Below are 115,343 nucleotides of genomic sequence, written 5' to 3' on the forward strand. Positions count from 1 at the left end.
CTTCGCATTTTCTACGTGAGTCAACCCCACTATGGGCCATAAATTTCTGTAATCTCATTTTTCCTCCAAAAAAGATATTTCTTCAAAACTCTCATCTATTTTAGGCAAATCTTCAATTTTTTCCAAACCAAATTTTTTTAAAAAGTCATTAGTTGTACCATAAATTATTGGTTTGCCAATCCTATCTAATCTACCTTTTTCTTCAATAAAATTTAAATCATTTAAAAGTTTTATTGTTCCATCACATTTTACTCCACGAATTTCTTCAATTTCAAGCTTTGTTACAGGTTGTTTATATGCAATGATTGAAAGGGTTTCTAAAGCTGCATTAGAAAGATTTTTTTTCTTTTTGTCTTTTATAAAATTATTTATATAAGAATAAAGCTCTGGTTTAGTACTTATTTGTATCGAGTCATTGATCCTTATTATCCTTAGTCCTCTGTTTTCAAACTTAAATTCCATTTCCATTTCATCAATTATTAAGTTTGTTTCCGATTCTTTTATTTCCAATATTTTTGCAAGATCACTTACTTTAACAGGATCTCCCCATGCAAACAATATTGCTTCTATGATGGCTTTATAGTTCATCTGTTCTCCTTAATAAAATAATATCATCAAAATCTTTATTCTGTTTAGCATATAAAATTCCCATTTTCATTGCTTCTAAAATTGACAAAAAATAAGTTATTATTTCAGCTTTATTAGATTTTTTTATTAAATCTAAAAAACTTATTTTTTTATTTTCCTCTAACATACTTTTTAATATTTTAATTGCCTCTTCTGTTGAAAAACTTTCTTGAATAATTTCTGAAACTTCAAATTTATTAATATGTTTTTCCATAATATTGTTAAAAGTTTTTAATAGATTATTTAAATTTAAATTTTTTAAAAAATCTTTTTCATCTATTGAAGAAAAATCCTCTTGTAATTTATAGAATGCCTTTGATTCATAATCTAAAGATTCTTTTAAATCATTTGATATTTTTTTAAACTTTTCATACTCCAATAGTTTTTGAACAAGTTCTGCTCTTGGATCTGCAATATCATCTTCATTTTCTTCATCTTCATAGACTTGTTTGGGCAAAAGCATTTTTGATTTTATCTCTATAAGGGTTGCAGCCATTAAAATAAAATCTGAAGTTATTTCAAGATTTAATTTTTCTATAGTTTTAAGATAGTCTAAAAATTGTTCTGTAATTTTTGCTATAGGTATATCATATATGTCTATTTCATTTTGTTTTATTAAATCAAGAAGAAGGTCCATGGGACCTTCATAAGTTTTTATATTAATCCTGTATTTATCCAAAAAGAAGCTCCTACATTTATAAAAAAGTTTATTATTTTTAATATTATTGGTCCTATAATATTATTTATAAAACCAGAAAATATTAAAACTATCAAAGCTATATAAAAATATTTTTCATACTTAAAAAAGTAAAATTGGTATTTATAAGGTAAAAAGGATGCTATAATTTTTGATCCATCTAAGGGTGGCAATGGAATTAAATTAAAAACTCCAAGCATGACATTGTACCAAACTATCTCTGTTAGAATTTCAGAAATAAAATTATCTTTTGCAATTAAAGCTTTGGACAAAAAAATTGAGAATACAAAAGCTATTATGAAATTCATTGTTACTCCGGCTATACTTATTAAAAATATCCCTAAATTTTTATTACCTTTTATTCGTGAAAAATCTATAGGCACAGCTTTAGCCCATCCGAATCTGAATACAATCATTGAAAGAAGCCCCAATGGATCTATATGGTTAAGTGGGTTTAAAGATAATCTGCCATCTTCTTTTGCCGTTGTATCTCCCAGTTTATATGACATATAGCCGTGGGCAACTTCATGAGGAATAATTGATAAAAGTAATGCAAGTATTGTTATTAGCAAGTTGTGTATGTCTAAATTTCTCATTTTTTAATCTATTTCCTTATAAATTAATTTATGTGTTTCCTTATTTTTTTCTCCTATTTCATAGGCTTTATATATATTTTCTACCTGTAAGTTTATATCTTTTTCTTTGTCAGTGTAAAAAGTTGCCAGTAATTCTCCTTTTTTAACAAAATCATCTATTTTTTTATTTAAAATTATTCCAGCACCTAAATCAATTTTAGATTCTTTTGTTATTCTTCCTGCTCCTAAATCTCTTGCAATTTCACCAATTAACAGTGCATCTATCTTTTTAACATAGCCTTCGTCTTTTGATACAATTTCAACTTTATATTTTGACAGCTTAAACTTACTTGTATCATCAATATAAGAAATGTCTCCACCTTGAGCTTTGACAAATTCTTTAAATTTTTCAAAAGCTTTGCCATTTCTAATATTGGTTTCTAATATTTCTTTGGCTTCATCTTCATCATCTGCAAAATTAGACATAAGTAGAAGCTTTGAACCTAAAGCAAGACAAAGTTGTCTTAAATCTTGAGGGCCTTGTCCTTTTAATGTGTTTATAGCTTCAATAACTTCTAAAGAATTCCCCACAGCAAATCCAAGAGGCTCATCCATGGAAGTTATTAATGCTTTTGTTTTATGGTTAAATTTTTTTCCTAAACTAACCATAATCTCTGAAAGTTTTGTTGCACTTTCAACATCTTTCATAAAGGCTCCTGACCCTACTTTTACATCTAAAACAAGAGCATCTGCTCCAACCGCTAATTTTTTACTCATTATAGATGATGCTATAAGACTTATATTGTCTACAGTAGCAGTTGAATCTCTTAAAGCATATAACTTTTTATCTGCAGGTGTAATATCTGCTGTTTGGCCTATTATTGAAATACCTATTTTATTAGAATTATTAATAAATTCATCCATTTGTAAATCTATTCTCATTCCTGGAATAGATTCCAGCTTGTCAAGAGTTCCACCTGTATGCCCAAGTCCTCTTCCGCTCATTTTTGCAAAAACAAGACCTGCACTTGCAACAAGAGGGCCTAAAACTAGGCTTGTTGTATCTCCAACTCCTCCAGTAGAGTGCTTGTCGACTTTTATGCCTTTAATTTTACTTAAATCTACGAGATCTCCTGAATTAAGCATAGCATTTGCTAAATTTACAGTTTCATCTAAATTTAAATTCTTTAGGCATATTGCCATTAGCAATGCCGATATTTGATAGTCGGGAATTTCTCCTTTTGTATATCCATCAACAAAATAATTTATTTCTTCTTTTGTTAATTCTTGTCCATGCTTTTTCTTTTCAATAATGTCATAAATATTCATATTGCACCTACATTTTTTCAATAACTTTTTTAACTAAATTTTCAAATTTATCTTGAATTTTAGAAGAAACATCAATTACTTCTTCATGATTTAAAGGTTTATCTAAAATTCCAGCAGCCATATTTGTTATAGCTGAAATTCCTAAAATTTTAACTCCTCTATGGTTAGCTACTATAACTTCAGGAACAGTACTCATGCCTACTGCATCAGCTCCCACTATCCTTGCCATTCTAACTTCAGCCGGAGTTTCATATACAGGTCCTGTAAACCACATATAAACCCCTTCTTTTAATTCAAAATTTAATTCTTTTGCAGCATTCTTAGCAATATCTCTTAAATCTTTATTATAAGTAAAAGATTGGTCCGGAAATCTTGGACCTATTTTATCATCATTTGGTCCTATCAAAGGATTTACTCCGGTAAAATTTATATGATCTTTAATAAGCATTAAATCACCCGGATTAAAAGAAGTATTTACCCCTCCGCAAGCATTTGTTACGATTAAGTATTTAATTCCTAATTGGCATAATATTTTTGTAGGAAAAACTGTCTTATCAATACCTTGACCTTCGTAATAGTGAATTCTTCCTTGCATTGCTACAAGATTTTTCCCTGATAATTTTCCAAAAATCAATTTTCCACTATGACCTTTTACGCTGGAAGTTGGAAAATCGGGAATATCCTTATAGTTTATTTCAATAGGATCATTTATCTGTGAAGCTAAGTTTCCAAGTCCTGAACCTAATATTATTCCTATTTCAGGTTTGTTTTTTATTTTACTTAAAATATATTCATAAGTTCTATTCATTTTTAACATCCTTTTTTTCTTTAAAATTTTTATAAAGAAGTATTCCAGCAATAGTTTTGGAATCCATTATATCTCCTACTTCAATCATTTTTAAAGCTTCATCTATGGAAACCTCTAAAACCTCTATCTGTTCTTCTTCATCTAAATTTTGCTCTTTAAGTTCTAAATTATCAGCATAAAATAAATATATTTTTTCTGAACTATATCCCGGAGATGAATAAAATTCCGTCACATACTCTATATTTTTACTTTCATAACCAGTTTCTTCTATTAGTTCTCTTATAGCTGCTTCTTTAGGAGCTTCTCCCGGTTCAATCATTCCTGCTGGAATTTCTAAAATTTCTTTATCTACAGAAATTCTATATTGTTTAACTAAAATAATTTTTTCTTTGTTTTTAGCTACAATACACACTGCCGGATCATGAATTACTATTTCTCTTTTAGAATATTTTTGATCAGGCAACTCAACTGTATTGACTTTTACACTTAAAATTTTTCCACTATATATTTTTTCTGATTTTATAGTTGTTTCAGTCATTTTCTACTCCTTCTATCATTTCTTTTGCAGCTTTTAAGGTAAGATCTGTAATTTCTTCTGAACCTATCAATCTTGCAATTTCACCAACTCTCTCTGAGTTTTTTAATTTTTTGACATAGGTTCTTGTTTTATTTTTATTTATTTCTTTATAAATCTTATAGTGAGAATTAGCTTTTGATACAATTTGTGGTAAATGAGAAATTACAATGACTTGTCTGTCATTAGAAAGTTCTTTTATTTTTTTTCCTACTATATTGGCTGTCATTCCGCTTATTCCAGAATCTATCTCATCAAAAATTACAGTTGGTATATTATCTTTACTTGCTATGATGGATTTAAAGCCAAGCATTATTCTTGACATTTCACCTCCGGAAGCAATTTTGCTTAAAGGTTTAAAATCTTCACCTATATTTGTAGATATCATGTACTCAATTCTATCTATACCTGTTGAAGATAATTCCTTTTCATAAATATTTATTTTAAACCTTGCGTTATTTATGTTAAGTTTTGAAATTTCTTTTTCAACATTTTCTTCCAACCACTTAGAAACAGTCTTTCTATCCTTAGAAATCTCTTGTGCTAAATTTGAACTTTCCTTATAGAGTTCATCAATTTTTTGGCTTATATTATTTAAATTTTCTTCAAAGTTTTTTAATTCTTTAAGCCTTAATTCGGCCTCAGATTTAAATTTATTTATCTCTTCAATATTATACCCATATTTCTTTTTTAAACTGTTTACAGTGTCTATACGGGCTTCTAAATACATAAATTTTTCTTGGTCTATGTCCATATTTTCAAGATAACTTTCAATTTCTTTATAAACTGAACTTATATTAAATCTTATATTTTCCAGTTCTTTATAAATTTCATCTAAATCTGGTTCAAATTTCTTTACATTACTAAAAAATGAAACTGCCTTATCAATTCCATCTTCAACTGCACTCACTTCATAATCACCTCTTAGTAAATTTAAAGTGGCTTCCAGATTTTCTCTTATTAAAGAACTATTGCTGAACTTTTTAAAATCATTTTCCAAGTCTTCATCATCATAAGGGGTTAAATTTGCATCTTCTATTTCTTTTATCTGATAAGTTAATAAATCTATTTCTCTTTCTCTACTTGATTCAAAATTTTCAAGACTCGCTTTTTTTTCTTCATATTTTTTTATTTCTTCAAATAAATTGAGAAGATTTTCTTGCTTTTTTTTATGCTCAATAGTACAAAAATCATCGATTAAATCCATTTGATTTTTGGGACTCATTAAATATTGATTTTCCTCCTGAGCATATACATCAACTAATTTTGAAGATATGTATGTCATTACGCTTTGAGTTGCAACTCTGCCATTAATACGAGTTATAGAAGGTTTATTTCTATTTATTTGTCTTGATAAAACTATTAGTTCTCCTATTTCAAAACCATTTTCAGATAAAAATTTTGATAAATCTTCATTATAAAAACTAAAAACAGCTTCAACATAGGCATATTCCGCCCCTGTTTTTATAAGATCCTTATTACTTCTTCCGCCTAACACCATACCAAGAGCATCTATTATTATAGATTTACCTGAACCTGTCTCTCCAGTTAAAATATTTAGTCCTGAACCCCATTCAATTGTCAAATTTTCAATAATTGCAAAATTTTCTATTTTAAGTTCAATTAGCATAAATTACTCCAATTCATCAGTGCTTTTAAGTATAGAATCAATGTTTATATCAATTGATGGCTCAGAAGATTTCTTCAATAAGACTAAAAATTCTATATTTCCCTTTGTTCCCTTTATTGGCGAATAAGTTAAGTCTTGTATAGAAAAACCTATTTTTTCTGCAAAACTTAAAGTATTATTTAGTACCTCTGCATGAACTTTAGGATCCCTTATAATTCCATTTTTACCGACTTTTTCTTTTCCAGCTTCAAATTGAGGTTTTATCAAAGCCACAAGGTAAGATCCATCTTTTAAAATTTCATATGCTTTTGGTAAAACAAGTTGCAATGATATAAAGGAAACATCAATTGATATAAAATCTATTTCATCACTTATCAAATTATTATCTAAATATCTTATGTTTGTTCTTTCTAAGACAATGACTCTATCATCAATTCTTAATTTATAATCAAGTTGATTATAACCCACATCAATAGAATAAACCTTTTTTGCACCGTTTATAAGCATACAGTGTGTGAATCCTCCAGTTGAAGAACCTATATCAGCACATATAAAATCAGACAAGTTAAGGTTAAATTTCTTTATTGCCTTTTCTAATTTTAGTCCACCTCTTGAAACATACTGTATTTGGTCTGAATTTATCGTTAAAGTTTCAAAATCTTCAATTTGTTCGCCTGGCTTATCAATTCTTTTAGTTCCACAAAGAACTTTTCCTTCCATAATAAGCCTTTTAGCTTTTTCCCTTGAATCTACAAGGCCTTGATTATATAAAAGCAGGTCTGCTCTTATTTTTGCCATTAATAACTCCTATTCATTAATTGCTTTGCAATTTCCAAAAGTTCATTAGTATTTCTATCTATAGTTTTAAGGCTGTTTAAAGTTTCTTGATAAATCTCTTGCATAAAATCTTTAAGTTCATCTTTATTTAAAATTCTTGAAAGAGTCATATTTTTCGAATTTATATCACTTTCATAATCTAAGATATCATCTTTAACTTGGTATGCAAGGCCTATAGAATTTCCATATCTTTCAAGGGCAATAATTTCACTGTCGTCAGCTCCTGCTATTATAGCTCCGCAAACAAGAGCTGCCCTAATTAAAGCTCCTGTTTTTAAGCGATACATTGACTCAAAAACATCTCTTGACATATCAGATTCCTTAAGTCCTATGTCGATTGTTTGTCCTGCAACCATTCCTTGAATGCCTGAGCAGGTAAAAATATATTTCATGGCTTTAATACCATTTTTTATTTCATCAAGGTCTGTAAGTTTATCAAGTCTTTTAGAAATAGTTTCAGCAGCTAAATTCAAAAGTCCGTCTCCAGCTAAAATTGCCACAGCTTCATTGTAAACTTTATGATTAGTTGGCTTACCTCGTCTCATGTCATCATTATCCATGCCTGGCAAATCATCGTGAATTAATGAATAGGTGTGGATGTATTCAATAGCACAAGCATAGGGAATGATCTTTTCATAGGAATTATCACCGCTGAAAATTTTATAACTTATCAGTGTTAATAAGGGCCTTATTCTTTTTCCCCCTGATGAAAGAGAGTATTTGATTGATTCATAAATAATTTTTTGATAATCATCTGTGTTTGGGATAGAGTTATATAAATTTTCATCAATTATTTTAATTAAATTTTCGTAATCACTCATCAATGCCACCTTGAAAATCTTTAAACTCTCCATTCGCTTTGTTTGCTAAAATTTTAATCTTTCCTTCATAATTTTTAAGAAGATCTGAGCAGTAATTATATAATCCTATTCCCTCTTCATAATTTTTAATAGCTTCTTCAAGTGTTAAATTATCACTTTCAAGACTTTTTACAATTTCCTCAAACCTTTTAATAGCTTCTTCATAACTTAAATTATTCATTATTTTCTCCCGATTTTAATATTTTTTTTACAAGAGATTCTACAATACCATCATCTAAAAGATTAACCATAATATCATTTTCTTTAATATCATTTATAGAATTTATTTTTCTATTATTTACATAAATTCCTTTTTTATTTTCTCTTGCCTTTAACAAATTTAATTTTAAAAAATGTAAATTATTTTTATTACTTCTTAAAGAATTTATAAGATTTAAATTAAATTTGGTTTTTAAATCCTCTAAATATTTTAAATTGTAAATTATATTTTTTTCAATATGCTTTAAATGCGGTAATAAGTTTATAGATTTTAAATAGCTTATCTCATATTTTACTCGTCTATTTATATTTTGGTTAAATCTTAGTTTTATATCTTCTATACTTCGTTTTTCTTTCAAAACCAAATTATAATCTAAAAGAATTTTTATTTTATTAAATTTATAATCAATTTCACTTTTATTTTGTATTAAAGTTTTATAAAGGCTTCTATCTAAATTTGCTTTTAAAGAATTAATTAAAGATTTATTTTCTTCAAATATATTTTTGGGACTATTTTCTACAAGATTTAATTTTAAATTGTTTATATTATTTTTCATAAATGAATGTAAGTCTAAAATTGCATTAGTAGCTTCTATATAAGTCCTTCTTAAATTATAAAATTTTTCGGATATGATATTAGCCATATTCATATCTCTAAACTTAATATAAATCTTGTTTAAATCTAAGTTTTTAGAATTTATTAAATAAGATAATCTAAAATTTAATTTATCCTTATAAAAGTTTAAATTCAATAAAAGGTCTTTTATATCTACACTCACCAGTTCAGCCGCAGCAGAAGGAGTTGGTGCTCTTAAATCACTTACAAAATCACATATTGTAAAATCAATTTCATGACCAACTGCAGATATTATAGGGGTTTTTGCTTTAAAAATAGTCCTTGCAAGATCTTCATTATTAAAAGCCGATAAATCTTCCTGAGCTCCTCCACCTCTTGTAATTATAATAGTATCTAAAGATAGATTGTCTAAAAACTTAATACCCTCAATTAAATCTAAAGAAGCTTTGTCTCCCTGTACAAGAGCCGGATAAATAAAAATATCTACTGTTTTATTTCTTCTTTTCAGTATACTTAAGGTGTCATGAATGGCTGCTCCTGAAGGAGAAGTAATTATGCCTATTTTTTTTGGCATAATATTTATGTTTTTTTTATATTTTTCTAAAAAAAGTCCTTCTTCATTAAGTTTTTCTTTAAGCCTCAAAAATTCAGCACTTAATTCCCCTAAGCCCTTTAATTTTATAGAGTTTACCATTAATCTTATGCCGGAATCTCTTTCAAAAATTGACACTGCACCTTTTACAATTACTTTATCTCCATCTTTAAAATCATAAGAAACTTGCTGAGCTTCAATAATTGGTATTAAAGCATCAATTTTTGAAACTTCATCTTTTAAAGAAAAGTAAATATTTCCATTTTTGTGCTTTACAAAATTTGATATTTCTCCTTCAACTTCAAGGCTATTTAAAAAATAATCCATTGAAAGACTTTTTTTTATGTAGTTTATAACCTGTGAAACTTTTAATGCAGACATAACTCTCCTAAAAAATTAAATACCCAGAACTATTCTGAGTATTTAAATTTCTTTTGTAGATTTTCTATAAATAGTTCCTAAAATTCCGTTAATGAACTTCGGAGCATCAACTGTAGAATATTTCTTTGCAATTTCTATTGCTTCGTTAATAATTATTTTGTTTGGAATTTGACCTTTTAACATTTCATAAACAGCAATTCTTAAAATTTGTTTATCAACCATCGCTATTCTCTCAAAGGTCCAGCCCTTTAAATTATCTGAAATGATTTTATCAATTTCTTCTAACCTTGATATCATTTCTTCAGCTGATTCTTTTATAAATTCAGCCTCATCGACTTTCCAATCATTATTTTCAAGGCTTAAATCAATTACATTTTGACTGAAATCAGAATTCAAGTCCATTTGATATAAAAGTTGCATCAAGCCTTGTCTTGCTTTTCTTCTTCCCATTATTTATCCTTAATATGGATTCCACTAATATGAACATTAACTTCTACAACTTCAAGATCTGTCATAGTTTCAACTTTTTCCTTAACTTCTTCTTGTACCTTTTTTGCAATTTCAACTATATTGCTACCAAATTCAACATTTATATACATATCAATTATAGCTTCCTTTTCTCCAACGCTAACTTTTATACCTCTGCCGGCATTTTTAACCTTAAGAATATCAGAAACTGAATTTTTTAAATTTGATTGCAATTCAACTACGCCTTCAACTCCTTGAGCGGCGAAACTTGCAATTGATTCTATAACATCATCGGAAATATTAATATTTCCGTCTGTAACTTGAGCAACTAAAAATTTATTAGACATAATCATTACCCTCCTTTTGTAATTATACCAAATATTAAAAAGTTCTACAATTATATGCAATATAATAAAAAAAGCCCATAAAGGGCTTTTTAAGTCTTAAACTTTTTATTAGTCATTTGAAGTTTCATCTGCTGATGGCAAATCTTCTTCGTCATCAAAGTCATCAAAATCATCATAGTCTTCATAGTCATCATCAAATTCATATTCATCATTATCATAAACATAGTCTTCAAGTTCTGATAAATCTTCTTCAACCATATCTACATAATTTTCAAGATCTTTATTTGAATCTTTGACTTCATCAACTATGTCCGAAAGAACATCAATAATTTCTAATAACAACTTTCCTTCTTTTGAATTTTCATCAATTTCAAATCCATCTGCCAAACCTTGTAGATAAGATACTCTTTTTAATAAATAATCCATGATAACCTCCTATACTCTTGACATATATTCACCGGTTCTGGTATCAATTCTGATAACATCACCCATGTTAACAAATAAAGGCACATTTAGTGTATAACCTGTTTCAACTTTTGCAGGTTTTGAACCTCCAGAAGATGTATCTCCTTTAACTCCTGGTTCGGTAAATGTAACCTTTAATTCAACAAAATTTTCAGGTGTTACTCTAAATGGAGATCCTTTGTAAAAATTAATAGTTGCGGAATCATTTTCTCTCATAAAATCAAGAGCATCACCAACCATAGAGCCGTCAAGAGGTATTTGCTCATAAGTTTCATTATCCATAAAATAATATAATGTTCCGTCGTTGTATAAGTATTGCATTGTTTTTGTTTCTATAACAGCTTTTTCAAATTTTTCACTTGGATTGAATGTTGTATCTTTTATTGCACCTGATAAAACTGATTTTATTTTAGCTCTAACAAAAGCTGCACCCTTGCCTGGTTTTACGTGTTGAAAATCTATAACTTCATAAACATCGCCATCATATTCAAAAGTTAAACCCTTTCTTAAATCGCCAGCTGATATCATAATTTACCTCCTAAAATTAACTATAATAATTATAACAATACAAATTAAACTTAACAAGTATTTAAAAATCCAAGTCACTTTTAGTTATTGTTTTTATATTTAAATCAATATAATTAGGTAAATTTTCCCTATGAATTTTTATTCTGTTAAATTCATATTTTAAATTTACATTTTTCTTGTCGTAAATATCAATTAAATCTCCCCTAACTTCAACATCTGCTTGAATATCTGAACTTTTATCTTCTATAAATACTCCTACTGCCTTAATTCCATCCCCTGTAATCTTGCCGTTGTTAATAATATATCCTGTCATTTCAGCTTTATTTACAGTTTCAAGATCGGCATTTATTTTTAATGTGATAATTTCGTATGAGTACCAAACAAAATAAGGGCTTGCCTGATTTTCAAAATCTTTTTTAAAATATAATTCATTTTTTAATCCGTTACTTATTAAAACACTATCTTCAGTAATTTCAAAATTTCTAAGTTCTTTAGTTTTTATTTTAGAAATTTCTGATTCAAAAAACTCCATTTGAGACCTGTCTATATCTTTTGAGCTTACTCCATTTTCATTAAGATAAATTTTATTTACAATACTCCCTTTGGCACTGGCAGAGTCCCAAATTCCTTTATATTTTGAATTTACTTTTAATAAAAAATCTTCAACTTTGTAAGCCTTAATGTACTTAAGTTCAATTTCATATTCAGCATCAAAAAACTCTTTTAAATTTATATCATCAATGATTATTTTCTTATCTTTAGTTGCCATAATACTTTCCATTTTTTTATTGAGCTCTTCCTTATGCTCGGCAAAAAGTATATTTATTACGCTTTCAGATACATACTCAGCCTGTAATTTATCTTCTAAATTAGCAGAAATTTCAATGGAATTTGAGGTTAAATTTAAAACAAACAGTCCTATAATACTTATTATTGCAATTGTAAAAAGAGTTGTAATGAGTAGAAATCCTTTTTTATTCATATGAGGACCTTCTTGCTAAAATGGAAATTATTGATTTATTATTTTTAAAATTTATTTCAATTTCAAATTCATTTTCCTTTTCCCTAAGTTTTATAGACTTTATATTTTTTGCAAGTAAATTTAAACCTACATCTTTCTGTCTATCTCTTGTCTTTATAATATTAAATTCTTCCATTTTATTTTTATTGTCGGAAGAAGCAAACCTATAAAGATTCCCATCTATTACACCATAAGTTATATATCTATATTTTTTATAATTGTTTTTGCCTATAAGTTTTTCATTTACAATTGCAAGTCCTATATCCGCATTTGATTTTACAAAGTAATCAGAGCTTTGAAATTCATCGCAAATATAATTTTGCAAAAATGATAAGTTTTCAGCCCTATCTATGTTTTCAACTAAACTCTTCTCAGATTTTAAAGCGGAATAGAAAGTCGTCATTAGGACACTTATTATTATGCCACTTAAAGCCATTGCAAATAATAATTCAATTAAAGTGAATCCCTTTTGATATGTAGCATTTAATTTCATTGTTTTTATTGTCCTTAACAACTAATTCATAAAAATTTCCTTTATCAATAATCTTCGAATTTAAATTATCTCTTTTTCTTTCAAAATTTAATATTTTTCCGCTATATAGCTGACCTATATTTTCTTCCATAAAATTTTTTAAATTTAAACTTTCTTCTATTCTGTCATTTGCTTTTTTTGAATGACTTTGACTTATATAAAAAATAGGTAAAATACTTGCAACTACTATAGATAAAATTGCAATAGATGCAATTACTTCCACCATTAAGAATCCTTTTTTCATTTTTCAACCTTCAAATTTATATTTCCCGTAACTGGAGCAACACTTATAATATATTTATTTTTACCATACAAAATCAGAGTTCCTTGTCCTCTATAAGACGAAGCTCCTCTTTTAGTCCAAGTAAATTTATTAAATTGAGGTTCTTTTTCTAAAGATAAAAATTTTAGATCTACATCTTTAAAGTTTTTTTCTTTAGAAAATATTTTATAATTTTTGTTTTCTATTTTAAAATTAACATAATCTCCGATTTTAATTGCCATATTTCTCGCATACTTTAAATCATCAACTAATTTTTCGGCTTCTTTTCTTTCGTTTAAGTTTGTAATACCGGTGATTTTTGGAATAGCAATTCCCAATATTATGCAAATAATAGAAATAACAATTATAAGCTCAATTAAAGTAAAACCTTTATTTCTCATATCCATATCTCTCTATGGAAAAAGAATTTGGATCTTTTTCTTCAATAGGAATTTCATAATAAAAGCCCTCTATTTCATCTTCATTTTCAAAAAGTAAACTATTTAGCTCAAAATTTTTATATTTTTCACTTATTTCATATCTTTGACCCTCTTTTATTAACCCGAATTTTCCCATCTGATTTTCTGTATAAAATTCAATAAAAAATCTTCCTCTTTGATCTTTCAAATCATTAAAAATTACATCAACATATCTGTTATCAAACATAAAATTTGGATTGTAAGAAACTATATTCATGTTATTTATGAAATCTAAATTTGTACCGTATTGAGTTACTTCAATCGGGTCTTTTTCTTTTAAAGGTCCTTCTGAAACTAAAGGAGGTTTTTTATTCTCAACAATTTCATTTGTTTTATTTTCCTCTTTTTTCACCTTATTCTTTTCTAAATCTATATTTTTATCTGATTTATTATAATTTTTTACCTTTTCTTTATTTAAATTTAAACTTGAAGTTTTTACCTTAATTTGGTTTACAGGTTTTGATTGAATTTTTGAATCTTTAAAATATATTTCTTTTAAATTTATATTTTTAGTATTTTCATCTGACAAATTTTCAGATTTTTTGTATGTATTATTAAATTTTTCATTTGTTATTATTAAAAAATTTCCTTCAAGACCAACTTTAGTTGTTTTAAGGTTCACTACTCTCAGTCTGTTTCCCAAATCTTCAAATAATGCAATTAATTGTTTTTCATTTCCATTATAATTTGCAACTATTTTATTTAAGTCCCCCGTATTATTTATTGATGAAATTGAAATTAAATTTCCATCAATTATATTATTTATTGGCCTATCCGATTTATAAGTTATTTTTTCTTCTTTTTCAACCTTTATCGGTTCTTCTAAAGTTTCTTTATTAATTTCAATTTGACTTTTAAAAGCTGAGATTTCATTTTTTAAAGGTTGGTATAAATTTCTAAAAATTAAAATTTCAAGTATTAAAAACCCCAAAATTACAATTAAAAATTTTTCACGCTTTGTAAGTTTACGTTTACATATTAATAGTTCAAATTTTTCCATAAACTTCCTCTATTTCACTTTTAAATATTTTATACAAAACTTTGTGTCCTTCCGTGTTTGGATGAATCCCATCAAAAGTTAAATTTTCTTTTAAAATAAATTTTCTATAAAAATTAATTATATTTACATTTGAATCAAATTTTGTATCTAAAATTATTTTTTCAAATTCTCTCAATTTATTAACGGTTGATTTATATGTAAAATTGTCGTAATAAGACCAAGACTCATAATTAATAACAGAAAAAGGAATTCCCAAAAAGATATTTTCAACACCTTTAATATTTTCAATTATTTTTAAATAATTTTCATATACATGGCTTAAGGATTTACCGTTTGAAAAATCATTGATGCCTGCCATGAAAAAAATATCATTTTTTAAATTTATATTTATCATGTTTTTTAACAAGCCATCTGTTTCAAGACCGTTTATTCCATAATTATTTATTTTGCAGGGCAAGGAATAATCTAAAAAAGATTTTTTTACTCCAAATCCATTTACTATTGAATCTCCATAACAATTTAAAGTTTTCATAAGAAAAGTATACTACATTTTTTATAAATTTTTATAAACAATAAAAAATTGGGATCTCTCCCAATTATTTTGTAAGTCCTTCCACATCATCTACATTTAAAGTAAACATTATTCCTGTGTTGGCTTTTGACATATCCCCTAATATTTTTCTTACACATTTTTTTGCGATATCAATCTTCTCATCATCTAAAACTAAGAAGATTGTTTTATTATAGTTAATAGGACTTGGCATAAAAATTTTAAGATAAGTAAAATATCCTTCTTCAATATATTTATTTGTTAGATTTCCTAAGCCTTTGCTTTCTAAAATTGTGCCTCCTTTAATGTCATTTTCAGCAAACTCTTCAACTAATTCTCTTAAATGTTCTTCGTTATTAATAACTATAAATAATATTTTCATTTCATTCACTTGTTAATAAATATAGATGCAAATAAAAATCTTTTAAATCATCCATTGAATTAAAAAATACATCTCTGAATATAACTTTGTAATTGATATTATCTTTACTTCCTTCTATGGTTAAATAATCAATGTTGATATTTGAATTTTCTTCTTTTAAAACAATTAATTTATCTTTTATTTCTTTTAAATTTATTTCAAGCAAAGGATAAAAATCTTTGCCTTTTTTATATAAAATTTTGCATTTATTATCTTCAAACTTATAGGTATATTTATCATTCTTATTTTCACTTTGATCTTGTCCTGTATCAATTTCAGTAAAAGTTTTATAGTTTGATACATCTATCTCAGATAACGATGTTGCACTTATATAAGCATTATCCATATCACTAACAGCTTTTTCATCTTCTGATGATAGATTAAGATCTCCAATATCAAATCCAAAAATTTGCTTAAAAGATTTTGTTCCATCTCCCAAATATTTTAACTGACTTTTTTGATATCTATAATTTAAATAATTTGTAATATCTAAAATTTGTTTTTTATCATCTTCCGAAAGATTTTTGTTTGGGGTTATGATTTCACCTTTTAACATTTTATTTTTATCAAGAATTTTATAAAGTCTCGCCTCTTGACTTAAAAGTGAAATGTTGTAAGCGGACTGAGGCCCTATTGTAGATATTAAAATAACAATAACTAAAATAATAGGAATGGTTATATTTGAACTATCTTTATAAAAAATATAGTATAGCATTGACAAAAGTGAAAAAATCCCGCCTGCAATAACATAATATCTATTTGGTGTTAAACCATATTCTGATACTCTTATGCACATTGAATAAAACATAAATAATATCAATGGTAAAATTATTATAGGCATTATTTTTTTAAAGGATTTGGATATATCTGTTTCAATAATCTTATTTATAAACAATACTCCTACGCATACAAGGGAATACCATACAACAAGATTGGAAATAATATTTTGAGGAACCTCTCTTGTGAATATAATTTTTATAAAATAAATATAAAGTATTATTGCATATATACTGCATAAAGGTATTACTATAAAATCTATAAGTTTTTCAAATACACTTCCAAATTTATAATCATTTAAAGGATTTTGAATTTTAGGCAATTGAGATAAAAATATTAGAAAATTAAAGGGTATAAAAATTACTATAAAAATATAAAAATAAAATTTCGAACTTATCTTTGCGTTCAATAATAAATTTATAGTTAATATAATTGCACTTAAACCTATAAAAAGAATTATTGAATAAGAAAATGATATTATTATGTTTTTATAAATATTAACTGCATATGCAATATAATCGTTGTGGTAAAATATTTTCGATATGAAAAAAACGCAAATAAATAAAGCAAATAGCACTCCGAAGTATACATGAGCTGAATCATATTTAAACCCGTCTTTAAATAAATTTATTACAACTGACATGGCATAAACAATTGGAAGTGATATTATATAACAAGAAATTATAAATAATTTATTTTTTTTCTTATCTGATTCATCCTTTGCAGAATATTGGATTCCTTCAGAAAATAATTTTATATTTAGGTATAAAAAAACTGAAAATATAGATATTAAGCCATAACGAATGAACTTTTCATTTAATTTTTCAGGATAAATTCCACATATAAAGAAAATTGCAGCTAATATTGATATAAATATAGGTAAAGGAAATCTTTCAAAAGATGACTTTGAATTTATTAATATTTGCTTTAGTCGATTCATTGGTTTCATCTATTTAGCCCCCTAAAGAAATTATATACTTGAGTATAATGTTCTTCCACAATTAAGTAAATTTTTAACTTAATTTTAACCTCTTTGTAAATTTTCATCCCTAATCCACTAAAATTTCGATTATTAATTATCCTTTGCCCAATCTTTTGATTTTATAGCAGCTCGGTGCCATCTATCCACTAATTCATTTCTTTTTATTTCATCCATTTGAGGTTTAAAAATTTTATAACTATTTGTTTTTTTCTTAAGATCTTCCATATTTTTATAAATTTTTACACTCAAACCGGCAAGAAAAGCAGCTCCCTTTGCTGTCGTTTCAACTATAGAAGGTCTTTCTACATCCACTCCTATTATGTCTGATTGAAATTGCATTAAAAAATTATTATTGCTTGCTCCTCCATCAACCTTTAATTTTTTAAGTTTAAATTTGCAGTCTTCTTCCATTGCATTTAAAACGTCATAAGATAAAAATGCAATAGATTCAAGAGTAGCCCTGATTATATGGTATTTATTTGTTCCCCTGGTTATACCAACAATTGTTCCTCTTGCATATTGATCCCAATATGGAGCTCCAAGTCCTGTAAAAGCAGGTACAACAAAACAATCCAAAGTGTCCTTTACTTTTGATGCCATGTATTCAGAATCTTGAGAGCTTTCTATTAAGTGCATCTCATCTCTCAACCACTGAATTGCAGATCCTGCAACAAATATTGATCCCTCTAATGCATAATAAACTTTTTCTTCTATAGCCCAGGCTATTGTAGTAACAAGACCGTTCTTAGAGAAAATAGGCTTTTGCCCTGTATTCATAAGTAGAAAAGCCCCTGTCCCATATGTATTTTTTGCTTCCGCTTCTTCAAAGCATAACTGTCCAAACAATGCTGATTGCTGATCCCCGATAGCAGCTGCTATAGGAATATTTCCTCCTAAAAACTTATCATCACTTAATCCATAAACCTGACAAGAAGATTTTACTTGGGGTAAAAGAGATTTAGGTATGTCCAGTAAAGTTAAGATTTCATCATCCCAGGTGAGGGTGTTTATGTTAAAAAGCATAGTTCTTGAAGCATTGGAATAATCAGTAACATGAAGTTTGTTGCCACTTAATTTATAAATAAGCCAGGTATCAATTGTTCCGAAATAAAGTTGACCCTTTTCTGCCTTCTCTCTAGCACCTTCAACATTATCCAATATCCACTTTATCTTTGTAGCTGAAAAGTATGCATCAATAACTAATCCTGTTTTCTTTCTAAAAAATTCTTCATATCCTCTATCTTTAAGGCTGTCACAAAATTCGGAGGTTCTTCTACACTGCCAAACAATGGCATTATAAATTGGTTCTCCTGTTTTTTTATCCCATATTACAGTCGTTTCTCTTTGATTTGTAATTCCTATAGCCTTTATATCACTTGGTGATATTCCGACTTTTGACATAGCTTCAACAGCTGTTCCTATTTGAGTAGACCATATTTCATTTGGATCATGCTCAACATATCCAGGTTTTGGAAAATATTGAGCAAAATTTTTTTGTGCTGAAGAAATAATATTTCCAAATTCATCAAATATTATTGTACGACTGCTTGTTGTTCCGGCATCAAATGCCATAATATATTTTTTCATTTTTCTTCATCAAACCTTATATTCATTAAATATAGACCATGGGGCGGAGCTGTAAGTCCTGCATACTTTCTTTCTTTTGCATAAAGAGCTTCTCTCATTAAATTTACATCTCTATCTGAACTTGCTATTTGAACTGCAGTGCCTACAATTATCCTAATCATATTTTTTAAAAAACTTTTTCCATAAAAATCAATATAAATAAAATTATTTTCTTTTTTCACATCAATTCTATATAAAGTCCTTATAGTGTCTTTTACAATTGCATCTCTACCCATAAAAGATTTAAAGTCATGTTCTCCTATTAAACACTCAAGGCTTTTTTTCAGCTTATCTTCATCAATTTTAAAAGGATAGTGCCAAGATCTATTATAAAAAAGTGCGTTCTTATATTTGCCGTTAAAAATTACATACCTATAATGTTTTTCAATTGAATTATACCTGCAATGAAAATCATCCTTTACAAGTTTTGCTTCTATTACCGATATTTCATTTGGCAGATGAAAATTTATAACTCGCGGCAAATTTCCAAGGTCAATTGTAGTGTTTGAATAAAAATTGACATATTGACCTAAGGCATGCACTCCTCTATCTGTTCTACCTGAGTAAAATAATTTAACCTTATGTTTAACCGTATCTTCAACAGCCTTTGTTAAAACACCTTCTACTGTTTTAAGCTTAGGTTGTTTTTGAAATCCATAAAATTTTGTTCCATCATAGGTTACTTTAAGTCTTATGTTCATTTTAAAATTTCCACAATTTAATAATACTTGTAAATATTATTAGGGCAAAAAATAATGTTGAAGTAGAAAAAACAAAATAATCTTTTCTAACTATTTTTAATTCATTTAATCTTGTTCTATTTTCTCCTCCCCTATAACATCTTGCTTCCATTGCAATTGCCAGTTCATCGGCTCTTCTGAAAGAAGAAATAAAAAGTGGTACTAAAAGAGGAACTAAATTTTTTGCTCTTTTTATAATATTTCCCGATTCAAAATCTGCTCCTCTTGCCTTTTGTGCCTTCATAATCTTATCTGTTTCTTCTATAAGAGTTGGGATAAATCTTAATGCTATTGTCATCATCATTGAAATTTCATGAGCAGGAAGTCCTATTTTAGCAAATGGATTCATAAGTGACTCAAGACCATCTGTAAGCTCAATAGGAGAAGTTGTTAAAGTTAAAAGAGATGTGCCCCAAACTAAAAGTACAATTCTTACAGAAGTCATTGAAGCAAGTTTCAAAGATTCTTTAGTAATGGATAAAGGTCCAAGTCTAAATATTTCTTCTCCTCCAACAAATAATAAATTAATTACAAATGTAACTAAAATTATCCATCTAAGAGGTTTTAAACCTTTAAAAACAGTGGAAAACTTTAAACTTGATGATAAAGTCGCCAAAATTAAAAAAATCCCAACAAAAATATATGGAGTAAATGAATCAATAAAAAATAACTGTAATATAAAAAACATTACACTAATAATTTTTAATTTAGGATTATATTTGTGAAGGACTGATTGCCCAGGATAGTATTGTCCTAAATTTATATCTTTAAGCATTCTTTCCTCCAATAATCCGTTCTATTTCTTTATAAGCTTCATCAACAGTTATGCAATTAAGCTTTACATCTATACCTTTTTCTTTTAACTTTCTCATTATTTTTGTAGATTCTGGAACTCCTAATCCAACTTTTTTTAATTCATCATAGTGCATAAAGATTTCTTCAGGTTTTCCGTCTAAAAACAGCTTTCCTTTATTCATGACAATAATTCTTGTGGCAAATTTCGCAATATCATCCATTGAGTGGCTAACTATTACAATTGTTATTTCAGTACTTTTATATAACTTATAAATTTCATCTAAAATTTCATCTCTACCTTTTGGATCGAGACCTGCAGTTGGCTCATCGAGTACAAGAACTTCCGGCTTCATTGCAAGTATGCCTGCTATGGCAACTCTTCTTTTTTGTCCACCAGATAAGTCAAAGGGCGATTTATCTTTTAAATCTAAAGAAAGCCCTACAGCCTCCATTGAAAAATTAACTCTCCTTTCAATTTCTTCCTGACTCAAGCCCATATTTTTAGGACCATAGGAAATGTCCTTAAAAATAGTTTCTTCAAAAAGTTGATATTCCGGATATTGAAAAACCAAGCCAACTTTTTCTCTTATTTTAGACATGTCCAACTTGTCTTTAAAAAGTTCCCTTCCGTCAACAATTACCCTGCCTTCACTTGCTTTTAAAAGTCCGTTCAAATGCTGAACTAAGGTTGACTTCCCACTTCCAGTGTGTCCTATAAGGCCAATAAACTCTCCCTTATTAATTTTTATATTTATGCTATCCAAGGCTTTTTTTTCAAAAGGTGTCCCTTTGGAGTATATGTGATTAAGATTCTCTATTTTGATAATTTCCATATTTCCTCAACAAGTTCTTGGTCATTTAAAACAATTTTTATATCATGGCCTGATTTATTTAAATTATATGAAATTTCAGTAGCAACAGGCACATCAAGGCCAATATTTTTAATCTTTTCAACATTTGAAAATACATCAAGAGGTTTACCCTGTAAAATAATATTTCCTTCTTCCATAACTATTAATTCTTCTGAAAGAGCTGCCTCTTCCATGTTGTGAGTAATTAATATTACACCCTTTCCCTCATTTTTTAATTTTAACAAGGTATCTATTACTTCTTTTCTTCCTGACGGATCAAGCATTGCAGTAGGCTCATCTAAAATTACATAATCAGGCTCCATTGCAAGAATACCAGCAATGGCAACTCTTTGTTTTTGTCCTCCCGAAAGTAAATGGGGAGCACTTTTTTTATATTTTTCCATACCTACGCTTAAAAGAGCCCTATCAACTCTTTCTCTAAGCTCTTTCTGCGGAATTCCCAAATTTTCAGGTCCAAAAGCTACATCTTCTTCCACAATTGTAGCTACTATTTGATTATCAGGGTTTTGAAAAACAAGACCAGCCTTACTTCTTATATCCCATATTTTTGAGTCATCTTTAGTGTCCATGCCATCAACATAAATGCTTCCTTCATTAGGTATTAAAAGTCCATTTATAAGTTTTGCCAAAGTTGATTTTCCGCTTCCGTTATGGCCTAGTATAGCTATGAATTCTCCTTTTTTAAATTTTAAGTTTATACCATTTAAGGCATATTTTTCATCATCTTGGTATTTAAATTTTACGTCTTTAATTTCTATCATTTTACAATTTTGTCCAATAATTCAAGCATGCCCTCTGCAGGATCCAATATATTTAATTTAGAGATTTTATAAAGCTCATCTTTAATATATGGGAAATGCGTACATCCAAGGACCAATGCTTCAATGTTTCCCCCATCAATTTTTATATTTTCAAAGAACTTAAGTAAATTTTTAATGTCTAATTTTTCAATTATTTCTTTGGGCTCTTCATGGTTTTCAATTGATATAACAAGAGGCAAAATTCCTAAAGTAACAAGGTTAAGCTTTAAATTTTGTGACTTCATAACTTTTTCAATGCCATGTACAGCTTGTGAATTTGCTCCAATTACTCCGAGAGATTTGAAATTTTTTGCATACTCTTCGTAAACTTTTAATGGTGTTATAATTTTGAAATTTTTATTTTTTTCAATTTTTTTATAGTCGATTGCAGTGCTTAAAGAATTGCAGTAAATAAAAAGTGCCTTTGCATCTTTTTCTTTTCCTATATCAATAATTTCTTCAACTTTTTTTTCTAAAGTTGATTGACCTAAAAATTGAAGCCTATCTTGTTCTTCCGGGTTCTTTGCAACAGGAAAACTTAAAGCTTCATATCCATGGTCTTCAATAATTTTACAACCTAATCCAGTGTCTACCGGTGTGCCCGCAGTAACTGCTATTTTCATATTTCCTCCATAACTATAATTTCGAAACGTCCTTATTTCCTTTTATATAAAATCTGTAGAGGTAGTCTTTAGCCTCTTCAGCATAATCTATTCCAATTCTTTTTGATTTTACAATTTCAAAATCGGAAATACCTTTCTCAATATAGAGCTTATCTCCTGTCAAGTCAATACCGTTGAACTTCTTGTCAATTCCCATAGCTTTTGTTAATTTCCCCGGCCCATTTGATAAATTTTTTATTTGATATTTACTTAAGTTTTCAAAAGTTAAGCCATATCTGTTTTTATAAACAAGATTCGATGGATTTAAAATAGATACTGCCCTAATTAATACTGCGCTGGGAAGCTCAGGCGCCTCTGTGACGACGTTTAACAAGTAATGAATACCATAAGTCATATAAACATAAGCATGACCTTCCTGGCCCCACATAGTTTCATTTCTTTCAGTTCTTCTTCCTGAGAAAGTTTGACAAGCCTTGTCGTCAATTCCTGTATAAGCTTCCGTTTCGACAATTAAACCCTTAATAAGATTTTTTTCATCAATTTTATGAATTAGAATCTTGCCCAACAAATTTTTAGCTACACTTATTGGATCTTTAGAATAAAAATCCCTATTAAGCTTTTTATTCTCATTTGATATTTTTCCAAGCATTATATCTGTCAATCTCCTTTGTGATTTTTTTAATGATAAATTTCATAACATATATGTCATCTAAAAATCCTATTCCAATTAAAAAATCAGGTATTAAATCAAAAGGATTAACTAAATACAAAAGGCCGGATATTATTAAAATAATATTTTTTCTATTGTATGCCCTATAATTTCCATTAATAAAATCTTGAGCCATACTAATCATTGTTTTTAAATTTTGCAAAGTAAATTCTGAAAGACCTAATTTGTCAAATTTTTTTAAGGCTAATTTATAAAGTTTATTTAATCTACTTGAATCTTTTAAAATTTTTTCAGAACTATTATTAAGACCTTTTAAAAGCCTTTCCGCTAATTTCATTCTTCTGCCATCCAAGATTCATCATTTGGATCTTGTTTCCACCTTTTTAATTTTTTAAGATGACTTTCTTTAATATAGTTTATTTCAAGGGCTATATCTATTAATTCGTCATAATCAGTAAGGGATGCAAAAGATAAATCATTTTTATCAAAATTTTCCTTGCAAGCTTTTAAATTGTAAGAAAAAATTGCAATTACTCCAATTACATCAAAACCTGCTTGTCTAAGAGCTATAGCAGCGTTAATGGATGAGCCACCTGTAGAAAATAAATCTTCAATTACAAGAACTTTTTTTCCTTTAAAGATTTCCCCTTCAATTTTATTTCCCTTTCCATGATCTTTGTTTCCACTTCTTACAAAACCCATGGGAAGTTTCATTTTATCTGCAATAAGAGCTGCATGAGGAATGCCTGCAGTTGCAGTTCCCATAATGTATTCAACATCTGGATATTTTTCTTTAATTAATTTAACAAGATTTTTTTCAACAATATCTCTTTCTTCAGGGTATGACAGTAAAAGTCTGTTGTCACAATAGATTGGGCTTTTAATTCCCGATGCCCATGTATATGGATTTTCCGGATTTAAACTTACAGCTTTAATATCTAATAAAATTTTTGATATCTCTTTCATTTATTCACCTACAAATTCCTTTTTTATTATTTTATAAACCTTAAGAGGATCTTCACTTTTTGTTATAGGTCTTCCTACAACAATATAATCGCTACCAAGTTCTCTTGCATATTTAGGAGTAACAACTCTTTTTTGATCTCCATTTGAAGAATCATCAAGCCTTATTCCAGGAGTAACAGTTAAAAAATCTTTTCCAACTTTTTCTTTTATTTTCGGAACTTCAAGAGCTGAACATACAATTCCGTCAAGTCCGTTTTTTTTTCCCATTTTTGCATAAGAAATTACCGTGTCCTCAAGAGAAAAATCTTTATCCACTAAAATTTCCCTGTGTAAAGTTTCTTCGTCTGTTGAAGTTAAAACAGTAACACCGATTAAAATTGAATTTTCAAAAACCTCTCTTGCAGCTTTTATCATGGCTGATCCGCCGCAAATATGAAGATTTGTCATATCAGCTCCAAGATTTTTAAGAGAATTTGCAGCACCCTTTACTGTGTTAGGTATGTCGTGAAGTTTTAAATCAAGAAAAATTTTATGACCTCTCTTTTTTATTTCATTTATAATTTGAGGTCCCTCAGAATAAAATAATTCAAGTCCCACTTTTACATACAATTTTTCATCAAACTTATCTAAAAAATTCAAACACTCTTCTTTATTTTTAAAATCCAGTGCAATTATTACATCTTTTGCCATAAGTCCCTCCTTAACAAATTATTTTATCATAAAAAAAGCCTTATCCATATAGGATAGGCTTTAAATAATATTCGCATCTTAATTTTTATTTTAATTTTATAGAAAGTTTTTCTTGACCCTTATTCATCTTCAATACAACTTTTAAAATTTTTACTTTTTTTTCGGATTTATCTAAAGGTTTGTCAGCTACAAATTTTACGTTGGATTTATCCAAAATAAATGCAGGTTCGCTGTCATCGTTATAATACAAGAATATTTTGGAATTTTCCCCCTCAAATTCAGCCTCTATTTTTTTAAAATTTAAACCCCCATCTAAATCAAAAATCCTAACCTTTCTTTTAGTTGAATCTTGTAAATTAAAAGTTGCATTAACTTTTTCTTGAACTGTATAGTAATAAGGTGATTCTGAAGTATCACTTATATTTTCTTCTAAATTTTCTGTAACATAACCTTTATTGTAGTCAAAATCTTCTATCAGGTCAGGCTTGTTTGTTTCAAGCTCTCCATCCATATTTCTAAATGCAACAATTCCAGCTCCTATTATAAGAGTTATAGCCAAGATAAATGTGACTATTGCAGCCAATAAAATTTTATTATTCTTTTTAATATTATTTTCATTTGGCTTTTCAAAATTAAGCTCAGAACCGCATTTTGAGCAAAAAGTATTTTCTATAGAATTATAATAGCCACAGCTTTCACATTTTCTTTTTACGTTATTTCTTGCAAAAAGTAAATAGGCTATAAAGCCTAAAAGATAAGGAACAAAAATTGTGGCTAAAGTCCACAATAAAGCATCTTTATTTTTTCTTTCTTTAGCATCTTTATAAACCCAGACTCCTATTAAAATCCCTGTTGCAAGGGAAAGTATCATGGATATGAAACTAAAGATTATAAGAGTTAATTTCATAATTTTTACCTCCAAGTCCCACAATAAAAGCTAATAATACGGATAAAATTATTAATATAAAATTCATAAAAGCTATTCCGTTAATTATTAAAAAAGTAAAAATAAAATTATTTTTTAAAGACCATAAAATATTATGGGGAAATAACTTTATTAAGACTGCAAGACCTAATATGGTTAAAACAAAGGCACTTATAAATATAAGTCTTGCTACAATTTTTACATATCTATTTTCTTTTTCAAGTTTTAATAAATTCATATTTAATAATTCTGGAACTTCTTCTTCAAAATTTAAACTGTCTTTTATTAAATTATCAATTTTCAAAAAATTCACCCTCCAATTTTTCCTTTATGTATTTTTTTACACTAAACAATCTCGATTTAACTGTCCCTTCTGGTATGTTCATAATTTTTGCAATTTCACTAACGCTGAGCTCTCCATAATAAAAATATATAACCACAAGTTTAAATTTATCATCAAGTTTGTCTATTTCATTTCTTATAAAAGAATACATATCTTTGTTAATTAAATTATCTTCAATATTTTCATCAAAAGGAATCTCCTGCCCCTCTTCTAAAGACGTTTCAGGGGCTATTCTTTCTCTTCTTGCATATTTTTTCTTTTTATCTTGCCATATTCTGTTCGCTAAAGAAAATATAAAAGCTTTTATGTTTTCTTTTTCATCTAATTTATTTTGCAATCTTATAATATGCAAAAAGGTTTCTTGATAAAGATCCTCCGCTTGATATTTATTGAAAGTGATTTTTAAACAAAAGTTATAAAGGGCTTTTCCATAATCTTTTATTAACTTTTCAATCATATTTCTTGAAAGTTATTTAATTTTTACTGCCGTGCCACTTATATTAAGTAAAAGCATATTTCCTTGTCCCATTACTTCAAACTCAAATCTTATGCCAATTACTGCATCTGCTCCCATGGAAGAAGCTCTTGTTTTTAATTCTTCTAAAGCTTCATCTCTTGCACTTATTATTTCGCTTTCATACCCTTCAGCACGTCCACCGAAAATATTTCTAACTCCTGCACCGAAATCTTTTATTGCATTTATTCCGTTTACTACTTCTCCATAAACAAGTCCTAAATACTCTGTAATTTCTTTTCCTTCAATTTTTTCTGTTGTTGTTAATATCATTTTATTTGTCCTCCTAACTATTTATCTGCACAAGTTTTAAAAAAGTTCAAAAAAATCTGTTAGAAAATTTTCTAACAGATTTAAAATTTAAAATTAAAATTTAAATTCTTTTGAATTATAAGTTATGAAAGTTAAAACTAACATTAAAATAAAAATTATTAAATTAATTCCCATACCTATAAAATCAAAATTTGCACTTATAAGTCTTATTGGTTTAAATACTTCGTATGAAAATTTATTTACTACTTCAAAGAAAGTTTCGCCAAGTACTTTTCCTGCAATTACAATTAAAACTACAACTATTACAAATAATATTCCTGCTCCCTCAGCATGGGATGAACTTCTTGAAAAAGATGAAATGAAATATCCTATAGACATAAATACAAGAGCTGTAGCTAAAATACCTAAAAATATAATTACAAGATTTACTAAATTTTCTCCATTATCTATTTGTGAATATTTAAGAGCAATTACTTTTATAAAAGCAAAAGTTATGCCAAATAGACCGCATAAAAATATAAATAATGTTGTAATGTTGGAAAATAGTTTTTGTGAAACTATTTCACTTCTATTAATAGGATTTGAATAAATATATTGTATTGAACCTGTTTCTTCTTCCTTCGCAAGAGCTTGTGCTCCTATTTGGAAAGCAAAAATTGAAATCAAAACTGCAATGTATTGAAAAATAAAAGCAATATATTGACCGGGATCAGTTAAATCAATAGATTCTTCCAAACCTAAAACCATTTTTAAGTTTGGGCTGAGTTCATTTACAAATGTTTCTACAAGACTCTTCATTCTATCTTCAAGCATTAAAGGATAAAACGCTAACAAAAGACCAGTTAAAATTGCAATTACCAATAACCAGGCTATCATCTTTCCAAAAGTGGATTTAAATTCTTTAGAAAATACCATTTCACTCTTCCTCCTTTTGCTTATAGCTAAAGTTTATAGTTTGACTATTTGAATCTGTAAAATTTGAATTTTCTGAATCTTTATCAATTACTAAAGTTTCATCGTTGAAAGTTTCTGAAAAATCTCTATCCTCCCTATTTTCATAAGAGGATTCAAAAACATTATTATCTTCAGTTGTTTCTTCAACATTATCTTCTGTTGTTTCTTCAACGTCAATAGGGTTGTCAACTTCTTCTATATATGTTTGTTCATACATAGTTTGGTTTTTAAAATCAATTATTTCAGGAACTTCATCTCTTTCTCTTTCATTTTCAAATTTTGGAAGAGGTCCTTCTTTTAAAGCATTAATTTTATCTTCCAAAGTTGAATCTAAGATGCTGTAATTAATAATATCCAAATCAAATAAAATCTTACTTATTTTCCTCAAATCTCCATTGTAATAAAGCTCTTTATGATTTAATTCATCTTTAATTACCCTTGCTCCAACTTTAGTAAATTCGTTTAAATCGCCAATATTTTCTTTAATAATAATTTTTTTATCATTACTTAGTTTATCATTTGTATACTCAATATCTTTAACCGCTCCTTCTGAAATAATTGCAACTCTGTCGCAATAGCTTTGAGCTAAAGATAAGTTATCGGATAATAGAAATACTGTTAAATTTTCTTCTCTTTTTAAATCTTTTAAATAAGTAAAAAGTTTTGTCAAATCATCTTGGTTTAATTCATTTGTTGCATTATCAAAGACTACAAGTCTTGGTTTAAATAAAAGAGCGTTGATAATAGTAAAAATTCTCTTTTCTCTTTCAGTCATCTCTCCTATTCTAAGTCTTTCATTAAAGCCAAAATAATCAAGCAATTTTTCAAGTTCGTCTTTGTTCTTTAAATTGTGAGCAGATAATGTCTTATTAAATATTGAAGATGCTTTTACATTTTCTCTAAGCATAACTTCATTTGGTACAAAGCCTACAGATTCTTTTATTATTTTAGAATCTTTCACCGTATCCATATCAAAAATATAGACCTTACCTTTATTCGGTTTTAAAAAGTTAAATAGAATTCTAAAAAGAGTTGTTTTTCCTCTTTTTTCAGGAGCAAGCAGTGCAAAAAATTCTCCTTCAGGAACTTCAAGATTAAAGTCAGAAAAAACTTTGCCTTTTCCGATTCTCTTAGAAAGTTCTTTTATTAATATAGCACTCAAAGTGTTACCTCCTTTTCATAGTTTCTAATATATTATACAATATGTTTAGTTTAAAACCAATAAGAATAGGCTTAATCTATGTTATAATAATTTAGGAAATGAGGCGATTAAATGAAACTTGGAATTGTAGGTTTACCTAATGTAGGAAAATCCACTTTATTTAATGCACTTACTGAAGCGGGAGCTGAAGCTGCAAATTATCCTTTTGCAACTATAGAACCCAATATAGGCGTTGTAAGTGTACCTGATGAGAGACTTGAAGTTCTTGCTGAAATGAGCAAATCTGAAAAAATTGTTCCAACAGCAATAGAATTTTTTGATATAGCCGGCCTTGTAAAAGGTGCAAGCAAAGGCGAAGGACTTGGCAATCAATTTTTAGCAAATATTAGAGAAGTTGATGCCATTGTAGAAGTTGTAAGATGTTTTGAAGATGACAATATTATTCATGTTGACGGTAGTGTAGATCCTATTAGAGATATTGAAAATATTAACTTGGAATTGATTTTATCAGACCTTGAAGTAATTGAAAAAAGATATTCAAAAACTCAAAAACAATTAAAGGGTGATAAAACACTTACAAAAGAATTTGAGCTTTTAGGAAAAATTAAAAGCACTCTTGAAAAAGGAGAATCTATCAGAAATTTAGATTTAAACGAAGAAGAGGAAAAATTTTTAAAAACATATCAACTTTTATCTTCAAAGCCTATTATCTATGTTGCAAATGTTTCAGATGATGATATAGAAAATGACGGGAAAAATAATAAATTAGTCGAAAGTGTAAGAAATTATGCAGAAAAAGAAGGCAATGAAGTTGTTGTAATTTCTGCTGAAACAGAAGCTGAAATTGCTACTTTGGATCCCGAAGAAAAGAAAATGTTTTTGGAAGAAATGGGATTAAAAAGCTCCGGTCTTGACAAATTAATTAAATCTTCTTATTCCCTTTTAGGATTGATTTCATTTTTGACAACAGGCCCTATGGAAACAAGAGCTTGGACAATTATAAAAGGTTCAAAAGCTCCTCAAGCTGCAGGAAAAATTCATACAGATTTTGAAAAGGGCTTTATAAGAGCGGAAACTGTATCTTATGAAGATTTAGTATCCAGTGGATCTATGGTAAAGGCAAAAGAATTAGGTCTTGTTCGATCCGAAGGAAAAGATTATGTTATGAAAGATGGGGACGTTGTTTTATTTAGATTTAACATTTAAAAATAAAAAACATTGCATAAATATTTTGCAATGTTTTTTTATTATTAAAAAAATGTGAATTGAAACAACTATTTCAATCCACATTTAATCATAAATATATGGGGTGGGTAGTGGGATTCGAACCCACGACCTCAAGAGCCACAATCTTGCGCCCTAACCAACTAGGCCATACCCACCAAGTCTAAGCAACTTCTATAATGTTAACATTTAGTAAATTCTTTGTCAACATTTATATTTATAGTTTAAATATCCTTTTAAGTTTTCTATTGCTTTTGCCCTATGAGAAATTTTATTTTTTATTTCGTCTCCAAGTTCAGCAAATGTTTTGTCATATCCTTCAGGGACAAATACGGAATCGTAGCCGAATCCTCCCTCTCCTCTTCTCTCTTTTATAATAACTCCATCAATTTTTCCGCTAAATAATTTTTCACTTCCATCTTCTTCAATTAAAGCTATGCTTGTTCTGAAGTGAGCTTTTCTATTTTCTGAATCTCCTAAATTTTTAAGCAATTTATCTATATTTTTTTCATCATCGTGAGTTGAAGCATATCTTGCTGAGTGAACTCCTGGATCACCATTAAGCTCATCTACGAAAAGACCTGTGTCATCAGAAACAACATTTCTACAACCTAAGGCTTCTTTTATTGCACGAGCTTTAATAAGGGCATTTTCCTCAATACTTTCTCCATTTTCTTCAACCTCAAAATCTTTTAAGCCTTCTTGAGATTTTGTTCTTAAAGTTATTGGAAGGTCTTCCATAATTTTCTCTATTTCTAAAACTTTGTGCATGTTGTCCGTTGCTAAAACATATATATTCTCATCAGGAACTTTTTGATCTATTATTTTAAAAATTTTATCTATACCATCTTTTGCTAAGAGGATCATTTCATTCATCTCATCAATATTCATAGGATTTCTTTCAGATGTCCCCTGAATTTCAATTATGTCATGTTTTGAATTCATTACAACATTCATATCAACATCTGCAATAGAATCTTCAGAATATTCAAGATCCAACAAAATATTTCCTTGAACTTTACCTACTGAAATTGCAGAAATTTTTTCTTTTAAGGGATTTTCTTCTATTATTTTATCTAATAGCATCTTTTTAACGGCAAGTTTTAAGGCTACATAGCCTCCTGTAATACTTGCTGTTCTGGTTCCTCCGTCAGCAGATATTACATCACAATCTATCCAAATTGTTCTTTCTCCAATTTTATCTAAATCTATAGCTGCTCTTAAACTTCTACCGACAAGTCTTTGAATTTCTTGGTTTCTTCCGTCTATTTTGCCTTTAGTAATGTCTCTTTGTTTTCTTATTTTCGTTGAGCCTGGTATCATTGAATATTCAGCACTCAGCCAACCTTTGCCTGTGTTTTTCAAAAAAAATGGAACTTTATCCTCTACCATAGCTGTTACAATTATTTTTGTATTTCCCATTTCAATAAGACATGATCCTTCCGGTTCTTTTAAATAATTTGTAGTTATTTTTAAATCTCTAATTGAATTATTTTCTCTTTTTCTCATTTCTGTGTCCTATTCCACATAATTATTTACATAATCTTGTATTCCGTTAAATAGACCCTGTGCCAATAAATCAAGATATTCATCATTCATTATCGAATCCATATCTGAAGAATTTGATAAAAATCCAAGTTCTGCAAGAGCGGATACATTTTTAGTTTTATTTAGAACAATTAAGTCCGGTCTATTTTTTATTCCCCTACTTGAAGAGCCTGTAATATCAATAAGACTATTTAAAAGACATTTTGCAAAATGTTTTTGTTCAGCAGTCTTTATTATTACATTTTTTTCAGATGCATACAAAACTTCTATACCTTTTGCTGATTTATTCTCATCTGAACTATTAAAATGTATTGAAAGGAAAAGTTCTGAATTGTTTTCATTTGATAATTGAGCCCTATCCAATAATTTTATATATTCATCAGAATTTCTGGTCATAAGTACTTCATAGTCTGTTGCTTGCAGTTTTTCATAAAGTTTTTCCGCAACTTTTAAAGTCAATTCTTTTTCATTTATAGAACTTATTACAGATGAATTAGCTCCTGGGTCTTTTCCTCCATGTCCTGGATCAATTACAATTGTAAGTGGTCCTTCTTTTTTTATGGTCTTTGTTATTTTTCTCTTTCCTGGATCAATATTATATTCATCTTCACTTAATCCTGCAGCCTTATAAGCAGAGATTCTGTTGGATTTTTTAGCATTGTTCATTTCTTTTTTTTCTGAATTTGAAATATATTGATTGTTAACTAAAGATAGGTCTTTTTTTCTTTTTTTAGATTTTTTTTCTGAATTATTTTCTTTTGTTCCACTATTATCATCTGTAATTAAATCTGAATCTTTAGCTTTTTCTGTTGTTATAACTGCTAAGTTTTCTTCACTATTCCAATCAACTTTATAGCCAAGAGCCTCTGATACAAATCTTAAAGGAACCATGGTTTTAGTTTCTTCTTTTGGCTCATTATACTTTGCAAGTTTTGGAATTGAACTTTCATTTAAAATAATTTTTTTACCTGAAATATATGAAACTTTAGAATCTATTTTAAGTTTAATTTCCTTTTTCTCAAATTTTATAAGCGCACTCTTTTCAAGGTTGTCCCATTTAACTTCAGCGCCCAAACCTTCAACAAGCTCTCTAATTGGAACAAAAGTCCTCCCGCTACTTATATAGGGAGAAAAATCGCTTTTTAAAATTTTTCCATCAACTTTTACATTAGTATTTCTAACATCTATACTTTTCCCATTTATATTTACTTGACTTATTTGTTCTTCTGCAAATACAGAGCCACTCAAAAGCAAAGCTGAAAGCAAAAATCCTGTTAATATTATTTTTTTCATACAGACCTCCGTGTTTAAGTTTATTATAAGTCTTATCAACAGTCAATTTATTTAATGACTTTATATAACTCATCGGGTTTGGGCTCATCTATTTTTTCTTTTTTATCAGAAATTAAATACATCCCTTTTTCAACTATTTTGCCTATGTCGCTTATATTCAAGTTTAAAACCTTTCCACTTTCTATTATGCTTTTTGCATTTTTTTCTTCAGCTATAAAGAGCATAGAGCCGCTTGAAATTAATCTCAAAGGATCAATTTTATAATAATTGCAAATTTTTTTAGTAACTTCAGTAATAGGAACTTTATTTTTTTCAATTTCTATTCCATAGCCTGAACTGTTTGCCATCTCCCATGCAGCTCCAAGAAGACCTCCTTCAGTTATGTCATGAAGATTTTTTACTCCAACTTTTTTTGCAATTTCAGACTCTGTTTTTACGGAAATTAAATTCTTAAAAGATTTGGCAAGCTTCATTTCATCAGAAGTTAAAATATTTTTAATATTGCTAAAATCATCATGAGCTATAATTGAAGTCCCTTCAATTCCCACATACTTGGAAACTAAAATTCTATCTCCCGGTTTTATTTCATCTCTTTTAGGAATATTATTTTTAGAAACTTTTGCAATTACACTGGTTATAATTACTACTTTAGATACTGCATCAGTTATTTCAGTATGTCCTCCTACAATATCAACATTTAACTTATCTGCAGCTTTGGAAGCATCCTTTACAATATTTTCTATTTCAGCTTTACTTATATTTTTAGGAAATAAACAACACATCAAAAGTCCTACTGGCTCTGCGCATTCGCAATAAGCATCATTACAAGAAATATTAACTGCTAAATTCCCAATATTTTGTGATGCTCCCGTTATAGGATCTGTGGAAACGACAATTAAATCCTCTTTAAAATCCATAATTGAACAATCCATGCCTACCTTTGATGAGCTTACTACTTCTTTTCTTTTTATATTTAAATTTTTAAAAATTAATTTTTCTAAATCACTATTAGAAATTTTCCCTATTTCCATTATTCCTCCATACTTATTATAAAATAAACGACATCTTTTTTATCTAAGCTTATACTTGGATTAAAATTTTTTAATTTTTCTTTTAAAGAGAGCGCCTTTTCATTATCTCTTGCAAGACCTCTTATTTCAATTTTTTGATTATCCATATAATAGTCTGTTATTAATATATCATCGGATTTTTCGTCCAATAAAATATTTAGTACTTCATTAAATCTCTTAGTTAGATCTTTTTCTTCCACATCTACGACTTGAACCTTAGCTTTCGATTTGTTTTCTGAAATTTTCTCAATTAATTTTGCATTTTCTAATTTTAAATTTTGGAGCTCTCTCTTTGAATTATTATAAAAAAACAAATTTACTAAAGCAAAAATTAAAAATATAGAAGTTAAAATTTGAAGGTTTTTATTTTTTAATTTAACTTTTTTTTCGTTTTTAGGAACTTGAGATTTGAAAACATCAAAAGGTTCAATTTGAAATTCCCTGAACAAATCTTTATATCTTTGAAAATCAAAAAATAAATCTCCACTTAAATAAATTTTTTCAAATTTATTTTCTTGTAACTTTTTAACTATTTTCATAGTTTGCTCATTTAAATAAAAATTAAACTTAAGTAAAAAATCGTCCTCGATGAAGCTGTCCTGTGGATCTTCTATAGAATTAAGAATATTTTTTACATTTTCATAGATTAAATTATTGTCTTCATACAAACTATTAAGCTTATCAGTACTATAAAAATTAAATTCTTTTAAAATCTTATCTTTTATTGCCAAAACTATTAGAGACTGTGTAATTATAACATAGGCTCCATCTTCATAAAATTTAAAAAGAGAGCTTAAATTTAAAATCTGATTTAATTTTAAATTTAATTTTTCGAAAACTTCTTCATACTTTAAACGATTTTTTTCAGGTATTGTTGAATAGGAAAAATAATTATCTTCTTGATCCTCTATGTCTATATAAACTTTATCAGAAGAATTTTCAAATTCTATTTCCAATAAATTTTCTAGATCATCTTTCTTTATGTTCTCAAATTTTTGACAATGAAATTTAAAACCTTGTAAAAAAATTAAATTAAATAAAGTGTCTTTTGCTATGTCATTTAATTCTATTTCTTTTTTCAACAAATAAAAAATATGATTAAAATCTATAATCTCGCAATCTTTTAAAACACCCTCTGGTATTAATAATTCTCGTTTTTTTCCATAAAAATATGTAATTTTTTTGTCTTCAATAAATAAATTTAATACTTGCAAAATATTACTCCAAATAAAACAACCAAAATAAAAGGTCCAAAAGCAATTTCATCTTTTCTACCTTTTTTCTTTAAAAGAATTAAAATTATTCCTACTAAAGCTCCAAGACTAAATGTGTAGGTAAAATATCTAAAAGCTTCAAATATATTTGAACTTACAAGTCCTAAGCTTGCTCCAAGTAAAATATCTCCTGACCCCATAGACTTTGTAATTATAAAAATTAAATAAAAAACTAATAGTAAAAAAATATAGGGCAAAATAAATTCTTTAAAATTTCCTTTATAAAAATTTAAAATTGCTAAAAATATGTACAAAATAAATACATCAAAATCATAAATATCTTTATAAAAAAAATCACTTAAAAATATACTTAAGCAAATGAAAAACAATAGACCTTTAATTGCTAATAAAATTAAATCTTTTGATTGGTTTTTAAATATAAAAATTAAACTAAGTCCTCCTATTAGTTCAATAAAAGGATAGATAAAAGAAATCTTTTCCTTACAATATCTGCATTTTCCCCTCAAAAATATATAGCTTATTAAGGGGATTTCCAAATACATAGGTATAATTTTTTTACAATTGTCGCATTTGCTCCTTGAAAAAATAAAATCTTCCCCAGCGTTTCTTCTTTCATTTAAGCAAAGGACAAAAGATGCAATTGAGGAGCCGAGAAAGAATATAAAAAATAAAATCATTGCGTTTCAACTATGTTATTATTTTTAATTTCAACCATTCCGGGACTTACTATAATATTTTTATTTCCATCAAGCTCTACCTTAAATGTCCCATCATTATAAGTTTTAGGCATTTTGCCACCTTCAATATAATTTAAAATATCAGCATCACTTATAGATGTTGCATTGGGATTATCAGCCAAAAATGAAGCTGCAGCATTTTTTAAAATTACTACATTTGCATTATGGGCTGCCGCCTTTGCTTTTAAATTTGAATTTTGATACTTAGGTATGGCTATTGATGCTAAAACTGCTATTATAGCTATGACAATTATTAATTCAATTAGTGTAAAACCCTTTTTCTTTTTAAATTTCATTTTTACCTCACTAAATTTACTAAATCAAACATAGGAATTGCTACTCCTAAAACTACAAAACCGACTAAAATTGACAAAAAAATAATCAAAGCAGGCTCTAACAAACTTACAAATCTCTTTAAATTTATATCCAATTCATCTTTGTAATATTTATCCAATTCTTCAAAAGCAACTTTAAAGGATGCTGATTCTTCGCTTGCTTTTAAAATTGAAATGTATATTTTAGGAAAAAGCTTAGTTTCTTCCAGAGATTTTGAAATAGATTCTCCTCCATTTATTTTTCTAACTGTATCTAACATTTTGTCTTTTATATAAAATTCAGAATTTTTAGCATAATAATTTAAAGCCTCGCTTAAATTAAAATCAGCTTTTAAAAATAAATTCATTGTACTTGTAAATTTATTTAAAAAATCCAAATTTCCAATCTTAGATTTTAAAATCATTTTCTCTAAAAATTTTCTTTTTGAAGTTAATAAATAATAAATTATCAAAAAAATTGAAATAATAAATAATGGAAAAATTATAAAAATATTATTTTTAATAAAACTTGAAATATTAATAATAAATTTAGTTAGCAAAGGAAGCTCTACTCCACTGTCTCTAAAAATATCACTAAATTTCGGCAAAACATTTATCAGCAAAAAATTAAGAACTAAAATAAAAACTGTAAAAAGTATTATGGGATATGTAAAGGCGTTAATTATTTCTTTTTTAACTAAAGCTCTTTTAAAATAATAGTTACTTATTTCATAAAAAACAGTGTTTAAATTTCCTGTGGATTCCGCACCTTTAATTAAAGAACCAGTCCATTTAGGCATATTTTTTTCTTCAAAAAAGCAGGTGCTTAAACTTTTTCCTTCTTTTAATTTTTTACATATGTTTTTTAAAAATTCGCCCTTATAATCATTAAATTCCCCTGATAAAATCTCACTTGCCATTTCAAGACTTATTCCGGAACTTAAAAGAATATAGTATTCCCTGGATAAAAGTGCAACCTCTTCATATGTCCATCTTTTTTTGCTGAGTTTAATTTCACTATTAAATTCTATGGATTTTTTAACTTCTATGGGTCTTAAATTTCTATTTTTCAGTTTTAAAATAGCATCTTGACGACTTTGCGAAATAATTTTTCCCTTTTCAATTTTTCCTTGATCGTTTAAAGCTCTGTAAGAAAAATTCATATAACCCCTCATTAATGGAAAATATTTTTATAAACTTCATCTAAAGATATAAGTCCATCTGACAAAAGTTTTTTAAAACTTTCCTTTAATTCAATCATACCGCTTTCTTTTGCAAGATTTTCAATTTCGGATAAATTTGATAAATCTTCAATCTTATCTCTTATTTTTGTAAAATCTAAAATTTCAAAAACTGCTTTTCTTCCTATATAGCCATTATCACAAAATTCACAATATCCATTTTCATAATAATCCATTTCTTGGTCAAAAATATCAACATAGGAATGTTTTCTTATTTTGCAGTGAGGACATAAAACTCTAACAAGTCTTTGAGAAATTATCCCTATTATGCCTGCTCTTATTTGGTAATTCATAATTCCCATATCCTTTAATCTTATTATTGCTTGTGCCGAATTATTTGTATGAAGAGTTGATAAAACTAAATGACCTGTTATTGATGATCTCAGGGCAATTTTTGCAGTTTCAACATTTCTAATTTCTCCAACCATTATTTTATCAGGATCTTGTCTTAAAATTGCCCTCAAGCCCTGTTCAAAATCCAATCCAGTTTTTTCATTTACTGGTATTTGATTTATTCCTTCAATTTTATATTCAACAGGATCCTCTATGGTCATAATATTAATTTCAGGATTTTTTATTTTTTCAAGAATTGAATATATTGTTGAAGTTTTTCCGCTTCCAGTAGGACCACAAACTAAAATTAATCCACTTGGTTGCTTTATTAAATTTTCAATACTTTCTCTATCGTTTGCCTTAAGACCTATGCCGTCAAAAGTTAAATTTAAATTTATCTTATCTAATATTCTAAGAACAATTTTTTCTCCAAAAACTGTGGGAACTGTAGAAACTCTTATATCAACTTTAAGATTTCGATTTTCATAGGTCATTCTTCCATCTTGAGGTAACCTTTTTTCAGAAATATCTAAACCTGATAAAATTTTTATTCTGGAAATAATTTTTAGAGTTATTTCTTTTTTTATGTTTACTAAATCTTTTAAAACACCATCTCTTCTAATTCTTATGGTGCTATATTTTTCATAGGGGTCAAAATGAATATCTGAAGCCTTTTTTTCAATAGAATACATAACTATTTTATCTATTATCTTTGCTATAGGAGAATTTAAATCATCTAAATTTTCCATAAAATTGTCCGATTCAACATTTAACTTATTTATCTCATTTTCTATTGAAAATTTATTTTTATATGTAATTTTAATTTGTCTATTTAATTTTTCTTCATCTACTTTTTGAAAAATAAGACTTTTATTTAGTAAGGCTTCAAGATTTTTTTTAACATCTAAATCTTCATTTAGGACATAAAAATATATCTTGTCCCCAAGAATTTTTACAGGGACAAGTTTATATTCATAAGCGAAATTTTTATCTATAATTTTTAAAATTTCATTAATTTCCATTTTTTTCTTCCACATATCCGCAATTTTCACATTTTAAAACTAATCCTTTTCTTGTTGTGACTTTTGAAAGATTATGTGAACATTTTGGACATTTTTTATCTACTGGTTCATTCCAAGATACAAAATCACATTTAGGATAATTTGAACATCCATAAAATTTTCTACCTTTTTTTGAGCGTTTTATAACTATTTCTCCATCATTACATTTAGGACATTTTAATCCAATTTTTTCAAGAAGAGGCTTTGAATTTCTACATTCGGGAAATCCTGGACAAGCTAAAAATTTTCCGTAACGACCCATTTTGATTACCATATGTCTTCCGCATTTTTCGCATATTTCATCAGTGACTTCATCTTCTATTTTTATTTTATCCATTTCATCTTCTGCTACTTTTAAATCTTCTTTTATGCCATCATAAAACTCTCTTAAAACTTCTTTCCACTGTAAATTTCCATCTGCAATTTTATCTAAGTCATCTTCTAATTTTGCAGTAAAGTTTTTATCTACAATTTCTTTAAAATATTTACTTAAAACTTTATTTACAGTTTCACCAAGCTCAGTAGGTATAAATTTTTTATCTTCAAGGCTTACGTAATTTCTTGATTGTAATGTGCTTATAGTAGGTGAATAAGTTGAAGGTCTGCCTATGCCTAAATCTTCAAGTAACTTTATTAAAGATGCTTCATTATATCTTGGTGGTCCTTGAGTAAAATGCTTAATAGGTTCAACTTTTTCCGTATTTAAAATTTCTCCTTCTAAAAGATCAGGTAAAAGCTTGTCTTTTTCATTTAACAAATCATATACTCTTAAAAATCCTTCGAAATTAATTTTTGAGCCCCTTGCCTTAAAAATATTATCATTAGATTTTAAATCAAGAGAAATTGTGTCATAAACTGCATCTGCCATTAAGGAAGCCAAAAATCTTTTCCAAATTAAGGTATAAAGCTTAAGCTCATCTCTTGAGAGAGCTTCTTTTATACTTGATGGACTTTTAAATACATCTGTAGGTCTTATACATTCATGGGCATCTTGTACACCTTGCTTTGCTTTTGTAGTTTTTTTATGACCTAAATAATTTTTTCCATAATTTTTTTCTATAAATTCAAAAGCTTTTGCCTGAGCTTGATCTGAAATTCTTACAGAATCCGTTCTCATATAGGTAATTAAACCTACAGATCCTTCTGAGGGCAAATTTATTCCTTCATATAAACTTTGAGCTATTCTCATTGTTTTTTTTGTAGAAAAACCTATTTTTCTTGATGCTTCTTGTTGTAAGGTTGATGTTGTAAAAGGATTAAAGGCCTGTCTTCTCTTTGTTCCCTTATCTAATTTAAATACTGAAAAATTTTTCTTATCAATTGATTTTAAAATTTCTTTCGCTTCTTTTTCATTAGATATTTTTACTTTTTCTATTTTATCTTTTATAAGTTTTCCATAAAATTCTGAAGTAAAACTTGTTTTATTTTTTTTATGTTCAGCTTCTATTGTAAAATATTCTTCAGGAATAAATTCTTCTATTTCTTTTTCTCTGTCACAAATTATTTTTAAAACAACAGACTGAACTCGTCCAGCTGACAGACCACTTTTAATTTTCTTCCACAAAAAAGGACTTATTTTATAACCTGCAAGTCTGTCAAGTAATCTTCTCGCTTGTTGAGCGTCTACCAAATACATATCTATTTCTCTTGGATTTTTTATTTGACTTTTTACAGTATCCTTTGTTATTTCATTAAAGGTAACCCTATTTTTTTCTTTAGGATCTAATTCCAAAATATGACATAAATGCCAGGAGATAGCTTCTCCTTCCCTATCGGGGTCAGTTGCCAAAAAAACATTGTCAGCTTCCTTTGCGTTTTTTTTCAATTCTTTTATTATTGAACCCTTGCCTCTTATATTTATATATTCCGGCTCAAAATCCTTTTCTATATCAATTCCTATTCTTGATTTCGGAAGATCTCTTATGTGACCTACTGAAGCAATGACATTATAATTTCTTCCAAGCATCTTTTTTATTGTTTTTGCCTTAGTCGGCGACTCTACAATCACTAAATTCTTTACCAAAACTAACTCCTATCTAATGCTAAATTCTCCCTTACCTACTTCTTCTATAAATCCCTTTAATTCTAAAACTGTAAGTATTCCGCTAACAAAAGATATATTATATTTGCTGTTAGCTGCAATTTTTTCCACGTCTTTTATTCCATTATAAATTAATTCATAAATTTCTTTTTCATCTTCTCCCAGTTCATCACTCTTAAGAGCTACCATCTTTTTATTTTGATTAAGCTCGCTTATTTTACTTAAAATGTCATCAATGGATAAAAGAGGATATGCCCCATCCCTTATAAGTAAATTTGTTCCCTCAGAAAGAGGTGAATTAATATTTCCAGGAACTGAAAAAATTTCCTTCCCCTGTTCTGCTCCAATTCTTGCTGTAATCAGAGAACCACTTTTAGTTCTTGCTTCCATAACAATAATCGCTGAGCTTAAACCTGAAATAATTCTATTTCTTTCAGGAAACCTAAAAGGTAAAGGTTGAGTTTCAAAGGGATATTCTGAAATTACTCCACCATTTTTTGAAACTTTTTCATATAAGCTCTGATTTTTATAAGGATATATAACATCAACTCCATTGCCTAAAACTCCAATAGTTTTTCCTTTATTTTCAAGACACGTTCTATGGGCAATGGAATCTATTCCATAAGCAAGACCTGAAACAATAACCGCTCCAAGATCAGTAAGTTCTCTTACAAATTTTTTTGTTACAAATTCTCCATAATCAGAATACTTTCTTGCACCTACAACTCCAATTTTTACTTCCTCAGGAATATATCCATTAAGATATAGAACTTGTGGCGGATTGTCAATATATTTCAAATTTTCAGGATAATTTTCATCAAATATACTTATTATTTTTGTATCTTTTCCCTTAAGATGATTATCTAATCTTTCAAAAAATCCCTCATCAAAATTTTTTAATCTCAATTTAGTTGCCGGTCTTAAAAAATCTAACAAATCAATAAACTCATCTATTTTTCTTATATCTTCAAAATTTAAGTTATTAGCTTCAAAATAATTTTTAATTTCAATTATCTGGTCGTTTACAATTCCTATGCCATTTAAATAAATTAAAAGATTTCTAAGTCCTTTCATTATTTGCTCCAATATTTTGTATCCATGGTTCTATATCTTATAGCCTCAAGAAGATGCATTTCTTTGATGTCAGTTGACTTATCTAAATCTGCTATGGTTCGTGAGATTTTTAAAAGTTTATTATAAGTCCTTGCTGAAAATCCATATTTTTTAAAACTTAATTCCATTATTTTTTCACAGGCTGCATTTAATTTACAATACTTGGAAATAAATTTGTCTGGCATTTCTCCATTTAGGTTGAAGAACTCTTCCTTATATCTATCCTTCTGAAGCTCTCTCGCCTCCTCTACGCGTCTTCTTATGGTTTCTGAATCTTCTCCATAGGGTTCATTTTTTAAGTCCTTATAATCCACCTCAGAGACTTCTAAGTGCATATCAATTCTATCTAAAAGAGGATGCGAAATTTTCGCCAGATATCTTTCAATTTGACTTTGGCTACAATTACATTCATGAACTTTGCTCCCGTGGTAGCCGCAGGGACATGGATTTAAAGCTCCAACTAAGATGAAATCTGCAGGGTAAGTTAAAGAAGCATTGGCTCTACTTATATGTATGGACTTTGATTCAAGAGGCTCCCTTAAAACTTCAAGAACATTTTTATTAAATTCTGGAAGTTCATCTAAAAATAAAACTCCTCTGTGAGAAAGGGAAATTTCTCCAGGCTTAGGTATTCTTCCTCCTCCTATTAAAGAGACGGCACTGGCAGTATGGTGAGGAGACCTAAATGGAGGGATAGAAATTAAAGTGCCTTCATTTAAAAGACCTGCAACAGAATAAATTTTAGAAACTTCTATTGATTCTTCAAAAGTTAACTTAGGTAAAATAGAAGGAAATCTTTTTGCTGCCATTGTTTTTCCGGAACCTGGCACTCCTACAAGAAGTAAATTTATTCTTGAAGCTGCACTTATTTCAAAAACCCTTTTTATTCTTTCTTGACCTTTTAAGTCTTTAAAATCTAATTCAAATTTTGAGTCTTCTTGTTTAAATCCATTTGAAAACTTTTCGAGTTTACCATTTCCCTGTAAGAAGTCAACAACTTCTTTTAAAGACTTTGCAGGATATATGTCAACATCTTTAATTACGCCACATTCATTTCTATTTTCATAAGGAATAATAAATTTTTTATTTCCCAAACTTCTCATGGAAATCACCATAGGAAGAACTCCTCTAACTCCCTTTAAACTTCCGTCAAGGGCAAGCTCCCCTATGAATATGTAAGAATCACAAGCTTCATTAATTTCGTCATTTGCACACATCATGGAAATTGCAATAGCAAGATCCATTTGTGAGCCATCTTTTTTTATATCTGCAGGAGCAAGATTTATTGTGATTCTTTCTCTTGGATATGAATATGATGAATTTTTTATTGCCGATCTTACTCTTTCGCCGGATTCTTTAATTGCAGTATCTGCAAGACCCACTATGGTAAGCCTGGGCATACCTAAAGAAATATCCGTTTCTACCTCTATTTCTCTTCCTTCAAGTCCTACAAGAGTACATGTTTTTATTTTTGCATACATTACAAACCCTCACAATACTGAAAAAGCATCTTTAATATGATTTATTTTTCCGCTTTTTAAATAAACTTCTATAACGTCAAACCTTACTGAAACATCAAAAAATTTTTTAGTATAAATATAATTTTTTGCTCCTGTAATTATCCTTTTAATTTTCGTATCAGTAACAGCCTCTACAGCTCTTCCATAATTTTCATTATTTCTTGTTTTTACTTCAACAAAAACCAATGTGGCCCTGTCGCGAGCGATAATATCTATTTCCGAATTAATTATTCTATAATTTCTGTCTAAGATTTCATAACCTTCATTTTTTAAAAAGTTACAAGCTATATCTTCACCTAAATTTCCATAATATTTATTCATTACCAATTATCCTTATTTTTCAAGAAAGACTGTCTGTGCAATTTACTTGATCCAAGTTCTTTAATAGCATCTCTGTGAGCTTTCGTTCCATATCCCTTGTGTTTTTCTATTCCATATCCTGGATACATCTTTTCCCACTTTTTACAAAGTCTATCTCTAAAAACTTTAGCGACAATTGAAGCACAAGCAATTGAGTAGCAGTTTGCATCCCCTTTTATGATATCAACTTGGTCAATTTTTGTTTCAATATGTTCTGCATCTATTAAGAGCAAATCCGGATAAATTCTTAAATTATCCCTTGTTCTTAAGTTTTCTACGGCAAGAAGCATAGCAAGGTGAGTTGCCATTTTTATATTAACTTTATCAATAGTAACTGAATCCATTCTTCCTATTCCCACTGCAATAGCATCTCTAAGAATTTTGTCATAAAGACTTTCTCTTTGCTTTTCAGTTAATTTTTTTGAATCATTTACACCTAAGATTCTATTTTCAGGCATAATAACCGCAGCAGCTACAACATCTCCAAAAAGACATCCTCTACCTACTTCATCAATACCAACAATATTTTTATAACCTTGGCCTAAATATTTTCCTTCATAGTCTATCATAATCTTTCAAGGCTTATTCTGCCAAGCACTCCCTTTCTAAACTCATCAAGGATGACATTTGAAACTTTAGTATAATCAATTTCATTACCCTTCATAATTGCTCCTCTTTTTTTAGCAATATTATCCATAACTTTAAGAGGATCTTCATCTAAATCAATATTATATCTCTCAATTAAAATTTCAGGTTTATAGCTTAAAATGTTCTCTACAAATTTATAGGCAAGAGTTTCAATATCTATGATTTCATCCTTTATAGCTCCAGTCCAAGCTAAATGAATGGATGTTTCTTCAGTAAATTTAGGCCAAAGAATACCTGGTGTATCCAACAATTGTAGCTCAGGATTTATTTTTATCCACTGATTTGTTTTTGTTATTCCTGGTTTATTGCCAGTTTTTGCAGATTTTTTTCCACTAACATTATTTATAAAAGTTGACTTTCCTGAATTCGGTATTCCCACAATCATAGCTCTTAAAGGTCCATGGTTTATTCCCTTTTCCTCTTTATTTTTTATAATCTCTTCCATTAGAGATTTTGATTCTTTAACAATTAAATCCCTGTTATTTTTTAAAGAATTATAAAGAATTGCTCTTTCATTATTACAATTTATCTTATCTACCCACAGGGCATTTTGCCTTGGATCTGACAAGTCTGATTTATTTAAAATAACAAGTCTTTTTTTTGAAATTATTGAATCAAAGAGTGGATTTCTACTTGATATAGGTATTCTGGAATCAATTATTTCAATTACAAAATCAACTAATTTTTGTTTTGATTTGATTTCATCAAGAGTTTTTTTCATATGACCTGGATACCAGTTTATATTCATACTCATATTAAATCCCATTCCTTTATGGTTTTTATAACTCCGCCTTCATTGTTGGTAAAAGCAGTTTCTTTTAATTTGTTTTTTAAAGTCTTTCTTGCATTTTTCATAATGTATCCGTATTTAACACTTGAAAGCATTTCCATATCATTTTCTTCATCGCCAAAAGCCATAACTTCTTCATTATTTATGTTAAATTTTTCCATAAGTCTTTTTAATGCGGTAAATTTTGAAATTCCTCCTTGAACAATTTCAAGCATATAGTATTCAGGTAAATTTGTTGGCATTAAATAAAAATTTAAATTATTTTCCACTTTTTCAATTTCTTTTGATAAGTTGTAAAGATAATTGACATCTCCTACAAAGACACAAGAAAAATACTTTTCATTTTTTTCAAATTTATCTACAAATTTTACAGGAAAATAAAATCTTTCAATGTATTTTTTCACTTCCGTACTATAATTGCCATTTAACATTAAAACATTATATTTGCTTTTATAACCATTAACGTGGGTCAAAAAATTGTCATCACTGAAATTAGAAAGTTTTAAAATAGTTTCATAATCAAAATAATTTGCATAAATTTCATTTCCCTCATAATCAAAAATTGCATTTCCACTTAGGGTTACGAAAGTTAATTTTAAATCATCTGGGAAAAAAGATTTTGCACTGAAAAAATCTCGCCCCGTTGTTACTGCAACTTTTATTCCTTTATCAATTAAATTTTTTAAATAGTCTATATCTTTAGGATTCACTTCTTTTTTATCATTTAAAAGTGTTCCGTCTAAATCTATCGCAATTAATTTTATCATTTTATCACCCCTTAAATATTAGCATAGGAGCTTTTGAGCTTGCAACTTCTTGAATCTTAACCCCTCTTGTTATATTATTACAAAAGGAGGTTTCTATATGAAAAAAATTATTACATTTTTCTTAATTGTATTACTTTTGCCAATAAATGTCTTTGCAAATTTAAGTGAAAACAATTCAGAAAATATATCTACTGCAATCACAAAAACTGAGTATACTTACAAAATTAATGAAAATAAGTCTACAAAAGTTGTAGTTCTTGTTTGTGATTTAAATAATCCTTATTTTAAAATAGATTTAATGACAGGAAAAGGAAAATACACACAAAGAGCAAGTGTTTCAGATATGGCTGATTCTACAAATGCTTTAGCTGCAACTAACGGTGATTTCTTCAACATGGCTCTTCAAGGAGTGCCCGAAGGCCCTTCAATGGAAGATGGAGTTTTATATTCTTCTCAAAGTATAATAACTGAAGTTTATTGCCTTGGAATTGACGAAAACAATAAAGGAGAAATACTTCAAATTAAATCCTCGGGATCAGTAACTGCACCTAATGGACAAACTTTTCCCATTGCTGGTTTAAACAGAAGTTATTATTGGTACGATACAACTAAAGAATATTCTCACGAAAGTAAAATTCAAGCTTACAATGATATGTGGGCTGCAAAGTCTCGTGGAGATAAAAAAAATTCGGAAATTTTAGTTGGAGCTGACGGAACTATTGAACAAATAAGTGTGGATAAAAATTTCCCTTTTGCTGTTCCTCAAGGAAAAACAATACTTCAAGTGTCAAAAAAAGCCAAAGAATTTTTTGACAAGAATACAAAAATTGGAGATAAAATTCAAATTGAAAATAATATTTCTCCAAATAAAAACTGGAAATTTTTAATAGGCGGCCACGCCCTTTTAGTTAATGATAATAAACCTGTAAAATACACAAAAGATATAAATGTTCTTGGAGGTAGACGTGCAAGAACTGCTGCTGGAGTTTCAAAAGATGGAAGCAAGTTATTCTTATTAAGTGCAGAAGGAAGGACAAGTCGTTCAGCTGGACTAACTTTAAATGATATGTCTAAAATATTTGTAGAACTCGGCTGTTATAGAGCTTTTAATTTAGATGGTGGAGGCTCTACAGCAATGGTTGTAAAAAAACTTGGGGATACTCAAAGAACAAGAATAATAAATCCTGAAAAAAATAATGCCGAAAGAAAAGTTGTAAACGGAATTGGACTTCACACTACAGCCCCTGCAACTGGAATTCTTGCAGGTTTTAAAATTGCAGGTCCTGATACTTTATATATAGGTCAATCTGCAAAGTATTCAATAAAGAGTGCTTGGGATACAAATTTAATTCCCATGGATATAAAAAATATAGGCTATTCAGTCTATGATATGAGCGGTCAAGAAACAAATTGGAATGGAGAATATTTCCTTGCAACAATTCCTGGACCTATAGATATAGCCATAACCAGTGCCGATGGTATAAGCGGTTTAAAAACCGTTAATATTAAAGATTTAAGCGACTTAAAAGATTTGCAAGTTATTCCAAGTATGGAAATTGTAGGTAATAATTCACAAGTCGATTTGCAATTTAAAGGAATTGACAATAGTAATAAAAGCTTTGATTTAAATCCGCAAATTTTTACTATTTCATCTGATGATGGAGTAATTTCAGATTTTGGAAATGGAAAAATTTTAATTAATGAAATGATAAATCCTTATATTACTTTAAATATTCAAAACGGAAATAGAAAATTTCAAACAATTTTACTTTCTAAGGATGCATCTACAATTAAAATGAAAATAAATGATCAAAATTACTTTGTAAATAATATTCCCGGTAAAATGGACGCAAAGCCTTTTGTTAAAAACTCAAGAACTCTTGTGCCTATAAGATTTATTGTTGAAGCTTTAAAGGGAGATGTAAATTGGAATTCTGAAAATAAAACTGTTGAAGTAAAAATTGCAGATAAAAATATTTTAATTCCTATTAATTCAGAATCTGTAAGTGTTAACGGACAAAATGAAAAAATTGATTCCCCTGCCCTTATAAAAGAAAATAGGACTTATGTTCCCATAAGATTTATTTCAGAAACAATAGGAATGAAGGTTTTATATAATGATAAAAATAGAGAAATAACTATTGTAGATACAAGCAAGTCAGTAAATAAAAATACTGTACCTAATTCTGAAAATAAGGAAAATATAAATTCCAATAATAAGCAAAATAAGAACGTGCAACAAAATAATAATAATAATTCAAAAGATTTAACTAATAATTAAAAATAATTTATGGTAAGAAAAAACTCGCCCTATTTTGGACGAGTTTTCTTATTATTAAAAAGTTATAGTTTGTTTAAATAAATCTCCGTCAATGGAAATATTAAATTTTCCTCCTTGGGCTTCGACAAAAGATTTTGCTATAGATAAACCTATACCAGAGCCTTCTGAATTTCTTGCACTATCTGCTCTTGTAAATCTTTCAAAAAGGCTTTGACTATCTATGTTAAGCTCATAATTTGCAATATTTTTTATTATTAAATACAATTTCACATCTTTTATTAAATCAATGTAAACTCTCGTCCCCTTTAGAGCATACTTATAAATATTACTCATAATATTATCAAGAACTCTTTGAGTTTTATTTGCATCTAAATACAATATAGTTGGTTGATCAGATAAATTTAGCTTTATTTCTAAATGTTTTTCATCAAATTTATCCTGCCATTCCCCAAGGACTTGATAAAGCATTTCCTTTAAATCTATCCTCTCAGGTTTTATTTCTATAACTCCTGAAGAAATTTTTGAAATTTCAAAAAGATCTTCAATTAAATTTTTTATTCTTATACTTTTTTCAAATATTATTTCAGAGTATTTTTTTATATCTTCCTCTTTTAAATCATTGTTTTTCAAAAGTTCTGAATAATTAATTATAGAAGTAAGCGGAGTTTTTAAATCGTGAGAAACATTTGTAATAAGCTCAGATTTTAACTTTTCGCTTTTTATAGCATCATTAACTGCATTTTGAAGGTTAGAATTAATATTATTTAAATTGTCTGAAAGCTTATCAAAGCCTCTTACATTTTTAATTTTGTCATCAAAGTTTCCATCTTTCATTTTTTCAGTCTTTGCAATAATATTTTTAAACTCTTTTAAATTTTTATAAATGAACAGAAAAACAAAGACTAAAAATATAAGCCAACAAATTATTAAGATTTCTCTGTAGTAATCAATTCCAAATACGCTCGCCGCAAAGACACCAAGTAAAAATAAAAATACAAAAATAATAATAAGCTTGATTCCGTTTAAGTTCCCCAAACCGAATACTGATTGAATAGCATTTATAAGACGCAAGCCAGCAGAATTTTCTATAACTTTTGAATTTGTTCTATTTATCCACAAATCTTTTATTAAAAATACAAGTAAAAATAATAAAAGACTTAAAATCACTTTTGATAATAAGTAAATGTTGAAATTTTTATTAAATACTCTTATAAAACTTTCATTGTATAAAATAACATTATCTAAAACTTTCCACGATACTCTAAAAGTAATGGCTAATAGAAGTAAAAAGAATAAAATATAAATTTCCAAAGGAATTTTAAATAATATTTCTTTAAATTTTCCTTCCAGTTTTGAGTTTTTAAAAGAAAAGGCAAATATTATAAGACCTAAAGCATAAATATTTAAAAATATTTTAGTTATAGGGACTGTATAAGCTAAAGAATTTAAAGTATTTATAAAGTTTGAAAATTCCTTGGATTTATAATTTACAGCATAATAAAAATTTAGGGATTTTATGTCCTTGCTATTAATATTTTTATAAATGTCATATAAATTTCTTTTAAAATCCTTAACAAAATCTTCTCCCATATAATTTTTTGAAAGTTCAAATTCTCCAAAAGTTCCTTTTAACTTTTCATAATTATCCTTTATCTTTACCTCTCCGTCCCTGCAAACTCCCTTTACAACATAATCTTCATTTAAATTTTCAATATCCTGTGGGTCTTCTTGATCATAAGTATCCATATTAGATAAATATCTTGTAGAAAATTTGTTTGCTTTTGCGTTATATTCTTTAATTACTTTTTCTTCGTCATAACTTCCTTGAGGACCTTCAAATACAAGATTATCATATCTGTCAGTTACTACGATTCTATCGTCTGTTGCCGTTACATAAAGGGAAGATTGGTCTATAGGTTTAATTTTTTTATAAGATCTTATGGCAAATTTTATAATCGAACTTCTATTGTCTTCTCTCTTATATAAAGTACCACCTAAAAAATCTTTTAAATAAAAATTTATACTTGTTCCAAAATCATTTTTTATAGAATAAATTTTATTATGAGAAAAAATAAATATAAAAGAAAAAATTATGAAAGTCCAAATAAGCAAAAATTTTACCATATATTTTTGATTTTCAAAATATTTTTTCAAAATATCAACTCCTTGAAGGATCTACAAATTTATATCCCAGACCCCATTGAACTTTTAAATAAACAGGCTTTTTAGGATCAACTTCAATTTTCTCTCTTATTCTTCTAATGTGAACAGTTACTGTCTTTGAATCTATGGCAGGTTCATTCCAAATCCTTTCATATATTTCATCTATACTGAAAACTCTATTGGGATTTGTCATTAAAAGTTCCAAAATTTTATATTCAAGAAAAGTTAAGTCGATTTTTTTATTTTGCAAATAAATTGTTTTTTCAGATTTATTTAATCGAACACTGCCTATTATAATCTCATCTTTTTTTTCATTGTCCTTATAGTTGTTATACCTTCTTAAAGTTGCATTTACCCTTGCCATTAGCTCTAAAGGGTTAAAAGGCTTGGTTATATAATCATCAGCACCTATATTTAAACCTATAACCTTATCATAATCTTCACTTTTTGCAGATAAAATAATAATCGGCACATAAGAATCTTCCCTAATTTTAATTATAGCTTCTTCCCCATTCATTACAGGCATCATTAAATCCATAATTATTAGGTCCGGTTTTTCTTCTTTATATTTTTTTACAGCTTCTTTTCCATCTGATGCAAAAATTACATTATACTTTTCGTTATTTAAATAAATTCCAATTAAATCTCTTATTTCTTTTTCATCTTCCGCTACAAGTATTTTATAAGTATCCATTTTTACCTCCACAATTATAATAACAAGATTATATAAAATTAAAGTTTAATATTTCTTACATTTTTATTAATTTCTTTATTTTTATCTTAATTATAACATCAGAGCGATTTCTGTTATAATTTTTATGAGGTGATGAAATGGCATTTGATGGAATTGTCATGATGGCTCTTGTTGATGAATTAAGAGAAAAAATATTAAATTTAAAAATAGAAAAAATTTACCAACCAAATAAAAATGAAATTCTTATTGCCCTTAGGGGAAAAGAAAAATTTAAACTTTTTATTTCCGTTGCAAATAATCCGAGGATTAATTTAACGGGAAAAAACTTTGAAAACCCTGTGCAAGCTCCTACCTTTTGTATGGTTTTGAGAAAACATCTTCAAGGAGGACTTGTAAAAGATATAAGACAATTTAAAACTGACAGAATTTTTTATTTGGATGTTTTAAGTAAAAATGAATTGGGAGATGAAGTTTTAAAAACTTTAATAGTTGAAATTATGGGAAAATATTCAAACATAATTTTGACTGAAAATAACAAAATAATTGATTCTATAAAAAGAATCCCCCTTTCCCTTTCAAGAGTAAGACAAATTCTTCCAGGACTTATATATTCTGAAGATCCTATAAGTACAAAACTTGATCCTCGCACAATAAGTAAAGAAGATTTTAAAATTTTATTTGAAAAGGACGAAACTTCAAAAGCTTTTAAAAAATTTTTTATGAATAATTTTACTGGCATAAGTCCTCTTATTGCAAGAGAACTTTGCCTTATTTTAAAAGTTGATGAAGATGCTCCAAAAAATGCAATTTCTTATGATGATAATTTTTATGATGCATTTATAAATTTTTATAAAAATTTAAAGCCCTTTAAGGCAAGAGAAATTTACGTTGATAAAAAACTTTTTGATTATGCAGCTTTTGAACCCTTATCCTATCAAGGGCAGGAAATGGTTGCTTTTAATAGCATTTCAAATTTAATTGAAGAATTTTCAGATAAGAAATATGAAAATTCTATTTCAAATGAACTGGAAAATGAATTAAAAAAACTTGTGGAAAAAAATTTAAATAGGCAAGTTTCTAAACTTGAAAAGTTGAATTTTGAAATGGAAGAAGCTAAAAATCGTGATATTTATAAAGTTTATGGAGATTTAATTTCTTCAAATTTTTATAGAATTGAAAACAACATCAAGGAAATATCTCTTGAAAATTTTTATGACAATATGAAACTTATAAAAATTCCCCTTGATCAGAAGTTAAATCCCCAACTAAACGCTCAAAAATATTACAAAAAATTTCAAAAACTTAAAAATAGAGAAATGTTTTTAAAAGATCAAATTGAAAATACGAAATCATCTATTGAATATTTAAAAAGCGTCCTTTTAAATATAAGCTTATGCGAAAATTCTTCCGAACTTAAAGAAATTCATGAAGAATTAAAAGAAACTGGTTATATAAACAAAAAAGCTAATAAAAAAATTAAAAAATCATCAATTATGGAATTTAAAACTGATGACGGTTTTACAATTTTAGTTGGAAAAAATAACAGACAAAATGAAGAACTTACTTTCAAAATTGCTACAAGGGACAGTCTTTGGTTTCACGTTCAAGCTTCCACCGGATCTCATGTCCTTATTAAATATGACGGCAGAAATTATTCTGTTAACGCTATTGAAAAAGCTGCACAACTTGCAAAAAAATTTTCTTCAGAAAAATTTTCAAATAACGTCCCTGTTGATTACACTTTAAAAAAATTTGTAAAAAGGCATCCTGCCAAAATTCCAGGACTTGTATTATACACTGACTTTAAAACCATTATAGTAAAATAAGAGCCTAAATAGGCTCCTATTTTTTTCTTATTTAATTTTTATTATGTAAATTAATTTTTTCTTTTTAGAATTTTTACAAAATAACAGAGCTTGTGCCCTGCTATTTCTAATTTGGTTTTTTCTTTGAAAAATCTATTCCTAATCTTTCTAAAACTAATTTATATCCGTCACTTCCGTAATTAAGTGATCTGTTAATTCTTGATATTGTTGCTGTGCTTGCTCCTGTCTCATCTTCAATTTCATGATATGTTTTATTTTCAACTAAAAGTTTTACTACTTCAAGTCTTTGAGATATTGCTTGAATTTCTTTTACGGTACAGATATCATCAAAAAATCTATAACATTCTTCTAAATCTTTTAATTGTAAAATGGCTTCAAAAAGTCCATCCGTTTGCTTGCTTTTAATTTTTGAATTGTACATTTTTACCTCCTAACCCATTTATGCGTAACTATATTAACAGTTTTGCACACTAAAGTCAAGAAAATTATATTTTTTTCTAAATTATTTATTATTATTTTATATTTTATGTAAAAAAAGCCCCTAAGGGCTTTTAATTAATTTTTTATTAATATTCAACGAATTTTGAAGATTTTGTTCCGCAAATTGGGCAAGTTTCTTCACTTGCATCGAATGTTATATATCCACAAATTGGGCAAAGGAAAATTTTATCAGCTTGAAGATCTTTTCCATTGTCAACGTCTTCTTTTGCTTTTAAAAATCTTACTTCATGAACTTTTTCAGCTTCTATTGCAAATCTCATTGCTTTTACTGCTTCTTTTTCTCCTTGCATTTCAGCTACTGCTATATATGCTGGATACATTTGTGTAAATTCAAATCTTTCTCCATTTGCAGCACCTTGTAAATTTTCTGAAGTTTCTCCAATTCCAAATCCTGCACCTGATACAACTGTAAAGTCTCCCTTTACATCTTTAAGGGCATTGAAGTGTAATTTTGCATGAACTCTTTCTGCTTCACTTGTTGCATCAAAAAGTCTTTTTACATTTTTAAAACCGTCTTTTTCTGCTTTTTCTCCCCAAATTCCATATCTCATGTGAGCTTGGCTTTCTCCACCGAATGCAGATCTTAAATTTTCACTTGTCATTTGATTCATTATTTTTTCCTCCCAAATTTCATTATATTAATTAACCACTAATATTATTATACAAAATGTACTAAAATTAAGCAATTTAAATGAAAATAACGTGATTATTAATTAACCACGTTATTATAAAAATTATTTAAATTTTTAATTTAATTCTTTATCCATATTTTCAATTTTTTTTGCTTGTGAATATTGAGTAAGTGCATCTATTAATTCATCAAGTTCTCCGTCATTTATTGCATCTATTTTATGACTTGTAAGCCCTATTCTATGGTCTGTTACTCTTCCTTGGGGATAATTGTATGTCCTTATTCTTTCAGACCTATCTCCTGTTCCTATCTGGTTTTTCTTTTCTGCTGATAATTCTTTATTTTGCTCTTGTATTTTCATGTCATAGAGTTTTGTTTTTAATATTTTCATAGCTTTTTCTTTGTTTCTAAGTTGACTTTTCTCATCTTGCATTGAAATAACTATGCCTGTTGGAATATGGGTAAGCCTTACTGCTGAGTCTGTGGTGTTTACACATTGTCCACCATTTCCTGAAGCTCTGAAAACGTCGATTTGAATGTCCTGCGGATTTATTTCCACTTCTACATCTTCTGCTTCTGGTAGGACTGCTACTGTTGCTGTTGATGTATGAATTCTTCCTCCGCTTTCGGTTTCAGGTACTCTTTGAACTCTATGAACTCCTGATTCAAATTTTAGTTTTGAATAGGCTCCTTTACCTTCAATCATAAATACAACTTCTTTATAACCACCAATTCCTATTTCATTTGTGGACATTACATCTACTTTCCAGCCGTTTCTTTCTGCATATCTTGTGTATTGTCTAAATAAAACTCCGGCAAAAAGTGCAGCTTCATCTCCGCCGACGCCTGCTCTTATTTCAACTATAACATTTCTGTTGTCATTAGGATCTTTTGGCACTAAAAGTATTTTCAATTCTTCTTCTATTTCTGAGACTTTATCTTCATCTTCTTTTAATTCTTCTTTAACGAGTTCTTTCATTTCATCGTCAAGTTTTTCTTGAAGCATTTTCTTTAAGTCTTCTATATTTTCTTTTGTGCTTTTATATTCTTTATATTTCTCAACTATAGGTCCTAAATTGGCATACTCTATAGATACTTTTTGGAATAATTCTGAATTGTTTATAACATTAACATCAATAAGTTGTTTTTCCAGTTCCTTATATTTTTCTTGAAACACTTCTAAATTTTCAAACATTAACTCACCTCAATAACTGCGACTCTATCTTTACCGCTTAAATCTTTAAATATTTTTGCATCTGCAAGTTTTTTTATATCTTCTCCCTGATCATAACCTATTTCAAAAATAAGAAAACCCTTTGGATTAATATAGTTTTTATACTCTTTTATAATTTTTTTATAAAATTTTAAACCGTCTTCTCCTCCATCAAGAGCAAGTTTAGGTTCATAATCTTTTACTTCCTTTTGTAAATTTAATATGTCACTTGTCTTTATATATGGAGGATTTGAATAAATTATATCAAATTTTCCATTTACATTAGAAAATAAATCACTTTTAAAAATATCTGCATTTTTTATTTTTAAATTTTCTTTGTTTTTATTTGCAACTTCTATAGCTTTTTCAGAAATATCAACTCCAGTAAAATTTTTTTCCCTATAGATTTTCGCGAGGCTTAAAATTACAGCTCCACTTCCAACTCCAATTTCCAAAAAAGTTTTTTTATCTTTTAAATATGTTTTTATAATTTCAACGCTTGTTTCTGTATCAAATCTTGGAATTAAAACTGATGGATTCACATAAAATCTATCATCATAAAAATCTGCAAAGCCTAAAATATATTGCAAGGGCTCTCCCTTTAATCTTCTATCAACAATTGACTTTAATTTTTCAAATATATCCTTATGAATTTCTTGGTCCCCATGACCTATTAAATAGGCCCTGTTAACTTTTAAAAGCTCTTCTAAGATAGTTTTACTTTCATTGTATGGGTTTGTATAGCTTATTGCTTTTAGTCTCTTTACAGCGTATTCTAAAGCTTCATTTATTTCCATAAATCGCTTTCTCCCTCTTTAGGCAAAACCTCTTTTAAAGATGAAATTGCAACTTCAACCATATCATCTGTTGGCTCTTTTACTGTAAAGTATTTTTGTATTGCTAAACCTGGAATTGATAGAACTTTTGCAATTCTTGAATCAGATTTTCCTATAAAACGATTGATTTCATAGGATATACCTGCTATAAGGGGAAATGCTAAAATTCTGGTAAAAAATCTTAAAATTAGATTTGGCCAACCGAAAAATGATAATACCAAAATAGAAATTATCATTACCATAAATAAGAAGCTTGTTCCGCACCTTGGGTGAACTATTGGAAAAGATTGAACATTTTCCACAGTTAATTCTTTTTTCGCTTCATAGCAATGGATTGTTCTGTGCTCGCTCCCGTGATACATAAATACTCTTTTTATATCTTCAAGTTTAGAAATAAAAAATAAGTAAGTAAAAAATATTATAAGCCTTATAAGCCCCTCAATTAAATTTAATATAACTGAGTTATTAATAAATTTTTTAAAAAATCCAGCTAATGTAGATGGTAAAATCATAAAAAATAAAATTGCAATTACTAATGAAAAAATTACTGATCCTACTTCTTGCAATTTATTTGATTTTTTATTTTCCTCTTCATCATAAAATGAAGCTGAATAATTTAATGCCCTTACTCCTATTACCATGGCATCTATTAATCTATATGCCCCTCTTATAATAGGTAATTTTAATATTTTATATTTTTTAGATAAATCTCTATTATTTTCAGTTTTTATTTGAATTTGTCCGTCCGGTTTTCTAACAACCATGGCTGTTTTTGACGGCCCTTTCATCATTACACCTTCGATTAAGGCTTGACCACCTATTGTGGTTTTAAATGAGTTTTTATTGTATATTTTTTCCATATTTTTAATTTTTATAAAATAAAATGGGAAGTTGTTTACAACCTCCCAAAACATTACTTTCTTCCGAATTTTTTGTTGAATTTTTCAATACGTCCACCGTGATCGCTGAACTTTTGTCTTCCTGTGTAGAAAGGATGACATTCTGAGCAAACTTCAACTTTTAATGTATCTTTTACTGAACCTGTTTTAAAAGTATTTCCACAAGCGCAAGTAACTGTAGCTTCTTTATATTCCGGGTGTATTCCTTGTTTCATCATTATCCTCCTTTACAATCTCAATTATGTGATTTTATCACATTTTTTTTATTTATACAAGTAAAAAGCTGTATCATAGATACAGCATTTAAAATCCTTTAAATTATTTGTTAACTGATTCTTTTAGTGCTTTACCTGCTCTAAATACTGGTGCTTTAGATGCTGGAATTTTAATTACTTCTTCTGGGTTTCTAGGATTTCTTCCTTCTCTTGCTTTTCTTTCTCTAACTTCAAAAGTTCCGAATCCAACAAGTTGAACTTTTTCTCCCTTTGCTAAAGCTTCTTCTACTGAGTTTAAAAATCCGTTCAAAGCCATTTCAGCGTCTTTTTTAGTTAAATTGCTCTTTTCAGCAATACTTGCAACTAATTCTGATTTGTTCATAATTATCCTCCTAATATTAATTAAAGTGCTTAAACACTATAGATGCCATGCACCTGATTAATTTAATTATACAATATGTTAACTATATTTACCATAGTTTTTTTAATAAATCACGTTAATTTAGGCATTTTATCAATGTTTTTTAAAATTTCATCAAAAGTCCAATAACCTTTTCTAATTCCTGACCTTATTTTTGTAAATACAGATAAAAATTCTTGAGAAACTTCATCTAAATTTTCATTAACTTCTATATTTGCTAATCTCTTGTCTAAATCATTAATTGTAAAATCATAAGTTTTTGGAATAAAAATACAAGAACGATGGTTTACTTCTTTTCTGTCAAGAAGATAAATAGGTGTATGTTCAAAAATTTCCGACTCAAGGCCTGCATCTGTAATTAAATATACTTTATACTCATCTCCATAGATGTCTGAAAGTATGAGTTTCATTTCAGATAAGATTCTCTTATTGTAAACTTGAGTGATTATTATATCCATTTTCTTATTAATATCAAGGTCTGTCATATCAAGGGCATCAAGCAAAATAAAACCCTTTGAGATATCTCTTTTAACTATGTTTAAAACAGGTTCTATAAAAGATATTCCCGATACTAAGTTTATTTCTATACCACTTTCTATTAAAAGTTTTACTGTTTTTTCAGCAACAAGGGGATGACCTGGCACAAAATAATTACAATCTTTTTCATCTATTAATTTTTTTACTATTTTTAAATAAACTTCATCAAAAGAATTTTCTTCTTCATAAAATTTATCAAAACTTTCAAAATCTATTTTATTTTCTTTAAAATATTGAACGGCTTCTACTTTATCTGTACGCAAAAAATTTTTCAGACCATTTTTCATAATTTTTATTGCCTGCAAAGTAAGCTCCTCTGAAGAGCCTGCGCCGAGACCTACTATGTTAATCAAGTTCTTTCCACGCTTTCTCTATATCTTTTCTTTTTTTATCCGGAGCTTTTAAAGTATTTGAATAACCCATAGCTATAAGTAATCTTATTCTGCCTTTTGCTCCTAAAATATTTTTTATTTTTTCTTCATCAAACATACCTATTATACAAGTTGCAAGTCCTAATTCCTGTGCTGCTAAAGTTATATAAGAAGACAAAATCCCAATATCAACACTTCTATAATCTTGATCTTTTAATTTCGACCCAACTTTTGCAGTTAAATTATATCCTTCTTCTTCAATTACAAAAATAGTATCCGCTTTTTCTATAAATCCGTTCATATTTAAGCTTCTTGCTTGACTTATTTTTTTTGCAGTTTCTTTTCTTGTTACATATATTTTATAGGGCTGTGAATTACAAGCTGATGGGGCAAGATTTGAAAGCTCAATTATTTTTTCTACTTTTTCTTTTTCTACTTGTTTGTCGGAAAAATTTCTACAACTAAATCTTTTATTTACTAATTCTTCAAAATTCATAATAGTTTTTTCTCCTTTAATTTATTTACAACATTTATAATGGCTATTTTTATGTGTTCATACGTTAAGCCACCTTGAAAATATACAAAATAAGGTTCTCTCATAGGTCCATCTGCCGAAAGTTCAATGGATGAACCTTCGATAAAATCTCCTGCCGCCATTATAACTTGTTCTTCATATCCAGGCATATCCCAAGGCATAGGAGTGAACTGCGAATCTACTGGACTTGTTTCCTGAATGGCTTTGCAAAATTCTTCAACTTTTTCTTTTGTCTTTAATTCTATTGCTTCAATAATATCGCTTCTTTTATCTGATGAAGTCGGAATGCATCTGTAGGAAAATTTTTCAAATATAGCTGCAAGTAAAATTGAGCCTTTTATTGCATCTTCAACAACTTTCGGTGCAATAAACAAACCTTGTAAAATTTGCCTTGTCATTCCGAAAGTAAGTCCACATTCCTTTCCTATTCCAGGTGCAGTAAGTCTATTGGCGCATTTATTTATAAACTCACTTTTTCCAACAATATAACCTCCACTATAAGCAAGACCCCCACCAGGGTTTTTTATTAAAGAGCCTGCCATAATATCAGCTCCCACTTCACTTGGTTCTTTAAACTCAGTGAACTCCCCATAACAATTATCTACAAAAATAATTGCATCTGGAAGTAACTCCTTTACAATTTTAATTCCCTCTTCAATTTCTTCAATTGTTAAAGCCCTTCTGTCGGAATATCCTGTTGATCTTTGAATTGCAACTACTTTTGTATTTTTTCTAATTGCTTTTTCTATGTTTTCCCGACAAATTTTATTTTCTTTAAGCTCGCAATAAGAAAAATCAATTCCCATTTCTTTCATGGAAAGAGCTTCATTTCCACTATATCCTATTACTTTTAAAAGAGTGTCGTAGGGTTTGCCGCTTATATATAATAAATGATCTTTATTTTTTAAAATTGAAAAAAGTGCAAGGCTTATGGCATGAGTCCCAGAAACAATATTTGGTCTTACTAAGGCATCTTCAGTTTTAAAAACATCTGCATAAATGCTTTCAACTTTTTCTCTACCTATATCTCCATAGCCATATCCAGTTGTCCAATTAAAATCAGTAGCAGTAAGCTTATTTTTTTGCATAGCTTTTAAAATTTTAAGCTGATTATAAAGTGCTATCTCTTTTCTTTCTTCAAATCTATCATTTAGTTTTGATTCAACAGAGTCTACTAATTCTAAAACTTCTCTATTTACTTCAAACTCTTTTTCCATTAAATCATAAAAATTTTTCATCTATTTTTTCAAATAACCTTTCTTCTTTATCTTTAAAAGGATCAAACCAAAATATTCTTTCATCTCTTCTAAACCATGTAAGCTGCCTTTTTGCATAATTTCTTGAAAATTGCTTCATTTTTTCTTTTGCTTCGTCCAAACTTATATTACCCTTTAGAAAATCTATAACTTCCCTATAGCCTATTGCTTTCATTGAAGTTAAATTCTCATCAAAGCCTTCTTTTAAAAGTTCCCTTACTTCATCTATGAAGCCCATTTCAAACATCTTATCCACTCTTTTATTTATTCTTTCATATAAAATTTCTCTGTCCGTATTAAGGCCTATCATAAATAAATTGTAAGAATCATTTTTCTTTCTAAAATTTTCAGTTTCTTTTTTACCCTGAAACTCAAAAATTTCAAGAGCTCTTATAATTCTCTGTTTGTTATTTGGATGTATTTTTAATGCAGCACCCTTATCTTTACAATAAAGCTCCTTATAAATTTTTTCCAAACCTTCATTTTTTATTCTATACTCAAGATTTTTTCTGAAATCTTCATTTTTTTCTGTTTTTTGCATAGAAAAATCATAGACAATGGAATTAATATAAAGTCCTGTACCTCCAACAATAATTGGCAATTTATTTTTATTATTTATATAAGAAATTTTTTCCTTTGCAAGTTTTTTAAAATCATCTACGGAAAAATCTTCATCTGGATTTACAAAATCTATTAAATAATGATCTATTCCTTCCATTTCATCTTTTTTAATTTTTCCTGTTCCTATATCCATTTTTTTATAAATTTGCATAGAATCAGCGGAAATTATTTGTCCCTTATATTTCTTTGCAATTTTTATTGATAAGTCAGTCTTTCCTATTCCTGTAGGCCCTGTTATGACAAGTAAGTTTTCTTTCATTCTCTTAAAAATAATCTTTCTATTCTACTTTTAGTAATTTCTATTACAGTTGGTCTTCCGTGAGGACAAGTATATGGAGTTTGACACTTAATTAAACTTTTAATTAAACCATCAACTTCTAGGGAGCTTATTTTATCTCCTGCCTTTATTGATGCCTTGCAGGCTTTTCTCATTATTCTATAGGGGTCCACTTTGTATAAATTATCATGAGGATCTCTTAAAAGATCATGAATAAAGTTTTCTCCTTCAGGCTCTTTAAAAAGAACAGGTATCTCTCTTAAAATAAGACTGTTTTCTCCAAATTCTTCCATTTCAAAACCTAATTTATTTAAAGTTTCTTTACTATTTATAAAAACTCTTCTTTCACTTTCATCTATGTTTATAATTATGGGTTTTAAAAGTAACTGAGTGATCACTTCTGATTTTTCATATTGATTCTTAAATTTTTCATAATTTATTCTTTCATGAGCAGCATGCTGGTCTATTAAAAAGAATTTATCAGAGTTTAAAGACTCCATAATTATAAAAGTATTAAATAAAACCCCGACAAAATCAGATTTTAGAAGTTTATAAGTTAAATCATTTTGCTTATATAACTTTTCATTTAGATCTTCACTTTTTTTATCTTCTTCATCATCTGTAAAATATTCTTCTTTTTCATCTTCAACTTTAAAATTTTTATTAAAGTCTTCCACAAAAATATTTATTTCATGAATTTCATTTTCTCTTGGTGTATTTTCTTGATTTTCCTCTTTTTTTTCAAACTTTTCGATTTCTAAATCAGAGTCTTCCTCGTCGTTTATATTAAGATCAAAAATAGTTTTTTCTTCCTCTGTCTTCTCATTTGTATAATCAACTGAAATTACAGATCTGTTGCTAAAAAGTTTATCCTCAACTATCTCAGATAAAATTGTTGTTAAATGATTTTCCTTAGATAATTTTATTTCGTGTTTTTTAGGATGTATATTTACATCAACCATATCCGGTGGAATTTCAATGTATAAAATAAAAACAGGAAATCTATTTAAGGGTATGAGAGATTTATAATTTTTTTCAACGCTTCGTGCTATTTCTAAATTTTTTATATATCTCCCATTCATAAAGACATATTCATTGTTTCTTGAAGATCTATAAAGTTTATTATTTGATATAAAACCTGATATTTTATATTTTTCACTTTCATAATCAATTTTTATTAAATTTTCCGCTATATCTCGTCCTAAAATAGAAAAAATATGATTTTTATAATTATCAGTAGCATTTGTATTTAAAATAACTTTATTGTCACTTACAAGTTTAAAAGCTATCTCTGGCTTTGAAAGAGCAATTTTACTTACAACTTCATAAATGTAACTTAATTCTATTTTATTTTCTTTTAAGTATTTTTTCCTTACCGGTGTATTATAAAAAATATCTTTTACAAAAATTGTAGTTCCCCTTGAAACTCCAACATTATAATTTTTTATAATTTCTCCATTATTTAGAACAATTCCACTACCAACTTTATCATTTTCGCTTTTACTTATGGCTTCCACTTTTGCAATATGGGCAATACTTGCAAGGGCTTCTCCTCTAAAACCTAAAGAATGAATCTTATTTAAGTCCTCTGCTGTTTTTAATTTTGAAGTTGTATGTCTTAAAAAAGCAAGATTCAAATCACTTTTATTCATTCCCAGACCATCATCAGAAATTCTTATATAGTCTGTGGCTTCTTTTTTTAATTCTATAAATATATTCTTTGCTTCTGCATCTATGGAATTTTCAATTAATTCTTTTACAATTGAAGCCGGATTCTCTATTATCTCTCCTGCTGCAATTTTTGATATGGTTTTTTCATCTAATATATTTATCATTTTAATTCCTTTGAGTCTTTTACAATTTCATATAACAAGTTAATCGCTTCTTTAGGTGAAAAATCATCAGGATTAATATTTTGTAATTTTTCTAAAAAAGAATCTTTTCTAATGTCAAAAATTGACTTTTGGCTTACTGCTTTTTGATGTTTTTTTATGTTTACATTAAATTTATCATTTTCTTTTTGAGTTATTACCTTTAAAATTTCTTGAGCTCTATTTAAAATTTCCTCGTCTATTCCAGCAAGTCTTGCAACATCAATCCCATAAGAATTATCCGTCCAACCTGGTATTACTTTTCTTAAAAAGATAATATTGTCCTTTTCTTTTTCAACTTCCATGGTTAAATTGGAAATTTCTTTATATTGTTTTTCAAGTTTTGAAAGCTCATGGTAATGAGTTGCAAATAGAGTTTTTGCACCTATATTATTTACAATAAATTCTATTAATGCCCAAGCTATGGATAGACCGTCATAAGTTGATGTTCCTCTTCCTACTTCATCAAGAATTACTAAAGATTTTGAACTTGCATAATTAACAATGTTTGCAACTTCTTTCATTTCAACCATAAAAGTTGAGTCACCTTTTGCTAAATTATCACTTGCTCCTATTCTTGTCCAAATTCTATCTACAATGGAAATCTCTGCAAATTCGCAGGGAACAAAAGAACCTATTTGTGCCATTATTACAATTAAGGCAACTTGTCTCATATAGGTTGATTTTCCAGCCATATTAGGGCCTGTTATAATATGAAGCATATTATTTTCTTGATCAAGTAAAGTATCGTTTTCAATGAAAACATCAGACCTGTTGTTGTATTCTACAATTGGATGTCTTCCGCCTTTAATTTCTATTTTTCCAACTTCATTTATCTTAGGTCTTTTATATTTATTTTCTACGGCACTTTTTGCCAAAGAATATAAAGAATCCACCATGGCAATAACAAGAGAAAGGTTCTGTAGTTCAAATATTTTTCCAATAGTAAAATTTTTTAATTCATCAAAAATTTTAGCTTGAAGACTTAGTGCATCATCATGGGCTGATAAAATTTTTGACTCCATTTCTTTAAGCTCAACTGTAAAATATCTTTCAGAACCTACTAAAGTTTGTTTTCTTATATAATAGTCAGGCACATTATCTATATAGGACTTAGTAACTTCTATAAAGTATCCTAAAATTTTATTATACTTGACCCTTAACTTACTGATTCCAGTTCTTGCTTTTTCTTTTTCTTCAAGATCTAATAAAAATTGTCTCCCATTATTTGAAAGTTTAAATAATTTATCTAATTCTTCATTGTATCCATCTTTTATAAATTTAGTTTCTTCAAATTTTAAAGGTGCTTCATCTACAATTATGTTCTCTATTTTTTCTATTAATTCATCAATAGGATCAATGAATTTTGCAAGATCATTAAAAATTTTTTCACCGGAATTTTCAAATAAGACTTTTAATTCTTTGCTCTTTATTAAAGATTCTTTTAAAGATATAAAATTTCTGGGATTTACATTTTTTAAAGAAATTTTTCCGCAAAGCCTTTCAATATCAATTAAAGATTTTAAAATTTCTTTGGTTTTATCCATAAAAATAAAATCATTTATAAAGGCGTCAATAAAATCTTGCCTTTTAATAATTTTTTCTCTACTAATAAGGGGTTCGCTTACCCACTTTTTCAAAAGTCTTGCTCCCATTGAAGTGTTTGTATAATCTAAAGCTTCTAAAAGTGATCCCTTTTTACTATTTGTATTTAATCCCTTAATAACTTCTAAATTTCTAAGAGAACTTTCATCTAAAATTAAATAATCGTAAGCCTTAAATAGTTGAATTGAGTTAATATGGTTTAACTTTCTCATGCTCATATTAATGAGATAGTCAAACAACATTAAAATAGATTTATTTTCAAAAAGATCATTCTTTTTTAAATCTTTTTTAAGATTTTCATTTAAATTGTCTTTTATTTTATTTAAATTAATTTCTCTTATTTTATCTTCTGAATAATAATTTACCAGCCTATATTTAATAAAGTTTAAATCTTCATTTTCATTTACTATTACTTCTTCTGGATTTAATTTTTCAAATTCAAGTTCTGCAAATTTCAAAAGTTCCTTTTTGTTCAAAAAAACTTTATCTGTTACACTAAGCTCTCCTGTAGAATAATCTACATATGAAATATATATGGACAAATTTTTTATATAAATACTTAATAAATAATTATTTTCATCATTTTTTAAGTATTCTTCATCAGTAAAAGTCCCAGGAGTTATAACACGAGTTACCTGTCTTTTAACTATACCTTTTGCAAGTTTTGGATCTTCCATTTGATCACAAACAGCAACCTTATAACCTTTTGCAATTAATTTTGAAATGTATTGATTTACAACATGATGGGGAATTCCACACATGGGAATTTTTTCATCAAGCCCTCCCCCTCTACCTGTTAAAGCAAGATCCAGTTCTTTAGATGCAATAAGTGCATCGTCAAAAAACATTTCGTAAAAATCTCCAAGCCTATAAAAAAGTAGAGCCTCTTTATATTTTTCTTTTGTTGCAACATATTGTTGCATCATGGGAGTAAGTTTTTCTGTTTTCAAATTATCTCACCTGTTAATGAAAATGTGTTTGCATCCGTAATCTTTAAAGGAATTATTTTTCCTATTAAATCTCCACTTCCCTTAAAGTTTACAAGTTTAAATTCTTCCGTTCTTCCGCTTAAGGCCTCTTTATTTGTTTTACTTACATCTTCAACTAAAACTTTCTTTACCTTTCCTATTTCAGCCTTGTTCTTTCTTAATTGAATAGGATATAAAAGATCAAGAAGTCTGTTAAATCTTTGATGTTTTATAGCTTCATCAATTTGCTCTTTATTTGCTGCTATTGTCCCTTCTCTCATGGAATATATAAAAGTAAAAGATGAATCATATTCAACTTTCTTGCATAAATCTATAGTTTCAAGAAAATCTTCTTCTGTTTCACCAGGAAAGCCAACCATAATATCAGTTGATAATGCTATATCAGGAACAATTTCTTTTATTTTATAGATTTTTTCTAAATATTGCTCTTTTGTATAATGTCTATTCATAAGTTTCAAAATTTTACTTGATCCAGCCTGAACAGGTAAATGTAAAAAGTTTGAAAGCTTATCAAGATCTCTAAAAGCATATATTAACTCATCTGAAAAATCTTTTGGATGAGAAGTCATAAATCTTATTCTTTCAATGCCGTCCACTTCATTTATCATTTTAAGAAGGTCTGTAAAAGTATATTTTTCGTCTAAATTTTTTCCGTAAGAATTAACATTTTGACCTAAAAGAGTTACTTCTTTTGTTCCATGAGCTGCCAAATCTCTTATTTCATTTAAAATTTCCTTTGGTCTTCTGCTTTTTTCACGTCCTCTTGTGTAAGGCACTATACAATAGGTGCAGAAGTTGTTGCAACCATACATTATATTTACAAAACTCTTAAAATTATAAAGTCTGTTGGCGCCTAAATTATTATCATCATTTGTATAGTTTTCTTCAATATCTATAACTTTTTCATTATCCTTATAAACCTTTAAAAGTAATTGGGGAAATTTGTAAATATTATTTGTTCCAAAAATTATATCTACATTTTCAAATTTTTCTTTTACAATATCTCTGCTTTCTTGTCTTTGCATCATGCAACCGCAAACGCAAACTTTTAAACTATTTTTAAGTTTTTTTAAATGCTTAAGCTCCCCTAATTTTCCATAAACTTTATCTTCCGCAGATTTTCTTATGGAGCAAGTATTTAAAATTATTAAATCAGCCTCATTTATATCTTCAATAATTTTAAAATCCATTTGTTCTAAAAGCCATGATATTTTTTCGGAATCATGAAAATTCATTTGACAACCATAAGTTAAAATTACAGCCTTTTTATTTTCAGTATAACTTTTTAAATTATATAAAATTTCACTTAAATCATCTTTTTTATAATCAATTAATTCTAAATTTTCCATTAAAACCTCACATTCAATACTTAATTATACCATAACTATAATAAATAAAAAAAAATAAACGTCCTAGGACGTTTATTAATTCATTAAATGTCTTGCAACATAAACTCCACTTGCCGAAGCCTGAGATAAAGAATGAGTTGCTCCTCCTCCATCTCCTACTACATAAAGCCCTTCTACATGGGTCATAAAATTTTTATCAGTTTTAATTTTTGAATTATAAAACTTTACTTCCACTCCATATAAAAGAGTATCTTCATTGGCTGTTCCCGGAGCAATTTTATCAAGAGCATAAATCATTTCAATTATTGAATCCAATTGTCTTTTTGGAATGACAAGAGAAAGATCTCCTGGAGTAGCTTTTAATGTCGGCTCTGTAAAACATTTCTCCATCCTTCTTTTATCACTTCTTCTACCTTTTACCAAATCGCCAAATCTTTGTAGAATAACTCCTCCGCCAAGCATATTTGAAAGCCTTGCTATACTTTCGCCATATTCATTGGAATTTTTAAAAGGCTCTGTAAATTTATTGCTTACTAAAAGTGCAAAGTTTGTATTTTCGCTTTGTAATTTAGGATCTGCATAAGAATGCCCATTAACTGTAATTATTCCATTTGTATTTTCGGCAACAACTTGTCCATAAGGGTTCATGCAAAAAGTTCTTACTAAATCATTGTATTCTTTTGTTTGATAAACAATTTTTGATTCATAAACTTTATCTGTAATATCTTTAAATATTTCTGCCGGAAGTTCTACTCTAACTCCTATATCAACTTGATTTGAAAATCTTTCAATCTTAAACTTATCACAAATTTTTGAAATCCAATTTGATCCACTTCTGCCTGAGGCTAAAACCACATTTTTTGTTGAATATTTTTGATCTTTATCTGTTGTTACTATAAATTTATCATTTTCTTTAACAATATCTAAAACAAGAGTGTTAAATATCATATCTACTTTTTTTCTGGAATAGTCATATATTTTTTTCAAAATTTCAACATTTCTGTCAGTTCCAAAATGTCTTACCTTTGCATCAAGTAGATGCAAATCATGTCTTAATGCAATAGTTTTTAAATTTGAATCACTTGTTGAATATAATTTTGAATTATAACCGTCAAATTCACACAAGACCTTATCTACATATTCCATGAGCTCTATTGATTCTTTCTTGCCTAAATATTTATAAAGTTCTCCTCCAAAATTATTTGTTATATTATATTTACCGTCGGATAAAGTTCCGGCTCCACCGTACCCGTTCATAATATTACACGGTTTACAAGATATACAATTTTCAACTTTACCTGTTTTTATAGGACAAATTCTCTTTTCAATAGGATTTCCCCTATCTATTAATAGGACTTTTTTATCCGTATTTTGTTTTGTAAATTCATAGGACGCAAATACTCCTGAAGCACCTGCACCAACAATTAAAACATCATATTCTTTCACTTTTCATCACCTTATCGGTCAAAATAATCATCTATTATGGAAATCCCGTATTGGTATAATTTTGTTGAAATTCTTTTTGCAATTTCAATTCTCTTATAGACCTGGTCTTTTTTAATATTATGACTTTTCCAGGAACCTCCGCCCCCAAAATAATTAAGCATTATAGGCTCCAACCTGTCAACAGTATTTGCAAAAAGAGCTTCGTCAGTTTCACATTTATCAAATTCTAAAAATAAATCTTTTAAATATTTGCCATTTGAGGGTATAGAAAAAATTTTATTTGCAGCTTCCATTTCTCTTTCATATTTATCTTTGTATCCTTCAGTATCATAGGCAAAAGTATCACCTGCATAAATCTCAACTAAATCATGAACAAGAAGCATTTTTACAACTTTATTAATATCTATTTCCCTATCTGTATAATCCTTTAATGTTAAAGCTGCCAATGCAACATGAAAAGAGTGTTGAGCATCATCTTCAAAAGTTACCTTATCTAAATTTAAAGATTGCCTTTTTACTCTCTTCATTTTATCAATTTCAAGAATAAAATTTATATCATTTTTTAAATTTTCCATTTTTATACCGCAAAAGAATAATAGCTATCGCTTTTATACCTATCTAAATCATAAGGAGAAAAAATTCCCTTATCTGTAACAACTCCACTTACAAGATGAGCTGGCGTAATATCAAAAGCAGGATAATAGCCCTTTACTTCAGGAATAGTATGTCTAATTCCATTTGCCATTAAAACTTCTTCTGGATCTCTTTGTTCGATTTTTATTTCTCCTGCACTTTTTGCACTATCAGGTATTCCTGTAACAAAATATGGAATCCCTAAATATTTTGCAACAATAGCCATTTGGAAAGTTCCGATTTTATTTATTACAGAACCATCTCTTGTGATTGTATCTGCTGCAGAAGTGAATACATCAATTTTCTTTTCTTTCATTGTTACGGCAACCATATTGTCTGTGATAATAGTTGTATCAAAGCCCATTTGAGCACAACAAGTTGCGGTAAATCTTCCACCTTGTAAAAATGGTCTTGTTTCAGGCACAAAAAGTTTTATTTCTTTATTTCTTTTTCTGCACTCTTTAAGCATCATGCCTATAATTGTTTCTCCAAAACATTGAGTCATAACTTTACCATTGTCGGGAAACATATCAACCAAATAATTTGCCACTTGACCTATTCTTTGATATCTTTGCTCCATTACTTTTACAGTGTAATCTCTAATAAGAATATCAAGATTATCTGCATCAAGTTTATCTTTTACAGCTTCTATGCATCCTCTTCCCACTTCTACCATTCTTTGAGAAGTAGTAGGTCTACTATGTCCTAAAGTTTCAGCAGCCTCTTGTAGATATTTAAGTCTTTCTTCTTTTGTCTTATCTAAACATTCATAAGCTGCAAGAGCCATACCCATGCCAGCAGCAGTATAAGGACCTGCACTTTGAGTAACCATAGCTCTAATTGCATCTCTTACTTCTATATAATTTTTGCACTCAACAAATTTCACTTCTCTTGGATAAATTCTTCTATCCAAAATTTTCACAAGACCTTTTTCATACCATGCAACATTTTCAAATTTCAGCATAAAAGCTAAACCGTCATCAATTCTTGTCATAATTCCTCCATATAATTTTTATAATTTTAATTTAATATAAGTATAACATGTTTAAAATTTTACAAATGAAAATTTAAAAAAAATATAAACTTAAAAAATTTAAAAAACTTAAAAAATTTAAAATCTTATAAATTATGTAAAATTAAATAAATTTAATGATAGAATTATAAATAAGATAAAATAATTTTTAAAAAAAGAAAGGAATCTATTATGACAAAATTTGGAATTATTGCAGGTACCGGCTATGACGATATTTTAGACGGTTTTGAAAAAAAGATATTTGAAACTGCATATGGACAAGCAGAAGGAGCGATTAAAGGCGATGTTGTTATAATGCAAAGACACGGAAAAGGTCATAGCGTTCCCCCTCACAAAATAAACTATCGTGCAAATATTCAAGCCATGAAAGATTTGGGAGTTCAATATATTTTTGGTATATGTGCTGTTGGAAGCGTAAAAAAAGATTTGCCACCGGGAAGTTTAATTTTAAATAATGATTTTTTAGATTTTACAAAAAATAGAATTACAACTTTTTTCGACGGTGATGATGGAATTGTAGACCACTTAGAAGTGAGTGAACCCTATAGCGAAGAGTTAAATGATTTATTTATAAAAGTTGCAAAAGAAAATAATTGCAAGATAAATGGTAAGGGTGTTTATGTTTGCACTGAAGGTCCAAGATTTGAAACAAGAACGGAAATAAAAATGTATCAATATTTAGATTGCCACGTTTGCGGTATGACAAATGTTCCTGAAGTTCTTCTTGCAAATGAAAGACAAATTGTTTATTCCTGCTTAAGTTTTGTAACTAATTTCTGCACAGGGGTAGGAGGAGAAATTACTGAAGAAGAAATAAGATCAGTTAATTTTGACAAGAAAAAATTACTTGATACAATTTTAAAAACTTTTGAAAGTCCTGAAATATTAAAAATAAAATCAAAGGCAAAACTAATTTAAAATATAAAAAACTCTTTACTATTTAAACAGTAAAGAGTTTTTTAATTTAAAAATTTAATATTAATAATTATTTGCCATTCTCACATAGGGATTATATTTTCTTTCATACCCTATTGTAGTTTTAGGGCCATGCCCCGGCAAAACTACTGTTTCATCAGGAAGCTCCATAAGTTTTTTTAAAGATGAAAAAATTTCTTTTTCATCTCCTCCTGGAAAATCAGTTCTTCCCATGGAGCCTAAAAATAAAGTATCTCCTGAAAAGAGAATATTTTCAATTAAAATACAAACTCCTCCTTTTGTATGACCGGGAGTTTCAATTATTTTAAATTTTAAATTTCCTAAGGAAAGCTCTTGTCCGTCTTTTAAATAAGAATCTACTTTTACATCCTTTATATCAAGTCCCAGCATAGGTCCAAAATAAGTTGAATTTGTTTCAAGCATTTCTTGATCTTTTTCGTTAATATAGACTTTTAAATTATATTTTTCTTTTAATTCATATAAAGCTCCCACATGATCTGGATGTCCATGGGTCAAAAGTACAAATTTCGGTTTTAGATTATTTTTTTCTATTGTGGAAATTATTTTTTTTGCTTCAGCTGCTGGATCTATTATTACTGCATCCAAATTTTCATCATAAATAATATATGTGTTTGTAGCAAAATTTCCAAGCTCCATTTGTATTACTTTCATTTTTACCTCAAAATGTTTTTTCAGAATCAAGCAAAATCGTAACAGGACCGTCGTTTATTAAAGTAACTTTCATGTCCGCTCCATATTCTCCCTCTTGGGTATAAATATTTTTATTTTTTGCTCCTTCAATAAATTTTTTATAATAATATTTTCCATCTTCAAAACCTGCAGCATTTTGATAACTGGGTCTGTTGCCTTTTCTTGCATCTCCATATAGGGTGAATTGACTTACAACTAAAAGCTGGCCTTTTGTATCAATTATTGATTTATTCATAACTCCATTTTCGTCATCGAAAATTCTAAGTCCAGTAACTTTTTTTAAAATATAGCTTAAGTCTTCATCTTTGTCGGTATCTTTTATTCCAAGCAAAAGCAAAATTCCTTGATCAATTTTTCCTATTAAATTTCCATCTACTTCAACTTTTGCTGATTTTACTCTTTGAACAACTGCTCTCAAATTATCACGCCTTTACTCTATATACATCAAATACATGTTTTATTCTTTTTAGCTTATCCATAAGTTTTTCAAGATCAGCTATGGATTTTATTTCAACTCTTATATCTACAATTAAATCTCCGTCTTTTCCTGCCCTTGCATTTAAAGAATTTAAAACAAGTTTTGAATCATTTATTCTACCTGCAATATCTGCAATAACATTAGGTTTATCCATTGCCTGAGCTTCAATTTCAGCAGTGTATCTTCCATTTTCAGTGCTGTTCCATGTAACTTCAATTATTCTATTTTTTTCTATATCTTTTAAATTTGTACAATCGGCTCTATGAACGGAAACTCCTCTTCCTATTGTAACATAACCTACAATTTTATCTCCAGGAACAGGATTACAACATTTTGCAAAACGAACCTTAACATCATCTAAGCCGTCAACAACTATTCCACCTCTCGATTCACGTCTTTCAGTTTGTTGTTGAGGCAAAATTTCATCTAAATCATCTTTGTGGTTTTTCTTATATATATCTACAAGTTTTGTTGTTACTTGTTTTACAGTTATTGAACCAAAGCCAACTGCTGCATATATATCATCAAGAGTTAAAACATTTAATTTTGATCTTACTTCTTCAAGGGCTTCATCTTTCATAAATTCATTTACTCGATATCCAAGACGTTTTGATTCTTTTTCAATCATGTCTCTTCCTCTTTCAATGTTTTTATCTCTATCTTTTACCTTAAAGTATTGACCTATTTTTTTCCTTGCTTGAGGACTTTTTACAATATTCATCCAATCCATGGAAGGACCTGAATTTGGATTTGTTATTACATCAACAATATTTCCACTTGTAAGTTTATAAGTTAGGGGAACTATTCTTCCGTTAACCTTTGCTCCTACACAGGTATTTCCCACATCAGAGTGGATTCTATAAGCAAAGTCTATTGGAGTTGAACCTTCAGGAAGATTTATAACGTCTCCTCTCGGTGTAAATACAAATACTTCATCAGCAAAAAAATCAATTTTTAATGTTTCCATAAAATCATCTGGATCATTAACATCCTTTTGCCATTCCAATAGCTGTCTTAACCAAGTTAAATTTTCATCAAAAGATGTAGATTTATTTGTTCCTGATTTATATTTCCAGTGAGCTGCAATCCCATATTCAGCCGTTTGATGCATTTCATAAGTTCTTATTTGAACTTCAAATGTTTCGCCATTATCATCAATTACAGTTGTGTGAAGAGATTGATATTTATTTAGTTTTGGCATGGCAATGTAGTCTTTAAATCTGCCCGGTATAGGCTTGTAAAGGGTGTGTACGGCACCTAAAACTCCATAGCAATCCTTTATATCCTCTACTAAAACTCGAACCGCGGAGAGGTCATATATTTCGTCAAAAGATTTTTTCTTAATTATCATCTTTTTATAAATTGAATAAAAATTTTTAGGTCTTCCGTGAATATCTGCTTTAATGCCTATTGCTTTTATTGATTTACTTATTTCTTCAATAAGTTTGTTAATAAGGTCTTCTCTTTCATTTCTTCTCTTGTTGACCATATCAACTAATTTATAATAATTGTCCGGATCCAAATATCTTAAAGATAAATCTTCTAGTTCCCATTTAACCCTGCTCATACCTAATCTATCTGCAATAGGAGCATAAATTTCTATAGTTTCAAGAGCCTTTTCATGCTTCTTTTCTTCCGTCATGTACTCAAGAGTTCTCATATTATGAGTTCTATCTGCAAGTTTTACAATTATTACACGAATATCCTTAGCCATTGCAAGAACCATTTTTCTTATATTTTCAGCCTGATTTTCTCTTTTGGTTTTATAATTTAATTTTTTAAGTTTTGTAACTCCATCCACAAGATTTGCTATTTCTTCGCCGAAGTCATTTTTAATATCCTCAAAAGTTACATCGGTATCTTCTATGGTGTCATGTAAAAGCCCTGCAATAATAGTTTGAGTATCCATATTCATATCTGCCAAAATAAGAGCAACATTTAAGGGATGGATAATATAATCTTCTCCAGAATTTCTCTTTTGGCCTTTATGATGAAATTCAGCCATGTTAAAGGCCTTTGTTATTAAATTAAAATCCGCATTTGGATTATATTCTTTTATTTTATTAATTAATACCTCTAACATTGTTTCCTCCCGGCTCTAATGCTTTTTATTTTTACTTGCAAATATTTATTTCCATTAAACTCGTTAATATCAAGACTCCCTATTAAATCAACAAATATTTTTCTTTTTCCAAGCAATAATTCATCCAATATGGAAGGAGCATAACCTTCCTTTAATTTTTCTTTAAAACTTTTAAAATCGCTGAAATATATGGCATCTATATTATTTTCGTCTTGACGTAAACTTAATTTTAATACATTTTGATTTTTTCCAAGTATCTTTATTTTATCTATTATAACACTTTTAAAACCTAAGACCGGTGCTTCATTTCCGTTTCCAAAGGGCTTTAAGGCATTTATACTCTCAGCAAGATCCATATTTAAATCTTTAATTTTAGCTTGAGCATCTATATAGTATTTAGAAAAGAAATCCTCTTTTTTTAAATCAGAATTATTATTTAAATTTTTAATAAATTCCACTAAATTTTCTCTCTCTAAAGACATTCCAGCAGCCATTTTATGTCCGCCAAATTTTTCCAATAAATATTTTTCATGAGAAATTTTTTCAAACATATTGTATTCTTCTATACTTCTGCCTGAACCTTTTAAAGTTTCCTTACCAGATAAAACAATAACCGGTCTTTTATACTTTTCTTTTAAACGACCTGCAACAATTCCTGCTACAGATTCATTTAAGTCTTCAGAAAGAAGAACTAAAATCGGAAATTTTTTGTCCATCTCATGATTTAAAATAAAATTATCAAGCTCCTTAAAGCCATCATCTGTTAATTCTTGTCTCTTAACATTTAATTCTCTTAACTCTTTACTTATTTCCTTAGCTTTTTCAAAGTCATTGCAAGTAAAAAGCTCCACAGCTTTAGAGGCATCTGCTAGTCTTCCAGCAGAATTAATACTTGGTCCTAAAATAAAACCTAAATGGTAAACATCTATGGGATCTTTTATTTGGCATGCTCTTATTAGTTCCTTCATTCCCAAATTATCCGAAGAATTGAGAGCTTGAAGTCCGTATTTTACGAAAATTCTATTTTCTTCAACTATGGGCATAACATCACACACAGTTGCCATTGCAACAAATTGAAGTAAATATCTTTCCCTTTCCCAATTGATTCCCTTTAATTTATATAAATATGATATAAGTTTAAAAACAACTCCGGCACCGCAAAGATCTCTAAATGGATAGGTGCAATTTTTTTGTTTAGGATCAACAACAGCTTCTGCATTAGGTAAAATTTCATTAGAATTTTCATCAAGGGGTATCTCATGATGATCTGTAACTATTACTTGAATATCCTTAGAATTTGCATAATCAACTGCCTCTTTTGCAGCAATTCCATTGTCACAAGTAATAATTAACTTAACCTCTTCATCAAAGCATTCATCAACTATCCTATTATTAATTCCATATCCATCATTATATCTGTTAGGAATTTTGTAAATTACATTTCCTCCAAGCTCTTTTAAACCCTCTAATAAAATTGTAGTACTCATGACTCCATCAACGTCATAATCGCCTGAAATTGCAATTTTATTTTTTTTAGAAATATGATTTAAAATAATATTTCCAGCCCTGATTAAATCTTTCATAAGTAAAGGGGTGTTTAAATTTTCATAACTTGGATTTAAAAATTCCTCAACTTTTTTTTCAGTATCAATTCCTCTATTTAATAAAATTTTTTCCACAATAGGATTTAAATTTAAATTTAAATTTGTTTTATTGCTTTTGTTTTTCTTTATAAGCCACTTTTCCATTAAATCACCTTAATATTACCAGTATAACATAAGTTAAATTTAAAAAAAATAATATGATTTTCTTTGTAAGTTTGCATAAAAAAATCTTAAAGCCTATAATTTTTTATAAAAAAAATGATGCCTAAGCATCATTCATTTGCAAGAATTGATATTGCACATTCTATTCTCTTTTTTTCCATTTCACAACCTAAATTATAAGGTTCTTTTAAATTGTGATTTTGGTAATAGTTGTTTGCATGACAACCTCCGGAACAATAATATCTTGCCCAACAATCACTGCATTTTTCTTTTGTAAATACATTTGAGCATTTAAATTCTTCCCTTAACTTGTCATTTTTTATTCCATCAAATACATTTCCAAGTAAAAATTGTTCTTCACCTACAAATTGATGGCAGGGATAAATATCCCCTTGAGGAGTTACTGCAATATATTCGCTTCCCGCTCCACATCCCACTGTTCTTTTTATTATGCAGGGACCTTGGCTTAAATCTATCATAAAGTGAAAAAATAAAAAGTCTTTATTGTGCTTTTTTATTTCTAAATAATCTTTACTCATTTTTTCATATTCTTTTAAAATTTTATCAAGGTCTTCTTCTCTTAAAGCATATTCTTCCTTGGGATCTGTTACTACAGGCTCTATGGATGTTTTCATAAATCCATTTTTATAAAAGTCCAACAAGTCTTCTGAAAAATCCAAATTATTATGAGTAAAGGTTCCTCTGATATAATAATCTTTATCTTTCCTGCCCTCTATAAGTTTTTGAAATTTTGGAACTATTAAATCATAAGATCCTTTTTTATTTATAGTAGGCCTCATTTCGTCATTTATTTCTTTTCTTCCATCAATGGACAAAACTACATTTGACATGTGTTCGTTTATAAAGGCATTTACTTCTTTGTTTAAAAGCATCCCGTTTGTTGTTATAGTCCAGCGAATATTTTTATTAAATTTTTCTTCTATACTTTCTCCATATTCCACTAATTTTTTAACAACTTCAAAATTCATAAGAGGTTCTCCACCAAAGAAATCAACTTCAAGATTTCTTCTGTTTCCTGAATTTTCTATTAAAAAATCAAGAGCTCTTTTGCCTGTTTTAAAGTCCATTAAAAGCCTTTCCCCATGAAAGTCTCCTTGAGAAGCAAAACAATACTTACATCTCAAATTGCAATCGTGGGAAACATGAAGACAAAGAGCCTTTATAATATTTTGAGGATTATAACTTGCCTTCATAAGTCTTGGATCTACAGTAAAAAGCAAACCTTCTTTTTCAAGTTCTAAAATTTCTTTTCTTGCTTCTATAATTTGATCTTTTTCATATTTGTTTTCATATTTTTTTATTAAATCTTCTTCGCTTAAAAGTTTTACATCTTCAACTAAATCATAAATTATTTGATCAACTTGATGGACGCTTCCACTTGCTATATCTAAAATTATATAAACATTATTTAAATAAAATTTGTGTATTGTATTCATCTTTACCTTTCCCACAATAAAAAGGGTTGTTTCCAACCCCATTATTGTTACTAATTATCTTTGTTTTCGCACTTTTGATTACCTACTGTGCAAGAAGTTTTGCAAGCTGATTGACAAGATGTTTGACATTCTCCACAACCGCCTTTAGCAAAGGTATCCTTTAATCTTTTGCTTGTAAGAGTTTTTACGTGTTTCATAAGGTCCTCCTAATTTTCTTTAAGGTCTTTTTTGTTTTCAATAACAGAGTTTATGCCCCATTTCATGATTTCAAACTTTGATTTTTCACCTGAAGTTTGAATAACAAAAAGATCTTCTTTAACTGTAACAACCGTTCCAACAATTCCACCTATGGTGATAATCATATCTCCGACTTTTATATTGTTTCTCATATCTTGTATTTCATTTTGTTTTTTCTTTTCTTTTCTTATTACGAAAAAATAGAAAAATCCGAAAACAAATACAAGTGGTAAGAAAGATGCTATCATTCTTTGTGTTTCAGGGTTCATAGGCTCTCCTTTCTTTAATAATTATATCTTAGTGTTTGTCAGTCTGCAATATTCTTTTCTATGCTTATAAAAGCCTCATGACCGTTTAAGTCAACTTCTTCCTCTCCCTTACCATATTTTATTTCTTTCGCAAGGGTTTCAGTCTTTATAAAATCATCATATTTTTCAACTGCTTTTTGTATTTCTTCATCTGCAGAATAGATAATTGAAATGTTATCTAAAACTTCAAAATCTTTAGCTTTTCTCATTTGTTGAATCTTGGAAATAAATTCTCTTACATAGCCTTCTTCTATTAGTTCAGGAGTAAGTTCCGTATCCAGTATTACAAATTGATTGTTTTCCATGGTAACGTCAAAACCTGGTTTTGATTTAATATTTACAAGAACATAGTCTTCTTTAATATCAGTTTTTTCTCCACCTAAGTCAATCTTTTGTAAATCTTTTCTTAAAGAATTTATAAATTCTTTAGCATCTACATCTCTTAAGAAGTTTTGGAAATCTTTTATCTTCTTGCCTAAAATTGAACCTGCAACTTTAAAGTTAGGTTTTAATTCATAATCCATAAATTTTGAAAGATCATTTTCAAATTTTACTTCTTTTACATTAAGCTCTTCTTCTATTAATTCTCTTAAATCTCCAATTTTATTTTTAAGTTCTCCATCAAGAACAACTTCTTTTAAAGCTTGTCTTATTTTAATTTTTGCATCTTCTCTTGATGCACGACCAAGCTCAACAATTTTTATTACAAGAGCCATTTTTTCTTCAAGAGCCCTATCTATTTTTTCTTCTTCTACTTTTGGATAATCTTCTAAATGAACTGATTTTCCATTAGTTAAAGATTTATATAGCTCTTCAGAAATAAATGGAACTATAGGTGCTATTAATTTAACTATTCCAAGAAGAACTTCATAAGTTGTTTTGTAAACTGCCTTTTTATCATTATCTACATCAGTTTTCCAAAATCTTCTTCTATTTCTTCTGATATACCAGTTGGAAAAATCTTCAATTACAAAATCTTGTATTTCTCTTACAACTTTTGTAAGTTCAAACCTGTCCATGTCTTCATTAACAGTTTTAACAAGACTTTCATATCTTGATATAAGCCATCTGTCAATTAAATCTCTGTCTTTTAAATCAATTTCAAATTCTCTTGGGTCAATGTCATCAGTATTGGCATAAAGGGAGAAGAAATTATAAATATTTCTAATAGTTCTAAAAAATTTTGATTCAACTTCACGTAAACCGTCTTCATCAAACTTTGTTGGAGTCCATGGCGGTGAAACGTAAATTAAATACCAACGTACAACATCAGCTCCGTAATTATCAAAAAGTTCAAAAGGATTTACTGTGTTTCCCTTTGACTTACTCATTTTTTTGCCAAATTTATCAAGAATTAAGTCATTTACCAAAACATTTTTATAGGGGCTTTTTCCTGTTAAATAAGTTGAAATTGCTATTAAGGAATAGAACCAACCACGAGTTTGATCTATCCCTTCACAAATAAAATCAGCAGGGAAAAGTTGGTCAAAATCTTCTTTGTGTTCAAAGGGATAATGCCATTGAGCAAAAGGCATAGCTCCTGAATCAAACCAAACATCCACAACATCTTTTTCTCTTGTCATAGGCTTTCCGCACTTAGGACATTTCAAGTGAACATTGTCAACATATGGTCTATGAAGTTCTATATTTTCATCAATATCTTCAATAGCTTTTTCTGCAAGCTCTTTTCTTGAACCGACACTCTCAATGTGTCCGCATTGGCATCTGTAAATTGGTAGAGGTGTTCCCCAATATCTTGAACGGGAAATTGCCCAGTCATTTAAATTTTCAAGCCAATTCCCAAACCTCTTTTCGCCTACAAATTCAGGAAACCAATTAACTCCATTATTGTTTTCAATTAATTTTTCTTTAAATTTTGTAACTTCTATATACCATGATGGATGTGCGTAATATATAAGGGGTGTTCCACATCTCCAGCAATGAGGATAATTATGTTCAAGTTTTTGTTTCCTGTATAATAAATCATTTTCAATTAAATATTTTATTACATCAGGATCTGCATCTATTACAAATTTTCCCTTCCAAGGAGTTTCAGTATACTTTCCTTCTTCATCTACAGGTTTTATGAAGGGAAGATCATATCTTCTTCCTGTATTATAGTCATCTTCACCAAAAGCAGGCGCAGTGTGAACAACTCCTGTACCGTCTTCAGTTGTTACATAATCAGCACAAGTTACAAAAAATGCATTTTTATCAGGTTTTATAAATGGAAGAAGTTGATCATATTTTACATATTCCAGGTCTTTTCCCTTCATAGTTTCAAGAACTTCATATTCCTCTTTTAAAACTTTATCTTTTAAAGCATCGGCAAGGTAATAAATTTCTCCATTGCTTTTTACTTTAACATAATCAACATTAGGATTTACTGTTAAAGCCACATTAGAAGCAAGGGTCCAAGGAGTTGTTGTCCAAACTAAAAAATATTCATCTTTATCTGATAATTTAAATTTAACATAAACTGTTTCAACTTTATCTAATTGATATCCTTGAGCTACCTCATGGGATGCAAGGCCTGTTCCACATCTTGGGCAATAAGGTAAAATTTTATGGCCTTCATAAATTAAACCATCTTTGTACATCTTATCCAAAATGTTCCAAACTGACTCAATATAATTGTTGTCAAGAGTTATATAAGGATTGTCAAGATCTACAAGATATGCCATCCTCTTTGTAAGCTCTCTCCATTCTTTTTCATATTCGAAAACAGAATTTCTACATTTTTTATTAAATTCTTCTATTCCATATTTTTCTATGTCTTGTTTATTGTGAAGTCCAAGTTTTTTTTCAACTTCAATTTCAACAGGAAGACCATGGGTATCCCATCCGGCTTTTCTATTTACTTTAAAGCCTTTCATAGTCTTGTATCTGCAAGTTAAATCCTTAAGAGTTCTTGCAATTACATGATGTATTCCAGGTTTTCCGTTTGCTGTCGGCGGTCCTTCATAAAAAACATATTTTTCATGACCTTCTCTTGTCTTTACAGACTCATGTAACAAGTCAATCTTGTCCCAATATTCTGAAATTTTTCCTTCTCTTTGAGCTACAGGCTCTTTAGAAAGCGGTTTAAATTTTTCCATAATACCTCCATATAAAAAAATACCCTGAAGCATATGCTTCAGGGACGAATATTTCCGCGGTACCACCCTTATTATAGGTAACTATCTCTTTTTAGCTATAAGGTTGCTAACCTAAAGGCATTTCCTCCTTTAAGCTGAAAGGTGATTCGAAACAAACTTTTGATATTTTTTCACCAACATATCTCTCTAAAAAGGCGTTTATTTCCGTCCTCTCAATTGCTATATAAACTCATCAATAGTTGAGTCTTTAAACATTTTTGCAATATTTGATTGTATTGCAGAAAGTCTTTTATGAAATTTGCAGTGATCGATTCCCTTTTTGCCATTTTTTGAACAATAAGGGGAAGATTCTGATAGACATTTATTGACTATAATAGGTCCGTCAATTGCTAAAATAATATCGTAAAGAGTAACTTTTTCTTTAGGCTTTAAAAGATAATATCCACCATAAGCTCCTCTTTTAGCGGCAGTAATACCTGCAAGATTTAATTTTCTCAAAATTCTTAAAGTAAATCTTTTAGGAATTTTTTGTACTTCAGATATTTCAGGTGCCCCTATTACTTCATTTTCACGTTCTGCCAGATATGCACAAATTCTAAAAGCATAATCTGTTTCTTGAGTTATTCTCATATAATCACCAAATTCTAAACAATTTTATAACAAATCAGGATTACTGTCAATCAAGCTGTTCATTCTATTCCTTATAATGACTGCTGACGAATTACAATCTAAGCATACCATATTATACGTAATAGGTGTATCTTTTTTTATGTTAATTTTTGCTTTTGTATTTTCATTAATTAAACCTATTGGAAGTAAATCATTTTCTTTAGCTATGGAATATTTTTCAAGACTTCCAAAAACACTTTTGCCGCCAATTCCTTCAATAAGTTCTCCTGCTAAGATATCTCTTTTTGCAATAGCAACAGTTTCTGCTGAAGGCTTCAAGTTTTTAGGTGTAATTGATGACTCGTGTAAAACTACAGCCTTTGCAATGGAAATAGGAGTTTCAAGACTTGTTAGATGGTAAGGTCTGTAAATAGCATAGTTTGGACCTTTCCCCATGGAAAGATATTGCATTTCATAATCTATAATTTCATTTTTAGCTTTTACAATAGCATATACTCCTGGTGCAATTCCCTTTACAAAATCTACTGTATACCTATTTTTAAAAATGCCTCCATCTTCTATAAGTTTAAACTTATCAGCAAGTTCTTTAGGCTCTGAATAAATCATGTGACAGCCTCTTATATCAGGCATAAAACCTGTAGCATTGCAAACTGCATTAAGTTCTATCATTGTATTTGTACCATCAACAAAAGATGTAAGCATCCTGGGGCTGATTCTTCTTTTTTTTGCATCCTCTTTTACATCGTCTTCAGTTACATAATAATTTAATTCATTGTTCTTGCCTTTTCCTAAATGAAGAATCTCAAATCCCATTAAATTTGCAAATTCAAAAAGCTCTACAATAGCTCCTGGTTCATCTCCATAACTTCCTGTATATACAATGTTGCTATTTTTTGCAAGATGATTTAAATATGGTCCAACAGTTGAATCCATTTCAACATTTAAGCTCACAACGTGAACTTTGTTTTTAAAAGCTTCAAGGCTTATATCTATCCCTGCATTTATGTTGCCTGTACAGTCTGTAACAGCGTCTACAAGCTCGCTTTTTGTTGCAAGAGTGTTATCAGTCGTACCGATGTATTTATTTTCTTTAAAGGCCTTTAAAGCCGTCTCAAAATTATCTGTAATTACATAATCTTTTTCATCAACCTTGCAAGCTTTAAATAACTCTAAAATTGATTCTTTTCTTCGTGAAGAAATTACAGTTGGTCTAAAATTTTCAAGACTTAATAGCTGTGAAAAAAGTGAAGTCCCCATTAAACCGGAGCCTACAATACCTACTTTAATTTCTCCAAATTCATTGATTTTATTACTTAAAAAATTCATAAATCCTCCAGTTGATAATATATCATAAAATCATTTTAAATCATACAATTTTTCAATGGCTTTAGAACTTATATATGCACTTGAAAAGGCCCACTGTAAATTATAACCACCACAGTCACCAGCTACATCCAAAGCTTCTCCTATAATATAAAGACCCTTCACTAACTTTGACTCAAAAGTTTTATTGTCTATTTCACTTGTATCAACTCCACCAAGGGTAACCTGAGAATTTTTAAAAGAGTTCACTCCAGTAACTTCAAAAGTTGAATGTAAAATAAGGTTTAATAAATTTTCATAATCCCTATGGGTTAAATTGCAAAGAGGGTTGTTTTTGTCTATGTCTAAAGTCTTTAATAAATAATGGATAAACTTTTTATTTACAAGACCTGTTAAAAATCTTTCAAGAGAAAAATCAGGATTCATATAAATACACGAAAAATAAAAATCCGAAAAATTTTTGTCAACCTCATTAATTAAAGGGAGCTCTATAAAAAATTCCTCGTTGGAAAGACTTACATAGTAAGATAAATCAAAAATAGGTGGACCACTAATTCCATAGTCCGTAAATAAAAGGTCCCCATATTTTTTATCTACTACTTTGCCATCTTTTATAAGTTTACATTCTCCAATAACCTTGGTGCCAGAAAGATGTTTTAAAAAATCACTTTTCAATTTTAATTGAGTAAGGCCTGGACTAAGCTTAGTAATTTTGTGTCCCAAATTTTTTAAAAGAGAAAAAGCACTGCCGTCACTTCCGGAAACAGGCATACTCGTTCCTCCACAGGCAAAAATAATTTTATCGAATTCAAAAGAAGACTCCTTTGAATAAACTTTAAATTTATTATTTATTTTTTCAATTTTATTTACAAAAAAATTATTTATAACCCTTACATTTTTCTTTTTAAGTTCATCTAAAAAAATATTTAAAACAGAAGCCGAGCTTAAAGTTATGGGATAGACTCTTCCCTTTTCAAGGCTTAAAGTTTTCATACCTATGTTTTCAAAAAATTTTATAAGATCCTTATTTGAAAAATTATTTATGGCAAAATCAACAAAATTTTCAGAACCCTTATAATTTTTTTTATCTAAGTTTAAATTTGTAAGATTACATCTTCCATTTCCCGTTGCCAAAAGTTTTTTACCAATCCTATCATTTCTTTCAAGAATGGTAACATCATATTCTAAGGGAAAATTTATCGCCGCAAAAATTCCGCTGGCTCCTCCACCAATTATTCCAATTTTCATAATATCCTCAACTTTTTCTGTGATTTAATCATTCTTATTGTATAATAAAATTTAAACGGAGGGAAATAAATGAATTTTAAAGAAAAATTAATTGAAAGATTTTTAAAATATGTATCTTTTGAAACAACTTCAGATGAATTTTCTGAAACTTGTCCATCTACAAAACTGCAATTAAATTTAGCTGAATATCTTGTAGATGAAATGAAAAAAATGGGAATTGAAAGTCAAATGGACGAAAACGGATATGTTTATGGAAAAATTCCAGCAACAGATAAGACTCTAAAAAAAGTCGGATTTATTGCACACATGGACACTTCTCCTGACTTTACAGGAAAAAATGTTAAAGCCCAAAGATTTGTTTATGAAGGCGGAGATATAAAATTAAATGAAAATCTATTTATGAATTTAAAAGAATTTCCATTTTTGAAAAACATAGTTGGAAAAGAAATAATAACAAGTGACGGAACCACTCTTTTAGGTGCTGATGACAAAGCCGGAATAGCAATTATAATGACTATGGCTGAAATAATTTTAAGCTCAAAAGAAAGACACGGACAAATAAGTTTGGCCTTTACCCCCGATGAAGAAATAGGAAGAGGAGCAGACAAATTCGATATAAAAAAATTTGATGCAGACTTTGCTTATACCGTTGACGGAGGTCCTATAGGCGAGCTTGAATATGAAACTTTCAATGCAGCAAGTGGAATTTTAACCGTATATGGAAAAAATGTTCACCCGGGAACTGCAAAAGATATAATGGTAAATTCTGCAGAAATAGCCTGTGAATTTGATAATATTTTGCCAAGAGATCAAAGACCACAAACCACTGAAAATTATGACGGATTTTTCCATCTTTTAAGTCTTGAAGGAAGCACTGAAAAAACAGTGGCAAGATATATTATTCGTGACCATTCAAGAGAAAAATTTGAAAATAAAAAAGAACTCTTTAAAAACATAGGAAAACTTTTAAGTGAAAAATATAAAACAAAAATAGAAACTGATGTAAAAGATTCCTACTATAACATGAAAGAAAAATTAGAAGATCACATGGAAGTTGTAGAACTTGCAAAAAAATCCATGGAAGATATAAATATAAAACCTCTTATACAACCAATTAGAGGAGGAACTGACGGATCTAAACTTTCTTTTATGGGACTACCCACTCCAAACTTATTTACAGGAGGTTACAATTTCCACGGAAAATATGAATTTGTTGTAATAGAATCTATGGAAAAATGTGTAAACTTATTATTAAAAATTATTGAAAATATAGGAGAATAAAATGAGTATTTTAAACTTAGAACCAAAGTTAGTCTTTAAATATTTTTCAGAAATTTCCCAAATTCCAAGACCTTCAGGTCATGAAGAAAAAATTTCCGCCTACCTTGAAAATTTTGGAAAAGAAAGAAATTTTGAAACTTACGTTGACCAAACAAAGAATGTCTTAATAAGAAAACCTGCAAGTAAAGGTTATGAAAATTCTCCCGGAATTATAATCCAAGGTCATATGGACATGGTTCCAGAAAAATCAGATGACAGTAATCACGATTTTTTAAAAGACCCTATTAGTTTAATTGTTGAAGATGATAAAATTTATGCAAATAATACAACCTTAGGTGCAGATGATGGAATAGGTCTTGCCTTTGCCCTTGCCCTCCTTGATGACCAAGAAGCACAACACGGTCCCTTAGAATGTTTATTCACAATAAGTGAAGAAACCACAATGGAAGGAGCTATGAATTTATCTTCTAATCTTTTAAAGGGAAATTTACTTTTAAACATTGATTCCGAAGAAGAAGGAATAATGACTGTAGGTTCTGCAGGTGGAGAAAATTATCTTGCAAAATTTAATTTTTCAGAAGTTGAAATTCCCAAGGACTATAAAGTTTACGAGCTTACTTTTCAAGGCCTATTAGGTGGACATTCTGGAATGGAAATTTCAAAAAATCATGGTAATATTATTAAAATTATGGCAGATTTAATTGACGGTTTAGACGATTCAATGATTGCAAATTTTAATAGTGGAACAAAACAAAACGCAATCCCCAGAAGCGGAAGCCTTACCTTGGCAACAAAATCAAACATAAATTCACGAGTTGAAAAAATCCTGGAAAAATTTGAAAACTTAGACGGAAACCTGGAAATCTTAGTAAAAGATTCAAAAGCTAAAAGTGCAATGGGAACCATAGACTCAAATATTTTTGCAAGATATCTTTTAGACTTACACAACGGAGTGTATTCTTACACAGACTCCAGTCAAAAAGATGTTGAAAGTTCAGCAAATCTTGCCATTGTTAAAAAAGACGGCTTTTCTTATAACATTTTAGTTTCCATAAGAAGTGCTTCAGAAGAAAAGTTAAGACAACTTGAAGAAAAATATAAACTAACAAGTCAGGCTTACAAAGTTTCATATGAATTTTCCGAAGGTTATCCAACTTGGGAATATAAAAAAGATTCCCTTTTAAGAGATAGAGCCATGACTGTTTATAAAAAAATGTTCGGTCATGAAATGGTTACTGAAATAACTCACGGTGGATTGGAATGCGGAGTATTTAGCGAAAAATATCCAAACATGGACATGATTTCCATAGGGCCAGATATAAGAGGAGCACACACTCCAAAAGAATCTCTAAGTATTTCATCTACAAAAAGAATGTATGAATATGTAAAAGAACTTTTAAAAGAATTATAATAATAATAATAAAAATAAGGTAGGTTTTTTCCTACCTTATTTTTTATTTACTTTGTAATTTTTACTGTCTTACTAGCTCCGTCCCAATCAACCTTTGCTCCTGTTATCTCAGCTATAGCTCTCAAAGGTACGAATGTTCTTCCTGACTTTATCTTTGCCGGAGAATCTATCTTAATATCTTTTCCATTGGCATTTACAATATTTGAATCTATAGTTAGCTTTGCTAAACCATCTCCAATAGTAATTGTCTTATTAGCTCCGTCCCAATCAACCTTAAGACCCAAAGCTTCAGAAATAAATCTTAAAGGAACCATAGTTCTGGAATTTTCCACATATGGTGCCGGATCAGGAGTCAATTCTTTATCATTAACAATAATCTTAATTTGAGAATTGCTTTTTTCAGACTGATCTTCCTTCTTTTCCTCTAAAGTTTTCGCATTTGCCCAGTCAAATTTTAAATAAGCCTTTTGTTCACCAGAACCCTTTCCGCCTCCAGCAATAGCATCCATAGCATCAACCCAAACAGCAACAAGAATCTGTCCTTCCTTAGGATTTGTTCTTTCAAACTCATGAATCTTATTATATTCACCACTTACAGGACTTTGCTTAGCCTCAACTCTCTTAGAGTCCTTATCGCCATCATAGATAAATAAATTAGTAAGCTCACCTTCCATATTCATAAATTCCATCTTTTTTAAATAAAGTTTATAAATATATTTTCCATCCTTCTCTTCCACATCTGCAACTTGTCTTAAAGAAGGATTACCCATGGATTCTTTACCTGGTTCGCCAAACTTTTCAAGTTTTACCGGTACCTGATACTTAGTTGCCGCAAAAATTGAACTTGGAATTAAAACTAAAACTAACAATAATGACATAAATATTTTTTTCATTTTACACCTCATTTTTTATTTTAGAGGGACAATCCCAAAGAAAAGTCCCCCATATTAAATTAATAAAACTTAATTCTTATCAATGTTATATAGAACTTGTGCTACTTGGGCTCTTGTGAAAGGTGATTTAGGTGCGAAACTTCCATCTTTCATTCCACTTACTACACCAAGTCTTGCCATTTCACTTACCGCATCTTTTGCCCAGGACTCTATGTTACTTCCGTCGTTAAAGCTTGTAACAGTTCCCTTAGCATTTAGATTCTTATTAGAAACCTTCAAGAATTTTGACATTATTACTGCCATTTCTTCTCTTGTTAGTTCCTTATCTGGACCAAATTTTCCTTGTCCTAAGCCTGATACAAGTCCCATTCTATTTGCCCAAGAAATATATGCACTATAATATGAGCCTGATTTAACATCTTTGAAATTTTGTGTCCTATATTCATTCGTGTTTACATTTAAGATTCTTCCAAGTACCGTTACAAATTGTCCTCTTGTTATGGACTTGTTAGGACCAAATTCTGTATTGCTTAGGCCTGCAAAGTATCCCTTGCTTACTACATAGTCAATAGCTTGCTTAGCCCAGTGACCGTTTATGTCTGTAAATGAATTGGATGAGCCGCTAGACTTAGAGCTTTGACTTTGAGTTTGTTGATTTTGTTGATTTTGTTGATTTTGTTGATTTTGTTGGTTGTTGCCGCCATATCTGCCAACTTCTCTTGCAGCATTCCAGTTAAAGGAAAGAATTGCATTTTGCTCTCCTCCTCCGGGACCTTTGCCAGCTATTTGGTCCATAGCATCTACCCAAACTGCAATATTTACTCTGTCATATTTGCCATTCATCACCCATGACCAAGTATTACCTGATTGATCAGCTCTATACTTGCTGCCATCAATGATAAACAGATTTGTTAAGTTGCCTGTCAATGTCTTGCCGCCAAACTCTCTTTGGATTGAATGGAAGTTAACGCTGTATCTGAATTTTCCGTTTCTTTCTTCTACTCTTGCAGTGTGATTAATAGCAGCATTTGCCATAGAATAACCACTTTGATGAGCATGAAGAACTTCTACCGGCACTTCATATTGCACTGTAACTGGGCCGTTGTTTTGGTTGTTGTTTTGGTTGTTTTGGTTGTTGTTGCCCCATCCGGAGTTGTTACCCCAACCTCGGTTATTGCCCCAGCCTTGGTTGTTGCCTGAATTGTTTGGCTTACTTGTATCTAATTTAAGTCCTTCCACAGCAGCTTTTAAATTGTCAATGGCAGATTTTACTTGCATGTCCGTAACGTTAGGCTTAGTCAACAAACTCATTAAAGAATTATATGCGTTAACATACATCATGTTACTTTGATAAGTGTATTGAGGTCCGCCTAAGTTGGCATATCTTCTCAAAGCATCTACAACATCTTCCCTGCTCGGCACATTAGGTGTAGGTGGTGTAGGTGGTGTAGGTGGTGTAGGTGTTTCTCCTCCGGGAGTAACATCAGTCATTTTACTCTTGTCAAATACAAGTCTTGCATTTTGTGCCCCTGCACCTGGTTCGCCTCCGGCAAGTCCGTCCATAGCATCTACCCAAACTTTTATATAAAGAGTGTTGTCCTTTAACTTCTCAAACTCAGCCTTTGTAAGTTTAATTCTAAATACCTTGGGGAATTGTTTTTGAGTTCCGTTCAAGGCCTTGTCTTCCATTTGTTCTAAAACTTCAGCCGCAATTGCCTCTCCCCCAAGGACATTGTCCTTAAAGCTAAATAAATTAGTTAAATGTCCGTAGAATCCCATAAATTTAATACCTTGGAAAGTTAAGTCAATATTTACATCATCGCCTTTTATACTTACCTTGGCAGGAGATATTAAAGCTTTATTGCCCATAGACTCCTTGTCTTCTACCGAGTGCATAAGCTTAACAGGTATGTTGTAAACTTTTTCACTTGCTCCCGGTGTTCCATTTACATCGGCGCTTTGATTAAAAGCATCTATTGCACTATTTAAATTATCCAAAGCTTTATTAATTTGCTCTTGAGTATTAGCACTATTTAAAACACTTTTAGCAGCATCAATAGCAGCCTTTAAAGTTTTAAAAGCATCTTCGCTTTTTTTACCTTGGCTTATCTTTTCGGCATCCTTTATCTTAGCATCAAGCTCTGCTTTATTATTAACAATAGGGTCCTCCTTAGGCCAATCAGTCCAAGCTTTTGCTTGAGACCCCTTAACTAATATTTTAGCGTTTTGAGTCCCCATTCCTTTACCAATGGATTCCATGGCATCTACAAAAACTTTAACATAAATTTCCCCATCATTTTTAGCAAGTTCAGGATTAATTTCAAATTTTAATAAGGAAGGATATTCCTTTGTAGTCCCATCTAAGCCCACTTCATTTACCTTTGTAACATCAGTGACTTCTTTAGCATTAGAATCAAAATTATTATTTTCATAGATCCATAACTTTTCAAGATGACCTATAAGATCTAATCCATTTATGTTTTTTCTTAAGGCTTTGAATTTTATAGTCATATATGTCTTTCCATTTTCTTTAGATATTTTTGCTTTTTGCACTAAAGCACCATTACCCATTGATGGATTATTTTGATATCCATGCCATAATTTTACAGGTACTTCTAAGTTTTCCTCTATTGTTTTATTGCATTTAGACATAGCTTCATTAAGCTTTGAAATGTAATCATTCTCATCATCTTTTGTAAATATAAGCCTATCTAAATTAGACTCAACTTTATTAATTATTTTTTGTAAGTCTTTATATGCTTCTGTGTTATCACCAGTTATGTTAATTGCTTTTGCCTTAGTTAAAGTAGTTTCTACAGTCGCTTTATCTCCCTCTTTATATTCTTCTATTGAATCAGAAAAAATATTTAAAATAGCATACTGACTACCCATTCCGTATCTGTCATCTTGCTCAAAATCAAATTTATAAGCGGCATTGATATCGTCTGGATCACCAGTATATTTACTAATGTCTGCTACATCTGTAAACTCTTGCATAACAGGCACAAAAACTTCTACTTTTGCTGGAATTGTATTTTTGAATTTACTTTCTGCTAAATTTGGATATCTTTTTCCCCAATACCCCTCATAATTTTTTGTTTCATACGGAAATTCCAAAATCTTTGGGTATTTCATATCTTCTCCATATTTTTCACATAATTCATCTGTGTAATCATAATATTTTAAACAGTTAGCTTTTTCAAAATTTTCTTTATCCTTAGCTCTTTTATCAAAATCTTTTATGTGTCTCAACTCTAAGAGATAACCTGAAAACCAAGCATCATACATACTTATAGCAATTGGATTCATTTCAATCTGAATATATATTTTCCCATCAGATTTTTTTATTAATTTTGCAATTTCCCCAATTGCCGCATCCGACATAGATTTTTGATCTCTTACAGTATGATATGACATAATATTTGCAAGATAAGTCTTATTTTCTTCTAACTTATCAAAAGGAACAACTGTACTCCTATTTGTAGTCGCATTAGCCTTTTTTATTAATTCAACTATTTTATTAGTTTTTTCATAAAACTCCCTTGTTTTTAGATTTATTTCATTAGCTGAAAGATTTAATTTTGAAGAATTTCTATGCATTAGAGCTGCTTGTTCTCTTATTAACCCTTGAATAAGATCAAATATTTCCTTTGTATCCTTGTATGGCTTGTCTCCTTTTTTAAATTCTGAAACTAAATCATATAATTCCTTATCTTCTATTGTTCTCTTATCATTTGCCTCATCAAAGACTTCAGTTCCTCTTAACATAGAAATCCTATAAAATAAATAGTTCAATATGTTAGTGCGTACAGCACTCCTTATATCATCTAATTTCTCTTCATCACTTTCCTTTTCATAATTTTTCGATGCGGATTTTATTCCTTCCTTTATTATGTTTAGGTATGTTGGATTCAGGCTTGAATCTATTTGATCAACTATTTGTAAATATTGCTTGATATCTTTCTTTATATCATCAGTAGCTTCCTCTGCAAATACAGGTACAGATGTTATTAAAAGCGTTATACTTAAGGCTAAAATAAAAATATTTTTTATAAGCTTTTTCATTTCTATCATCTCCTTTATAATTTTTAAGCTGTTGTTCCTATTTTTTCTATAAAATATTTTGCAGCTTCTTTAAGTTCTTCTTCTGTTGCCTCTCTTGATGCAAGGCTTGTTTCTATCATTTTTTTTATTTTTTTATTAATCTCTCTTTCTATCAATTATTAGGCGGTCTTAAAAACTTATTCATAAGACCACCTTATTAAATTATCCTTCTAACTAAAATATGAGTTTTAGTCTTACAATTAGTTCTTGTCTATGTTGTATAGAATTTGCGCTACTTGAGCTCTTGTAAATTGTGTCTTAGGTGAGAAGCTTCCGTCTTCCATACCTTTTACAAGTCCAAGTTTTGCCATTTCCATTACAGCATCTTTTGCCCAAGACTCAATATTTCCGTCGTCTTTAAATGCACTTGCAGTTCCTTTTGCATTTAACTTTTTGCCTGAAAGCTTTAAGAATTTAACCATCATGACTGCCATTTCTTCTCTTGTGATTTCTTTGTCCGGGTCAAAGCTTCCGCCTCCTCTACCCTTGGTTATGCCGACGCTTTCCGCCCAAGCTACATAGGGTGCGTAGTATGCATCTGCTTTGACGTCTTTGAAATTATTTGATTTAAATGAAGTCTTGTCGATATTTAATATTCTTCCAAGTACCGTTACAAGTTGTCCTCTTGTGATGCCTTTGTTCGGTGCAAATTCTGTAGCACTTACTCCTGCAAAGTATCCTTTTTCAACTACATAGTTTATGGCTTCTTTTGCCCAGTGACCTTCAATGTCTATGAAGTTATAAGCCTTATTATTTTGTGCTTCTCTTTTTACTTCTTTGGCAGGTGATTTTGTTTCTGCGTTCTTTGTACCTTTATCCGTGCTAAGTTTGAATGTTGAGCCCACGTACCACGGGTATGATGGGTAGCTTGGATAATTAGGTGTCGGTTTCGGATCCGGTTGTGGTGTCGGTGGTGTCGGTGTTACCTTCTTGTCCGGACTGTTGTTAAAGGCTTCTACTGCTGCCTTTAGTGTCGCTACTCCTTGGTCTAAAGCTCCTTGATCCGTTGCATTTTTCAATGTTTCTTCTGCTGCTGTTATCGCTGCTTTAAGTTTGCTAAATGCTTCATCAGTCTTCTTGCCTTGTTCAATTTTCTTAGCTTCTGCTATTTCTTTTGTTAAAGCTTCTTTTTTTAGTGGTGCTTGTGGTTCAACTTTATCTGCACTTTCTTTAAAGGCTTTTACTGCTGCCTTTAATGTCGCTACTCCTTGGTCTAAAGTTTCTTGATCTGTTGCAGTTTTTAATGTTTCTTCCGCTGCTGTTATCGCTGCTTTAAGTTTACTAAATGCTTCGTCTGTCTTCTTGCCTTGTTCAACCTTCTTAGCTTCTGCTATTTCTTTTGTTAAAGCTTCTTTTTTTAGTGGTGCTTGTGGTTCAACTTTATCTGCACTTTCTTTAAAAGCTTTTACTGCTGTTTTTAATGCTTTAACCGCTTCATCTAATTGAGTTTGCTCTGTTGCTTCCTCTAATACTTTTTCTGCTGATGCTATTGCAGCCTTAAGTGTATTAAATGCTTCGTCTGTTTTCTTGCCTTGCACTATTTCTTTTGCAGATGCTATTTCTTTTGTTAAAGCTTCTTTTTTTAGTACATCAGGACTGTTGTTAAAGGTTTCTACTGCTGCTTTTAATGTAGCTACTCCTTGGTTTAAAGCTTCTTGATCTGTTGCAGTTTTTAATGTTTCTTCTGCTACTGCGATTGCTGCTTTAAGTTTGCTAAATGCTTCGTCTGTCTTCTTACCTTGTTCAACCTTCTTAGCTACTTCGATTTCATTTGTTAAAGCTTCTGTATTTAAAATAACTTTTGTGAAGTTGGTCTTGTCTATTACTATCTTGGCATTTTGTTCTCCTTTTCCAGGGATAATAGGGCCTTCTCCTGATGCGATGGCGTCCATAGCATCTACCCAAACTTTGATCCATAAGAAGTCCGATGCTTCAAACACACTTTTGTCCATTGTGTATCTAAATATTTGCGGATAATTATGCTCTCCACCGTCTAAGCCCTTGTCCATATGTGTCTTTATTACTTCCGCTTCTATTACATCATTATTATTTTTAGGGTTTTTGTTATCTCTATAAAAGAACAGGTTTGTCAAGTGACCTTTCATTCCCATTAGCTTCATACCATTAAATGTAAGTTCTACGGTAACTTTGTCTCCTCTGTAGACTACTTTTGCCGTGTGTTCTATTGCACCATTTGCCATGGATTTTTGTCCCGGATTATATGCATGGTCTACTTCTACAGGTGCTGTGTATATTCCGTCTTCTATCGGAAGCTTTACGTCTTCGCTTGCTTTAAAGGCTTTTACTGCTGCCTTTAATGTCGCTACTCCTTGGTCTAAAGCTCCTTGATCTGTTGCAGTTTTTAATGTTTCTTCTGCTGCTGTTATCGCTGCTTGAAGTTTGCTAAATGCTTCGTCTGTCTTCTTGCCTTGTTCAATCTTCTTAGCTTCTGCTATTTCTTTTGTTAAAGCTTCTTTTTTTAGTACATCAGGACTTTTGTTAAAGGCTTCTACTGCAGCCTTTAATGTCGCTACTCCTTGGTTTAAAGCTTCTTGATCTGTTGCAGTTTTTAATGTTTCTTCTGCTGCTGTTATCGCTGCTTGAAGTTTGCTAAATGCTTCGTCTGTCTTCTTGCCTTGTTCAATCTTCTTAGCTCCTGCTATTTCTTTTGTTAAAGCTTCTTTTTCTAAAACATCAGGACTATTTTTAAAGGCTTTTACTGCTGTTTTTAATGCTTTAACCGCTTCATCTAATTGAGTTTGCTCTGTTGCTTCCCCTAATACTTTTTCTGCTGCTGCGATTGCTGCTTTAAGTTTGCTAAATGCTTCGTCTGTTTTCTTGCCTTTAACTATTTCTTTTGCCGCTGCAATTTCTTTTGTTAGTGCTTCTTTTTCTAATACATTAGGACTGTTGTTAAAGGCTTCTACCGCTGCTTTTAGTGTCGCTACTCCTTGGTCTAAAGCTTCTTGATCCGTTGCAGTTTTTAATGTTTCTTCTGCAGCTGCGATTGCTGCTTTAAGGGTATTAAATGCTTCTTCAGTCTTCTTGCCTTGTTCAACCTTCTTAGCTTCTGCTATTTCTTTTGTTAAAGCTTCTTTTTTTAAAACAACTTTTTTAAGATGCTCTTTATTTATAATTATTCTTGCTTCTTGTGCGCCTTTTCCGGGGCCGCCCATAAAGCCGTCCATTACATCTACCCAAACTCTGCACCATATGAATTCCGATGCTTCAAATAGATCTCTGTTCATTGTGAAGCTGAAGACTTGTGGGAACTCTTTACTTTGTCCGTCCGTGCCAATGTCAGTGAAGGTTTTTTCTATTTTTGTTTCTACTGCACGTCCACCACTTCTTGGATCTTGGTTGTTTTCAAAAGTGAACAGGTTTGTCAAGTGACCTTTCATTCCGTTTAGATCCATGCCTTTAAATGTAAGCTCTACTTTTACTTTGTCTTCCTTTAAGATTAGTTTTGCAATGTGTTCTATTGCACCGTTTGCCATGGATTTTTGTCCAGGATTGGATGCATTTCCTATTTCCACAGATGCCAAATATATTCCGTCTTCTGTCGGGAGCTTTACGTCTCCACTTGCTTTAAAGGCTTCTACTGCTGCCTTAAGTGTTGTTACTTCTTTGTCCAAATCCTCTTGGTCCGTTGCTTCTTTTAATACCTTTTCAGCTTCTGCAATTACGCTTTGGAGTATGTTAAATTCTTCTACTTTTTTATTGCCTTTAACTATATCTTTTGCCGCTTTGATTGCATCTGACAAGGCTTGTGTATTTAAAACAACTTTTGCGAAGTTGGTCTTGTCTATTACTATCTTGGCATTTTGTTCTCCTTTTCCAGGGATAATAGGGCCTTCTCCTGATGCGATGGCGTCCATAGCATCTACCCAAACTTTGATCCATAAAAAGTCCGATGCTTCAAACACACTTTTGTCCATTGTGTATCTAAATATTTGCGGATAATTATGCTCTCCACCGTCTAAGCCCTTGTCCATATGTGTCTTTATTACTTCCGCTTCTATTACATCATTATTATTTTTAGGGTTTTTGTTATCTCTGTAAAAGAAGAGGTTTGTCAAGTGACCTTTCATTCCCATTAGCTTCATACCATTAAATGTAAGTTCTACGGTAACTTTGTCTCCTCTGTAGACTACTTTTGCCGTGTGTTCTATTGCACCATTTGCCATGGATTTTTGTCCCGGATTATATGCATGGTCTACTTCTACAGGTGCTGTGTATATTCCGTCTTCTATCGGAAGCTTTACGTCTTCACTTGCTTTAAAGGCTTCTACTGCTGCCTGTAGTGTCGCTACTCCTTGGTTTAAAGCTTCTTGATCTGTTGCAGTTTTTAATGTTTCTTCTGCTGTTGTTATTGCAGCTTTAAGAGTATTAAAAGCTTCGTCTGTTTTCTTACCTTGTGCTATAGCCTTAGCTTCATTCACCTTTTCTTGTAGATCAGCTTTATTTAAGCCAGGTGTTGCACTCTCCACAAGGACCATTTTATTCAAGTCAAAGTTATTGATACCATATATATTTTTAACAGGATCTTCATCTGTTTTTGGTTTGACATCAACTGTTATATTTCCCCATTGAACATAGCAATGTACATATCTGGCATTTTCAAGATATATGAATTGATTTACATCTCCAAGTTTAGATATAGGTACGTTTTCTAATCTTATCTTTGTAATTCTCTCTCCATACTCTTCTGCAGCCGAGTCTAAAGTAAATTCTTCCACTTCCAGTATTTGGACAGGCTGTAAGTTTCCGTCGGCTGTTTTATATCTGATGTCTTCATCGTCATTTATTTTTACTAAACCGAAATCTTCAGGTCCTTCTTCTCCCATTACATCGTTTACATATGAAACTGTAAGATTCGCTTTATTGTCTTTAATTTCAACTTCGTAATACGGACTAACTCCTATTTCCACGTTTAAAAGACCGTTGTTATCTGTGCGCCTAGACGCAAGCATCTTATTATATTCTTCTTTGGTGTATTTAAACTTTCCATTCTCCCAAAGGTTTTTCACACCGCTATAAATTAGGTCTTCTTCATCTATAATGGGCATTGCTTCATACTTACCCGATGGAATATCTGCCTTATTTGCAGCTTCTCTTAGCTGAACTGTTTGGATTATCGGGTTTATATCTTCCACAGGTGCTATCTGGAATGCCGATACTGCTGAGGGGATTATCATAATTCCGACAAGTGTTGCCGATATTATTCTTTTTATTTTGTTCATTAGTACTCCTTTCATATTTTTCTTCTTACTTTTAGCTTTTAGTTTGCTAATCGTTTTATGTTCTCCGCAAAATAGTTTGCGGCTTCTAATAGTTCTTCTTCTGTTGCCTTTCTTGATTTAAGGCTTGTTTCTATCATTTTTTCTTTTATCTTTTTTGGAACTACAAGTCCTGTTATTCCTTTTAATTTTTCTATCATCTTTGGGTCTACTAGTCCTGGGCATATGTATTGTCCCAGGGAATCTCTATCTTTTAATAGGTCCTGCAGATTTTTTATCACCTTCCTTCCATGTTCTGAGTCTGGCATCGCTCCCAAGGTGGCAAATAAGCCAATTTTTTTATTTTTTATTGTTTTTAATAGTTTTAGTGTTTTTGTTTCTAATGTTCCTCTGTCTATCCATCCTCCTAATAGGATAAAGTCATATTCTTCTATTTGGGGTGCTTCTCTTATGTCTTTTATTGTCATTTGTTGCTTGTCTTTTAAGGCTTCATAGATTTTTTCTGCCATTCTCTTGGTGTTTCCCGTCTTTGATGAATAAATTATTAGTCCTTTCACTTTTCCTCCTTAGTCTTCTGCAAATACATATTTTTTATTTTCTATGTCTATTATTTTTAGCCTTGTGTCGTAAATCTTGCTTATCTTATCTTCTGTCAAGACTTGGCTTGCCTTTCCTTGAAATTCGATTTTTCCCTTCATCATTCCTACTATGGTGTCTGAATATTCTAAGGACTGGTTGATGTCATGAAGAACCATGATTATTGTCTTGCCAAGATTTTTATTCAAATTTCTTATTAGTTTTAAAATTTCTACCTGGTATTTTATGTCTAAGTAGGTTGTGGGTTCGTCTAAGAGAAGTATCTCACTATCTTGTGCAATTGCCATGGCTATCCACGCCCTTTGGACTTGTCCACCTGATAGAGAGTTTACTCGCTCTTTTCTTATTTCTTCTAAACCACAAACTTCTATGGCTTGGTTTATTTTATTTTTGTCCTCTTGACTTGGTTTTTGCATAAAGCCTAGATAGGGATTTCTTCCATAGGCAACAAGTTCTTCAACTTTAATATCGCCTGCTATTTGATTTTTTTGTCTAACTATGGCAACTTTTTTTGCAAATTCTTTTCTCTCTATATTTTTTATATTTTTGCCATCAAGACTTATAAAACCCATTTTTGGTTTTTCCACTCTTGTTATTAGTTTAAAGAGGGTTGATTTTCCACAGCCGTTTGCTCCTAAGAGGGTGGTTATTTTATTTTTTTCTATTTTTAGGCTTAAGTCTTTAATTACTGAGTTTTTTCCATAGGAGAAAAATAAGTGTTTAATTTCCATAGTTTTTTCCTCCTATTTTAAGTAGTGTAATGAAAAATATTCCGCCTATTACTGTCATTACTATTGATGGTTTTATTTCGTAGGGGTAGGCTATTACTCTTCCTAAGGTGTCTGATAATAGGAGGGTTATGGCTCCTAATATCATTGAGTAGGGTATTAAGTTCTTGTGGTTTGAGCCAAGAATTATTCTTCCTATGTGTGGTACTACTAATCCTAAAAATCCTATTACTCCTACTATTGCTGTTGATACGGAGGCTAGAATTATTGCTATTAGTGCCAGAATAAATCTGTCTCTATTGACGTTTACTCCCAAGGATTTTGCTGTTTGGTCTTCCAGTTGAAGTAGGTTTGCTGTTCTTATGGTGAAGAGTGCTATTATTAGAAATAGGATTCCGTAAATTGCCATAATTTTTACGTCTGACCAGGTTTTTTGTGCTACATTTCCTTCTATTATGGATTGTACGTTTGTTAGGTTTCCTCCCATCATGGCTTTTATTGCGTCATTTATTCCTATTAGGGTCATGTTGAGTGCCACACCTACGAGGATTAATTTTATTGGGTTGGATCCTCCGTTCCAAGCTAGTGAATATATTAAGAGGTAGGCAAGGAGTCCTCCCACAACTGAAAAAAGTGGGCTAAAGGCATATAAGCCAGGGAATAATATCATTACAAGGCTTGCTGATAGACTAGCTGCTGATGATATTCCTATTATTCCTGGATCTGTTAGGGGATTTTGCATTACTGCTTGAAGGAGAACTCCTGATGTTGCAAGGGCTGCTCCAGCTAGTATTGAGATTATTATTCTTGGAAACCTAAGGTCATATATTGTCGCCACGTCGGGATCATATTCTATGAACAAGCCTCTTATTAATTTGCCAAAGGTCATTTCTATAGATCCTGTTTTTGCTGAATAAAGTATGAGTCCTATTAGGACTAGGATTGATATGGTGTAAACTAGGATGATTTTATTTTTCTTCATTTGTCTTATCACCTGTATTTCCTACTTCATTTGAGTCTTTTCCATAGAAGAGTTTGTCTAAGTCATTTAGGGCTTCTTTATAGTTAAATTTTGCACTCATTCCAAATTTTTTATAGTCAAGGTCATATACTTTGTTCTCTTGTACTGCTCTGAAGTGCTTCCAAATGTCATTTTCTGCAAAGTCTTTCTTAAACATGGCCATTACATCTTCGGGCAAGGCGTGGGCTGTTCTTAATATTATGTCTGGATCTTTTTGTAGCATGTCTTCTGTGTTTATTGTTATGAATTGTTGATTGGTGCCACCATAGACATTTTCTGCTCCTGCAAGTTCTGCGAGGCTTCCTACATAGGAGTTTTCTGTTGCTACTACATAGGACCCTGGCAAACCCATAAGGATTAATACCTTTGGTGCTTTTTTATCCTTGTGCTTTTCTCTGTAGTCGTCTATGAATTTTTTGTAGTCGTCAATTAAGGCTTTGGCCTCTTTTTTTCTGTTAAGTAATTTTCCCAGATCCTCTATTGACTTATACATTCCATCTGTGTTGTTTAGATTCAAAAATCCATAGTCAAGGTCTGCTGCCTTGTATTTTGGAAGTAGGTCTGAGATTAAGGACACTGGTGAAAAAACATAGTCTGGATTTATTTGTTTTAATTTTTCTATGTCTGGTGTCATTGCCATACCTACTTTTGGTACGTCTTTATATCTTTCTGGCATTTTATCTATTTCTGAGTCTGGTACTGCAACTAGGTCTATGTTTAATTTTTCCATAATGTAAACTGTTGCCATGGATGTTGCTGCTATTCTTAAGTTGCCTCCGGTCTTCTTTCCTTCTGTTTTTTGGTTGACGCATCCTGTTAATAGGAGGATTGCAAGTAAAAGTGTAGAAATTTTAGTTTTCTTCATTTTCATATGCCTCCATTCTTTCGTCTTCTAAGTCGCTTTCCATTTTTTTATAGTATAAAAATGTTAGTAGGCTTATTAGAATTAAAATTGTTGTTACTGAAAATAAAACTCCTATTAATAAATATATAAATGCCATTGTTATTTTCCCAAGGGGTCTGTTGTCTTTTTCTTCTTCGCTTGTGTCGGAGTAGTATAGTTTTTTTATTTGGGGTGAGTCTTTTGTTAATAGACCATGTTTATAGCCTAAATCTCCTGCTGAAAATTTTGAGTTTACTGGCTTTACTTCTATTTTTTCTCCTTCACTTGCTTGTAGAATTTGTCCTACTTGGGAGCCTCCTTCTACAGGTTTCATATTTTTTAAGTTTAAAGGGCTATTTCCTGTGTTTTTTTCAGTTTCTATAGGGTTTTGTGCTGTATTTTGATTTTCTTCTATTTCTTCTTCTTGCCCTATGTTTACTGGTTGATTGTCTTCTGGTAGGTCTTCTAAGGTTTTAAAGTCGGTGTTACCTGGTGCGGGATTTGATATGTCATAATAGAAAACTACATCTCTTCCCATTGGTCCTACGAAAAATGTTGCTCTTACTATTACATTTTTTGAGGGGATTTCAAATCTATAGTCTTTTGTTTCTTCTGTTTGACCTGTTACTTCTGCTGATACTGAATAAAAGTCTTTCTCTCCTCTTTCTTGCACTGCAAATGTTTCGTTTTTTATATAGTTTGCAAGGCTATATCTAACTGATAGGAACATTCTTCCGTCGTCTGTTGTTTCTAAAAGGGCTTGGGGGTTAAGTACATTTTCTGTCATTCCTTGTCCTATGCCTGGATTGTTGCCTGCGTCTTCTATTACTCCTGTGACTGGATGTATGTAATAGGGTGTGGCTTTAAATATTTCTTGGGTGTAGGCTAGGGCTTTGGTGGTTGTCAAAAGGCTTAACATCAATAAAAATATTAAAATTTTTCTTTTCATTCTTTCCTCCTTAATTCTTTTAATAATCTTTCTTCGTCTTTTAAATTAAGGATTAAGTTTAAGCATTTTTTAATGAATATGATGCTTGTAATATTTATTGCTAATATAATTACTATGGCAAAAAATATTATGGCTTTTGATTCTCTTGTGTCTGATTTTAATGTTTCTTTGTCTTCTGTGTTTGCCTTTTCAGTTTTTTCACTGGCTTTTATCCCTAGGTTTGAGCTTGCATTTTCTCCTTGTGCTTTTACGCTTGCTTTTATTTCTTCAAGGCTTGGTGTTTTTTTGCTTATTGCTTTTACGCTTTTTGAGCTTTGTAAATTTCTTGAGCTTGTTGAAGTTTTTATTTTTTGTGATTTTGGTGCTTTTACAGAGTTCATAAAGGCTTTTGCTTTTGATGTTTTTTGGGAGTTTGTTGTTTTAAGCTTTGGTCCTTGTGTTTTATTGTCTATGGAGTTTGTTACTTTTGTTTTATTTTCTGCTAGTTTTACCAAGGCATAGTTGCCTGGATTTTTTCCCCTAAATTTTACGTGTTCTCCGTCAATTTCAAAGTTTACTTCTTTTTTGCCTTCTGTGAAGTCATACACTTTTAAGTTATCGTCTTTTGAAAACTTAAATAGTGGAAGTTTTATTTCAAAATCTTTTTTAGGTTTTATTTTTTCTCTTTTGCCTTGTACGTCTTCTTTGTCTAGGACTTTGTCAACTGGTCCCAAAAATTCAATGTTATATACTGCTACTTGATCTAAGGGTGTAAATTTGGATGAAACTTCTTCTGCTGCTTTTCCAGAGAGTTTGTTTCCATAAAAGGTGTATTCTTTGTCAAAGGTGTCCGGATCTGCGTAAACCCATATTCCCTTGTTTTGAAGGACTGCTTTTTCTTTTGGATTAAATTCTTTCTTTTTAGGTCCTTCTTCAAATTCCTTTATTAGTTTAGCGTCTTCATAGTTGATTTTTTCAAGTTTTGAAAAGTCAAGTTTTAGTCTTGCTTTTATGGGTGCATCTCCCATAGGCTCAACTTTAGGGTCAACATAAACATAGGTCATTTCGTTTTTATTTAGCAGGCTAGTTTTAAATACTGATGGCCTTTTTTCTTCTTCGTCAGGAATTTCCATGGTAAAAGATCCCCTGTCTGCTGGATAAAAAATCCCATCTTCTTTTTGCACATATAAATTTACAAGGGATGCTATTAATTTCATGTACTCCATCTTTCCTGAACCTATGTATAAATATCCTTCTTTATTTTTTACCTCTATCTCTGCTGTTTGATTTAAAGCTTTATTTCCCATGCTTTCTTTTTCTTCTATTGAATGCCAAAGTTTTATTGGAATTTTATAAAAACCGTCTTCTAAGCCAAGATCTTCTTTTTTTGGAAATTCTGAATCCATTTCCTTTGAAAAGCTTATTTTCGGTAAAAAAATTAAAAATAAAATCAAAAAAAATACGTATTTCTTTTTAATTTTAAAAACCTCCTTTTTGTAATTTATAATTTGATAATTGATATCATCTTAATTATAGACGTATTTATATTTTTTTAAAGATTTTTTATAAAAAAAATAAGTTAACCCGAGTTAACTTATTTTTGATTTTTTATTTTCTTTTTGATAATTAATTTTATTAAGTTTAAATTTAAGCCATTATTTTTAAATAATGATAATTATTTTTGATATTAACTTAGGTTAACAAAAAAAATAAAATTTGCTTTTTCTACATGACTGATAAAACCTATTTGGGATTTTATGGTTAAATTCACTGATGTTTGCATAGAGCTTTTCCCCAATTTGTTCCAATATTTTACAACTTTTAGGGGAATTTTAAAAATTCCATTTTCTCCATCTATTTTATGGATTCCTTTTTCGTCTTCATAGCATAAGATTATTGCTATGGCTTTTTTATTGTATCCTCCATGAATTTTTTCTATTATTTTTGATTTTATACAAATGTAGGCTTCTTCGTCTTCTATTATTTCAAAATTTTTTTCAAATCCCATCATTGCCATGGAGTTTTCAACAAAGGACTCCTTGTTATTTTCACTGATTTTATAGATTGTTAGATGGGTTTCACAGGGAAATTTTGAATATATGTTAAGGATGTCCTCTCCCGCTATTTTAGTTTTTAATTTTTCTATTTCTTTTATTTTTTCTGAAAGGTCTTCTATAACGTCATTTAAATTTTCTATATAAATTAATTCTTCTGCTATTTCTCTATTTTTTTCGTCTTTTATTTTAAAGGCGTTTTCTACTATTATTTGTGAATTACTTATTTTTTTATTGTATGCTTCTGCGTATTTTTCTCCTATGGCTGTTAAATAATATCTGTTTAATTCTTTATAGAATATGCCTAAGATAACCATTCTATCCATTATTTTTTTTGCGTTTGCCTTGGAGCAATAAAAGTTTTTTGAAAATTCAGTTATTGTATTTTTTCCTGAATTATTGTTTAAAAATAAAAGATATTGGACCTGCATTTTTGTTAGATCTGTTTTTTTCATTTACGAACTTATACTCCTTTCCATATTTATTATACGATCACAGATTCTAAGGGTGCTTTTCCTATGGGAGGATATAAAAATTGTTTTGTTGTCTTTTTCTTTGTAGAGGGATTTTAATATTATTCCTTCGTTATAAGCGTCTATGTTTGCTGTTGGTTCATCTAAGATATATAATTTTGAATCTCTTAGGAAGATTCTTGCCAGGGCAAGTCTTTGAATTTGTCCTGTTGAAAGTAGGGTCTTATCTTTTACTATCTCTGTGTCAAATCCTTTTTCTAAGGATTCTATGAAGTCATATATGTTTGCTTTTTTTGTTGCTTCTATTAATTCTTCTTCTTTTGCGTCTTCTTTTGCTATTAATAAATTTTCTCTTATTGTTCCTTTAAAAAGATGGCTTTCTTGAGCTACATAGGAAATATTTTCTCTTAAGTTTTTGCTATTTATATTTTTTATATTTTCACTGTTTAAGAAAATTTCGCCTTTTTTTGGATCAAAGAATCTCATTATTAATTTTAAAATTGTAGATTTTCCGCAACCGCTTTTTCCTTGAAGTCCTATTATTTCGTTTAATTTTCCTGATAGGTTAAAGTTTTTTATTAATTCTGTTTCATCATAAGAAAATTCTATGTTTTTAAGGTCTATATTTTCGTAGCTTATATCTTTTTTGTTTTTAATTTCTTCTACTTCTGCTTTTTCTTTTAATATGCCCATTACTCTTTTTCCACATGCAAAGGTGAGTACTAAGTTGTTTCCAAGGGATGCTAAGGCTGATGTTGGTCCAAAGGATGATATAAATATTGTTATTGGAAATATTAAATTTACAAAGTTTACTTGTCCATTTTTATAGAGATTAGATCCTATAAGTATAAATATTAAATCGGCTAGTATTATTAGGCTTGATGATATGGAAAAATTGTTCCCCATATTTTTTGACAATTTTTTTGAGGACCTGTTTAAATCTCTTGTTAATTTTCCTATTTCTTCAAATCTTTGCTCTTGCCTTGAAAAATTAATTATTTCTTTTATTCCCTTACAGCTTTCAAGGATTGATGAGTTTAGGTTTGATAGATTTTTTCTTTGGCTTTCTCCTACTTTTTTGCCTAATTTTTCAGTTATGACAGGAACAATTACTCCAAGAATTATATGAAAAATTAAAAGGCAAATACCATATTTTACATTTATTTTTAATAGGATTATGAAAAATATAAGTGTGTGGAAAAATGCTATTAATACTGGCGATATTGTATGGGCATAAAATACTTCTAAAAGTTCTATGTCTGAGGTTATTATTGATATAAGTTGTCCCTTGTCTTTTGTGTCCATTTTTGCTGGGCATAGTCTTATTAAGCTTTTAAATACCAAATCTCTTATTATGGCAAGAGTTTTAAAGGCTACATAGTGGTTGAAGAGTTGTTCAATATACTTAAATAGGGCTCTTAAAATTGCAAGGATAAGGAGTAAAATTAAAATATTTTTAAGTTTTATATTTTCTCCCATATATATTTTCCCAAAGTACAAAGAGCCAAGTCCTGGTATTAGACTTGCAAAAACATGTCCAGAAAGTCCGAACAAAATTGCAAAACACATTTGGATTTTTAATGGCTTTACAAGCCCTAAGAGGTCTTGTAAGAGAGTTTTTCTTTCTTTTAGACTTATCATTTGACACCCCACATTTCTAAGTCCATTTGAGCCTTATAAAGCTTCGCAAAATTATTTTTATTTAGCATTTCTTCAAAGCTTCCTTCTTCTATTATTTTTTTATCCTGAACAAAGTATATATAGTCTGAGTTTTCTGTGTTTCTAAGTCTATGGGTTATTAAAATTATGTTCATATTTTTCTTCATTTCCGATAATACTTTTAATATTATTTCTTCTGATTCTATGTCTATATTTGAAATAGCTTCGTCTAAAATTAAAACTTTCGGTTTTCTTAATATTGCTCTTGCTATGGAAATTCTTTGTTTTTGACCTCCGGACAGGTTATTTCCTTGGCTTTCAAGAAGTGTATCAAGTCCCTTTTGATTTTTAAAATATTCATAAAGTCCAACTATTTTTAAGCTTTCTTCCAGTTCTTCATCTTTTGCCAAGGGGTTTGCAAGAAGAAGATTATATTTTAAGCTTTGGCTAAAAATAAAGGGAGAATTATCTATCATACAGATATTTTCTATTAAGCTATCTGATTTTATATTGGTTTTTCCATTATAAATAATTGAGTCTTCTTTGTTTTTAAGCATTCCGCAAATTAGTTTTGCAATGGTCGATTTTCCTGAACCACTTTTTCCTACTAAACAAGTTATTTGATTTTTATTAAATTTAAGGTTTAAATTTTCTAATATTTTTTCTTTGTCATAAGAAAAGTTAAGGTTATTAAAGCTTATTTCTACTTCTTCATCTGTAATTTCATTTATACCATCTTCGGTTTCTTTTATGTCTAAAACTTCAAATAGGCTATTTGCTGCTGAAATTCCATTCATGGCTACATGGAAAAGAGCTCCAAGTCTTCTTAGGGGAGTAAAAAATTCTTGAGATAGTAAAATAAATGCAAAGCCTGTAAATATATTAATTTCTCCTTTACTGAAGTAATAAAGGGTCATAAAAATACTTGTGGCACTTCCTGTGTAGGAAACTAAGTCCATTACTGTTATATTGTTAAGCTGAACCATTAGAAGTTTCATTGTTTTCATTCTAAAATCTTCTGCCATCTTATTTAATTTTTCGTTATATTTGTCAGCGGTATTAAAGATTTTAAGGGTGCTTAGTCCATATAAAAAATCTATAAAAACTTCTCCCAAATTTGTGTATGATTTCCAATAGGATTTTACAACTCTTTTTGCAAGTTTTTGTACCATCATTATGGCTATGGGTATAAAGGGTATAAAAACAAGGGCTATTAGAGAAATTTTTATATTTATTAAGGACATTATTAAAAATAAAATAAGGGGTCCTAAAATTGAAAAAATTAGTTGGGGCAAGAGTTCTCCATAAAATATATTAAGTTGCTCTATTCCTTCTACACTTAAGTTTATTATTTCAGATATAGATATTTTTTCTCCATATTCCATTTTAAATCCATAAATTTTTCTAAAAAGTCTTTGTCTTAAAGATTTTTTTATATTTACTGATACTTTATAGGATATGTAGGAGTTTATTTTTATTATTAAAATTTTTGCAATTATTATTAATAATATTTGAATTATAAATATTTTTTCTTCATATTTTCCTGCTACAATTTCTTCTATAAATTTACCTATGGCAAATATTAAGGCTATATTTGTTAAAAGTTCAAGTATTTTTAAAATTATTAAGGTTATTATGGATTTTTTTTCTCTACCTATTTCATTTAAAAGTTTTTTATTTAGCATCTTTCATCTCCTTAACAGTCTTAACTTTTGTGAAAAAATAAATATAGTGAAAAAGTAAAACCATAATAAGACAAATTCTTCCATGAGAATTTTTTACCAAGTAAAATGATATTCCTATAAAAAGAGTTATCGTGGCTAAAATTTTTATCTTTTTCTTTAGGCTAAGGCCTTCTTTGTTTTTTATAGGCTCTAGGTTATTTTTATAAATTTTTGTATTTTTAAACCATTTTTCAAACTTTTTTGATCCTCTTGCAAAGCATGCTGTTGCTAAAAGTAGAAAAGGTGTTGCCGGTAAAAGTGGCAAATATATTCCAACTATACCTATTCCTAAAAAAATAAATCCTAAAATTATAAATATGTATTTCAAAAATTACCTCCTGATAATTGATATTATTATGCTTTTGATAGTATCAAAGTAATTTTTTAAAGTAAAGGTTTTTGATAAGATTTATTCTTTACCTTTTTTTGTTTATTTCTTATTTTTCTTCTACAAGTTTGTATATATCTACTTTTTATTGTTTTTAAATTTGTTAACCGGGGTTAACTTTTTTTGATTTTTTAATAAAAAAACTTCTCGCAATTTTTACGAGAAGTTTTATATTATATATCTTTTTTTATGCAAGTGAACCCATTGGATCCCATGGTTCAAGTTCAGTTGGTTTACTTTCATATGCTTTTACTATTTCTTGTGAAATATTCTTTTTGTTAATTAATACTTGATACATATATTCGTTAAACCATTCATCACTCATTACTAAAAATCCATTATAGCCTGCATCTTTTCCCCATGAATTTTCTACACGATAGCGATTTATTTTGTCTTTTTCTTCATCATAGTCGCATCCCATAAATACCATTGCATGAGTCATTAAGCTTTCTTTATAGTCAAGACGTTCTTCTTTATTAAATTTAAAGTCAACTCCTAAAAGTTCATCTACTCTTAAACTTTCAAGGTCAAGTCTTGATCCTTGTCTATAGAAGTTTTGTCCTACGTCACATCCAAACCAAACAGGTTCACCACTTTGAAGTTGCTTTAAAACCATTTTTTTCATTTCTTCAATAGGAACATTTACATATCTTACAATGTCTCCTTCTACAACATTTCCAAGATATTTTACGGTGTAGGATTTGTAATATGGTTTGTCTTTTGTTGGTGCGTTTATAACTGAAATATAATCATCAAGATTCATTCCTACAAATTTATCAAAAAATTCATTTGGACTTAAATTTTTATGTGAAATAAATTTATCGTCTTTATCTCTTGCTTCAAAATCAATTTTGCTTGGTGGTGTTCCTAAGCAAATGCATAGGGTACGATAAATGGCTTTCATGTCTTCTTCTATTATTTTTTGAATTTCTTCATCTGATTTTCCATTTTCATGGGCATTTCTTAAATCTTTTGCAAACATTCTTAACATCTTTGTTAAATATGAATCCATACTTGATGTATTTGAAGAGTTTTCTGTTTCTGGCATTGAATATTTTGGGACTATTCCATATTTTTTAACTATATTTTTTAGCATATCCCATTGTCCACCATCTCCCATAGGGTCTGTTAAAAGATGGCTTACTAATCTTCCATGTACATCTTGGTCAAATGTTTTTACAATTGATTGTAAAAAATAATGAGAGCGCTCAAGTTTGTCATAAAATAAAGTATAGTTTTGTGAAAGTTCAAATTCTTTTAAATTATTTTTTTGACAAAGTTTATATTCCATAAGGTTTAAAGATGCAAACATCCAGCAACGTCCTGATTTTTTTTGGTTTCTAACTTCTGTTTCTTTTAAGTTTATATTGAAAGTATGACGATTTTGATTTATTTTGTCTTCAAATCTGTCAACGGATGCTTCTAAAAGTCCTGTGTTTGTTGCAGCACGTTGAGCTATTCTATTTGTGCGACAGGATTCAAATTCATCTTTTAATTTTTTTAAAAATTCTTTACTTATTTCCATAAATTCCTCCTTTTTTATTTACATTACTATAATAGCCCTTATGATAATAAAATTCAATTCTTCCTAGTGAATTTAATTGTAAGCTTTATAAGCCTCTTAAATATTCCGGTCTATAATTATTATTCATAATGGCATTTTCTATTTGTTTTTTTAATTTCTCAACATCTTCAGGTATCTGACCTTTTAATGACAAATAATTTGATGCGTGGTTTGAACGAAATATTGTTGGTCCTTTGCCCTTATAAAAGCTTAAAAAATAATATATTTCTTCTAATGATTCTTTGGGATTTTGCAAATAAAATTTACCTTGCATATATTTTTCATAAAGTTCAGAGCCAGGCTCTAAAGTCAATGCTAAAAATGATAAGTATTCTGGATTCATTTCTGATATTAAATCTCCTGTATCCTTTGCATATTCTAAAATATTTTTATTTTCTCCAAGACCTGTTATAAGGGTTAAACTTTGTTTTATATTTGCAGCATGAAGTTTTTTTGCCGCCTTTAAAAAACTTTCTCTATTTTCAGTCTTTTTTATTTTTTTTAATAGTAGGTCCGAACCTGTTTCTACTCCCATGTAAACAATTTCTATTCCAGACTCTTTAATTTCTTTTAATTCTTCTAAAGATTTTTTGTTTACATCTTTTGCAGTTGAATATATTCCTATTCTTTCAATGTAAGGGAAGAGTTCTTTAATTTTTTTATTAAGTCTTATTATTCTTTCCTTAGATAGGCAAAGACCGTCTCCATCACCTATAAAAGCTCTTCTATATCCATTAAAATTTTTTGATTCTTCTTCAAGTTCTTTAAATAATTTTTCTTCATCTTTTACATAAAAATAATCGTCTTTATACATGGAGCAAAAGGTGCAGGTATTGTTACTACACCCAACAGTAGCCTGAACAATTAAACTCCTCCATTCTGATGGAGGTCTATAAACTTTTCCTATATATTCCAAATAATCACCTCAAAAAAACCGGAATTATTTTAATTAATAACCCCTGTTTTTAAATTTATTTTAATATAATTTTGATCCTGCTGGAATATTATCATCCAACATTATTAAGTTAAGTTTTTCTTCTCCGTCGTACTCACAAATTGCAGATATAATCATACCTTCTGAGTCGATTCCCATCATCTTACGAGGAGGAAGATTACAAATCGCAAGTAGTGTCTTTCCAATTAAAGACTCTGCGCTGTAATATTCCTTAATACCAGATAATATAACTCTTTCTTTTTCAGAACCATCATCTAATGTAAATTTCAAAAGTTTTTTTGATTTTGGAACTTCTTCGCAGTTTAAAACTTTTACAACTCTAAAATCAGATTTTGAGAAAGTTTCAAAGTCCACTAGGTCTTCAAATAGCGGTTCAACTTTTACTTTTGAAAAGTCTATTTTTTCTTTTGTAAGTTTGTCGTAAGTTTCGTAAATTTCTTTTGATGAATCCCTATTTTCTACCTTTTCTAAGCCTATTGGCTTCATTGTTGGGATAAGAAAATGGGAAAATTTCGCAAAACCCCTATGAGTCTTGTTTGCTATGTTTATTTTTAATGGTTTTTTAGTTATTTTAGTTTTGATCTTTTATTAGCGTTTAAGTATTGATTTTTAAATGAAAAGAGAGACTCGAGTTAACAAGTCTCCCCAAAATTTGACAAAGAGCCTATTTTAATCATTATCTCTTTGCATCAATAATAATTCTACTTTATTTATTTTATTAATAGCAATAATTGAAGATATTGGTCCTAACAAGGTTCCCAAAATTATTACTATTATTAACATTAAAATCATAAGGAATATATTCGGTCTTAAAAAAGGCATTTTCAAAAGTGATGAAAATACATTATTGAAAGTTATACTTAAAACAAAGGAAAGCACAGAACCTATGACTGCACCTGTACCATTAATTAGCATAGATTCAATAAGAACTACTTCACTGAGTTTTTTCTTTGTTGCTCCTAATATCCTTATGGTTGCAAATTCTCTTTTCCTTTCCTTAACTGATAAGGTATTTACAAGACTTAAAATAAAGAAAGCTAGTATCCAAATCAAAGCTATCAATATATACACATATACAAGCATGTTTTTTGCTGAATCTGAAACTTGTGTCATTATTTTTCTTGGCAATAAAGGATACACTTTTTCTTTTTTAAATTCTTCTTTAATAAGTTTTTGAATTGTTTTTGGATCTTTGTTTTTTTCAACTTTTACTAAAATAGAAGATATATCATCTTTTTTTGCCACCGGATGATTAATTATCTTTTCATATTCCTTGGCTAATCTATGAGTTTCTTCTATTGTCATAAAAACTGAATTATCAAAACCCATGCCAGTTTTTGCAAGCCTACCTCTTATATCAAATTCTTGATTAAAAAATTTAACCTTATGATTAATATTCCCCACAATGTTAGCACCTACAACAACTTGCCCAGCTTTAATTGGAGTTTTAATCTGTTTTTCAAGCCAAGGTTTAACGCTAAAGTCATCAGAAAAGTCAATTCCTATAACTTGAATGGGAAAAGAACAGCATCCAGCAGAAAGTGTAGCTAGATAAACTTGGCCACAAGCTTTTTCTATGCCCGGTATTTTTTTTACTCTACTTAATATGTCCTTGTCAAAAAAAAATGTATTAGGTTCTCCCCTTAATATTGCACCTGTAATTTTAGAATCATAACCTTCTGGAACTACTATAATGTCTGCTCCCATCCTATCTGATAAAGATTTCATGCCATTTTTAAGAGAAAAAATTATAAATGATGACATGAATAAAATAAAAGTTAAAATCCCTACAAGAAAAATCAAGGTAATTGATCTTGTCTTCTTATTTTCTATATTTTTTTTTGCTAAATTAATTGTGTATAAATCTTTCATTATTTTGCACCATCAAGAGCATTATTGCAAGCTTCTATAAATTGCTTGTAGGTTTCTGTTGCTCCCGAAATAACGTCCACTCCTTCAGGATTTCCTTTTTCCACTAATCTATCTGGGTATGACTTTGCAAGATTTATAGCTTGTTGGGCTATCTTATATAGTCCTTCATTTTGGCTTTGACCATAAGATTCATCCTTTTCTTTTCCATCTCCATCAATGTTTTGCATTGTGCAAGATTCAATCTTATTGTCTTTAACGGTTATATCCACCTTTACAAGTCCGCCTCTTTCATCTTTGGCAGATTCTCCTTGATATGTGCCGTCTTTATAGCTTACGCTTGGAGCTTCTTCTTTTTTATCTCCTCCACAAGCAACTAGGACAAGCCCCAAAGAAAAAATTATTAATACATTTAAAAATTTTCTCATATAAACTCCTTAAGTTTTTCATCTTTTTTTACAGAATCAAGAACTGGTCTTTTTCTTTTCATTTTTTCTTCTTTTGAAATTTTACCATGTTCAAGAGTTATCATTCTTTCAGATTCTTCACCGACTTCAGGGTCGTGAGTTACAACAATAATTGTTGATCCTGCATTGTGAAGTTTTTCAAATATGTCAAGAACTATATATTCATTCTTTTCATCCAAATTTCCTGTGGGTTCATCGGCTAAAAGTATTGTAGGATGATTAATAAGAGCTCTAGCAATGCATACTCTTTGTTGTTCCCCACCTGATAATTGGTTGGGTAAGTGCTTGGCTCTATCAGCAAGACCTACTGCAGCCAAAGCTTCCATTGCTTCTTGTGCATCTGGCATAGAATGATAATATTGTGACATCATTACATTTTCCAAAGCACTTAAATAATTAACTAAATGAAATTGTTGGAAAATAAGTCCTATCTTATCCCTTCTAATAACTGTTAGTTCCTTAGGTGATTTTTTTGCTATATCTTCACCATCCAAAATAACTTCGCCAAATGAAGGTTTATCCATGGCACCGATAATATTCATCATTGTTGTTTTACCAGAACCTGATGGACCCATTATAGAAATCCATTCACCCTTTTCTACACTTAAATTAATTTTGTCAAGGGCTTTAAGTTCACCATAAATTTTTGAAACATCTACGAGTTTTAATATATCCATAAAATTCCTTTCTATTCTCCACGAAGCACTAAAGCTGGATCAATATCAACAGTTTTAGATACTGGTATTAAAGATGCAACTATAGTTATTACTATACAAACAATAATTGTCATAGGTACTAAAAGAGGCAAGAAACTTACCTTTCTAGCAAAAACCGAAATACTTACTCTATTGGCAAATATATATCCTAATGCAACACCTAAAAGTCCACCAAAAACTCCCAAATATGCTCCTTCACCTAAAAAGTCAACGATTACTGAGGCATTTGTGGCGCCCAAAGCTTTCTTAAGACCTATTTCTTTACGCCTTTCAGTTACAACTGCCATCATTGTTGTGGATACACATATCATCATTATGAATAATACTATTATCGTTACAATGAAGACAAGAGCTTGTAATTTATTCAAAACTATATCTTGTGAGGCGGTAACTCTTTTTACCATTTGTGGAGTTAGAGATCCATCCTTTTGTGAAATATTTGATACTATTTTTGAAAGTTCATTTTGTTCAGCTTCTATTGAATATTCTACGATATCAAAATTTTTGTCTTTAACAAGCTGTGAAATATCATCAATACTCATAAAAATAAGTTCTTCTTCTTTACCACCTGTTGTTACAACTCCTGAAACAACAAAATTAGTATCTATAGAACCTTCTCCATTAACTTTGGGAGTATTTATAATAATTTTATCTCCCTCTTTTAATTCCAAAGCCTTTGAAACTTCATTACCTATTAAAACTTCTCTCGATTTTTCAGGCCATGAACCGTCAATAAGCCAGTATGGAGAATTTTCTTTCGCTCCCTTTAAATCTGTACCTGCAAGCATATAAGGTTGTTCATTAATTTTTGCATTTGTATAAATATAGGGTGCCTGACCGACAAGCTTTCCTGAAGGAATTAACGATTTAACTTCATCTAACTGTTCATTGGTAATTTTTTTATCAGGGTTAGTGGGAATTACCAACATATTTGCACCATAAGACCTAAACTCCTTACCCATTTGCCTAGGAATATCATAGTAAATAGTAACAAGTCCTGAAATAATTGTTGCTCCCATAGCTATAGCAAGTAGTGCTGTTAACATTCTTGCACGTCTCCTTGCCAAGGAAGTCATTATCATTTTTAAGTAAAATTTATTTTTACTTTGTTTATCTGCCATGTA

General features: G+C 29.4%; 111 protein-coding genes, 1 tRNA gene and 1 pseudogene (2 of these 113 only partly in view). 6 read left to right on the top strand and 107 right to left on the bottom strand.

Features of this window, described 5'->3' with window-relative positions; genetic code table 11:
• The 40 genes from J2S72_RS00885 to J2S72_RS01080 form a co-directional block, all read right to left on the bottom strand.
• On the bottom strand, positions 1-58 hold the start of the coding sequence (locus J2S72_RS00885) for a pseudouridine synthase (RefSeq protein WP_023056310.1). The gene continues 647 nt to the left of window position 1, outside the view; 58 of the gene's 705 nt are visible here — the first part of the coding sequence; it begins with the start codon at positions 56-58; its stop codon lies beyond the left edge, outside the window.
• Positions 55-588, bottom strand: a complete 534-nt coding sequence (scpB, locus tag J2S72_RS00890) for an SMC-Scp complex subunit ScpB (protein WP_023056313.1) — start codon at positions 586-588, stop codon at positions 55-57. Before scpB ends, J2S72_RS00885 begins: the two co-directional genes overlap by 4 nt.
• Positions 578-1,306, bottom strand: coding sequence for a segregation and condensation protein A (locus J2S72_RS00895; protein WP_307494828.1), 729 nt, complete (start codon positions 1,304-1,306; stop codon positions 578-580). Before J2S72_RS00895 ends, scpB begins: the two co-directional genes overlap by 11 nt.
• Positions 1,282-1,920, bottom strand: coding sequence for a site-2 protease family protein (locus J2S72_RS00900; protein ID WP_023056409.1), 639 nt, complete (start codon positions 1,918-1,920; stop codon positions 1,282-1,284). The genes J2S72_RS00895 and J2S72_RS00900 overlap by 25 nt, the downstream gene beginning before the upstream one ends.
• A 3-nt stretch (positions 1,921-1,923) precedes the next feature.
• Positions 1,924-3,228: a pyrimidine-nucleoside phosphorylase gene (locus tag J2S72_RS00905; RefSeq protein WP_023056350.1), complete on the bottom strand. Its 1,305-nt coding sequence runs from the start codon at positions 3,226-3,228 to the stop codon at positions 1,924-1,926.
• A 7-nt stretch (positions 3,229-3,235) separates the two neighbouring features.
• Complete coding sequence (locus J2S72_RS00910; RefSeq protein ID WP_036739960.1) at positions 3,236-4,036, bottom strand: purine-nucleoside phosphorylase; 801 nt, start codon at positions 4,034-4,036, stop codon at positions 3,236-3,238.
• Entirely contained in the window at positions 4,029-4,574 is a 546-nt protein-coding gene (locus J2S72_RS00915; RefSeq protein ID WP_023056382.1) for an NUDIX hydrolase, read from the bottom strand. Before J2S72_RS00915 ends, J2S72_RS00910 begins: the two co-directional genes overlap by 8 nt.
• Positions 4,567-6,240, bottom strand: coding sequence for a DNA repair protein RecN (gene recN, locus J2S72_RS00920; RefSeq protein ID WP_307494829.1), 1,674 nt, complete (start codon positions 6,238-6,240; stop codon positions 4,567-4,569). The genes J2S72_RS00915 and recN overlap by 8 nt, the downstream gene beginning before the upstream one ends.
• Before the next feature lie 3 nt (positions 6,241-6,243).
• Positions 6,244-7,038 (bottom strand): TlyA family RNA methyltransferase, encoded by a 795-nt coding sequence (locus J2S72_RS00925; RefSeq protein WP_023056407.1) that lies wholly within the window; start codon positions 7,036-7,038, stop codon positions 6,244-6,246.
• Positions 7,038-7,898, bottom strand: coding sequence for a polyprenyl synthetase family protein (locus tag J2S72_RS00930; RefSeq protein WP_023056389.1), 861 nt, complete (start codon positions 7,896-7,898; stop codon positions 7,038-7,040). The genes J2S72_RS00925 and J2S72_RS00930 overlap by 1 nt, the downstream gene beginning before the upstream one ends.
• Complete coding sequence (gene xseB, locus J2S72_RS00935) at positions 7,891-8,118, bottom strand: exodeoxyribonuclease VII small subunit (protein ID WP_023056318.1); 228 nt, start codon at positions 8,116-8,118, stop codon at positions 7,891-7,893. Before xseB ends, J2S72_RS00930 begins: the two co-directional genes overlap by 8 nt.
• Positions 8,111-9,706, bottom strand: coding sequence for an exodeoxyribonuclease VII large subunit (xseA, locus tag J2S72_RS00940; RefSeq protein WP_307494830.1), 1,596 nt, complete (start codon positions 9,704-9,706; stop codon positions 8,111-8,113). Before xseA ends, xseB begins: the two co-directional genes overlap by 8 nt.
• Before the next feature lie 42 nt (positions 9,707-9,748).
• The gene (nusB, locus tag J2S72_RS00945; protein ID WP_023056271.1) at positions 9,749-10,156 is read right to left on the bottom strand and encodes a transcription antitermination factor NusB; all 408 of its coding nucleotides are present in this window, start codon (positions 10,154-10,156) and stop codon (positions 9,749-9,751) included.
• Entirely contained in the window at positions 10,156-10,521 is a 366-nt protein-coding gene (locus J2S72_RS00950; protein WP_023056215.1) for an Asp23/Gls24 family envelope stress response protein, read from the bottom strand. Before J2S72_RS00950 ends, nusB begins: the two co-directional genes overlap by 1 nt.
• A 108-nt stretch (positions 10,522-10,629) precedes the next feature.
• Positions 10,630-10,947: a CD1247 N-terminal domain-containing protein gene (locus tag J2S72_RS00955; protein ID WP_023056214.1), complete on the bottom strand. Its 318-nt coding sequence runs from the start codon at positions 10,945-10,947 to the stop codon at positions 10,630-10,632.
• A 9-nt stretch (positions 10,948-10,956) separates the two neighbouring features.
• Positions 10,957-11,514 carry an elongation factor P gene (gene efp / locus J2S72_RS00960; protein WP_023056268.1) on the bottom strand — a complete coding sequence of 186 codons (558 nt, stop codon included), beginning with the start codon at positions 11,512-11,514 and terminating at the stop codon, positions 10,957-10,959.
• Positions 11,515-11,575: 61 nt separating this feature from the next.
• Complete coding sequence (locus J2S72_RS00965) at positions 11,576-12,496, bottom strand: type II secretion system protein (protein ID WP_307494831.1); 921 nt, start codon at positions 12,494-12,496, stop codon at positions 11,576-11,578.
• On the bottom strand, positions 12,489-13,028 hold the full coding sequence (locus tag J2S72_RS00970) for a PilW family protein (RefSeq protein WP_307494832.1): 540 nt from the start codon (positions 13,026-13,028) through the stop codon (positions 12,489-12,491). Before J2S72_RS00970 ends, J2S72_RS00965 begins: the two co-directional genes overlap by 8 nt.
• Positions 12,985-13,311, bottom strand: a complete 327-nt coding sequence (locus J2S72_RS00975) for a type II secretion system protein (protein WP_307494833.1) — start codon at positions 13,309-13,311, stop codon at positions 12,985-12,987. Before J2S72_RS00975 ends, J2S72_RS00970 begins: the two co-directional genes overlap by 44 nt.
• Positions 13,308-13,730, bottom strand: a complete 423-nt coding sequence (locus J2S72_RS00980; RefSeq protein WP_023056290.1) for a prepilin-type N-terminal cleavage/methylation domain-containing protein — start codon at positions 13,728-13,730, stop codon at positions 13,308-13,310. Before J2S72_RS00980 ends, J2S72_RS00975 begins: the two co-directional genes overlap by 4 nt.
• Complete coding sequence (locus J2S72_RS00985; protein WP_307494834.1) at positions 13,720-14,808, bottom strand: hypothetical protein; 1,089 nt, start codon at positions 14,806-14,808, stop codon at positions 13,720-13,722. The genes J2S72_RS00980 and J2S72_RS00985 overlap by 11 nt, the downstream gene beginning before the upstream one ends.
• Positions 14,795-15,340, bottom strand: coding sequence for an SGNH/GDSL hydrolase family protein (locus J2S72_RS00990; RefSeq protein WP_023056244.1), 546 nt, complete (start codon positions 15,338-15,340; stop codon positions 14,795-14,797). The genes J2S72_RS00985 and J2S72_RS00990 overlap by 14 nt, the downstream gene beginning before the upstream one ends.
• 64 nt (positions 15,341-15,404) lie before the next feature.
• Positions 15,405-15,740, bottom strand: a complete 336-nt coding sequence (locus J2S72_RS00995; protein WP_023056295.1) for a P-II family nitrogen regulator — start codon at positions 15,738-15,740, stop codon at positions 15,405-15,407.
• Between the two features lies 1 nt (position 15,741).
• The gene (locus tag J2S72_RS01000; RefSeq protein ID WP_023056258.1) at positions 15,742-17,505 is read right to left on the bottom strand and encodes a DUF4153 domain-containing protein; all 1,764 of its coding nucleotides are present in this window, start codon (positions 17,503-17,505) and stop codon (positions 15,742-15,744) included.
• A gap of 123 nt (positions 17,506-17,628) precedes the next feature.
• Positions 17,629-19,125 (bottom strand): glycerol kinase GlpK, encoded by a 1,497-nt coding sequence (glpK, locus tag J2S72_RS01005; protein WP_307494835.1) that lies wholly within the window; start codon positions 19,123-19,125, stop codon positions 17,629-17,631.
• A complete protein-coding gene (gene truA, locus J2S72_RS01010; protein ID WP_023056285.1) occupies positions 19,122-19,865 on the bottom strand; it encodes a tRNA pseudouridine(38-40) synthase TruA in 744 nt (247 codons plus the stop codon). The genes glpK and truA overlap by 4 nt, the downstream gene beginning before the upstream one ends.
• A 1-nt stretch (position 19,866) precedes the next feature.
• Positions 19,867-20,679 (bottom strand): energy-coupling factor transporter transmembrane component T family protein, encoded by an 813-nt coding sequence (locus tag J2S72_RS01015; RefSeq protein ID WP_307494836.1) that lies wholly within the window; start codon positions 20,677-20,679, stop codon positions 19,867-19,869.
• Complete coding sequence (locus tag J2S72_RS01020) at positions 20,672-21,532, bottom strand: energy-coupling factor transporter ATPase (RefSeq protein ID WP_307494837.1); 861 nt, start codon at positions 21,530-21,532, stop codon at positions 20,672-20,674. The genes J2S72_RS01015 and J2S72_RS01020 overlap by 8 nt, the downstream gene beginning before the upstream one ends.
• A complete protein-coding gene (locus tag J2S72_RS01025; RefSeq protein ID WP_307494838.1) occupies positions 21,514-22,332 on the bottom strand; it encodes an energy-coupling factor transporter ATPase in 819 nt (272 codons plus the stop codon). The genes J2S72_RS01020 and J2S72_RS01025 overlap by 19 nt, the downstream gene beginning before the upstream one ends.
• Positions 22,329-22,994: an aspartate/glutamate racemase family protein gene (locus J2S72_RS01030; RefSeq protein WP_023056233.1), complete on the bottom strand. Its 666-nt coding sequence runs from the start codon at positions 22,992-22,994 to the stop codon at positions 22,329-22,331. Before J2S72_RS01030 ends, J2S72_RS01025 begins: the two co-directional genes overlap by 4 nt.
• Positions 22,995-23,007: 13 nt before the next feature.
• Positions 23,008-23,643 carry a DNA-3-methyladenine glycosylase gene (locus tag J2S72_RS01035; RefSeq protein ID WP_023056235.1) on the bottom strand — a complete coding sequence of 212 codons (636 nt, stop codon included), beginning with the start codon at positions 23,641-23,643 and terminating at the stop codon, positions 23,008-23,010.
• Positions 23,621-24,001, bottom strand: a complete 381-nt coding sequence (locus tag J2S72_RS01040) for a YkvA family protein (protein WP_023056267.1) — start codon at positions 23,999-24,001, stop codon at positions 23,621-23,623. Before J2S72_RS01040 ends, J2S72_RS01035 begins: the two co-directional genes overlap by 23 nt.
• On the bottom strand, positions 23,998-24,630 hold the full coding sequence (gene pyrE, locus J2S72_RS01045; RefSeq protein ID WP_307494839.1) for an orotate phosphoribosyltransferase: 633 nt from the start codon (positions 24,628-24,630) through the stop codon (positions 23,998-24,000). The genes J2S72_RS01040 and pyrE overlap by 4 nt, the downstream gene beginning before the upstream one ends.
• On the bottom strand, positions 24,631-25,320 hold the full coding sequence (gene pyrF, locus J2S72_RS01050) for an orotidine-5'-phosphate decarboxylase (protein WP_307494840.1): 690 nt from the start codon (positions 25,318-25,320) through the stop codon (positions 24,631-24,633).
• An 85-nt stretch (positions 25,321-25,405) separates the two neighbouring features.
• Positions 25,406-26,227, bottom strand: a complete 822-nt coding sequence (locus J2S72_RS01055) for a zinc ribbon domain-containing protein (protein ID WP_307494841.1) — start codon at positions 26,225-26,227, stop codon at positions 25,406-25,408.
• A complete protein-coding gene (locus J2S72_RS01060) occupies positions 26,202-26,549 on the bottom strand; it encodes a hypothetical protein (protein ID WP_023056231.1) in 348 nt (115 codons plus the stop codon). Before J2S72_RS01060 ends, J2S72_RS01055 begins: the two co-directional genes overlap by 26 nt.
• Entirely contained in the window at positions 26,539-27,045 is a 507-nt protein-coding gene (locus tag J2S72_RS01065) for an RNA polymerase sigma factor (RefSeq protein ID WP_307494842.1), read from the bottom strand. Before J2S72_RS01065 ends, J2S72_RS01060 begins: the two co-directional genes overlap by 11 nt.
• Positions 27,046-27,057: 12 nt before the next feature.
• Complete coding sequence (locus J2S72_RS01070) at positions 27,058-27,375, bottom strand: YbjQ family protein (protein WP_023056281.1); 318 nt, start codon at positions 27,373-27,375, stop codon at positions 27,058-27,060.
• A gap of 93 nt (positions 27,376-27,468) precedes the next feature.
• A complete protein-coding gene (locus J2S72_RS01075) occupies positions 27,469-28,290 on the bottom strand; it encodes an ABC transporter permease subunit (RefSeq protein ID WP_023056278.1) in 822 nt (273 codons plus the stop codon).
• Position 28,291: 1 nt separating this feature from the next.
• On the bottom strand, positions 28,292-29,491 hold the full coding sequence (locus tag J2S72_RS01080; RefSeq protein ID WP_307494843.1) for an ATP-binding cassette domain-containing protein: 1,200 nt from the start codon (positions 29,489-29,491) through the stop codon (positions 28,292-28,294).
• Between the two features lie 111 nt (positions 29,492-29,602).
• Here J2S72_RS01080 and ychF point away from each other — a divergent pair, with 111 nt between their 5' ends.
• Entirely contained in the window at positions 29,603-30,697 is a 1,095-nt protein-coding gene (gene ychF, locus J2S72_RS01085; RefSeq protein WP_023056270.1) for a redox-regulated ATPase YchF, read from the top strand.
• A 99-nt stretch (positions 30,698-30,796) separates the two neighbouring features.
• Here the strand turns inward: ychF and J2S72_RS01090 are convergent.
• The 16 genes from J2S72_RS01090 to J2S72_RS01165 all read right to left on the bottom strand — a co-directional run bounded on the left by J2S72_RS01090 (position 30,797) and on the right by J2S72_RS01165 (position 46,786).
• A tRNA-His gene (locus J2S72_RS01090) sits at positions 30,797-30,873 on the bottom strand.
• A 46-nt stretch (positions 30,874-30,919) separates the two neighbouring features.
• Positions 30,920-32,224, bottom strand: coding sequence for a ribonuclease PH (gene rph, locus J2S72_RS01095; protein ID WP_023056259.1), 1,305 nt, complete (start codon positions 32,222-32,224; stop codon positions 30,920-30,922).
• A 9-nt stretch (positions 32,225-32,233) separates the two neighbouring features.
• Positions 32,234-33,556, bottom strand: a complete 1,323-nt coding sequence (locus J2S72_RS01100; protein ID WP_023056218.1) for an N-acetylmuramoyl-L-alanine amidase — start codon at positions 33,554-33,556, stop codon at positions 32,234-32,236.
• Positions 33,557-33,603: 47 nt separating this feature from the next.
• Positions 33,604-34,587: an AIR synthase family protein gene (locus tag J2S72_RS01105; RefSeq protein WP_023056245.1), complete on the bottom strand. Its 984-nt coding sequence runs from the start codon at positions 34,585-34,587 to the stop codon at positions 33,604-33,606.
• Complete coding sequence (locus J2S72_RS01110) at positions 34,587-35,840, bottom strand: hypothetical protein (protein WP_307494844.1); 1,254 nt, start codon at positions 35,838-35,840, stop codon at positions 34,587-34,589. Before J2S72_RS01110 ends, J2S72_RS01105 begins: the two co-directional genes overlap by 1 nt.
• Positions 35,828-36,538 (bottom strand): prepilin peptidase, encoded by a 711-nt coding sequence (locus J2S72_RS01115; RefSeq protein WP_023056226.1) that lies wholly within the window; start codon positions 36,536-36,538, stop codon positions 35,828-35,830. Before J2S72_RS01115 ends, J2S72_RS01110 begins: the two co-directional genes overlap by 13 nt.
• Positions 36,535-36,894 (bottom strand): prepilin-type N-terminal cleavage/methylation domain-containing protein, encoded by a 360-nt coding sequence (locus J2S72_RS01120; protein ID WP_023056229.1) that lies wholly within the window; start codon positions 36,892-36,894, stop codon positions 36,535-36,537. The genes J2S72_RS01115 and J2S72_RS01120 overlap by 4 nt, the downstream gene beginning before the upstream one ends.
• A 2-nt stretch (positions 36,895-36,896) precedes the next feature.
• Entirely contained in the window at positions 36,897-38,075 is a 1,179-nt protein-coding gene (locus tag J2S72_RS01125) for a type II secretion system F family protein (protein ID WP_307494845.1), read from the bottom strand.
• Between the two features lie 11 nt (positions 38,076-38,086).
• Positions 38,087-39,508 carry a GspE/PulE family protein gene (locus J2S72_RS01130; protein ID WP_023056228.1) on the bottom strand — a complete coding sequence of 474 codons (1,422 nt, stop codon included), beginning with the start codon at positions 39,506-39,508 and terminating at the stop codon, positions 38,087-38,089.
• Entirely contained in the window at positions 39,498-41,570 is a 2,073-nt protein-coding gene (topA, locus tag J2S72_RS01135) for a type I DNA topoisomerase (protein WP_023056255.1), read from the bottom strand. The genes J2S72_RS01130 and topA overlap by 11 nt, the downstream gene beginning before the upstream one ends.
• A 9-nt stretch (positions 41,571-41,579) precedes the next feature.
• The gene (gene dprA, locus J2S72_RS01140; protein WP_023056237.1) at positions 41,580-42,662 is read right to left on the bottom strand and encodes a DNA-processing protein DprA; all 1,083 of its coding nucleotides are present in this window, start codon (positions 42,660-42,662) and stop codon (positions 41,580-41,582) included.
• Positions 42,662-44,182 (bottom strand): YifB family Mg chelatase-like AAA ATPase, encoded by a 1,521-nt coding sequence (locus J2S72_RS01145; RefSeq protein WP_023056279.1) that lies wholly within the window; start codon positions 44,180-44,182, stop codon positions 42,662-42,664. Before J2S72_RS01145 ends, dprA begins: the two co-directional genes overlap by 1 nt.
• Positions 44,183-44,191: 9 nt before the next feature.
• Positions 44,192-44,542 carry a YraN family protein gene (locus tag J2S72_RS01150; RefSeq protein ID WP_023056217.1) on the bottom strand — a complete coding sequence of 117 codons (351 nt, stop codon included), beginning with the start codon at positions 44,540-44,542 and terminating at the stop codon, positions 44,192-44,194.
• Positions 44,542-45,150, bottom strand: coding sequence for a ribonuclease HII (rnhB, locus tag J2S72_RS01155; protein WP_023056292.1), 609 nt, complete (start codon positions 45,148-45,150; stop codon positions 44,542-44,544). Before rnhB ends, J2S72_RS01150 begins: the two co-directional genes overlap by 1 nt.
• Positions 45,147-45,977, bottom strand: a complete 831-nt coding sequence (gene ylqF / locus J2S72_RS01160; protein ID WP_036739890.1) for a ribosome biogenesis GTPase YlqF — start codon at positions 45,975-45,977, stop codon at positions 45,147-45,149. Before ylqF ends, rnhB begins: the two co-directional genes overlap by 4 nt.
• A 2-nt stretch (positions 45,978-45,979) precedes the next feature.
• Complete coding sequence (locus tag J2S72_RS01165; protein ID WP_023056287.1) at positions 45,980-46,786, bottom strand: HAD family hydrolase; 807 nt, start codon at positions 46,784-46,786, stop codon at positions 45,980-45,982.
• 97 nt (positions 46,787-46,883) lie between these two features.
• On the opposite strand from J2S72_RS01165, the gene J2S72_RS01170 reads away from it, so the two are divergent.
• On the top strand, positions 46,884-49,067 hold the full coding sequence (locus J2S72_RS01170; RefSeq protein WP_023056288.1) for a stalk domain-containing protein: 2,184 nt from the start codon (positions 46,884-46,886) through the stop codon (positions 49,065-49,067).
• A 54-nt stretch (positions 49,068-49,121) separates the two neighbouring features.
• Here J2S72_RS01170 and J2S72_RS01175 read toward each other — a convergent pair whose 3' ends face one another.
• Both J2S72_RS01175 and J2S72_RS01180 read right to left on the bottom strand, forming a co-directional pair.
• Positions 49,122-51,221: a sensor histidine kinase gene (locus J2S72_RS01175; protein WP_023056249.1), complete on the bottom strand. Its 2,100-nt coding sequence runs from the start codon at positions 51,219-51,221 to the stop codon at positions 49,122-49,124.
• Positions 51,222-51,225: 4 nt separating this feature from the next.
• A complete protein-coding gene (locus J2S72_RS01180; protein ID WP_023056269.1) occupies positions 51,226-51,924 on the bottom strand; it encodes a response regulator transcription factor in 699 nt (232 codons plus the stop codon).
• Positions 51,925-52,061: 137 nt separating this feature from the next.
• Here J2S72_RS01180 and J2S72_RS01185 point away from each other — a divergent pair, with 137 nt between their 5' ends.
• Positions 52,062-53,750, top strand: coding sequence for an Rqc2 family fibronectin-binding protein (locus tag J2S72_RS01185; RefSeq protein WP_307494846.1), 1,689 nt, complete (start codon positions 52,062-52,064; stop codon positions 53,748-53,750).
• Between the two features lie 106 nt (positions 53,751-53,856).
• Here the strand turns inward: J2S72_RS01185 and J2S72_RS01190 are convergent, their stop codons facing one another.
• From J2S72_RS01190 to J2S72_RS01270, 17 genes are all read right to left on the bottom strand, one after another.
• Positions 53,857-54,171: a YerC/YecD family TrpR-related protein gene (locus J2S72_RS01190; RefSeq protein ID WP_023056294.1), complete on the bottom strand. Its 315-nt coding sequence runs from the start codon at positions 54,169-54,171 to the stop codon at positions 53,857-53,859.
• Positions 54,172-54,316: 145 nt separating this feature from the next.
• Positions 54,317-54,862 carry a rubrerythrin family protein gene (locus J2S72_RS01195; RefSeq protein WP_023056273.1) on the bottom strand — a complete coding sequence of 182 codons (546 nt, stop codon included), beginning with the start codon at positions 54,860-54,862 and terminating at the stop codon, positions 54,317-54,319.
• A 135-nt stretch (positions 54,863-54,997) separates the two neighbouring features.
• Positions 54,998-56,077, bottom strand: a complete 1,080-nt coding sequence (prfA, locus tag J2S72_RS01200) for a peptide chain release factor 1 (RefSeq protein ID WP_023056263.1) — start codon at positions 56,075-56,077, stop codon at positions 54,998-55,000.
• A complete protein-coding gene (prmC, locus tag J2S72_RS01205; protein WP_023056254.1) occupies positions 56,077-56,892 on the bottom strand; it encodes a peptide chain release factor N(5)-glutamine methyltransferase in 816 nt (271 codons plus the stop codon). Before prmC ends, prfA begins: the two co-directional genes overlap by 1 nt.
• Entirely contained in the window at positions 56,883-57,845 is a 963-nt protein-coding gene (locus tag J2S72_RS01210) for a DUF1385 domain-containing protein (protein ID WP_023056275.1), read from the bottom strand. The genes prmC and J2S72_RS01210 overlap by 10 nt, the downstream gene beginning before the upstream one ends.
• On the bottom strand, positions 57,845-58,045 hold the full coding sequence (gene rpmE / locus J2S72_RS01215) for a 50S ribosomal protein L31 (protein WP_023056242.1): 201 nt from the start codon (positions 58,043-58,045) through the stop codon (positions 57,845-57,847). The genes J2S72_RS01210 and rpmE overlap by 1 nt, the downstream gene beginning before the upstream one ends.
• 103 nt (positions 58,046-58,148) lie before the next feature.
• On the bottom strand, positions 58,149-58,427 hold the full coding sequence (hbs, locus tag J2S72_RS01220) for a non-specific DNA-binding protein Hbs (RefSeq protein WP_023056250.1): 279 nt from the start codon (positions 58,425-58,427) through the stop codon (positions 58,149-58,151).
• Positions 58,428-58,537: 110 nt separating this feature from the next.
• Positions 58,538-59,356 (bottom strand): SAM-dependent methyltransferase, encoded by an 819-nt coding sequence (locus tag J2S72_RS01225; protein WP_023056219.1) that lies wholly within the window; start codon positions 59,354-59,356, stop codon positions 58,538-58,540.
• On the bottom strand, positions 59,349-59,870 hold the full coding sequence (locus tag J2S72_RS01230; protein WP_023056280.1) for a nitroreductase family protein: 522 nt from the start codon (positions 59,868-59,870) through the stop codon (positions 59,349-59,351). The genes J2S72_RS01225 and J2S72_RS01230 overlap by 8 nt, the downstream gene beginning before the upstream one ends.
• Positions 59,867-61,147: a methionine gamma-lyase family protein gene (locus tag J2S72_RS01235; RefSeq protein ID WP_023056266.1), complete on the bottom strand. Its 1,281-nt coding sequence runs from the start codon at positions 61,145-61,147 to the stop codon at positions 59,867-59,869. The genes J2S72_RS01230 and J2S72_RS01235 overlap by 4 nt, the downstream gene beginning before the upstream one ends.
• Positions 61,131-62,045 (bottom strand): tRNA (adenosine(37)-N6)-dimethylallyltransferase MiaA, encoded by a 915-nt coding sequence (gene miaA / locus J2S72_RS01240; RefSeq protein ID WP_023056261.1) that lies wholly within the window; start codon positions 62,043-62,045, stop codon positions 61,131-61,133. The genes J2S72_RS01235 and miaA overlap by 17 nt, the downstream gene beginning before the upstream one ends.
• The gene (mutL, locus tag J2S72_RS01245) at positions 62,042-63,898 is read right to left on the bottom strand and encodes a DNA mismatch repair endonuclease MutL (protein WP_023056243.1); all 1,857 of its coding nucleotides are present in this window, start codon (positions 63,896-63,898) and stop codon (positions 62,042-62,044) included. The genes miaA and mutL overlap by 4 nt, the downstream gene beginning before the upstream one ends.
• Positions 63,895-66,489, bottom strand: coding sequence for a DNA mismatch repair protein MutS (gene mutS, locus J2S72_RS01250; RefSeq protein WP_023056246.1), 2,595 nt, complete (start codon positions 66,487-66,489; stop codon positions 63,895-63,897). The genes mutL and mutS overlap by 4 nt, the downstream gene beginning before the upstream one ends.
• Positions 66,486-67,877 (bottom strand): tRNA (N6-isopentenyl adenosine(37)-C2)-methylthiotransferase MiaB, encoded by a 1,392-nt coding sequence (gene miaB / locus J2S72_RS01255; protein ID WP_023056264.1) that lies wholly within the window; start codon positions 67,875-67,877, stop codon positions 66,486-66,488. The genes mutS and miaB overlap by 4 nt, the downstream gene beginning before the upstream one ends.
• A gap of 75 nt (positions 67,878-67,952) precedes the next feature.
• A complete protein-coding gene (locus J2S72_RS01260; protein ID WP_023056291.1) occupies positions 67,953-69,323 on the bottom strand; it encodes an NAD(P)/FAD-dependent oxidoreductase in 1,371 nt (456 codons plus the stop codon).
• Positions 69,324-69,334: 11 nt separating this feature from the next.
• The gene (locus J2S72_RS01265) at positions 69,335-69,898 is read right to left on the bottom strand and encodes an HD domain-containing protein (protein WP_023056240.1); all 564 of its coding nucleotides are present in this window, start codon (positions 69,896-69,898) and stop codon (positions 69,335-69,337) included.
• Between the two features lie 2 nt (positions 69,899-69,900).
• Complete coding sequence (locus J2S72_RS01270; protein WP_023056239.1) at positions 69,901-70,950, bottom strand: s-methyl-5-thioribose-1-phosphate isomerase; 1,050 nt, start codon at positions 70,948-70,950, stop codon at positions 69,901-69,903.
• Positions 70,951-71,160: 210 nt separating this feature from the next.
• On the opposite strand from J2S72_RS01270, the gene J2S72_RS01275 reads away from it, so the two are divergent.
• Positions 71,161-71,907, top strand: a complete 747-nt coding sequence (locus tag J2S72_RS01275) for an MTAP family purine nucleoside phosphorylase (protein ID WP_307494847.1) — start codon at positions 71,161-71,163, stop codon at positions 71,905-71,907.
• Between the two features lie 60 nt (positions 71,908-71,967).
• Here the strand turns inward: J2S72_RS01275 and J2S72_RS01280 are convergent, their stop codons facing one another.
• From J2S72_RS01280 to J2S72_RS01330, 11 genes are all read right to left on the bottom strand, one after another.
• Positions 71,968-72,597 (bottom strand): MBL fold metallo-hydrolase, encoded by a 630-nt coding sequence (locus J2S72_RS01280; protein ID WP_307494848.1) that lies wholly within the window; start codon positions 72,595-72,597, stop codon positions 71,968-71,970.
• A gap of 7 nt (positions 72,598-72,604) precedes the next feature.
• Positions 72,605-73,054 (bottom strand): D-aminoacyl-tRNA deacylase, encoded by a 450-nt coding sequence (gene dtd, locus J2S72_RS01285; protein ID WP_023056274.1) that lies wholly within the window; start codon positions 73,052-73,054, stop codon positions 72,605-72,607.
• 4 nt (positions 73,055-73,058) lie between these two features.
• Entirely contained in the window at positions 73,059-75,197 is a 2,139-nt protein-coding gene (locus tag J2S72_RS01290) for a RelA/SpoT family protein (RefSeq protein WP_023056216.1), read from the bottom strand.
• Complete coding sequence (gene recJ / locus J2S72_RS01295; RefSeq protein ID WP_023056224.1) at positions 75,191-76,945, bottom strand: single-stranded-DNA-specific exonuclease RecJ; 1,755 nt, start codon at positions 76,943-76,945, stop codon at positions 75,191-75,193. The genes J2S72_RS01290 and recJ overlap by 7 nt, the downstream gene beginning before the upstream one ends.
• Before the next feature lie 128 nt (positions 76,946-77,073).
• Complete coding sequence (gene scfB, locus J2S72_RS01300) at positions 77,074-78,420, bottom strand: thioether cross-link-forming SCIFF peptide maturase (RefSeq protein WP_307494849.1); 1,347 nt, start codon at positions 78,418-78,420, stop codon at positions 77,074-77,076.
• 50 nt (positions 78,421-78,470) lie between these two features.
• Entirely contained in the window at positions 78,471-78,617 is a 147-nt protein-coding gene (gene scfA, locus J2S72_RS01305) for a six-cysteine ranthipeptide SCIFF (protein ID WP_023056221.1), read from the bottom strand.
• A gap of 9 nt (positions 78,618-78,626) precedes the next feature.
• Positions 78,627-78,926 (bottom strand): preprotein translocase subunit YajC, encoded by a 300-nt coding sequence (gene yajC / locus J2S72_RS01310; protein WP_023056247.1) that lies wholly within the window; start codon positions 78,924-78,926, stop codon positions 78,627-78,629.
• A gap of 38 nt (positions 78,927-78,964) precedes the next feature.
• Positions 78,965-82,063 carry an isoleucine--tRNA ligase gene (gene ileS / locus J2S72_RS01315; RefSeq protein WP_307494850.1) on the bottom strand — a complete coding sequence of 1,033 codons (3,099 nt, stop codon included), beginning with the start codon at positions 82,061-82,063 and terminating at the stop codon, positions 78,965-78,967.
• A gap of 219 nt (positions 82,064-82,282) precedes the next feature.
• Entirely contained in the window at positions 82,283-82,693 is a 411-nt protein-coding gene (locus J2S72_RS01320; RefSeq protein ID WP_307494851.1) for an RrF2 family transcriptional regulator, read from the bottom strand.
• Positions 82,694-82,717: 24 nt separating this feature from the next.
• Positions 82,718-84,019, bottom strand: coding sequence for an NAD(P)H-dependent oxidoreductase (locus J2S72_RS01325; protein ID WP_307494852.1), 1,302 nt, complete (start codon positions 84,017-84,019; stop codon positions 82,718-82,720).
• 30 nt (positions 84,020-84,049) lie between these two features.
• Positions 84,050-85,264 carry an aminoacetone oxidase family FAD-binding enzyme gene (locus J2S72_RS01330; RefSeq protein ID WP_307494853.1) on the bottom strand — a complete coding sequence of 405 codons (1,215 nt, stop codon included), beginning with the start codon at positions 85,262-85,264 and terminating at the stop codon, positions 84,050-84,052.
• Between the two features lie 69 nt (positions 85,265-85,333).
• Between J2S72_RS01330 and pepT the strand changes: the two genes are divergently transcribed.
• Both pepT and pepD read left to right on the top strand, forming a co-directional pair.
• Positions 85,334-86,545 carry a peptidase T gene (gene pepT / locus J2S72_RS01335; protein WP_023056248.1) on the top strand — a complete coding sequence of 404 codons (1,212 nt, stop codon included), beginning with the start codon at positions 85,334-85,336 and terminating at the stop codon, positions 86,543-86,545.
• A 1-nt stretch (position 86,546) separates the two neighbouring features.
• Complete coding sequence (gene pepD / locus J2S72_RS01340; protein ID WP_307494854.1) at positions 86,547-87,956, top strand: beta-Ala-His dipeptidase; 1,410 nt, start codon at positions 86,547-86,549, stop codon at positions 87,954-87,956.
• 47 nt (positions 87,957-88,003) lie between these two features.
• Here the strand turns inward: pepD and J2S72_RS01345 are convergent, their stop codons facing one another.
• The 21 genes and pseudogenes from J2S72_RS01345 to J2S72_RS01445 form a co-directional block, all read right to left on the bottom strand.
• Positions 88,004-88,849 (bottom strand): copper amine oxidase N-terminal domain-containing protein, encoded by an 846-nt coding sequence (locus tag J2S72_RS01345; protein WP_307494855.1) that lies wholly within the window; start codon positions 88,847-88,849, stop codon positions 88,004-88,006.
• Between the two features lie 69 nt (positions 88,850-88,918).
• Positions 88,919-92,914: an S-layer homology domain-containing protein gene (locus J2S72_RS01350; protein WP_307494856.1), complete on the bottom strand. Its 3,996-nt coding sequence runs from the start codon at positions 92,912-92,914 to the stop codon at positions 88,919-88,921.
• Positions 92,915-93,153: 239 nt separating this feature from the next.
• Positions 93,154-98,196: an S-layer homology domain-containing protein gene (locus J2S72_RS01355; RefSeq protein ID WP_307494857.1), complete on the bottom strand. Its 5,043-nt coding sequence runs from the start codon at positions 98,194-98,196 to the stop codon at positions 93,154-93,156.
• Positions 98,197-98,234: 38 nt separating this feature from the next.
• Entirely contained in the window at positions 98,235-98,750 is a 516-nt protein-coding gene (locus tag J2S72_RS01360) for a flavodoxin family protein (protein ID WP_307494858.1), read from the bottom strand.
• A gap of 9 nt (positions 98,751-98,759) precedes the next feature.
• On the bottom strand, positions 98,760-99,521 hold the full coding sequence (locus J2S72_RS01365; RefSeq protein WP_023055714.1) for an ABC transporter ATP-binding protein: 762 nt from the start codon (positions 99,519-99,521) through the stop codon (positions 98,760-98,762).
• Positions 99,511-100,500 (bottom strand): FecCD family ABC transporter permease, encoded by a 990-nt coding sequence (locus J2S72_RS01370; RefSeq protein ID WP_023055709.1) that lies wholly within the window; start codon positions 100,498-100,500, stop codon positions 99,511-99,513. Before J2S72_RS01370 ends, J2S72_RS01365 begins: the two co-directional genes overlap by 11 nt.
• A complete protein-coding gene (gene isdE / locus J2S72_RS01375) occupies positions 100,487-101,404 on the bottom strand; it encodes a heme ABC transporter substrate-binding protein IsdE (protein ID WP_307494859.1) in 918 nt (305 codons plus the stop codon). Before isdE ends, J2S72_RS01370 begins: the two co-directional genes overlap by 14 nt.
• On the bottom strand, positions 101,391-102,371 hold the full coding sequence (locus J2S72_RS01380; RefSeq protein ID WP_023055702.1) for a heme-binding Shp domain-containing protein: 981 nt from the start codon (positions 102,369-102,371) through the stop codon (positions 101,391-101,393). Before J2S72_RS01380 ends, isdE begins: the two co-directional genes overlap by 14 nt.
• A complete protein-coding gene (locus J2S72_RS01385; protein ID WP_307494860.1) occupies positions 102,368-103,756 on the bottom strand; it encodes an NEAT domain-containing protein in 1,389 nt (462 codons plus the stop codon). The genes J2S72_RS01380 and J2S72_RS01385 overlap by 4 nt, the downstream gene beginning before the upstream one ends.
• Before the next feature lie 281 nt (positions 103,757-104,037).
• Positions 104,038-104,859: a hypothetical protein gene (locus J2S72_RS01390; RefSeq protein WP_307494861.1), complete on the bottom strand. Its 822-nt coding sequence runs from the start codon at positions 104,857-104,859 to the stop codon at positions 104,038-104,040.
• A complete protein-coding gene (locus tag J2S72_RS01395) occupies positions 104,860-106,518 on the bottom strand; it encodes an ABC transporter ATP-binding protein (RefSeq protein WP_307494862.1) in 1,659 nt (552 codons plus the stop codon).
• Positions 106,515-108,221 carry an ABC transporter ATP-binding protein/permease gene (locus J2S72_RS01400; RefSeq protein ID WP_307494863.1) on the bottom strand — a complete coding sequence of 569 codons (1,707 nt, stop codon included), beginning with the start codon at positions 108,219-108,221 and terminating at the stop codon, positions 106,515-106,517. Before J2S72_RS01400 ends, J2S72_RS01395 begins: the two co-directional genes overlap by 4 nt.
• On the bottom strand, positions 108,211-108,588 hold the full coding sequence (locus tag J2S72_RS01405) for a YbaN family protein (protein ID WP_023055717.1): 378 nt from the start codon (positions 108,586-108,588) through the stop codon (positions 108,211-108,213). The genes J2S72_RS01400 and J2S72_RS01405 overlap by 11 nt, the downstream gene beginning before the upstream one ends.
• Positions 108,589-108,835: 247 nt before the next feature.
• The gene (locus J2S72_RS01410; protein ID WP_023055705.1) at positions 108,836-110,173 is read right to left on the bottom strand and encodes a C1 family peptidase; all 1,338 of its coding nucleotides are present in this window, start codon (positions 110,171-110,173) and stop codon (positions 108,836-108,838) included.
• Between the two features lie 85 nt (positions 110,174-110,258).
• Complete coding sequence (locus tag J2S72_RS01415; RefSeq protein ID WP_307494864.1) at positions 110,259-111,128, bottom strand: radical SAM protein; 870 nt, start codon at positions 111,126-111,128, stop codon at positions 110,259-110,261.
• Positions 111,129-111,188: 60 nt separating this feature from the next.
• Positions 111,189-111,665 (bottom strand): annotated as a pseudogene (gene metG / locus J2S72_RS01420) (methionine--tRNA ligase subunit beta); the annotation flags it as partial.
• A gap of 171 nt (positions 111,666-111,836) precedes the next feature.
• Positions 111,837-113,039, bottom strand: a complete 1,203-nt coding sequence (locus J2S72_RS01425) for an ABC transporter permease (protein WP_023055701.1) — start codon at positions 113,037-113,039, stop codon at positions 111,837-111,839.
• Positions 113,039-113,464: an FMN-binding protein gene (locus tag J2S72_RS01430; protein ID WP_023055716.1), complete on the bottom strand. Its 426-nt coding sequence runs from the start codon at positions 113,462-113,464 to the stop codon at positions 113,039-113,041. Before J2S72_RS01430 ends, J2S72_RS01425 begins: the two co-directional genes overlap by 1 nt.
• Entirely contained in the window at positions 113,461-114,180 is a 720-nt protein-coding gene (locus J2S72_RS01435) for an ABC transporter ATP-binding protein (protein WP_023055704.1), read from the bottom strand. Before J2S72_RS01435 ends, J2S72_RS01430 begins: the two co-directional genes overlap by 4 nt.
• An 11-nt stretch (positions 114,181-114,191) precedes the next feature.
• Positions 114,192-115,340 carry an ABC transporter permease gene (locus tag J2S72_RS01440; protein WP_023055710.1) on the bottom strand — a complete coding sequence of 383 codons (1,149 nt, stop codon included), beginning with the start codon at positions 115,338-115,340 and terminating at the stop codon, positions 114,192-114,194.
• Positions 115,330-115,343: the end of an ABC transporter permease gene (locus tag J2S72_RS01445; protein ID WP_023055694.1), read on the bottom strand. Its footprint extends 1,270 nt past the window's final position; the window shows 14 of its 1,284 coding nt (coding positions 1,271-1,284); its start codon lies off the right edge, out of view; its stop codon occupies positions 115,330-115,332. The genes J2S72_RS01440 and J2S72_RS01445 overlap by 11 nt, the downstream gene beginning before the upstream one ends.

Origin of the sequence: Peptoniphilus koenoeneniae (assembly GCF_030812875.1) — a bacterium.
GTDB lineage: Bacteria > Bacillota > Clostridia > Tissierellales > Peptoniphilaceae > Peptoniphilus_B > Peptoniphilus_B koenoeneniae.

What these genes read in the sequence shown, in the direction of transcription:
- xseB (WP_023056318.1), bottom strand. Translation starts at nt 8,118, where the DNA reads ATGAATAATTTAAGTTATGAAGAAGCTATTAAAAGGTTTGAGGAAATT.
- J2S72_RS01355 (WP_307494857.1), bottom strand. Translation starts at nt 98,196, where the DNA reads ATGAACAAAATAAAAAGAATAATATCGGCAACACTTGTCGGAATTATG.
- J2S72_RS01325 (WP_307494852.1), bottom strand. Translation starts at nt 84,019, where the DNA reads ATGAATTTTTTAAGTAATAAAATCAATGAATTTGGAGAAATTAAAGTA.
- ileS (WP_307494850.1), bottom strand. Translation starts at nt 82,063, where the DNA reads ATGGAAAAATTTAAACCGCTTTCTAAAGAGCCTGTAGCTCAAAGAGAA.
- truA (WP_023056285.1), bottom strand. Translation starts at nt 19,865, where the DNA reads ATGAACATAAGACTTAAAGTAACCTATGATGGAACAAAATTTTATGGA.
- J2S72_RS00990 (WP_023056244.1), bottom strand. Translation starts at nt 15,340, where the DNA reads ATGAAAACTTTAAATTGTTATGGAGATTCAATAGTAAATGGATTTGGA.
- J2S72_RS01350 (WP_307494856.1), bottom strand. Translation starts at nt 92,914, where the DNA reads ATGAAAAAGCTTATAAAAAATATTTTTATTTTAGCCTTAAGTATAACG.
- scfA (WP_023056221.1), bottom strand. Translation starts at nt 78,617, where the DNA reads ATGAAACACGTAAAAACTCTTACAAGCAAAAGATTAAAGGATACCTTT.
- xseA (WP_307494830.1), bottom strand. Translation starts at nt 9,706, where the DNA reads ATGTCTGCATTAAAAGTTTCACAGGTTATAAACTACATAAAAAAAAGT.
- rph (WP_023056259.1), bottom strand. Translation starts at nt 32,224, where the DNA reads ATGAGAAAAAGAGAAAATAATTCAATTAGAGATTTAAAAATAACTACA.
- miaA (WP_023056261.1), bottom strand. Translation starts at nt 62,045, where the DNA reads ATGAAAGAAAACTTACTTGTCATAACAGGGCCTACAGGAATAGGAAAG.
- J2S72_RS01035 (WP_023056235.1), bottom strand. Translation starts at nt 23,643, where the DNA reads ATGCTTGGAAAAATATCAAATGAGAATAAAAAGCTTAATAGGGATTTT.
- J2S72_RS01400 (WP_307494863.1), bottom strand. Translation starts at nt 108,221, where the DNA reads ATGCTAAATAAAAAACTTTTAAATGAAATAGGTAGAGAAAAAAAATCC.
- J2S72_RS01015 (WP_307494836.1), bottom strand. Translation starts at nt 20,679, where the DNA reads ATGCTTAAAGATATAAATTTAGGACAATACTATCCTGGGCAATCAGTC.
- J2S72_RS01115 (WP_023056226.1), bottom strand. Translation starts at nt 36,538, where the DNA reads ATGATTTTATTTTTTATATTCTTTCTCGGCTCCTCAATTGCATCTTTT.
- pyrF (WP_307494840.1), bottom strand. Translation starts at nt 25,320, where the DNA reads ATGGCAAAAGATGTAATAATTGCACTGGATTTTAAAAATAAAGAAGAG.
- recN (WP_307494829.1), bottom strand. Translation starts at nt 6,240, where the DNA reads ATGCTAATTGAACTTAAAATAGAAAATTTTGCAATTATTGAAAATTTG.
- J2S72_RS01430 (WP_023055716.1), bottom strand. Translation starts at nt 113,464, where the DNA reads ATGAGAAAATTTTTAAATGTATTAATAATTTTTTCTTTGGGGCTTGTC.
- J2S72_RS01145 (WP_023056279.1), bottom strand. Translation starts at nt 44,182, where the DNA reads ATGTATGCAAAAATAAAAACATGTACTCTTGTAGGACTTGAAGGAAGA.
- J2S72_RS00955 (WP_023056214.1), bottom strand. Translation starts at nt 10,947, where the DNA reads ATGGATTATTTATTAAAAAGAGTATCTTATCTACAAGGTTTGGCAGAT.
- J2S72_RS01025 (WP_307494838.1), bottom strand. Translation starts at nt 22,332, where the DNA reads ATGATAGAAATTAAAGACGTAAAATTTAAATACCAAGATGATGAAAAA.
- prfA (WP_023056263.1), bottom strand. Translation starts at nt 56,077, where the DNA reads ATGTTTGAAAATTTAGAAGTGTTTCAAGAAAAATATAAGGAACTGGAA.
- J2S72_RS01075 (WP_023056278.1), bottom strand. Translation starts at nt 28,290, where the DNA reads ATGGTATTTTCTAAAGAATTTAAATCCACTTTTGGAAAGATGATAGCC.
- recJ (WP_023056224.1), bottom strand. Translation starts at nt 76,945, where the DNA reads ATGGAAAAGTGGCTTATAAAGAAAAACAAAAGCAATAAAACAAATTTA.
- J2S72_RS01100 (WP_023056218.1), bottom strand. Translation starts at nt 33,556, where the DNA reads ATGAAAAAAATAATATTAACAGGATTTTTGCTTTCAGCTTTGCTTTTG.
- isdE (WP_307494859.1), bottom strand. Translation starts at nt 101,404, where the DNA reads ATGAAGAAAACTAAAATTTCTACACTTTTACTTGCAATCCTCCTATTA.
- hbs (WP_023056250.1), bottom strand. Translation starts at nt 58,427, where the DNA reads ATGAACAAATCAGAATTAGTTGCAAGTATTGCTGAAAAGAGCAATTTA.
- J2S72_RS00985 (WP_307494834.1), bottom strand. Translation starts at nt 14,808, where the DNA reads ATGGAAAAATTTGAACTATTAATATGTAAACGTAAACTTACAAAGCGT.
- ychF (WP_023056270.1), top strand. Translation starts at nt 29,603, where the DNA reads ATGAAACTTGGAATTGTAGGTTTACCTAATGTAGGAAAATCCACTTTA.
- miaB (WP_023056264.1), bottom strand. Translation starts at nt 67,877, where the DNA reads ATGGAAAATTTAGAATTAATTGATTATAAAAAAGATGATTTAAGTGAA.
- J2S72_RS01440 (WP_023055710.1), bottom strand. Translation starts at nt 115,340, where the DNA reads ATGGCAGATAAACAAAGTAAAAATAAATTTTACTTAAAAATGATAATG.
- nusB (WP_023056271.1), bottom strand. Translation starts at nt 10,156, where the DNA reads ATGGGAAGAAGAAAAGCAAGACAAGGCTTGATGCAACTTTTATATCAA.
- J2S72_RS00970 (WP_307494832.1), bottom strand. Translation starts at nt 13,028, where the DNA reads ATGAAATTAAATGCTACATATCAAAAGGGATTCACTTTAATTGAATTA.
- J2S72_RS01385 (WP_307494860.1), bottom strand. Translation starts at nt 103,756, where the DNA reads ATGGATTCAGAATTTCCAAAAAAAGAAGATCTTGGCTTAGAAGACGGT.
- J2S72_RS01370 (WP_023055709.1), bottom strand. Translation starts at nt 100,500, where the DNA reads ATGAAGAAAAATAAAATCATCCTAGTTTACACCATATCAATCCTAGTC.
- J2S72_RS01320 (WP_307494851.1), bottom strand. Translation starts at nt 82,693, where the DNA reads ATGAGAATAACTCAAGAAACAGATTATGCTTTTAGAATTTGTGCATAT.
- rnhB (WP_023056292.1), bottom strand. Translation starts at nt 45,150, where the DNA reads ATGATAGACTATGAAGGAAAATATTTAGGCCAAGGTTATAAAAATATT.
- yajC (WP_023056247.1), bottom strand. Translation starts at nt 78,926, where the DNA reads ATGAACCCTGAAACACAAAGAATGATAGCATCTTTCTTACCACTTGTA.
- J2S72_RS01380 (WP_023055702.1), bottom strand. Translation starts at nt 102,371, where the DNA reads ATGAAAAGAAAAATTTTAATATTTTTATTGATGTTAAGCCTTTTGACA.
- J2S72_RS01330 (WP_307494853.1), bottom strand. Translation starts at nt 85,264, where the DNA reads ATGAAAATTGGAATAATTGGTGGAGGAGCCAGCGGAATTTTTGCGGCG.
- J2S72_RS00915 (WP_023056382.1), bottom strand. Translation starts at nt 4,574, where the DNA reads ATGACTGAAACAACTATAAAATCAGAAAAAATATATAGTGGAAAAATT.
- J2S72_RS00995 (WP_023056295.1), bottom strand. Translation starts at nt 15,740, where the DNA reads ATGAAAATATTATTTATAGTTATTAATAACGAAGAACATTTAAGAGAA.
- J2S72_RS01130 (WP_023056228.1), bottom strand. Translation starts at nt 39,508, where the DNA reads ATGGAAATTAATGAAATTTTAAAAATTATAGATAAAAATTTCGCTTAT.
- J2S72_RS00965 (WP_307494831.1), bottom strand. Translation starts at nt 12,496, where the DNA reads ATGAATAAAAAAGGATTTCTACTCATTACAACTCTTTTTACAATTGCA.
- glpK (WP_307494835.1), bottom strand. Translation starts at nt 19,125, where the DNA reads ATGAAAAAATATATTATGGCATTTGATGCCGGAACAACAAGCAGTCGT.
- J2S72_RS01235 (WP_023056266.1), bottom strand. Translation starts at nt 61,147, where the DNA reads ATGAAAAATTTTTATGATTTAATGGAAAAAGAGTTTGAAGTAAATAGA.
- ylqF (WP_036739890.1), bottom strand. Translation starts at nt 45,977, where the DNA reads ATGAATATAAACTGGTATCCAGGTCATATGAAAAAAACTCTTGATGAA.
- J2S72_RS01280 (WP_307494848.1), bottom strand. Translation starts at nt 72,597, where the DNA reads ATGAAAGTAATACAAATGGAGCTTGGAAATTTTGCTACAAACACATAT.
- J2S72_RS01410 (WP_023055705.1), bottom strand. Translation starts at nt 110,173, where the DNA reads ATGGAAATAAGTAAAGAATTTTTAAAAAAATTAAAAGATGAATTTGAA.
- J2S72_RS01425 (WP_023055701.1), bottom strand. Translation starts at nt 113,039, where the DNA reads ATGAAAGATTTATACACAATTAATTTAGCAAAAAAAAATATAGAAAAT.
- J2S72_RS01150 (WP_023056217.1), bottom strand. Translation starts at nt 44,542, where the DNA reads ATGAATAAATATTATGGAAATTTAGGTGAAGATATAGCTTGTAACTTT.
- J2S72_RS01290 (WP_023056216.1), bottom strand. Translation starts at nt 75,197, where the DNA reads ATGTTAGAGGTATTAATTAATAAAATAAAAGAATATAATCCAAATGCG.
- J2S72_RS01390 (WP_307494861.1), bottom strand. Translation starts at nt 104,859, where the DNA reads ATGAAAAAAACAGATCTAACAAAAATGCAGGTCCAATATCTTTTATTT.
- J2S72_RS01030 (WP_023056233.1), bottom strand. Translation starts at nt 22,994, where the DNA reads ATGAAAATAGCAGTTACTGCGGGCACACCGGTAGACACTGGATTAGGT.
- pyrE (WP_307494839.1), bottom strand. Translation starts at nt 24,630, where the DNA reads ATGAAAGAGATATCAAAAATTTTATTAGATATTAAAGCTGTAAGTTTA.
- J2S72_RS01345 (WP_307494855.1), bottom strand. Translation starts at nt 88,849, where the DNA reads ATGAAAAAAATATTTATGTCATTATTGTTAGTTTTAGTTTTAATTCCA.
- J2S72_RS00930 (WP_023056389.1), bottom strand. Translation starts at nt 7,898, where the DNA reads ATGAGTGATTACGAAAATTTAATTAAAATAATTGATGAAAATTTATAT.
- prmC (WP_023056254.1), bottom strand. Translation starts at nt 56,892, where the DNA reads ATGGAAATAAATGAAGCTTTAGAATACGCTGTAAAGAGACTAAAAGCA.
- J2S72_RS01180 (WP_023056269.1), bottom strand. Translation starts at nt 51,924, where the DNA reads ATGGATACTTATAAAATACTTGTAGCGGAAGATGAAAAAGAAATAAGA.
- pepT (WP_023056248.1), top strand. Translation starts at nt 85,334, where the DNA reads ATGAATTTTAAAGAAAAATTAATTGAAAGATTTTTAAAATATGTATCT.
- efp (WP_023056268.1), bottom strand. Translation starts at nt 11,514, where the DNA reads ATGATATCAGCTGGCGATTTAAGAAAGGGTTTAACTTTTGAATATGAT.
- J2S72_RS00980 (WP_023056290.1), bottom strand. Translation starts at nt 13,730, where the DNA reads ATGAGAAATAAAGGTTTTACTTTAATTGAGCTTATAATTGTTATTTCT.
- J2S72_RS01230 (WP_023056280.1), bottom strand. Translation starts at nt 59,870, where the DNA reads ATGAATTTTGAAGAATTAGTAAATAAAAGATTTAGTTGTAGAAATTTT.
- J2S72_RS01000 (WP_023056258.1), bottom strand. Translation starts at nt 17,505, where the DNA reads ATGAAACCAATGAATCGACTAAAGCAAATATTAATAAATTCAAAGTCA.
- J2S72_RS00925 (WP_023056407.1), bottom strand. Translation starts at nt 7,038, where the DNA reads ATGGCAAAAATAAGAGCAGACCTGCTTTTATATAATCAAGGCCTTGTA.
- J2S72_RS01185 (WP_307494846.1), top strand. Translation starts at nt 52,062, where the DNA reads ATGGCATTTGATGGAATTGTCATGATGGCTCTTGTTGATGAATTAAGA.
- J2S72_RS01020 (WP_307494837.1), bottom strand. Translation starts at nt 21,532, where the DNA reads ATGGAAATTATCAAAATAGAGAATCTTAATCACATATACTCCAAAGGG.
- scfB (WP_307494849.1), bottom strand. Translation starts at nt 78,420, where the DNA reads ATGAATACAATACACAAATTTTATTTAAATAATGTTTATATAATTTTA.
- J2S72_RS01070 (WP_023056281.1), bottom strand. Translation starts at nt 27,375, where the DNA reads ATGATATTAACAACAACAGAAAAAATTGAAGGAAAAGAAATTACAGAG.
- dprA (WP_023056237.1), bottom strand. Translation starts at nt 42,662, where the DNA reads ATGAAAGGACTTAGAAATCTTTTAATTTATTTAAATGGCATAGGAATT.
- J2S72_RS01125 (WP_307494845.1), bottom strand. Translation starts at nt 38,075, where the DNA reads ATGAATTTTTCTTACAGAGCTTTAAACGATCAAGGAAAAATTGAAAAG.
- rpmE (WP_023056242.1), bottom strand. Translation starts at nt 58,045, where the DNA reads ATGAAACAAGGAATACACCCGGAATATAAAGAAGCTACAGTTACTTGC.
- J2S72_RS01040 (WP_023056267.1), bottom strand. Translation starts at nt 24,001, where the DNA reads ATGAAATTAGCGGAAAGGCTTTTAAAAGGTCTTAATAATAGTTCTGAA.
- J2S72_RS01165 (WP_023056287.1), bottom strand. Translation starts at nt 46,786, where the DNA reads ATGATAAAATTAATTGCGATAGATTTAGACGGAACACTTTTAAATGAT.
- J2S72_RS00905 (WP_023056350.1), bottom strand. Translation starts at nt 3,228, where the DNA reads ATGAATATTTATGACATTATTGAAAAGAAAAAGCATGGACAAGAATTA.
- J2S72_RS01195 (WP_023056273.1), bottom strand. Translation starts at nt 54,862, where the DNA reads ATGAATCAAATGACAAGTGAAAATTTAAGATCTGCATTCGGTGGAGAA.
- J2S72_RS01265 (WP_023056240.1), bottom strand. Translation starts at nt 69,898, where the DNA reads ATGGAAAATTTAAAAAATGATATAAATTTTATTCTTGAAATTGATAAA.
- J2S72_RS01120 (WP_023056229.1), bottom strand. Translation starts at nt 36,894, where the DNA reads ATGAAATTTAAAAAGAAAAAGGGTTTTACACTAATTGAATTAATAATT.
- J2S72_RS00900 (WP_023056409.1), bottom strand. Translation starts at nt 1,920, where the DNA reads ATGAGAAATTTAGACATACACAACTTGCTAATAACAATACTTGCATTA.
- J2S72_RS01395 (WP_307494862.1), bottom strand. Translation starts at nt 106,518, where the DNA reads ATGATAAGTCTAAAAGAAAGAAAAACTCTCTTACAAGACCTCTTAGGG.
- J2S72_RS00975 (WP_307494833.1), bottom strand. Translation starts at nt 13,311, where the DNA reads ATGAAAAAAGGATTCTTAATGGTGGAAGTAATTGCATCTATTGCAATT.
- J2S72_RS01190 (WP_023056294.1), bottom strand. Translation starts at nt 54,171, where the DNA reads ATGTACAATTCAAAAATTAAAAGCAAGCAAACGGATGGACTTTTTGAA.
- J2S72_RS01210 (WP_023056275.1), bottom strand. Translation starts at nt 57,845, where the DNA reads ATGTTTTGGGAGGTTGTAAACAACTTCCCATTTTATTTTATAAAAATT.
- pepD (WP_307494854.1), top strand. Translation starts at nt 86,547, where the DNA reads ATGAGTATTTTAAACTTAGAACCAAAGTTAGTCTTTAAATATTTTTCA.
- scpB (WP_023056313.1), bottom strand. Translation starts at nt 588, where the DNA reads ATGAACTATAAAGCCATCATAGAAGCAATATTGTTTGCATGGGGAGAT.
- J2S72_RS01065 (WP_307494842.1), bottom strand. Translation starts at nt 27,045, where the DNA reads ATGATTGAAAAGTTAATAAAAGATTATGGAAAAGCCCTTTATAACTTT.
- J2S72_RS01270 (WP_023056239.1), bottom strand. Translation starts at nt 70,950, where the DNA reads ATGACAAGAATTGATGACGGTTTAGCTTTTATGCTGAAATTTGAAAAT.
- J2S72_RS00910 (WP_036739960.1), bottom strand. Translation starts at nt 4,036, where the DNA reads ATGAATAGAACTTATGAATATATTTTAAGTAAAATAAAAAACAAACCT.
- J2S72_RS01365 (WP_023055714.1), bottom strand. Translation starts at nt 99,521, where the DNA reads ATGGAAATTAAACACTTATTTTTCTCCTATGGAAAAAACTCAGTAATT.
- mutL (WP_023056243.1), bottom strand. Translation starts at nt 63,898, where the DNA reads ATGATAAATATATTAGATGAAAAAACCATATCAAAAATTGCAGCAGGA.
- J2S72_RS01105 (WP_023056245.1), bottom strand. Translation starts at nt 34,587, where the DNA reads ATGGAAATAGGGAAAATTTCTAATAGTGATTTAGAAAAATTAATTTTT.
- J2S72_RS01170 (WP_023056288.1), top strand. Translation starts at nt 46,884, where the DNA reads ATGAAAAAAATTATTACATTTTTCTTAATTGTATTACTTTTGCCAATA.
- J2S72_RS01435 (WP_023055704.1), bottom strand. Translation starts at nt 114,180, where the DNA reads ATGGATATATTAAAACTCGTAGATGTTTCAAAAATTTATGGTGAACTT.
- J2S72_RS01275 (WP_307494847.1), top strand. Translation starts at nt 71,161, where the DNA reads ATGACAAAATTTGGAATTATTGCAGGTACCGGCTATGACGATATTTTA.
- J2S72_RS00950 (WP_023056215.1), bottom strand. Translation starts at nt 10,521, where the DNA reads ATGTCTAATAAATTTTTAGTTGCTCAAGTTACAGACGGAAATATTAAT.
- J2S72_RS01055 (WP_307494841.1), bottom strand. Translation starts at nt 26,227, where the DNA reads ATGAAATTAACTCTTATAATCTTTAGTTTCATATCCATGATACTTTCC.